The following is a 115,343-nucleotide window of genomic DNA, read 5'->3' as shown; positions in this document are numbered from 1 at the left end:
CAGTAACGCCAGCCGCCCAGCGCAGCAATGCCGATCACTACGCCAATAGCTAACGCTTTGCCATTGTTGGCAAAAAAGTTGCGCAGCGCGTCGGTCTGCTCGTTCTCATTGCTATACACTTCCACGCAATCCCTCTCCTTTCTATGGTTGGTGCTGTGTCACGCTTACTGTAACAGCGAGCGCAAGACAGCAGCAGCCTCTGCCTGATCCAGCGTTTGCTGCTCGCCACGGCGCAGATCTTTAATCACGACCTGACCGGCTTTGACCTCGTCCTCGCCTAACACCAGTGCGACGCGAGCGCCCCACTTGTCAGCACGGGCAAACTGTTTCTTGAAGTTGCCGCCGCCAAAGTTGGTCATCAGCCTCAGTTCTGGCGCTTCATCACGCAATTTCTCAGCCAGCTGCATTGCTGCAGACTGCACGCCCTGACCTGAAGCGATAACATAGACATCCACATTGCTCGTCGGTTCAAATTCAGGATTAACCGCCTGAACCAGCAGCACCAGACGCTCCATGCCCATGGCAAAGCCAACGGCAGGTGTTGCGCGCCCACCGAGCTGCTCAACCAGGCCATCATAGCGACCGCCACCACATACCGTGCCCTGTGAACCCAGGCTATCGGTGACCCACTCAATCACGGTGCGATTGTAATAATCAAGACCGCGTACCAGACGCTGATTGACGGTGTAGCTGATCCCGGCGTCATCCAGCAGGGCACACAGGCCGCTGAAATGTTCACGTGATTCGTCGTCAAGATAGTCGCCAAGCTGTGGCGCATCATTCAGTAACTGCTGGATATCAGGATTTTTAGTGTCGAGAACGCGCATCGGATTGGTGTACATGCGGCGTTTACAATCCTCATCCAGCACCTCTTTGTGCTGTTCAAGGAAGGCGACCAGCGCGTCGCGGTAATGCGCGCGTGCTTCCAGCGAACCGATAGAGTTGAGTTCCAGACGAACGTGCTCAGAGATACCCAGGGCTTTCCACCAGCGGGCGTTCAGCATGATCAGTTCAGCATCGATGTCCGGACCCTGCAGACCAAACACTTCCACGCCAATCTGGTAGAACTGACGATAGCGGCCTTTCTGCGGACGCTCATAGCGGAACATCGGGCCCATATACCACAGGCGCTGCTCCTGGTTGTAGAGTAAACCGTGTTCAATACCGGCTCGCACGCAACCTGCAGTGCCTTCCGGACGCAGCGTCAGGCTTTCACCGTTGCGGTCTTCGAAGGTATACATCTCTTTTTCAACCACGTCGGTGACTTCACCGATGGCGCGTTTAAACAGTGGGGTTTGCTCCACCAGCGGTAAGCGAATTTCGCTGTAACCGTAGCTCGCCAGCGTCTGCTTGAGAACGCCTTCAATCCGTTGCCAGAGGGCGGTATCCGCAGGCAGGTAGTCGTTCATCCCGCGAATCGCCTGAATATTCTTCGCCACGTTAGAATCTCTTAATGCAAAAAAACCTGTCCGGCATCATACCTTATGAGGATGAAACCGCACAGGTTCAGTCAAAAAAGTCACGCACGCAAACCGCGTACGCCATTATTTTTCCAGATGCTGCACATCAATACGGCGACTGGCATCCAGCATCGACGCTTTAGCACGAATGCGCGCTTCCAGCTGATCGATCATGTCATTGTTGTCGAGACGATCACGCTGACGCACACCATCCTCGTAGAAACCACTCTTCTTGCTGCCGCCGGTCACGCCCAGCGTAGAGAGGGTCGCCTCGCCAGGTCCGTTGACCACGCAGCCGATAATGGAGACATCCATCGGGGTGATGAGGTCTTCCAGACGCTGCTCCAGCGCGTTGACCGTGCCGATAACGTCGAACTCCTGACGTGAGCAGGTCGGACAGGCGATGAAGTTGATGCCACGAGAACGGATGCGCAGTGACTTGAGGATATCGAAACCGACTTTGACTTCTTCTACCGGATCGGCGGCCAGCGAGATACGCAGCGTATCGCCGATCCCTTCTGACAGCAGCAGACCCAGTCCAATCGCCGATTTCACTGCGCCAGCCCGCGCGCCGCCCGCTTCGGTGATACCGAGATGCAGTGGCTGTTCAATCTGTTTCGCCAGCAGACGATAAGATTCAACCGCGAGGAAAACGTCAGAGGCTTTAACGCTGACTTTGAATTGATCGAAGTTAAGACGGTCGAGATGATCGACATGGCGCATGGCAGATTCCAGCAGCGCCTGCGGCGTCGGCTCGCCATACTTTTCCTGCAGATCTTTCTCCAGCGAACCGGCGTTCACGCCGATTCGAATCGGAATATTGTTGTCGCGCGCGCAGTCGACCACCATACGGATGCGCTCATTGTTCCCGATATTACCGGGATTGATGCGCAGGCAGTCGACGCCATACTCGGCGACTTTCAGGGCGATGCGGTAGTCAAAATGAATATCTGCAACCAGCGGGACGTTAACCTGCTGTTTGATCAGTCTGAATGCTTCTGCGGCATCCATGGTAGGCACCGAGATACGAACGATGTCGACACCGACTCGCTCAAGGGCTTTGATCTGATTTACCGTCGCCTCCACGTCAGTGGTGCGGGTGTTGGTCATCGACTGGACAGCGATGGGTGCGCCGTCACCGACCGGCACCTTGCCGACGTAAATGCGTTTGGATTTACGACGGATAATGGGTGCTTCGTTATGCATATTTCTTCTCCACAATTGCCCGGTACGCGATACGCTGTTATTGCGCACCCAACGTCAGGCGAGCAACCTGGTTATTACGGATAAAACGACTTAAATCAACGGGCTGATTCTGATATTGCACCTGAACAGCGGAAGGCGCGCCAATTTTCAGACGATACGGAGGCGTTCCTGCGAGGCTGAGTTTACCACCACTGCGCTGAATGCCGCTGAACAGTTTTTTGCCGGTGGCATCGCTCACTTCCAGCCAGCAGTCGGCGTTAAAGGTCATCACCACCGCATTAGGGTCAGCAGCCGGTTCACTGACCGCCGCTGCACCTACTGGCATCTGAGGTGCCGTGCTGGTATTGGTATTCGTGTTTGTGGCCGCAGGTGCAGCCGCTGAGTTGTCCACGGGCGCCTGGCTCGGTGAAACCACGGCATTGCTGGTGGTATCCGGCTGTGCGGTGGTCGCGCTATTGCTGCCAGTGGCGGCCGGAGCCGCACTCGCTGGCGCACTGGCTGCGCTGTTGTCACTGGTGGTATTGCTTTCGTCAGGTGCGGCAGGTGCCGCGCTGTCACCGCTGGATTCACCCAGCGGAATGGACTGGCCGCTATCACCGCTGCTGCTGTTCTGATCGGTCATCGGCACCAGATCATCCTGCGACTCTTTATGATTCTGCCACCACCAGGCACCGGTCAGACCCACCACCACAAACACCACCAGCCAGGTGAAAATCATCAACCAGCCGTCGCGTTTCTTGCGGCGTTTGCCCAGCGAGAAACTTTGCATCGGCTCGATCTTTGAAGCCCGAATCGGTGTCTGTTTCGCCATCATCGGCAGCAGTTCCTCTTCAGGAATGTGCACCAGACGCGCGTAGGAGCGAATGTATCCGCGCAGGAACGTGGAGGCCAGATCGGCAGGCGATTTGTCTTCCTCGATATCACGCACGGTAGAAAGTTTCAGGCACAGGCGTTCAGCGACGTTCTGCTGCGTCAGCCCCATCTGCTCACGGGCCAGACGCAGGCGTTCACCTGTTGAATGTAATGCAGAGTTTTCTTGAGTGGCTTCAGTATTCATTAGCTAAATAACGCTGGTACTGTATCGATTGCGGAAAACGTCGCGCTAACTGGTCGCCATAACGTGAAACGTCAGCGGCATCTCCCTGTAGCGCGGCGAAACGTAAGTGTAACGCCAGACTTCGTGCCGTTGCGGGCAGCTGTTGCTGGTAAATATCAAGCAAAACCTGCACCTTCGCCAGATGGTTATCTGCCATCTGCTTTTCAGCTTCCGACAGCAGCGAATCAGCTTTGCGTCTGTCAGCCTCAATGGCCTGGCGTAGTGTCCTGCGGGCAGCGGCAATATCGCCAGCCTGCAGATAACAAAATCCTGCCAGTTCAAGCGCGTCATTGCGTGCATCAAACTGCGGTGCTGCGCTTGCCCGACTAAACTGTTGATGCGCTTCGCCATACTGCCTTAAAGCGCAGAGAAACGCACCGTAATTGTTAGCAACAAAACCATTATCCGGGGCCTGCTGCTGTGCCAGTATAAACCGTGCCTGCGCCGCTGTCTGATTACCCTGCTTCTGCGCCAGTCGAGCCAGCGCAAGCGAGACCCGGTAATCCTCTGGCGCGGCGGCCTGTGCCCGCAGAAAGTTTCGCTCAGCTGCGGCATAGTCGCCACCCGCCAGATAGTGCATCCCTAACTGCAGACGCACCTCTTCTGCTCCGGGTTCGTGATGCTGGCTGACACACCCGCTTACAACAAACAGCGCCAGTAAAACTGCAGGTAATCCGTTACGCATAATCGTTTCCATCCGGTTGACGTTGACAGGCTGCAGCCTGCCACGCGTCATCACTTCAGGAAACGCTCTGAGTCACTCTTCTAGAGAGCCTTCACAGAGATGGCTTCACCCGCCATTTTTTTACGCATCGTACGCTTGGTACGGTCGATCACCTCACCGGCTAACTGACCACAGGCGGCATCGATATCATCGCCACGGGTTTTACGCACGATGGTCGTAAAACCATAGTCCATCAGGACTTTGGAGAAACGATCGATGCGGCTGTTGGAGCTACGGCCATAAGGCGCGCCCGGGAAGGGGTTCCAGGGGATCAGGTTGATTTTACACGGTGTTTCTTTCAGTAATGCGGCGAGTTCATGCGCATCATCTGTGCTGTCATTGACGTGATCCAGCAATACGTACTCGATGGTCACGCGTCCCTGATTGGCGTTGGATTTGCCAATGTAGCGTTTCACCGCCGCCAGGAAGGTTTCGATATTGTACTTTTTGTTGATCGGGACAATATCATCACGCAACTTATCGTTAGGCGCGTGCAGGGAAATCGCCAGCGCGACGTCGATCATATCGCCCAGTTTATCCAGCGCGGGCACCACACCCGAAGTGGAGAGGGTCACGCGACGCTTCGACAGACCAAAACCGAAGTCATCCAGCATGATCTCCATCGCCGGGACCACGTTATTGAGGTTGAGCAGCGGCTCGCCCATGCCCATCATCACCACGTTGGTGATAGGACGCTGGCCGGTGATTTTCGCTGCGCCGACAATTTTTGCCGCGCGCCACACCTGACCAATAATTTCTGACACCCGCAGGTTACGGTTAAAGCCCTGCTGTGCGGTCGAACAGAATTTACACTCCAGCGCACAACCCACCTGTGAAGAGACACAGAGCGTGGCGCGGTCCCCTTCCGGGATATAGACCGTTTCCACCAGCTGGTCGCCCACGCGAATGGCCCATTTGATGGTGCCGTCGGTAGAGCGCATCTCTTCTGCCACTTCTGGCGCACGGATCTCCGTCAGCTCCATCAGCCGGTTACGCAGCTTTTTGTTGATGTCGGTCATCTGCTCGAAGTCATCGCAGCAGTAGTGATAAATCCACTTCATGACCTGATCGGCGCGGAAAGGCTTTTCGCCCAGCGACAGGAAGAATTCGCGCATCTGCTGACGGTTGAGATCCAGCAGGTTTATTTTCTGGCTTTTGGGGGAGACGACAATAGGGGATGCGGACGCGGACGTCACAATCTGTTCGGACATAATATTCTCTGGCCTCGTTGTTACACGTTATGGCGCTGTTCAGGGATAGGTGAAAAAAATTGCGCCTTCATTAAGCTGAGTCAATGAAGGCGCAATATTGTACAACATCTGCAGCCTGATAACAGGCGGGAGTGACCTCCCCTACGCAGATTTTTGTAAAGCCGACGTAACGTTTATCGCCAGGCGATTAACGGGTACGTGGGCAGATCTCGTTTTCGCCAAAGAAATAAGCGATTTCGCGGGCAGCGGATTCAGCAGAATCTGAACCGTGCGTGGCGTTTTCGGTGAAGCTGTCAGCGTAGTCAGCACGCAGTGTGCCAGCCAGTGCGTTTGCCGGGTTAGTGGCACCCATCAGGTCACGGTGACGCTGAACGGCATTTTCACCTTCCAGCACGGAAACAACAACCGGGCCAGAGGTCATGAATTCAACCAGACCATCGAAGAATGGCTTGCCCTGGTGCTCAGCGTAAAAACCTTCAGCCTGCTCTTTGCTCAGCTGCAGCATTTTTGCGCCAACGATTTTGAAGCCAGCGCTTTCAAAACGGTTGTAGATAGCACCAATCACATTTTTAGCGACGGCGTTTGGCTTGATGATAGAAAAAGTACGTTCGATTGCCATGATGACCTCTGTCTTAACGTTCTGAAGAAACCGGTGGCGTCCGCCCCGGTTAAGAAACGGCGCCGATTATAGGGGCTGAGTCCGGCATTGCCTATCAGAGATCCCTAATTTGATGAAAATTCTTGATCTGAGTCGAAGCAGACGCGCCATAGTTATGATTTAGCGCAAAAAAGCGTCAGCCCCGGCTGAAGGTGACGGAGACAAGTTGCCCCTCTTCATCCATCACCACCAGCTGATACTCGCCCGGATGATCGAGCTGCAGCGACAGGCTGTCTGCGGCGTTCTGCGTCATCAGAGGCTCACCATTCAGGAACCACCAGCGCTGTGTGCCCTGCCCTCCCTGCACCGCGACCGGCATTGTCAGCGCGCTCCTGCCCGGCAGCGGTCTGACAATTTGCCCCTCAATCACGCCGGTAACGATCAGCGGTGCGCTGCTGCCCTGCTGTAACGGCGGACACCGGGCATCGACAGGGGGCAGACGTTGCGCCCGCCGCTCCTGAGGCGGCAGCCAGGCCTCCAGCGGCAGCGGCCAGACCAGCCGTTCATGGCGGGTGGCGTCGGGGCAGTCTGCTGCGACGCGCAGTCCCTGCGCATTCTGCCAGTAGCCCAGGCGTAATCCGCTGAGGCTCTCCTGACCGGGAGCCAGCAATGTAGGCGGCAGCGTGTCGGCGGCAACCCAGCTTTGCCGCCGCTGGCGACAGTTTTCGTCTCCGGCGGGCAACGGCTGACCGCCAGGCCAGCAAATGGTCGCCACCGTCACCGAGGCCGGCCGCGGATCGCCCGGAACGTCACGTCTGCTGAGGCGACTCATCAGCAGGCTGTTGATCTGATTCATGACGGGCACGGCAGAGGCAAAACCAAACTGCCCGGCAACCGGCGTCGCATCCGGTCTTCCGACCCAGACGCCAATCAGATAACGGGGATTGATCCCCACCGACCAGGCATCGCGGTAGCCATAACTGGTGCCGGTTTTCCAGGCCAGTGGCACCACATCGGGTACGCTGCCATTGCCCGCGGGCTGCGCTTCCCCGGCCAGGATACGCCGGACGATCCACGCCGACTCAGGCGAAAGCAGCGGCCGCTGCTGTAAGGGTTGATCGGGCATCCAGCGCAGCTGGCCGGCGTTGCCGTGGCGGGCAAAGGCGCTGTAGGCAGCCACGATCTCATCCATGCGCGCTCCGGTGCCGCCGAGAATCAGGGAAAGATTAGGTTCAGCGCCGGGGGGAAAACGTAAGTTCAGACCGACATTGCGCAGGCGCGCTGCAACGTTTTTCGGTCCCAGCGCCTCCAGAAGCTGCACCGCAGGCAGATTCAGCGACCGCACCAGTGCGTCACTGGCGCTGACCGGCCCGTGAAATCCGGTATCGAAGTTGCCTGGCCGGTAATCACCAAAGCGACGCGGCACATCCTGCAGCAGTGATTCAGCATGAATCAGCCCCTCATCCAGCGCCATGCCGTAAATAAAGGGTTTTAACACCGAGCCTGGCGAACGCACGCTGGCGATCATATCCACATGGCCAAAACGGCTGTCATCGGTAAAGTCAGCCGAGCCGACGTAGCCGCGAACCGCCATGGTGGTGTGATCCACCACCAGCATCGCCAGCGAAGTGCGTGGAGGAAGCTGATTTTTAACATTCAGCGCCAGGCTTTCCAGTTCGCGCTGCAGTGAGGGGTCAAGCGTAGAGACAATCTTATCGCTGTGGCTGATCGACAGCAGTCGCCGGGCCAGCAGCGGCGCCATCTGTGGCATCTGGCGCGGCGGCAGCCATACCGGCTCCTGACGGATTTCCGCCACCTGTTCAGCGGACCAGATGCGGTATTCCGCCAGCCGATCCAGCACTTTGTTGCGTGCGGCTTCTGCCCGCTCTGGCCAGCGATCGGGTCGCAGACGGCTGGGTGCCTGCGGCAAAACGGCCAGCAGCGCCGCCTCGCCCGGCGTCAGTTGTGACGGGGCTTTTCCCAGCCAGCTCCAGCTTGCCGCGCCCACCCCTTCCAGCGTGCCGCCAAAGGGCGCACGGTTAAGGTAGAGCGTCAGGATGTCACGTTTGGAAAGATGCCACTCCAGCTGCAGCGCACGCCACGCCTGAATTATCTTGCCGCGCAGCGTCCGGGGTTGCGGGTCGATAAGGCGTGCCACCTGCATGGTCAGCGTGCTGCCTCCGGAAATCACGCTCTGATGGCGCAGATCCTGCCAGGCGGCACGCAGCAGAGCCAGGGGATTGATGCCGGGATGATACCAGAACCAGCGATCTTCATAGGTCAGCAGCGCCTGCAGATAGGCCGGAGCCACCTCCTCTGGCGTGACCGGATAGCGCCAGATCCCCTTGCTGTCAGCAAAGCGCCACAATGGTGTACCGTCGCTGGCAACAACCACCCGCGCAGGCTGCACCTGTTTAAGCGGCAACGGGAAAAGCCGATCCAGTCCCCATGTCGCCAGCCACAGCGCCAGAAAAAAAAGCGGCAGCGCGAGCCACCACTTTTTGATGCTGCTGACGTTTACCACGCGTCGCGTCACTTACTGAATATGCAGCTGCGACGGCGTGCTGCCGGTGGCGCGCCACTCCGGCACATACATCGACTCGACCTGCGGTGGTGGCATCAGATAGCGACCCGGTGTGACCGCCCGCGCCAGGTAGACCAGCGTCGCGGGACGATAAGTATCCACCGCCAGTGCCGCCACAAAGCGATCGTCACGGAACTCAATGTGTCTGATGTCAGCCTGCTGCATGTCACCCATGCTCTCCTTCAGCGCATCCGCACTGTCGCCGAGGCTGGCGCTGCTGTCTGCCAGGTTCTGGTTTTCCAGCTCCAGACCGGCAGGCAGCAGATCCACCACCAGCGCATCGGTGATGCTGCGCTTCGACGAAACTGTCAGACGCACCACCAGCAACTCGCCGCTGCGCAGATTGCTGAGATCGGCGGCTTTGCCATCCAGCGTAAAGTATTCACGCTTTATCCCGAGCACATTGCTCTCCGGCAGTGGCGCGGCCAGCGGATAACCGGTGACATCCAGACGACCATACAGCGGCGCACTGCCCGGATTACTGACGGCTAAGCCCTGCAACAGTCGTTCAGCCCCCAGCCCTTTATTCAGTGGCGCATCGCCCTGCAGAGGTTGTGCATTGCCCGACAGTTGCGCCTGCCAGCTTCCGCCCTGCGCACGCTGCAGAGTATGCGCCGCTAAATAGAGCGCGTTATTCTCCTGAGTCGAGAACCAGCGCTTGCCGTTGACCTCTTTTGACAACGACAGCAGCAGACTATTCTGCAAATCAGGCTGCAGCTTATTCTCTGCTAACAGGGCTATCATCATCCCCTCATCGCGCACCGTGCTGCCATAGTCGCCATACCACTCTTTATCTGAGCGCGTCAGACTGGCACCCTGCATGATCGCAAGCGATGCGCGCTGCCCGTCACCCATCAGCTTCAGCGCCACGCCAAGCTGCATCAGCGCCAGGCCGGAGCGGGCCTTCTCACGCTTTTCATACAAGGCGCGCAGCGCACCCAGCGGCGCACGCTGCTGACGCGCCAGCACCAGTCCGGCGTAAGCCTGCACGCTGAACTGCAGCGCGGCGTTGTTATCACTGCCGCCGCCGCTGATCTGCGCGGGATCCTGCAGATAGCGCAGCAGCCGTGCGTTAGCGCGGTCAACTACATTATCCGGCAGCGCATAGCCCGCCTCGCTGGCGCGAAGCAGGAAATCGGTCACGTAAGGCGTCAGCCAGAACTCCTCCTCACTCTGTTTGTCCCACAGCCCGAAGCTACCGTTGGCCCGCTGCATGCCTGCCAGACGGGCAACGCCGGTGTCGACGGCGGCCCGGCGCGCCTCATCACTGCTGGTTTTTATCCCCATCGCGGTCAGCTCGGCATGGCTGGTGTAGAGCGACGGCCAGAGGCCGCTGGTGGTCTGTTCCAGACAGCCGTAGGGATAGGCGTAAAGCGCACTGATATAACTGGCGATATTGAGCGGCGGACGATTGCTCAGCGTCAGCTGTCCACTCAGGGTCTGAGCATCAAGGCCGGTAAACGCGGTTGCCGCGACCTGCCAGGGCTGATCGGGATTGATGACGGCATCGAAATTCAGCGTCCGGGCCGGATAAGGTGGTCTGACGCCGATTTTCCACTGCTGTTTGCTGGGCTTCACCTGCTCGCCCGGCAGGTTCAGACCTGAAATCTGCACGGCAACCTCGCCATCACCAAAGCCGGTTTTCGCCATGACCGGAATCTGAAGTGTGGTACGCGCGCCTTTGGCCAGCGTCACACTCTGGCTGGCAGCCCCGGCCAGATCCACTAAGCCACTGCTGCTCAGATCCACCTTCAGAGTTTGCGGCAGATCGGTCAGGTTAGTGAGATCCAGCGCCAGTGAGGCTGTATCGCCGCTGGCAAGGAAGCGCGGGGTGGCCAGTTCGCTGATCAGCGGCGCCGCGACCACCAGTTTGCGCTCTGCCGCGCCGAAGCTGTCGTCGCTCCAGGCCTGAGTCATCAGCCGCAGTTCGCCGTTAAAGGCCGGGATCGGCAGCGTAATCGATCCGTTGCCCTCTTTATCCAGTGTGACTGCCTGTAACTGCTGCGCCACGATATTGACGTGCGTCACCGGCTTTTTGCCGCCGCGCGTCATCGATTCATCTTCGCCATCACCACCAAAACGCAGCGCCGCGAGCCGGCCACCGCCTTCGATCAGCTGGCCAAAGACGTCGTACTGATCGACGTTGTAGCGTTTACGGCCAAAGAAAGCCTGCCACGGATCGGGCGTTTTAAAATCCGTCACGCTCAGAACGCCGCTGTCCACCGCTGACAGCAGTACATTCACTTTTTCAGGCAGCGGGCCGCCATCACGACTGGCGTGGACTTTTACCGTCAGGCGTTGCTCAGGACGGATTTTATCGGGCGCATCCAGCGTCAGATTTAAGCGGCGCGCCTCCGTCGCCATCGGCAGATGCAACAGCCCCACCGCGCGTTTTGGCGTTGCGCCACTGACCTTATCGCCGTCACGCACCACGATGGCGCTGAAGTAGAGATCGTGACGCTGCCAGCTCTCAGCAACAGGGACATCCACCGTTGTGCCGCCCTTAGGTACGGTCAGTGGCTGCCACCAGAGCGTGCCGCTGCTCGACTCCACCATCAGGTAACCTTTACCGGCCGCCGGTGACTCAACCTGCAGATGCACGGTATCGCCCGGCTGGTAAGCCGCTTTATCCAGCTTCAGTCTGACCTGATCCGGGCGCAATGCACCCGTGCCGTTGGTGTTATCCTGCCAGTCATAACCCGCCTGGAACCGGACGCTGCTGACGATCTTCTCGCCCGCCTGCACTTCCAGCCGGTAGTGGCCCCACTCGACCGGGAAGCTGACTTTGGTGCTGCCATCAGCCGGGACAGAGATGGCGCGTTCATCTTCCTGCAGATCCTTGTCGCTATACTGCGACTGCCAGCCTTCGCTGTCAGAGAAGCTCCAGTAGTAATCATGGCGTTCACGGATCAGGCGAACATCCAGCTTCTCTGCCGCCAGTTTTTTGCCCTGACTGTTGGCATAGACAATGTCGAATTCGGCCAGGCTCTGTTCCGGCACGGTCGGCTCATCGTGATAGCTGTCACTGCGGTAGTCATAAACCGCCTTGTTACCAAACAGCGGCCGGATACCCGGCAGCGCTTCAGCGGGCCAGATGGCCTGGGTGGCACGACGGGTGACCGGACGTCCGCCGGTTTCCAGCAGGCTGGCCTGCAGGATCAGATTGAGCGGAGAGTGGAGCTGATCCCACTGATTTTCTACCGTGAGTTGTGCTTTACCGCTGGCGTCGAGCTTGAGATCCACCTCATCCAGCGTGCGCTTTAACCCCTCTTCGGTGATGTCACCAAACTGGTAGCCTGGCAGTGCAGTCACCGCCTCGCGTGCCGGTCGCAGATAGAGTTGACCCTGTAGCGTGTTACCTGCTGCTGGGGCGCCATAGAGATAGCGCCCCTCAATACCGAACTCAACACTGGCATCAGCGGCCTGTGGCTGAGGGTCATTTTTCAGGGTTAACGCCATACGCTCCGGCAGAAAATCTTCGACGTGAAACTTCCACTCTCGCTTGAGGTTATCGCCGGTATTCAGTCGCAACATCCAGTCGCCGGTCATGGCCGATGCGGACAGCGCCAGTCGCTGCTGGTAGAATCCCGCTTCAGGCTGCCAGACAAAAGTCCGCATCACCTGGCCATCGGGCTGCACCAGTTCCGCTTTGATCGGCTGCGCGGGCAAGGGGTGTCCGTCGGCATCGCGAAGCAGCGCATTCACGATGACCGTTTCGCCGGGACGATAGATATCGCGTGGACCAAAAACAAACAGCTGTTTGTCATAGCCCTGCGGCCCGGCGACCGGGAATTCAGCGAGATCCAGCGCCGGACGCGCCAGGTCGATCATTGAGGTCTGTTCTCCCTGAATTGCCAGCAGGAGCTTGCCTTTTTCATCCGCCTTGAGGCTCAGATGACCGGTGCTGTCACTGGTTCCGCTTTGCAGCACCTGCCCCTTCTCATCCAGTAACCTGACGCTGACCCCGGAAAGCGGCTGACCGTCTGCCAGACTCTGGGCGAACAGTTCAAACCGGGTCGGGAAGCGATGCAGTGACAGGCCAATATCGCTGAGGGTGAAAAGCGTGGCGGGCTGGCTGTAGCGATAAGTACCGGCCTGCTTCATCACCGCCAGATAGACGCCCGGCTGCTGAAGTGCGGTAATGTCACGCATCGGCAGCTGCAATTTTTCACGCGTGTTACGCGCCGGGTTGAGCTCAAAGCGTCCGCTATAAACCAGCTGGCTGCTTTTCAGCAGCTCCTGCGACTGCCAGCTTGAGAGGTTGTTGCCGTAATTCCACTGCGAGAGAAATTCCGCCAGGCCGGCATTCTTTATCCGGAAGAAATCGACATCGACCTGGTCAACATTCAGCGCCAGCACCGGCAGTCCCTGCGTGATACGCAGCGGCAGCAGTGAACCGCGACTGGCAAAGCCCACCATCGGCTGGATATCACGGGTGGTGATTTTCTGACTGTAATCGGCGGCAAGCGTCTCTCCGCTGGCCGCGCGCAGTCCCGCATCCACCGTGACGGTGAAGTGACGCGACGGCTCGGGATGGCGGAAGCGCAACGTTTTGCGGTTAGCAGAAAGCTCCCAGCCGCCATCCACCCGGCCCTGTTTATCGTCGGTCAGCCTGACTTTTTGCGCGATGTCCTGTTTATCATCAAGCGGCTGACTGAAGGTTAAGACCAGCGCAGCGGCATTATCGATTTGCAGTTCCGAGAGATCGATAATCGTCAGCGGTTTGCTGACCTGGGAGGTTGCGGGTGCTTCTGCCGCCTGGAGAGGCAAAACAGGTAACAGGGTCGCTGACAGCAGCGAGCCACCGATCAGCATGCTGAGCAGCAGCCGGGTATTGCGTTTCTTCATGGTAGTTCCTTCACCGGGACGCAGGGAGTGTCGTTTGATTACGCAGCGCAATTTCATATCAATGCTCGCATTTAATCAACGCTTCTCTTGAGATGGTGCGCACATTCCCTGACACTGGTATGACAGATTGCTGAGATGAGGTTGTTATGACGACGCCACTGTTTGTGTCCGCCGACTGGTTACAAGAGCACTACAACGATGAGCGGCTTCAGGTGCTGGATGCACGGTTGTTGCCACCCGGTATGGAAGCGGTTCGCGATATCCAGGCCGAATATCTGGCGGGTCATTTACCCGACGCCCCTTACTTCGATATTGAAGCGCTTTCCGATCACACCAGCCCTTACCCCCATATGCTGCCCCGCGCCGAAAGTTTTGCCGTCGCGATGCGTGAACTGGGTGTCAGCAGTGATAAGCACCTGGTGGTGTATGACGAGGGTAATCTCTTTTCTGCGCCACGCGCCTGGTGGATGCTGAAAACCTTTGGTGTGGCTCAGGTGTCGATTCTGGCCGGGGGCTTGCAGGGCTGGAAAGAGTCTGGTTTTGCGCTGGCAACCGGCGAAGTGAATCTGCCGGAAGGTGAGTTTGAGGCCCACGCGGATGAAAGCCGGGTGAAACGCCTGACGGACGTACTGCTGATCAGCCATGAAGGCGGCGCACAGATTATTGATGCGCGTCCTGCCAATCGCTTTAACGCCGAAGTGGATGAACCACGTCCCGGATTGCATCGCGGACATATTCCCAACAGCCTGAACGTGCCGTGGAACAGCCTGGTTGAACAGGGAAAACTCAAGCCGGAGGCGGAACTTCAGACGCTGTTTGCCGATGCGGGCGTCGATATTACCCAACCGGTGGTCGCCAGCTGTGGCTCAGGCGTGACGGCGGTGGTGGTGATTCTGGCGCTGACGGCGCTGGGCGCACGGGATGTCACGCTGTATGACGGATCCTGGGGCGAATGGGGCAGTCGCGACGACTTACCTATCGCGAAATAAAAAACAGGCGGCCCATGAGCCGCCTGTTTACTTTGTTGTCTCAGATAATCCGCTCACTGCCCTTGAAGTCCCGCAGGAAACTGCCCCAGCGACGCTCATAGAATGGCGTGATGTGGGCGGTAAAGAAGTGGCTGATGCCGCGATCGTTCAGCGTCACCTCACAGATATCAACCGGCGCATCGTCCGGCAGCGTATCGGTTGCCACGCTGCCCGCCGCCTGAATGATCGTCTCAATGTTGCTGTCCGCTTCAATGCCAATCAGCAGATTGGGCGCTTCGTCAGCCCGCTCACGGATACTGGCGATAAACGCGCGACGCACCTGCTTATGCTTGCTGAAGAGCTGAGTCAGTGAGTCGATCATCTGGGCAGGGGGTTCAGCCACCTCAGACAGCAATAGTGACTGTCCGCCTTCCAGCACGGTTTGCTGGCTTAGTGCACTGCCCTCTTCAGCCAGCAGATGGGTGATCTCGGCCGCAGTAAACTCTTTACCGGAAGGCAGTTTGGGATTGAGAAACAGCGTCTCGCCACGCGTAATCTCAAACAGCGTTCGTACCGGCAGACGCAGCCAGGACTGCTCACCGCTCACCGCTTCACTCATCGCCTCTTCTGACGTGAAAAAAGGAATGATGCTGCTGCCATCCTCTTTTTCCCAGTGCTGCAGATCAACGGGCGTGCTGGCATCAAGCTGTTGCGTGGTGCTTTCACCTGGCACCCAGGCATCAGATTCCAGCAACAGCTGAAAAAATTCGGGCCGATGGGCAGGCTCAGTGGCCGCCAGCTTCAGCACCTCTTCAAGACGATTCATAGTTTTCCTTTGAACAGCGGCGGCATCAGCCACCGCTGAGATCGGCTTATTTCAGTAACAGATTGGCGAGGGTACGCACGCCAAGACCTGTTGCACCCGCCGCCCACTGGTCAACTGCGCCTTTGCGATAGGTCGCGGAGCAGTCGATGTGCAGCCAGCCCTGCTGATAGTTACTGACGAAGTGTGACAGGAACGCTGCCGCGCTACTGGCACCCGCCGCATGTGACGGGCTGGCGATATTATTGAGATCGGCGAAGTTAGACGGCAGATGGCTGCGATGGAATTCGGCAAGCGGCAGACGCCAGAAAGGTTCGTTCTCACTCACCGCGCTGCCCATCAGCGACTGTGCCATCACATCATCAAAGGTAAACAGCGCATGGTAATCGTTGCCCAGCGCCGTCTTAGCCGCACCGGTCAGCGTCGCAGCATCGATGATCATCGTCGGGTTCTGCTCGCTGGCGTCGATTAAACCGTCGGCCAGGACCAGACGCCCTTCCGCATCGGTGTTCATCACTTCCACCGATTTACCGTTGCGATAGCGAATAATGTCGCCCAGTTTAAAGGCGTTGCTGCTGACCATGTTATCGGCACAGCAGAGGTAGAGTTTGACGCGCTTGTTAAGACCGCGCGAAATCGCCATGGCCAGCGCGCCGGTGACGGTCGCCGCGCCGCCCATGTCAGATTTCATTGAGTCCATGAAGCTGCTCTGCTTCAGGCTGTAGCCACCGGTATCAAAGGTAATGCCTTTACCGACCAGACAGGCGTAGACCGGGGCATCGTCGTCGCCGATCGGGTTGTAATCGAGCGCCAGAAATACCGGCGGACGATTTGAACCGCGTCCAACAGTGTGCAGGCCCATATACCCCTGTACCCGCAGATCGTCGCCTTTGGTGATGCGATAGCTGACGGCGCTGCCGCCCACTTCACTGATCAGATCGACTGCATTGTGCGCCAGCTGTTCCGGCCCCAGATCTTCCGCGGGCAGGTTAATAACGTTGCGAACCCAGTCGATAATTTTCAGACGGCGATCAAACTCCGCCTGCTCATGTTCGCCCAGCGCCGGCCACTCAACCTGACGCTGGCCTTTCGGACCACGGAAGCCCTGCCAGAATGCCCAGCACTGCTCAAGGTGCCAGCCTTCGCCGGTCAGCGCCACATGGCGGATCCCCTGGCTGTCGATTTTGTGAGCCGCACGCTGAATGATATTCAGCGCATCCGCGCCGGTCAGATGCAGTGTCATGCCGCTGTCGTTGCTGCTGAGAATCGCTTTTTCGCCCCAGCGCGCATCGGCGGGCTGGCTGCTAAGCGTAATATTCATGGGTTGTGTGGTCATCGAAAAGCTCCATAATCGTTATCTGTTTCATCCAGCCTGATTGTTATAACGGCTTTAATAAGATGTTAAATATAATTCGCAGAGAGACCTGATAACAGATTCCGTCAGGTGTTGCCAGCGAAGTGCAAATATAGGCGCAATTTCCGGACTATGACCGGATATCAGGATTTCATTAAGGCCCGCAGACGGGTCACTGATTTCTGCACCAGGGCAATGGCGTAGTCGATCTCTTCCTCGGTAGTGAAGCGTCCCAGCGAGAAGCGCAGCGAACTGTGCGCCAGCTCTTCACTCAGGCCCAGCGCCCGCAATACATAGGAAGGCTCCAGGCTGGCGGAGGTGCAGGCCGAGCCGGAAGAGAGCGCCAGATCTTTCAGCGCCATGATCAGTGATTCACCCTCAACGTCAGCAAAACTGAGGTTAAGAATGTTCGGTGCGCTCTGCTGCAGATCGCCATTGAGGGTGACGTCGGGCAGTGTGCTGATGCCCTGCCACAGGCGATCGCGCAGAGTCTGCAGGCGCGCCATCTCGGTTTCGCGCTCTTCTGCTGCGATACGATACGCCTCGCCCATGCCGACAATCTGATGCACCGGCAATGTCCCGGATCGCATACCGCGTTCATGTCCGCCGCCGTGGATCTGCGCAGCAATCTGCACACGCGGTTTACGCCGGACATAGAGTGCGCCGATGCCTTTCGGGCCATAGAGTTTATGGGCAGAAAAGGACATCAAATCAACCGGTAACTGGCTGAGATCGATAGGCAGCTTGCCGACGCTCTGGGTCGCATCCACATGAAACAGAATCTCACGTTCGTGGCAGAGTTCGCCAAAGGCGGCGATATCCTGAATCACTCCGGTTTCATTATTAACGTGCATCAGGGTGACTAAAATCGTGTCGTCGCGCAGCGCCGCACGCAGCTGGTCAGGCGAGATAATGCCGTTAGCCGCCGGGGTGAGATAAGTGACAGCAAAGCCTTCACGCTCAAGCTGCTGGCAGCTATCAAGCACCGCTTTATGTTCTGTCTGGCTGGTGATGATATGTTTGCCGCGCGCCTGATGGGCGTGAGCTGCACCTTTAATCGCGAGGTTATCGGATTCAGTGGCGCCAGAGGTAAAGATGATTTCACGCGGATCGGCATTGACCAGTTCGGCGATCTGATTACGCGCAACATCAACCGCTTCTTCAGACTGCCAGCCAAAACGGTGCGTTCGCGAGGCCGGATTACCGAACGTGCCATCCAGCGTCAGAAACTGCATCATTTTGCTGGCCACACGCGGATCGGCCGGCGTGGTGGCGGCGTAATCCAGGTAAATCGGTAATTTCATTGCGCTACAGCTCCGTATAAAAAATCATACGTCTTTATAGCAGATTCGGCCCTGACCGCGTTAGCAGTAAGGGCCGCAACAGCGGGGATTACGAGGCGCGTTGGTTGACGTTAATTTCCTGCGTGCGCGGGCTCTGGAAGCGACGATTATCAATCGCATTCTGACGATCGGCTACATCCAGGATCTCCTGATTATTCACCAGCTCAGCCAGTGTAATATTGTTCAGGAAGTCACTGATACGCACGCTCAGATCGCGCCACAGCACGTGAGTCAGGCAACGCTCGCCGCCCTGGCAGCCTTCTTTACCCTGACATTTGGTGGCATCAACAGACTCATCAACGGCGGTGATCACTTCACCGACAGAGATGGTATTAGACGCTTTGCCCAACAGATAACCGCCGCCCGGACCACGTACGCTGGACACCAGCTCATTTTTACGTAATCGGGAGAATAACTGCTCCAGATAGGAGAGCGAAATGCCCTGACGCTCTGAAATATCAGCCAGCGGGACCGGACCTTCATGGGAGTGAAGGGCAACGTCCAGCATTGCAGTAACGGCATAACGTCCTTTGGATGTCAGTCTCATAGCGTACGACCTCAATAGCGTCCGGTTATCGGAGGATTAGCAACAGATGCTCTGAAGTCTGCCATTCCCGAGTAAATTGGTCAACTATTTAACCTGGTAAATTAGTCAGGTATTTAACCTGGTAATTCACTCAACTATTATCTGCTTCTTTTTTATCGTTTTTTCGCTTTTCAAACGACGAAAGCATGCCGCGCAGGATGTTCAGTTCATCGCGTTCCGGGCGGGCACGGGTGTAAAGACGACGCAGTTTGCTCATCACCTGGCCAGGATTGGCTTCACGGATAAAGCCGCTGTTCAGCATCATCTGTTCCATATGCTGATAGAAGCGCTCCAGGTCATCCACCAGCGGATAAGGTGACTCTTCATACTGTGGCGGCGGGCTGGCCTGCTCCTGCGCCTGTAACCATGCCATGCGCACTTCATAGGCGATAATCTGTACGGCCATCGCCAGATTCAGCGAGCTGTATTCCGGGTTTGCCTGAATTGCGACGTGATAGTGGCACTTCTGCAACTCGTCATTGGTCAGGCCGACACGTTCACGACCAAAAACCAGCGCAACCGGTGCCTGCTGGCCCTCTTCCACGCTTTTCACGCCACATTCGCGCGCATCCAGCATCGGCCAGGGCAGCGAGCGGGAACGTGCGCTGGTGCCGACCACCAGACTGCATCCGGCAATGGCCTCATCCAGCGAGTCGACAATTTTGGCGTCGCCGATAACGTCGCTGGCACCAGCCGCGAGTGAGATAGCCTGTGAGTCAGGCTTGACCAGCGGGTTAACCAGATAGAGGTTGGTTAAGCCCATGGTTTTCATGGCGCGCGCAACGGAGCCCATGTTACCGGTGTGAGAAGTCTCGACCAGCACGATACGAATATTTTGCAACATGATTAGGGATACTCAGAAACGGGTCAGTAAAATCAGTAGAGAGAATATTAACATAAAGCAGGACATTTACCGAACACGCTGCTATACTCCGCGCCGTTTTCCCCGTTCTTTAACATCCAGCGAGAGATACCGATGCATCCAATGCTCAACATTGCCGTGCGCGCAGCGCGCAAGGCCGGAAATTTAATTGCCAAATATTATGAAACCCCGGACGCTGTCGAAGCCAGCCAGAAAGGCAGCAACGACTTCGTAACGAATGTTGACCGCGAAGCAGAACGCCTGATTATCGAAATTATTCGTAAATCTTACCCGAAACATACCATCATCACTGAAGAAAGCGGTGAACTGGCGGGCGAAGATCAGGATGTTCAATGGGTTATCGATCCGCTGGATGGCACCTCAAACTTCATCAAACGTTTACCCCACTTTGCTGTTTCTATCGCTGTGCGCATTAAAGGCCGCACTGAAGTCGCCGTCGTTTACGATCCAATGCGCAATGAACTCTTCACCTCTTCACGCGGTCAGGGCGCTCAGCTGAATGGCTATCGTCTGCGTGGCAGCACGGCCCGCGATCTGGATGGCACCGTTCTGGCGACCGGCTTCCCGTTCAAAATGAAGCAGCACGCGCCGGCTTACATGAATATCATGACCAAACTCTTTACCCAGTGTGCTGACTTCCGCCGCACCGGTTCTGCTGCGCTGGATCTGGCCTATGTGGCTGCCGGTCGCGTAGATGGCTATTTTGAGATTGGCCTGAAGCCGTGGGATTTTGCGGCGGGTGAACTGCTGGTCCGTGAAGCGGGCGGTCTGGTGACTGATTTCACCGGCAACCACGGCTATCTGCTGTCAGGTAACCTGGTCGCGGGTAACCCACGTGTGGTGAAATCGATGCTGTCGAACATGCGTGATGAGCTGAGCGAAGCGTTAAAACGCTAAGTCTCAGTACAGAAAAAGGCGGCTTATCAGCCGCCTTTTTTATTGCCTGTTACTCAGTGATGCTTAACGACGTTCGTGTGACAGCACCTGACGAGGCTGAGTACGACGACCTACCATACCCATCACGCCTGCCAGCACCGCTTCGATGATCAGCAGAATCAGGGCATACCAGCTCGCTTTCGCAGTCGCGGCAGCGGCTTTTTCACCGGCTTCACGCGCTTTCTGTTCAGCCTGCTGTTTCAGTTCCTGATACTTCTGAACCGCCTGCTGATAGCTCTGTTCAGTTTTGGCCACGATCTGATCCACTTCCTGATCGCTTTTGCCGGTGCGCGCTTTGATAATATTTTTCAGCGCATCACGATCGGCTGCCTGCAGGGTATCGGAATGACGATCCATCACCCCTTTTAACCAGTTAGCCAGATCAGTATCCGCTGTCTGTGGATGGTTTGCGGTGTTGTTAGCCTGGTTTTCAGCATTCTGCGCTTCTTTATTTGCATCCTGCTTTAAGTTCTCTGGCTGTAATTCCGGTTTCCCGGTCTGGCGTAAAGTCGTTTCCAGTTCGTTCTGCAGGTTATCTAAATTAATATTACTCTCCTGCAGTTTGTCTTTTGCCATTTGGGTAACGGATGGCGCAGCGGCGGAAATACCACTACCCAGCGCCTGGAAGCCTGAGCCCACAATATTCATCGCGCCGCCTAATACACTGGTCGCCAGCGCAATAGCCAGGTAAATAGTGAAAATTGTGCTAAGGCCAAACATCAGTAAACCGTGCAGTGCGCCTTCGCGCTGAGCCAGTCGGCCTGCAACATAACTACCTGCAGCCATCGCGACCAGCATTTCAATGGCAGTCCAGACCAGCGCGCCTGTGCCCAGGCCGTCGAGTGGATTCTGTTCTTTCATCGGATCAATGGTTGTTGCACCAATGGCGGTTCCCAGCAGCGTCAGAATAATGTGAACGATCAACGCACAAATGACACCGGCAAACACGGCGCTCCAGGAAATACGTTTTAACGGCAATCCAGCCGGCCCGGTCGCCAGCGTTTCGGTGTAGCCATTATTAATACGGGTATCAGCCATGAAATATACTCCTCGCAATAAACAGAAAGCGGTCTTGATCTTTTATCATCCCGACGGCGGAATGCCGTTTTGGTATTATCAGCGTAGACAGGGAATAGTCATTTCACCACTAAACCAGCCAGAGAAAAAAATAAAGAGATGAATTCAGAGATAATTAACGAAGAGAAGAGCGCAGCGGCAATTTTATTTCCGCTGCGCTTTTATTCAGAAAGGTCGAATTCCGCCACCCAGCGTCATCTGCGCTGACTGCCATAGCGCGATACCCGCTACGATTAAAATCAGGCTGCCGGTTAAGGCCAGCGCGGGGATCAGCAGTCGCGTCATGCCTGCGGCAACGCCAGATTGAGCCAGCCGTTGCGCCACCGTGCGCGCCTGCTGAACCAGCAGGCCAATCGCCGAAATGGTCAGTGCCGTGCCCAGCGCCATCACCGCAGCAGAGATAACCCCCCAGCCATAGACACCAATCACTTTGGCAAACAGCAGCATCATAATCGCGCCGGAACAGGGACGTAATCCCATCGACACCACCACCAGCAGCTGGGTTTTCACACTGAGATTGCCGCTCATCTGCTGCGGTGTCGGAAGATGTGCGTGTCCGCATCCGCACTGATCGTCATGCTGATGGTGAGGTTTGAAGGTGCGAAATACCGGGGCCGGACGCGGACGCAATGTCCGCCACAACGAACGCAGCGCCCGATAACCGATCATCACGCCCAGCCCGATCACCAACAGATAACTGCCCTTCTCCAGCCAGAAACTGCTGAGATGCAGCTGTCGCGATGACGTTTTCAGCAGCACCAGCATCACCGTCACCAGGGCAATCGCCACCGAACCCTGCAGCAGTGAGGCGAGCAGCGTCAGCCTGATACTGGTTTTCACTCTGGTGGGATGGGTCGCCAGAAAGGTCGCGATCACCACTTTGCCATGGCCCGGTCCCAGCGCGTGCAGTACGCCATACAGCAGGCTGAATATCACCAGCGAAATGCCTGCCTGGTGGGGCTGCTCCGCAACCTGCTGTAGCAGCTGAGTCATCTGCCGATGCAGATCTTTCTGCCACATTACGCTCTGCATCAGAATCTGCGACCAGTAGAGCCAGACCAGCAACGCGCTGCTCAGCAGCACGCCCGCCATCAGCCACAGCGGCCAGAGGCGGGAAGCCCGTAACGGTGGGGAGATTACTGACATGTCAGTATCACCGTCTGGGCAAACTGGCGGCCTAAATCCATCTCCTCTGCAGGCGCGTCGGCTTTATCCAGCGACAGCGCATACTGCTTCAGTGAATCATTGGGCTTTGGCGTGTTCAGCGCGAACTTGCAACGCGCCTGCAGCGCCGTCGGCAGCGTTAACGCACCAGGATTGTCATAGAACATATCGACGAAATAGGTGGGATCAAAAGTCAGGATCTCAAAGCGCTGCCCGGTCAGCTTCGGGGGTTCCGCCAGCGGCAGAATAAATTCCAGCACCGCTTTATGGCCGTTACGTGACAGGTTGTATTCGGTTGGCAGATTCAAAAACTTTACCCGCTGTTGGTTGTGCCAGATTTCAGAAAAGTAGTGCTGGCCCAGCACGTTCGCCATCACGCCTGCCGCCAGCTTCTTCCACACCACGCTGCCTGGTTTCGCCTCGCCCGCGTCGTAAAGCAGATCGGCGGAGGTAATCTCATCCATGGTCCAGGTCATCTTTAATCCGGTAAAGGTGTCATCCTGCGCCACCAGTTCGGTTTTCATATCGATGAAGCTGTGAGGATGTGCCATTACAGCCGGACTTAAGACCATCAAGAGGGCAAAGAGTGTGCGTTTCATAATGTTATAAAGTAACGTTCCCGATGAAAAGAATCTATAAGTAACAAAATTTTGTGACCCGCCTTAAACCTCCGGCAAATAAACCGCGTAAACCGCGCAGGCGCTGACGGGGTTGACTATTCTTAGCTCAAAATAGCCTGCTGGAAACCTGATTGATGAGTTCTGCTACCCCTTTGGCACCACTCTTCACCCGCTCACAGCGTCAGTGCCATCTTTTATTGCTGCTGTTTCTGCCGACACCCGTGCTTACGCTTGAAAAAGTCTGCCAGCTGAATGGCGTCGATCCTGCCGTTGCCCGACAGGATATCGCGGATGTGGGCCTTGAGATACAGCGATATCACCAGCTGGAATTGCATCAGATGGTGGATGGCAGCTTTCGTCTTCATGGCACAGAGTTGGATCGGCGCCTCTGTCTGCTGCACAACCTGCGACGCAGTTTGCGTTTATCGCAGGATTTCGTCTGCGATCATTTTGCAGCCCCCCTGCGTCAGCGCCTGAAGGTGATGAAGATTGAGAAGGCGCTGTGGGATGAGACCAATTTACAGGCGCTGATCCAGCACTGTAGCCTGCGTCTGAAGCGCGATTTCAGCGAACGCGACCGGCTTTTTCTGCAGATTTTCATGAAATATGGATTGTGCCAGCGCCAGCCGGTGCTGTTCAGTGAAGCGCAGTGTCACTGGCTGCAGCAGAAGGCTGAGCGGCAGGCTGCCGAGGATGTGATTCACCACTGGCGCAAACGCTGCCACCTTGCGCCGCCCGTCAGTGAAACCGACTTCTGGACACTGCTGTTCAGCCAGATACATACGCCTGTCGTGGATGCGATTGCCCATCCTGCTGAGCAGCAGTTAATGGCTGCGACCCAGCAGTTAATTAATGACTTTGAACGGTGTGCCGACATCACTTTTGCTGATCGCGACGAGCTGCTTAACCAGCTCTATCCTCATCTGGCACAGGCGCTGGATCGCACCCACTTCACTATCGGCATCGACAACAGCGTGGCGCTGGATGTCAGCCGCCTCTATCCCCGCCTGTTGCGCACCACTCAGCAGGCGCTGCAGGCGTTTGAGCAGCAATACGGGATTGCGTTCAGCCCGGAAGAGGTGAGCTTAATTACCGTTATTTTTGGTGCCTGGCTGATGCAGGAGAATGCGTTGCAGGAGAAGCAGGTGCTGATTCTGACGGGTGACGATACCGATCTGGAGCAGGATGTGGAGCAGCAGATCCGGGAGATCACGCTGCTGCCGATCAATATTACCTATCAGGACGTGAAACAGTTTCAGCGGGATGGCGCACCGCGGGATGTGGACATCATCATTTCGCCCTACCCCACCTCGCTGCCACTCTTCTCCCCGCCGCTGGTGCATGCGGAACTGCCGCTGACGTTACACCATCAGCAGCGGATTCGTTATTTACTGGAGTCATAGCCGGGACGCAGAAATAGCGCGGGCAGCGCCACCAGTGCCATCACCCAGAACAGATGCCCCTGCAGATGAGCGAACAGCACGCCGCAGATCATGGTCATTATCGCAATGCCACCCCCCATCGCCAGCGCGGAATAGAGCGACTGCAGACGGATCACTTCCGCTCCCTGACGCGCCGCAATAAAACGCATCGCCGCCAGATGACAGACGGTGAAGCTGCCACAGTGGAGGATTTGCGCCACAATCAGCAGCGGCAGCGCGGTAGTGGCGCCCATCAGACTCCAGCGGATCAACGCACAAATGCCCGAAAGCAGCAGCAGATCGCGCGCGCTCCAGCGGCGGAACAACCGGTTGCTCAGGGCAAACACGACGATTTCGGCCACCACGCCCAGCGACCAGAGATAACCCACCGTGGAGGCGGAATAGCCACTTTCCTGCCACCAGATAGCACTGAAGCCGTAATAGGCGGCGTGCGCACCCTGCAGCAGTGTTACGCAGAGCATAAATCGCCATACCGCATTCTCACGCAGCAATTCACGCCACACCTGCCAGCCGCCGCCCGCCGCGCCCTGCCGTTCATTACCCTGTGGCTGGGTGGCGGGTGACAGCATCATGCCTGCCAGCATAGAGATGACGCCGACGGAAAGCAGCAGCAGAATGGCGTTTGAAGAGTAAGCACTGACCAGCACGCCGGTTAACGCCGAGCTGATTACAAAGGCCAGCGAACCCCACAGCCTGACCGGCCCATACGCCAGCCCTATCTGCTGTGTCCAGGTGGCGGCCAGCGCATCGCTGAGCGGGACCAGCGGCGAGAAAAAGAGGTTAAAGCCGATCATGACCGTCAGCAGCCACATCCACTGCTCACCCACCCAGAAACCGGCAGCGAACAGGCAGGTCATCAGCGCCAGCAGACGCAGCGCCGTAATCAACCGTGAAGGATTTTTGACCTGAGAAGCGATAAGCAGACTGCCGACAAAGCGTGCCACCATGCCACAGCCGAGCAGCAGGCCAATCTTTTCAGCATCAAGACCGGTGCCTTTCAGCCACACGCCCCAGAATGGCAGATAGATGCCGTAACAGAAGAAGTAAGTGAAGTAGCCCAATCCGAGCCATCTGGCGGAGCCGATTGCCATATTCCCTCCAGCAAGAGTGCTGCCTGGCAGCATGAGTGGGCGCTACTCTGGCAGAGCGCCGCAGGACAGGCAATAAAAAAGGATGGCTGATGCCATCCTTTGTATGCTGTCTCACAACAGGTTAACGATTAAGCGTAGACCGGCAGACGGCTGCAGATTTCCAGCACTTTCTTTTTGGTGCGCTCAATGGTCGCTTCGTCATTGACGTTATCCAGCACATCCGCGATCCAGCCAGCCAGCTCACGCACGTCCGCTTCGTTGAAGCCACGACGGGTAACAGCTGGCGTACCGATACGGATACCGGAAGTGACAAACGGGCTTTTCGGATCGTTAGGCACGCTGTTTTTATTAACCGTGATGTTGGCACGGCCCAGCGCCGCATCCGCTTCTTTACCAGTCAGGTTTTTGCTCACCAGATCGATCAGGAACAGATGGTTATACGTGCCGCCAGAAACGATGTCATAGCCACGCTCAATCAGCACCTCAACCATCGCTTTGGCGTTTTTTGCCACCTGCTGCTGGTAGGTTTTGAATTCCGGCTCCATCGCCTCTTTGAACGCAACCGCTTTACCAGCGATAACGTGCATCAGAGGACCGCCCTGACCGCCAGGGAAGACAGCAGAGTTCAGTTTCTTATAGAAATCTTCGTCGCCGTTTTTCGCCAGAATGATACCACCGCGCGGACCCGCCAGCGTTTTGTGAGTGGTAGAGGTCACGATGTGCGCATGCGGGATCGGACTCGGGTAAACGTCTGCAGCAATCAGGCCGGCAACGTGTGCCATGTCCACAAACAGCCATGCACCTACGCTATCCGCGATTTCGCGCATTTTCGCCCAGTCGCAAACGCCGGAGTAAGCTGAGAATCCGCCAACGATCATTTTTGGCTTGTGGGTTTTCGCCAGTTCAGCCAGTTCGTCGTAGTCAATTTTACCGGTCTCATCGATACCGTAAGCCACAACGTTATAGAGTTTGCCCGACAGGTTAACCGGTGAGCCGTGAGTCAGGTGTCCACCGTGCGCCAGGTTCATCCCCAGAATAGTATCGCCCGGCTGCAGCAGCGCGGTGTAAACCGCAAAGTTAGCCTGTGAACCTGAGTGTGGCTGCACGTTAGCGTAATCGGCACCAAACAGTTCTTTTGCGCGATCGATCGCCAGTTGCTCAACGATATCAACGTACTCACAGCCGCCGTAGTAGCGTTTGCCCGGATAGCCTTCAGCGTATTTATTGGTGAGCTGAGAACCTTGTGCCTGCATAACACGCGGGCTGGTGTAGTTTTCAGAAGCAATCAGTTCAATGTGCTCTTCCTGACGCACTGTCTCCTGCTCCATCGCCTGCCACAACTCGGCATCGTAATCGGCAATGTTCATATCACGCTTTAACATCCGGATCTCCTGACTCAGCTAACTTTCTGACGGTATTTACCCCCCTTCAGGGGCGAAGGCCCACAGTGTAAACCGTTTTAACAGGTGAAGGTAGGGTGAACCTCCTCTTTTTACGCAAACGATTGGCTGGCTACTGGCAGGGCTTTTTTACACCTTTTCACCCTGCTCAGACGCCACAATTTTTCTTCAGGATGTGACGGCGGTTTCTCAGGATGCACCAAAAAGTTGCCACTTTGACAACCGGGAAATTTATCGGGTTATTTACACCACAGGCGAGACGGCTATAAGATGCATTTAAAATACATCTTTAAATGAGAGGCCGCTTTTATGCTTGATGCACACACTATCGCCACGGTTAAATCGACCCTGCCTGCCATCGCCGCCTGTGGTCCTGCGCTTACCGCACACTTCTATGACCGCATGCTGTCGCACCATCCTGAACTCAAAAATGTTTTCAATATGAACAACCAGCGCAATGGCGATCAGCGTGAAGCGCTGTTCAACGCCATTTGCGCCTATGGCGCGAATCTGGAGAACCTGGCCGTCCTGCTGCCTGCGGTGGAAAAGATTGCACAGAAACATACCAGCCTGAATATTCAGCCTGCGCAATACGCCATCGTCGGTGAAAATCTGCTGGCAACCATTAAAGAGCTGCTGAATCCGGGTGAAGAGGCGCTGGCAGCCTGGGGCCGGGCCTATGGCGTACTGGCGGATGTGTTCATTAATCGCGAAGAGGAGATTTACCAGGCGACGGAGCAGCAAACCGGTGGCTGGCGCGGCACTCGTGCGTTTCGCATCAGTGCTATTGAGCAGCAGAGCGAGGTGATTAAAAGCTTTACCTTCAGTCCGGCAGATGGCGGCCCGGTAGCGGCCTTTAAACCGGGTCAGTATCTGACGGTGCATCTGCAGCCCGCCAGTTTCGAACATCACCAGATTCGTCAGTACTCGCTTACTCACCTCAGTAATGGCAAAGATTATCGGATTGCGGTGAAACGTGAAGCGCAGGGCACCGTCTCCGGCTGGCTGCATCAGAATGGCAAAGTGGGTGATGAGCTGATGCTGGCCGCACCGCATGGCGACTTCTTCCTTGAGGTCGATGCTTCAACTCCGGTGGCGCTGATTTCCGCGGGCGTGGGTCAGACGCCGATGCTGGCCATGCTGCATGCACTGGCGGCCCGCCAGCATCGCGCGCCGGTCAGCTGGCTGCACGCAGCAGAGAACGGCAAACAGCATGCATTTGGCCCGGAAGTGATGGCTACGGGCGCGCAGCTCACCGATTTCGTCAGTCAGGTCTGGTATCGCGATCCCGCCGCTGAAGATGCCGGTCGCTATGACGCGCAGGGTCTGATGGATATCACCGCGATCTCCGCACGTCTCGCCTCACCCGACACCCACTTCTACCTCTGCGGTCCGCTGCCCTTTATGCAGCATGTGGTGGCGCAACTGCGCGATGCCAGCGTGGCAGATACACGCATTCATTACGAACTTTTTGGACCTCATAAAGGCATGTGATTGAGCGATAAAAAAGCCCGCGCTGCGGGCTTAGATTACTGGCAAACCCGATCTAAATCTGACAGCAATGAATCAGCTAAAAGCGCAGGGAATGCTCTCACCGCTAACCGTACCAGATTGTAATCTGCCCAATGTGAGTCTTGCAGCAACGCATAAGCTCAAAGCGAAGGGAACACGGGCAGAAGAGGAAAGCGTCCCGCGCCAGGACGGCGCGGGCCGAGCGTGCCATGGATGGCGGGTTTTGCGTCTTTCCGATCTGACCGTGTTCTCAGAGCTGGCTCGATCTCAAAGCTATCCGTCCCAGGCTCCCCAGGCATAAAAAAAGCCCGCAGCGCGGGCTTTTTTATGCTGATAAAAAGACAATCAGATCGCCTCTTCATCCTCTTCGCCAGTACGGATGCGCACCACGCGCGCCACGTCGAAGACAAAGATTTTACCATCACCGATTTTGCCGGTCTGCGCAGTACGCATAATGGTCTCGACGCAGGTATCAACGATATCGTCGCCCACCACCATCTCGATTTTCACTTTAGGCAAAAAGTCGACCATATACTCTGCGCCGCGGTAAAGCTCGGTGTGCCCTTTCTGGCGGCCAAAACCTTTTACTTCACTCACGGTCATCCCGGTGATGCCGACTTCCGCTAAGGCTTCACGGACATCATCGAGTTTGAATGGTTTGATAATCGCATCAATCTTTTTCATGTCAGACCCTTTTTCACTCCCTCCATGGTCAGAGGGTTTATCAAGTATAAATGTTGCTGGCGCTGTCGGGCGGTAATATCCGGGATTCTTCAGGTTGCCGCAAGCGCTGCCAGATTATGCTGACCGCACCCATTCTGATTCGGGCCTGAGCAGGCAACCTGCCGGTATCACTCCGCAGCCTCCGCTACTCTTTGAAATCACTGGCATCCAGCTCATGACGAGACAGCAGCTTATAGAACTCCGTGCGGTTGCGTCCAGCCAGACGTGCGGCATTGGTCACATTGCCTTTGGTCATCTGCAACAGCTTACGCAGATAGTTCAGCTCAAACTGATTGCGCGCCTCAGCAAAGGTCGGCAAAGCGCTGTTCTCACCGCTTAACGCCTGCTCCACCAGCGCATCGCTGATGACCGGCGATGAACTCAGCGCCACACACTGCTCAATCACGTTAACCAGCTGACGCACATTGCCCGGCCAGCTGGCCGCCATCAACCGCTTCATCGCATCAACGGAAAAACTGCGGATCTGCGGTTTATGCCGTTCCGCCGCCTGACGCAACAGATGATTAGCCAGCAGCGGAATATCTTCAGTGCGCTGATGCAGCGCCGGAATCTTCAGGTTCACCACATTAAGACGATAGAAGAGATCCTCGCGAAACTCCTTTTTCTCCATCGCCTTCGGCAGATCGCGATGCGTGGCTGAAATAATGCGCACGTCAATCTCAATATCATGATCGCTGCCCAGCGGCCTGACCTTACGCTCCTGCAACACCCGCAGCAACTTAACCTGTAGCGGTTGCGGCATATCGCCAATCTCATCCAGGAACAGCGTGCCGCCACCTGCGGTTTTAAACAGACCGTCACGGGCACTGACTGCGCCGGTAAAGGCCCCTTTGGCATGCCCGAACAGCTCTGACTCCAGTAACTGCTCCGGCAGTGCGCCGCAGTTAATGGCGACAAAGGGCTTGCCGTTTCGCGGGCTGGCGGCGTGAATCGCCTGTGCCAGCATCTCTTTACCAGTACCGCTCTGCCCGTTAATCAGCACGCTGACGTCCGACTGCGCCACCATGTGCGCCTGCTCCAGCAGCCGCAACATCAGCGGGCTGCGGGTGACGATCGCTTCCCGCCAGCGGTCATCGCTGACCGGCGCCTGCTGAGCCAGTGCTTCATCGATCGCTTTGTAAAGCGCATCTTTATCCACCGGTTTAGTCAGGAAGCTGAAGACGCCCTGCTGCGTGGCGGAAACTGCGTCCGGGATTGAGCCGTGTGCCGTCAGGATAATCACTGGCAGACCGGTGTGGCGTTTCTGGATCTCGCCAAACAGCGCCAGACCATCCATCTCATCCATCCGCAGATCGCTGATCACCAGCTCGATTTTTTCTTTCTGCAGCAGACGCAACGCTTCGGGTCCGCTGGCCGCGGTGGTGACCTGATAACCTTCGCTGCGAAGACGCATGCCCAGCAGCTTCAGCAGGCTGGGATCGTCATCCACCAGCAGCAGTTTTGCCGCTTGTCTGACCATTATTGCTCCTCATCCTGCGGCAGCGCAGTGCCATGGCCGCTGTCAGACACATCCGGGGCTTTCCGTGATGAAAGCTGGCGCTCAATATCAGTAAGTCGCTCCAGCTTATGCTGCGTGTCGCTGAGCTGCTGCTGCTGTTTAACCATCTGCTGGCGTATCGCCTCCAGCTGGGTATCGCTGCTCTGTTGCAGATGAACATAACGGGTGCGCGCTTCACTCAGGTCGAGCTGCGCGGCCTGATTACTGCGCCACAACTGGAGCAGCGGACGCACAGACTGCGGGAAATCGCTGCTGTAGCGATCCAGGGTTTCAACATAGCGACGACGCTCCACTGGCGTCACGTTGCCGTTCGACATCAGCACGCCCTGCTTGAAAGCGCGCGACCAGCTCTCAACCGGCCAGCGGTGGGCTTCGGCTCGGGCCTCGGCAGGGGAAAGGCGTTCAGCGCAATCGATGGCCCGCATCCAGTAGAGAGGATTACTCAGTGCCGCACTATTCTCTATCGTCCACAGGTCATTGCAGCGGGTCGCCAGATAATCAGCCACGCTGACCTCGGGTTCCGCTACCTGATGGCCTGACGGCAGGGATGAGGTGGCCGGGGAGGTCGTACATCCGCTGAGCAGCAGCGTGGTCAGTGTGCTCAGCAGCAAAGCGGGTAAATATTTCATCAGTCAGACATTCCCGGCTGTGGTGTTCAGTTCAATTCGAAAACAGACGTCAGCCTGCTCGCAGGAGACCAGCGTCAGGTCGCCATGCATCCGGCGCAGGCAATCTTTGGCAATACTCAATCCCAGCCCGCTGCCTTTTACCGGCCCTTTGCGCTGCTGGCTACCCTGGAAAAAAGGTTCGAAAATCATTGCCTGCTCTTCCGGCGGGATCGGCGTGCCGCTGTTCGCGACATCAATCCAGACCCGATCGCCCTGCTGCTGACTGCGCAGCCAGATGGTACCGGATTCGCTGCCGTAGTTCACGGCGTTCGAATAGAGATTATCGATGACCCGCATCAGTAACATCGGTTCGGCAAGGCAGTGACTGACCTCCAGATCGACAACCGTCTGCATGAGTTTGGCGCGCGCCGAGAGTGCATGTGCATTCACCACCCCCTCCACAATTTCCGCTACGCTGACCGGTTCCAGCTGGATCGGGCCATCTGCCAGTTTACGGTTGTAATCAAGCAGCTGTTCAATCAGCCGCTGCAGATGACGGCTGCTGCCGTCGAGGATAGTGACCACCTCTTTTTGATCGGCGTTCAGCGACCCGGCTACCTCGTCCGCCAGCAGTTCGGTGCCTTCACGCAGGCTGGCCAGCGGCGTTTTCAGTTCGTGAGAAAGATGGCGCAGGAATTCATGGCGCTGCGATTCCAGCCACTGAAGCCGTTCGCTGAGCCAGACGATGCGCTGTCCCAGCGAGCGTAACTCGCGCGGGCCGCGAAATGTCACGCTGTTACCCAGTTCCCGGCCTTCGCCAAGCCGGTTGATCATCCGCTCAATACGCTTGACCGGCCCGATAATCATGCCGGTAAACAGCGTCATCAACGCCAGACTGATGATAAACAGAATCAGCGCCTGCCAGCCAAAAAACTGGCCGCGATCGGCAATTTCGCGCTGCAGCTGAAGGCCGCGCGAAAACACCACTTCGCGCGTGTCCTGCACCATTTGCGCATTGGTGGAAGAAAAACGATCCAGCGCCTCTGCGGCAGGCGTAACCGGATTGCCGTTTTCGCACTTTAACGGTGTCAGCAGCGGCAACGTCGCCTGTAAAGTCTGGAATGCGGGCAGTTCGGGCAGGCTGGCGCTGTGCGAACTCAGCATCTGGCTGTAGCGGGTGTGCTGGGTCTGATAAAGGCGCGCCAGCGAGGCATCATCCAGCACGCAGTACTGGCGATAGCTGCGCTCCAGCTCAACCGCCGTTCGCGCCATCGCCTCACTTCTGCGTACGTCGGTGAAGGTATTGCGGTTGGTATCCGCTGCCTGTTCACTTAATGCAGAGAGACTTTCCCACGCCTGCCAGGCCAGCACCAGCAACGGCAGCAGCACCAGTACAAATGCCATCAGCACCAGCTGACGCAGAGAACGGGGAAATAAACGCCATTTTTTCACGCAGCCGCTTCCTTAAGATTTGCTGTCTGGATGCTAACGGACTCTGTCAGCGGAAGAAAGGTGTCGGCGGAAGAAAGGGGAAGAAAAGAAAACGGCAGGCTCGATGGCCTGCCGCTGGCACGACGCGTGATGCATCGCGTAAAAATGGGTGGAGCCTTACTCAACGTTACGTCCGGTGTTTGATAACGCAAGCGATTATCGGTCAGTTGGACGGCAGGCTCCGTTTGGTGCGTCATTCGGGCTTTATGAGCTCTTCTCCGCTAAGCGGGGCAATCATAAACAGGTGAATGAGCAGCTGCATGAGTATAGCAAGTTCCATGCCAGAAAATAAATCATTATATTTTTCAGCAGCTTGAATAAGCTTACCGGACAACTGCTGCGCAAAATCTGATTACAGCAAGGGAAAACTGTCTCCGCTGAGCGACATAAAATCGCGCCGGATGAGCGTTCATTTAAAATCAACGAGATAGATGTCGCCAAAAAGAGACAGTGCGACATACTCATTGTCGCCATTTGCCAACAGAGCCACAAAAAAGAACAGGAGGCACACTGGCCTCCTGCTCTTTTCAGCGGATTACATTAACTCAGCTGTCTGCGCGCATTGCGGAAAATACGCATCCACGGGCTGTCTTCGCCCCACTCTGCCGGATGCCAGGAGTTGCTGACGGTGCGGAATACCCGCTCCGGATGCGGCATCATGATGGTGACGCGACCACTTTCGTTGGTCACGGCAGTGATGCCGTTTGGTGAGCCATTCGGGTTAGCCGGATAGGTTTCTGTTACCTTGCCGAAGTTATCGACATAACGCAGTGCCACCAGCCCTTTCGACTCCAGCGCCGCCAGATGCGAAGCATCACGCACTTCAACAAAGCCTTCACCGTGCGAAACGGCGATGGGCATATGCGAACCGGCCATGCCGTCCAGCAACAGCGATGGACTGGCGGCCACTTCTACCAGACTGAAACGCGCTTCAAAGCGCTCAGACTGGTTACGCACAAAGCGCGGCAAGAGGTCGCTGCCTGGGATCAGTTCACGCAGATTAGACATCATCTGGCAGCCGTTGCAGACGCCCAGCGCCAGGGTTTGCGGACGATGGAAGAAGGTTTCGAACTCGTCACGCACGCGCGGATTAAACAGAATCGATTTCGCCCAGCCCTCACCGGCACCCAGCACATCGCCATAGGAGAAGCCGCCACAGGCGACCAGTGCCTGGAACTCTTCCAGACCGCGACGTCCAGCCAGCAGATCGCTCATGTGAACGTCAATGGCGGTGAAACCTGCCCGATCAAAGGCGGCGGCCATCTCTACATGGGAGTTCACGCCCTGCTCACGCAGCACCGCCACCCTTGGACGTGCGCCAGTGGCGATCATCGGGGCAGCAACATCTTCCTGCGGATTAAAGGTCAGATTAACGTTCAGGCCAGGATCGCTGTCGTTTTTCTTCGCTTCATGCTCCTGATCGGCACACGCCGGGTTGTCGCGCAGACGCTGCATCTGCCAGGTGGTTTCCGCCCACCAGGTACGCAATGTGTTGCGGCTTTCACTGTAGACCGCGCTGTCACCAGAACGGATCACAAAGCGATCGCCCGGCTGCGCGCTGCCCAGCAGATGCGTCGAGTCGGCAAGGCCGTGATCCGCCAGGATCTGCTCAACCACGGCGCGATCGGCGGCGTTGATCTGAATCACCGCGCCCAGCTCCTCGGTAAACAGGGCGGCCAGCGCATCGTTACCCAGCGAGGCGATGTCAACGTCGATGCCGCAGTGACCAGCAAACGCCATCTCGGCCAGCGTCACCAGCAGACCACCGTCGGAGCGATCGTGATAAGCCAGCAGTTTCTGCTCAGCCACCAGCGCCTGGATGGCATTGAAGAAGCCCGCCAGCTGAGCGGCATCGCGCACGTCGGCAGGTTTGTCGCCAAGCTGACGGTAAACCTGCGACAGCGCGGTTGCGCCCAGCGTATTCGCGCCGTTGCCCAGATCGATCAGCAGCAGCAGGTTATCCTGATCGGCCTGCAGCTGTGGCGTGACGGTGCGACGGACATCTTCGACGCGGGCAAAAGCGGTAATTACCAGCGACAGCGGTGAGGTCATTTCGCGCTGTTCGCTGCCTTCCTGCCAGCGTGTTTTCATCGACATCGAATCTTTACCGACCGGGATGGTGATCCCCAGCGCCGGGCAAAGCTCCTCGCCGACTGCCTTCACCGCCGCATATAAACCGGCATCTTCACCCGGATGACCGGCTGCGGACATCCAGTTTGCGGAAAGCTTCACACGCTTCAGCGAACCAATATGGGTAGCCGCCAGGTTGGTCAGTGCTTCACCGACGGCCAGACGACCCGATGCCGCGAAGTCCAGCAGCGCAACCGGTGAACGTTCGCCCAGGGCAAACGCTTCGCCGTGATAGCTGTCGAGGCTGGCGGTTGTCACCGCACAGTTGGCAACCGGGATCTGCCACGGTCCCACCATCTGGTCGCGCGCAACCATGCCGGTCACGCTGCGGTCACCGATGGTGATCAGGAAGGTTTTTTCCGCCACGGCAGGCAGATGCAGCACGCGATTCACCGCATCGACCAGCGTAATGCCGTCACGCTGCAGGGCAGTACCCTGTGTCTGCTGCGTCACCACATCCCGCGTCATCTTCGGCGTTTTGCCCAGCAGGACATCAAGCGGCATGTCGATCGGCTTGTTACCGAAATGACTATCTTCCAGGCTCAGGTGCAGCTCTTCGGTGGCTTCACCAATGACCGCGAACGGTGCGCGTTCACGCTGGCAAATTGCCTCAAACTGCGCCAGCTGATCGGGTGCCACTGCCATCACATAACGTTCCTGTGATTCGTTACACCAGACCTCCAGCGGACTCATGCCTGGCTCATCACTCAGGATGTCACGCAGGTTAAACCGGCCGCCACGACCGCCATCGCTGACCAGCTCCGGCATCGCATTGGAGAGACCGCCAGCGCCCACGTCGTGGATAAACAGAATAGGGTTCTCATCGCCCAGTTGCCAGCAGCGGTCGATCACTTCCTGACAACGGCGCTCCATCTCCGGGTTATCACGCTGTACCGAGGCAAAGTCGAGATCGGCATCAGACTGACCCGAGGCCATCGATGACGCCGCGCCGCCGCCCAGGCCGATGTTCATTGCCGGACCGCCCAGCACCACCAGCTTCGCGCCTACGGTGATTTCACCTTTCTGCACGTGATCGGCACGGATATTCCCGATGCCGCCCGCCAGCATAATGGGCTTATGGTAGCCACGCAGCTCAGTGCCGTTGTGGCTGGTGACCTGCTCTTCATAGGTACGGAAGTAACCATTCAGAGCCGGACGACCAAATTCATTGTTAAATGCAGCGCCGCCCAGCGGGCCATCGGTCATAATTTCCAGCGCGCTGACGATGCGGGCCGGTTTGCCGAAGTCCTCTTCCCACGGCTGTTCAAAGCCAGGGATACGCAGGTTCGATACAGAGAAACCGACGAGGCCCGCTTTTGGCTTCGAACCCCTTCCGGTTGCGCCTTCATCACGGATTTCACCACCGGAACCGGTCGCAGCACCAGGCCACGGCGAGATGGCCGTTGGGTGGTTATGAGTTTCCACCTTCATCAGGATGTGTGCGGCTTCCTGATGCCAGCGGTATTCGCTCTCTCCGGCGTCAGCAAAGAAGCGGCCAACCTCTGAGCCTTCCATCACGGCGGCGTTATCTTTGTAAGCAGAGAGCACGTAGTCCGGCGTCTGCTCCATGGTGTTTTTGATCATCTTAAACAGCGACTTTGGCTGTTTCTCGCCGTCGATAATCCAGTCGGCGTTGAAGATCTTGTGACGACAGTGCTCAGAGTTCGCCTGCGCAAACATATAGAGTTCAATGTCGTTGGGATTGCGGCCCAGTGCGGTAAACGCCGCCACCAGATAGTCGATTTCATCGTCAGCCAGCGCCAGACCCAGTGAGATATTCGCCTGAACCAGCGCCTGACGGCCCTCACCCAGCAGATCGACACTTTTCACCGGCTGTGGCGTGTGATGCGCGAACAGCTGTTCAGCCTGCGCCAGATCGCCGAAGACCGTTTCCATCATCCGATCGTGCAGCAGTGTGCCCAGCGTTTGCCACTGCGCTTCCGTCAGTTGTGGGGCCTGTACATAAAAGGCCAGGCCGCGCTCCAGGCGACGTACCTGCGGCAGACCGCAGTTGTGGGCAATGTCAGTGGCTTTGGATGACCAGGGCGAAATGGTGCCGGGACGAGGCGTCACCAGCAGCAGACGCCCCTGTGGGGCATGTTCAGCGAGAGAGGGACCATATTTCAGCAGGCGCTGCAGACGGCTCTGTTCGTCAGCGCTTAAGGGCGTGCTGACATCAGCAAAATGGATGTACTCAGCGTAAATATCACTCACCGGCAGATGAGCGTCCTGAAAGCGGGTCAGCAGTTTGTTTACACGAAATGCCGACAGGGCGGGCGAACCACGCAGAATTTCCATTAATAAATCTCTCGTCAGGGCGCCGGGCGACGCTTCATTGGGCGCAACAGGGAAAACGGGGCGTATTATAGAGAAAGCGACCTCGCGACGAAACCGTTTGCGCACAATTTTTGGCGACCCGGATTTGCCTGAATTTTGCGCAAAAGCTGCTATAAAAGTTGCTCAGCGTGATTTTGTTGCGCAAAATGCCCCTCGCTCTGGGAGTTCAAAGAAGACAAATACTGCCTTTAAAAGACAGAGGCCTTAGAGCCAGCGAGAGATAACTATTTGAAACGCCTAAAATTTAATTATCTGTTTATCGGTCTGGTTGCCGTGCTGTTAGCGTTAGCGCTATGGCCATCCATTCCCTGGTATGGGGGTGGGCAGGACCAGATTTCACAGATTAAATCACGGGGAGTACTGCGTGTCAGTACCATCAATTCCCCGTTGACTTACTACACAGTGAACCAATCTCCGGCCGGTATGGATTATGAGCTGGCAAAACGCTTCGCCGATTATCTGGGCGTCAAACTCAAGGTGACAGTACGTCCCAACCTGAGCGATCTGTTTGACGATTTAGATGATGGCAAAGCCGATTTGCTGGCCGCGGGTCTGAACTACAACAGCGAACGCCTGACCCGCTATCAGACCGGGCCAGGCTACTACAACGTTTCGCAGCAGCTGGTCTATCGCGTCGATAAGCCACGCCCTAAAAACCTCGGTGACTTAAAGGGGCGGCTGACTGTTGCGTCTGGATCGGCGTATCTGTCAACGCTGAAGAGCGCGCGGTCAAATCAGTACCCCGATCTGGACTGGGCGATCTCCACCGATCAAAGTCCTAAAGCCCTGCTGGAAGCGGTGGCAGACGGCAAGCTCGACTATACGATTGGCGACTCCGTGACCATCGCTCTGCTGCAGCGCATCTATCCGCAGCTGGCGGTGGCGTTTGACGTCACTGATGAAGAGCCGGTCACCTGGTATGTGCGGCACAGCGATGACGACAGCCTGAATGCCGCGATGCTCGACTTCTTTAACGGTATGGGTGAAGAAGGGGCGATGGCGCGACTGGAGGAGAAATATCTCGGCCACGTCGGCACCTTTGATTATGTCGATACCCGCACTTTCCTGCGCGCCATCGATAACACGCTGCCTGACATCAAACCGCTGTTTGAGAAGTACGCCACCAGCATTGACTGGCGACTGCTGGCGGCAATCTCCTATCAGGAGTCGCACTGGAACCCGCAGGCCACCTCCCCTACCGGCGTGCGCGGCATGATGATGCTGACCCGTAACACCGCTGAGAGCCTGGATGTGGGCGACCGGACCGATCCCGAACAGAGCATTCGCGGCGGCAGTCAGTATTTGCAGGATATGATGGCGAAGGTGCCGCAGACCATCCCGGAAGATGAGCGCATCTGGTTTGCGCTGGCGGCCTATAACATGGGCTATGCCCATATGCTGGATGTCCGTAAACTCACTGCCCGCCAGGGAGGTAATCCGGATAGCTGGGCGGATGTGAAGCTGCGTCTGCCCATGCTGAGTCAGAAGCGTTACTACACCCAGACAGCTTATGGCTATGCCCGTGGGCATGAAGCCTATAACTATGTGGAGAACATCCGCAAATATCAGTTAAGCCTGGTGGGTTATCTGCAGGAGCAGGAAAAACGCCTGGCGCAGCAGGCTGAAGCACAACAAGCACAGGCCGAACTGGCCAAAGGCTATCCGGCGGTCGAACCAAAGATCGCCATGAATTAATCCTGGCGTTGCGCCTGACGCAGCGCTTTTTTCTGCTCGCGACGCATACGGAAGAAGTCGCTCAGCATAGCGGCACACTCTTCAGCCAGCACGCCGCTCTGTAATTCAACCTGATGATTCATGCCGGGGTGCCCCAGCACATCGAGCAGCGATCCTGCCGCTCCACTTTTGATATCGTGCGCCCCGAAGACCAGCCGGCTGATGCGGCTGTGAACCATGGCGCCGGCGCACATCACGCACGGCTCCAGCGTCACGTAGAGCGTGGTGTCCAGCAGACGATAATTTTCCAGTACTTTACCGCCCTGCCGCAACGCCATAATCTCCGCATGCGCCGTCGGATCGTGCTGGCCGATGGGCCGGTTCCAGCCTTCACCGATCACCCGATCATTCTGAACCAGCACCGCACCCACCGGCACTTCGCCCTGCTCCCAGGCCCGGCGCGCCAGGTCAAGCGCATGGCGCATCCAGTATTCATCTTGTTGTTTCATGCTGACCACTCCGGGCGACAGAAAAGCGGCGCATTATAGCGGTCTCACCGATCCTTTAGAAACTTATTCCAGCTGTTGCAGCTCACCTGCGGGTGTTACGCGCCAGCGATGCTGACAGAAAAACAGCAGCGGGTTGTCCTGTTTGCTGTCGCTATAGCCACTGTAGAGCTGTAGCGGCGTGCCGATTTTCTCTTCCAGCTGTGCCACTTTCTCATGACCGAGGCAGCGCATTGCCAGTACCCGCCCGCCCCAGCCGCGCTGCATCTGACTGGCAATCAGCTTCACGCGTGGCAGAAACGCGGAGTCGTAATAGACCTGCTCCACCAGAGACTGTGGCGATCCGGTGATGAGCCAGACGTCAGCATCATCACTGCCGAGGTAATCGGTCAGGCGCTGCTGAACCACCGGAAAGGCTTTAACGCGCAGGCGGAACCACTGCGCAAATTCGGCTTCGAGTTGCAGCAGCGTCCGCTCAGAACGGCCAAAAGTAATAGACCAGAGCAGCAGGCTCATGGGCCAGCGTGCCGCCCGGCCTTTAAACAGCAAGCCGATACCTACTACCGGCAATAACGGCACCACCAGCAGCAGATTAAGCGGTCGGCGACGCAGCAGATAGCGCATAAAAGTGCCGAACATGTCCTGCTGGTGCAAAGTGCCATCCAGGTCAAAAAATACGACGCGACGTTGTGTTCCCCTGGTCAAACAACTCTCCTTCAGGCTGATTCTGGAATGATAAAGAGTAGTGTAGCCATCATCAGGCGCTACGGCGATGACTGTCATTTTTAATTCCGATGACTACAATGCCTGATGAATAGTTTATTCTTCACAGATTATCCCTGAATTACGAGGATTGGGCATGAGTTCATTGCTGCGCATTCGCCAGCTTTATCCACGTCTGGCATTGAACGAGCGTCGGCTGGCTGATTTTTTACTGTCGCAACCCGATCGGGCGCGCCACCTGAGTTCGCAAAAGCTGGCGGAAGAGTCTGGCGTCAGCCAGTCGAGCGTGGTGAAGTTTGCTCAGAAACTGGGATACAAAGGTTTTCCGGCGCTTAAGCTGGCCCTGAGTGAATCACTGGCGGACAAAGATGCCATTACCGTGCATAACCATATCCTCAGCGACGATCCCCTTAAAATGGTGGGTGAGAAGCTGCTGACGGAGAAACTCTCGGCGATCCGCGCCACGCTGGATATCAACAGTGAAGAGAAGCTCAACGATGTGTTGCAGCTGCTGAAAAATGCCCGGCGTATTTTACTGGTGGGCATCGGCGCTTCGGGTCTGGTGGCGAAGGACTTCTCCTGGAAGCTGATGAAGATCGGCATCAATGCGGTGGCAGAGCAGGATATGCACGCCCTGCTGGCCAGCGTGCAGGCGATGGGGCCCGGCGATGTGCTGCTCGCCATCTCTTACACCGGTGAACGGCGGGAGATCAATCTGGCCGCGCAGGAGGCGGTTCAGGTAGGCGCCGATGTGGTGGCGTTTACCGGTTTTACGCCGAATACGCTGCAGCAGAGCGCCAGTTACTGTCTCTATACGGTGGCGGAAGAGCAGAGTACCCGCAGCGCGGCCATCTCCTCGACCACGGCGCAGCTGGCACTGACCGATCTGCTGTTTATGGCACTGGTGCAAAACGATCCGGAACGCGCGTCCAGTCATATTCGCCACAGCGAAGCGCTGGTGAAAAAGCTGGTCTGATCAGCGGCAGCGCGTATAATACCCGCGCTTTTTCTGTTGTTATCAGGTGGGTAAAATGGCGCTGTTGATTACGTCCAGATGCATTAACTGCGATATGTGTGAACCGGAGTGCCCGAACCAGGCCATTTCACTGGGCGATGCGATCTATGAGATTGATGTCAGCCGCTGCACGGAATGCGTCGGGCACTATGAGACGCCAACCTGTCAGCAGGTATGCCCCATCGACAACACCATCATCATTGACCCACAGCACACCGAATCACGTGATGTACTGTGGGAGAAGTTCGTGCTGCTGCACGGCTAGCTTTCAATGATCACCGTGGCGCAGGCGTAGTGACGCTCATCGGCCAGCGTCACGTGAACGTGTTTAACGCCCAGCCTCTCTGCCACTTCAGCGGCATGCTGAAAGAAGCGTAATCCCGGTTTCCCCAGCGCATCGTTATAAACTTCAAACTGATTAAACGCCAGACCACCGCGAATGCCGGTGCCAAAGGCTTTTGCTGCCGCCTCTTTTACCGCAAAGCGTTTAGAGAGAAAGCGCACCGGCTGCTTGTGCGACTGATATTGCTGCCATTCGGCTTCGCTCAGCACCCGCCGCGCCAGCCGGTCGCCGGAGCGCTCTATCACCCCGGCGATACGTTCAATCTCAACGATGTCCGTACCCAGTCCCAGAATAGCCATCAGCGACGGGCTTCACGCAGCAGCTGCTTCATCTCTTTCACCGCATCCGGCAGGCCACTCATCACCGCGCGGCCAATAATCGCATGGCCGATATTCAGCTCATGCATTTCCGGCAGCGCCGCAATCGGCAGCACGTTGTGGTAGGTCAGACCGTGACCGGCATTGACCTTCAGTCCCAGGCTGGCGGCAAAGGTCGCGGCGTGACGGATACGCGCCAGCTCCGCGTCACGCGCCAGTCCCTCTGGTGCTTCGGCGTAAGCGCCGGTATGAATTTCGATGTAAGGCGCGCCGCTGGCCACGGCCGCTTCAATCTGACGGTGATCGGCATCGATAAACAGCGAAACCAGAATGCCTGCGTCACTCAGCAGTCGTACGGCCGCGTTCATCTTCTCCTGCTGCCCCGCCACATCCAGCCCGCCTTCAGTGGTCACTTCCTGACGCTTTTCCGGCACCAGACAGCAGAAATGGGGCTGGATATCACAGGCGATGCCGATCATCTCATCGGTGACCGCCATCTCCAGATTCATCCGCGTCTGGATGGTGTCACGCAGGATACGCACGTCGCGGTCAGTGATGTGACGGCGATCTTCGCGCAGGTGCACGGTAATGCCGTCTGCGCCCGCCTGCTCGGCGATAAACGCCGCCTGCACCGGATCGGGATAGTTTGTCCCACGGGCGTTACGCACCGTGGCAATGTGATCGATATTGACGCCTAACAGCAACTCAGCCATGACCGTCCTCACTTCTTTTTCATCGTGATGTTGAGTGTACCGCGCAAAGTGAAACAGGCGGTACGACCCGCGCTATTCTTCTGCCTGTTCAGGCTTTTTCTTCGGGATAAACTGGCGGAACAGCTCCTGACTCTTCAGCGGCTTGCCACCAAGATAGGGCTTCAGGGCGATGCGGGTAAACCGCTTCGCGGCGCGCAGAGTGTCGGCATCGGGAAACTCTCGCTCGCACAGGGCGCGCAATTCGCGGCCGGTAAAGCTGCGCTGATTGACCACCAGGCTGGCAATAAAGCCGCGCTCTTCGCGGTAGCTGTACGTCATGTTGTCGCTGACCGGCTCGCCGCTACCGGCGCAGTGCAGGAAGTCGACGCCATAACCCAGGTGACCTAGCAACGCCAGTTCAAAACGCCGCAGTGCCGGTTCGGGCTTGCCGTGCGTTGAGGCTAATGCCTGAAGGCAGTTGAGATAGTCGAAGAAGAGTTCTGAGAAGGGGAATTCCTGCTGCAATACGCGAGAGACCAGCTCATTAACGTAGAGACCGCAGTAGAGCGTGATGCCGCTGAGCGGTAAGGCCAGGGACACCGCTTCGGCATTGCGCAGAGTTTTGACTTCCCCGCGCCCGCTCCAGCGAACCAGCAGCGGGGTAAAAGGCTGTAACGCCCCCTTCAGCTGCGAGCGCCGCGAACGTGCGCCCTTGGCCAGAACCCGCACCCGCCCTTCGCTTTCGCTGAACAGGTCGAGCAGCAGACTGGTTTCGCTGAAGGGGCGACTATGCAGCACAAAGGCGCGTTGCCAGCCTTCCATTGAATCAGAGATCGTCTGTATAACCCAGGCTGCGCAGCGCACGTTCGTCATCTGCCCAGCCGGATTTCACTTTCACCCACAGTTCGAGATGCACTTTCGCTTCGAACATCTCTTCCATGTCTCTGCGCGCTTCTGTTCCGATGACTTTGATTTTGGCGCCTTTGTTGCCAATCACCATCTTCTTCTGCCCTTCGCGCTCAACCAGAATCAGACCGTGTATATCGTAACCGCCACGTTCGTTGGTCACGAAGCGCTCGATCTCAACCGTAACGGAGTAAGGCAGTTCAGCCCCCAGGAAGCGCATCAGTTTTTCACGGATCATCTCTGACGCCATGAAACGCTGTGAGCGGTCGGTGATGTAATCTTCCGGGAAGTGATGATCGGCCTGCGGCAGATGCTTGCGGGTAATCGCCGCAATGGTATCGACGTTTTTGCCGCTTTCAGCGGAAATAGGCACGATATCGAGGAAGTTCATCTGCTGGCTCAGGAACTGCAGATGCGGCAGCAGAATGCTTTTATCCTGGATGTTATCGACCTTATTGATCGCCAGCACCACCGGCACTTTATTGTCGCGCAGTTTGCCCAACACCATCTCATCATCGGGCGTCCAGCGGGTGCCTTCAACCACGAAAATCACCAGTTCAACGTCGCCAATGGAACTGCTGGCTGCGCGGTTCATCAGACGGTTAATGGCGCGCTTCTCTTCCATGTGCAGACCTGGGGTATCGACGTAGATCGCCTGATATTCGCCTTCGGTATGAATGCCCATGATGCGGTGGCGCGTGGTTTGCGGCTTACGCGAGGTGATCGACACCTTCTGCCCCAGCAACTGGTTCAGTAAGGTGGATTTACCGACGTTTGGTCGGCCAACAATCGCGACAAAGCCGCAATAAGTAACGTTTTCGCTCATTCGAGTCCTGAATTGTTCAGCGCCTGATGCGGCGCCGAAAGAGTGCTATTTGAGTCATGTGTCATTCAGCGTCTTCTGACGCCGGGATAGAGTGTCAGGTTAATGGTTCAGTGCCGGTTCCGGCACTGTCACCCCGACAGATCTATTCAAGACCTAATTTTATCAGTGCCTGTTCAGCCGCTGCCTGCTCGGCTTTACGACGGCTGGAGCCGACGCCGACAACCGGCTCGGCCATGCCACTCACCTGACAGTGAATGGTGAATTCCTGATCGTGGGCTTCGCCACGTACCTGTACCACCAGATAACTTGGCAGCGGCAGATGACGTCCCTGCAGATACTCCTGCAGGCGCGTTTTCGGATCTTTTTGTTTGTCGCCAGGACTGATTTCGTCGAGGCGGCTCTGATACCAGTCGAGGATCAGCTGCTCTACCCGCTCGATACTGCTGTCGAGGAAGATACCGCCAATCAGCGCTTCCACCGTATCCGCAAGGATCGATTCACGACGGAAACCGCCGCTTTTCAGCTCACCGGGTCCCAGGCGCAGGCACTCGCCAAGATCAAATTCGCGTGCCATTTCAGCCAGGGTATTGCCCCGCACCAGCGTGGCGCGCATGCGGCTCATGTCACCTTCATCAACCCGCGGAAAGCGGTGATAAAGGGCATTAGCAATCACATAGCTAAGAATAGAATCGCCAAGAAATTCCAGGCGTTCGTTGTGCTTACTGCTGGCGCTGCGGTGAGTCAGGGCCTGCTGTAACAGTTCCGAATGAGTAAAAGTGTAGCCCAGTTTGCGCTGAAGCTTGTTAATCAGGATGGGGTTCATGCGATTCCAGTTCTTTGTTGCGTCTGTGACTCTGCATACCAAACGGGGCTGGTAATCCAACACGTTCCGTTTGGTGTGCAGTGGCCTCCCTGAGGAGGCCACCCGATTTGCCTGTTAATCAGACAATAATGTTAGTGGATACCACCGATGCGACTGAATCGCACGCCGGTTGGCCACTGGCCTTCTTGTTTCTCAAAGCTCATCCAGATAGCGACCGCTTTACCGACCAGATTACGCTCCGGGACAAAGCCCCAGTAGCGGCTGTCGGCGCTGTTATCACGGTTGTCGCCCATCATGAAGTATTGCCCTTTCGGCACGACCCAGCTCGCCTGCGGCTGACCCGGCTGCTGATAATACATGCCTGCCTGACTCTGCGCTTCGTTTACCAGCAGAATGTCATGCGTCACGTTACCGATTGTCTCTTTGCGGGTTCCCAGGCGCAAACCACCGCGCAGGGTATCGCCCTGCGGCACCTGATAAAAACCGTTGCCGGTTTCGTTGCCATCAAAGCCGCTAAAGGTCTGAACAAAGTTGCTTGGCTCAACGTCGGTGTAAGTCACCGCTAACGCTGTGTCACAGGCTTTATCATCGGAGCAGGTCGGTTTCACCGTCAGCGTTTTGCTGTAAGGATCATAAATGACTTTGTCGCCCGGCAGGCCGATAACGCGCTTAATGTAATCCAGGCTCGGATCTTTTGGGTATTTAAATACCGCGATATCGCCGCGCTTCGGCTGACCGGTTGGGATCAGCGTCGTCTGGGTGATCGGATCCTTGATGCCGTAAGCAAACTTCTCCACCAGGATAAAATCACCAATCAGCAGCGTCGGCATCATCGAGCCAGAGGGAATCTGGAACGGTTCGTAGATAAACGAACGCACGATGAAAACCACGGCCAGCACCGGGAACACAGATGCGGTGGTTTCAACCCAGCCTGGCTTTGCAGCGACCTTCGCCAGCGTTTTGCTGTCGAGCGCGTTACCGGTCTGGGCCTGAGCCTCAGCCTGTTTCGCGCGACGCGCGGGTGCCCATTTAAAACGATCAATTACCCATACGATGCCAGTAATCAGCGTCGCTATCGCCAGAATCAGGGCGAACATATTAGCCATTGGAAATCCTTATTTGCTGTCCTTACCGACATGCAGAATGGCGAGGAACGCTTCCTGTGGCAGCTCAACGTTACCAACCTGCTTCATTCGCTTCTTACCATCTTTCTGCTTCTGCAACAGTTTCTTCTTACGGCTGACGTCACCGCCATAACACTTGGCGAGAACGTTTTTACGCAGCTGTTTCACCGTTGATCGCGCGATGATGTGGTTGCCGATGGCAGCCTGAATCGCAATATCAAACTGCTGACGCGGGATGAGCTCTTTCATTTTCTCAACCAGATCGCGTCCGCGATAAGGCGCGTTGTCACGGTGGGTAATCAGCGCCAGCGCATCCACACGCTCAGAGTTAATCAGTACGTCGACGCGTACCATGTCTGAAGGCTGGAAACGTTTAAAGTTGTAATCCAGCGAGGCATAACCGCGCGAGGTTGATTTCAGACGGTCAAAGAAGTCGAGTACCACTTCAGCCATCGGAATTTCGTAAGTCAGTGCCACCTGATTGCCGTGGTAAACCATGTTGGTCTGCACGCCACGCTTCTCAATACAGAGCGTGATGACGTTGCCCAGATACTCCTGCGGCAGCAGCATGTGACATTCGGCAATCGGTTCACGCAGCTCTTCGATATTGTTCAGTGCCGGCAGCTTGGATGGGCTGTCGACATGAACGATTTCGCCGCTGGTCGTCACGACTTCATACACCACCGTCGGTGCAGTAGTGATCAGATCGAGATCGTATTCGCGCTCCAGACGCTCCTGGATGATCTCCATGTGCAGCAGACCGAGGAAGCCGCAGCGGAAACCAAAGCCCAGCGCCGTTGAGCTTTCTGGCTCATAGAACAGCGAGGCGTCGTTCAGGCTCAGCTTACCGAGCGCATCACGGAACGCTTCATAGTCGTCAGAGCTGATTGGGAACAGACCGGCGTAAACCTGCGGCTTCACTTTTTTAAAGCCTGGCAGCGCTTTGTCTGCCGGGTTACGTGCGGTAGTCAGCGTATCGCCCACGGGTGCGCCGAGAATATCTTTAATGGCGCAGACCAGCCAGCCTACTTCACCGCAGTTCAGCTCATTACGATCAACCCGTTTCGGGGTGAAGATACCCAGGCGGTCAGCGTTATAAACCTGGCCGGTGCTCAGGACTTTGATCTTGTCGCCTTTGCGCATGGTGCCGTTTTTCACGCGCACCAGGGAAACAACACCCAGGTAGTTATCGAACCAGGAGTCGATAATCAGTGCCTGCAGCGGCGCTTCCGGATCGCCTTCTGGCGGCGGAATGTCGCGCACTAAGCGTTCCAGCACTTCCGGAACGCCGACGCCGGTTTTGGCGGAGCAGCGCACCGCGTCAGTTGCATCAATGCCGACGATATCTTCAATTTCCTGCGCGGCGCGATCGGGATCGGCAGCGGGCAGGTCAATTTTGTTCAGAACCGGCACCACTTCCAGATCCATCTCCATCGCGGTGTAGCAGTTCGCCAGTGTCTGCGCTTCAACACCCTGACCGGCATCCACCACCAGCAGCGCGCCTTCGCAGGCGGCCAGTGAGCGGGAAACTTCATAAGAGAAGTCTACGTGGCCTGGGGTATCGATGAAATTGAGCTGGTAAGTTTGGCCGTCTTTCGCGTGGTAATCGAGTGTGACGCTCTGTGCTTTGATGGTGATGCCACGCTCGCGCTCCAGATCCATAGAGTCAAGAACCTGCGCAGCCATTTCACGAGCGGTGAGGCCGCCGCAAATCTGAATCAGGCGGTCAGAGAGCGTAGATTTGCCATGGTCGATATGAGCGATGATGGAGAAATTTCTTATGTGCTTCATTTATTGGGATATCTTCGCTTAAAATTCAGTTGAAAACCTGAGCACAGACACATTCAGGAAGATCGCTCTTTACCCACAATCCTGTCAGCCTCATTAATGACGACGCATATTACACTGTTAACGCCGCGCATAAAAGAATGGAACGTGGTGGAAGCGAAACAGATATCTGCGCGAGGCAGAACAGACAAAGGCCGCGGGATGCGCGGCCTGGACGTGCGTTACGCTTCGCTTTCAACACGCAGCGCATCGGGAGGCAGGGCGATGTTCAGAATGACCGGCTGAAAGGCTTCCCGATCGCCGAATTTCATTGAAACGCCTTTGGCGACAATAAAACCCCCGATACCGCCCAGCAGCGCACCGCAGGCGGCGGCCAGATCGCTGCTGAACAGCGCCTGAAACAGCCCGGAAACCAGGAACAGGCCAAACAGCGGCGTCATGTAGACCAGCAGCGCTGAACCCAGCAGGCTGCTCTCTTTGATACCGAGTTCGATCCGCTGCCCCGGCTGCAGCGGCTTGCTGCTGGCGATTTGCATCACGTGGGCATTCTTCGGACCGAGCTTATTCAGCATATGGCTGCCACAGCCTTTACGCGCCTGGCAGCTGTTGCAGGAGGTTTTTGCTTCGGTGTGCAGCGTGGCGATGCCATCCTGCCATGCCACCACGGTGGCCCATTCTCTCATCATTTTTGTGACCCCAGGTCGATGCTGTCCGCAATACGTTTTGCGGTCGAGGGCGGTAATTCGCCGATCACCGCTATTTCGTTATTATTGCGCACAACGGTCTGTACCGTACGACGCCCAGTGCGCAATGTCTGCGTTGTGCTGGTTTTATCGGCCGGCGTCACGTTGATCGCGAAACTAAACAGGCCATCACTGTAGAGCTTCGATTCCATATTTTTATTCAGACCGGGTAGCGTGCGGCGATTCTGCGACACCAGCGACATACCGGCAGGTATCCAGCCTGGCTGCCAGGTGAGCGTAACCGCATCCCCTTTCGGCACCGATAGCGACGGAGGCAGATTGGCTTTCTCCAGCCCCTGCATCAGATTACGCACCCCTTCGTCCACCGCAAAGCTGATGACGCGGAACTGCTCCAGCGTTTCGCCATCACGATCGAGCAGGTCGATGCGCAGCGGCAGCTTGGTGTCCACATCCAGCCAGACCACATAGCTGTAACGAGTGCCATCGCGTGAAACGATGCGCAACACATCACACATCTGATCGGCAATGCGCGAGCGGCCCACGGTAATAAAATCATAGGCTGTGGCGAGCTTGGTGAAGTCAGCAAAAATTACCGACGGTAAAGCATCGATAATGTGATTGCCGGGGAGCGAAAAGGGATCGAGGCCGGGTTCGAAGTAACTGATATCATTGCCGCGCTGGATCACTTCCCGACGTGGCCCGTCCATCTGCAACAGCTGAGCGAATATCCGGTTATCGATTACAGCATGACGATAACGCAGCGATTCGATGCCGATGCGGGAAACGTTGATATAGGCGAATTCGTAGTTGAGGTTCTGACTTGCCTGCTCCATCTGCTGCAATAGCGCCCCGGACGCAGAAGGTTGCGCCGGGGCGGCAGATGACCACAACAGGCTGCCTGTCAGCAGGCTAACAGCATACCAAAGCGGCTTCATTACTGCTGTTGCTGTCCTAATGATTGATTTCCGGGAACATCAACCTGCGCCTGTTTTGGCGCAGTGGTTTCAAACTGCAGCTGGTCAGCGTGCAGGCGACGTTGCAGTTCGTAATCCTGCAGCATGGCATTTACGCGACGACGCTGGTCCTGAACCTGCTGGTTAGAACTGTTGGTGTCAAATGCATCAGACGGCACGCCCAGGCTCACCGGAGACGCTTTGCCCATCATCGGCATCGTATTGAACACCGGAGAGTCAGAGGTCTGCGTGGCGCTGCCCTCTGGCTGGTTATAGTGCTGAACGCCTACGATCACGGCCAGTGAAACACAGGCAGCGACACCGACCTGGGTCAGTTGCGCAGCCCACGGGCGCGCTTTTTTCCAGAACGGCATTTTTTCCCAGCGGGAAGGTTCTGGCTGAGCTTCAGGGATCAGCGTTGTAACCGTACGCAACGGTTCTTTTTCGATGGCAGCAGCGACGCGCGCAGAAATATCAAAATGCAGGACATCGCCCACATCACCGCGCATGGTATCGCGAATGAGATGATAGCTTGCCCAGCTTTTCTGTAGTTCTGCGTCCTTAGACAAGGCGGAAAACAGCTCGTTATCTAAGGTCTCACCATCCATTAAAGCGGAAAGTTTTTCTTTCTGCATGCCTATGTACCCTTCCAGTAGCCGTTATCACTGACGTTGGATAAGCGGTTGAACTTTGTTATCAATGGCCTCTCGCGCACGAAAGATACGTGATCGAACAGTGCCTACCGGGCAATCCATAATGACGGCGATCTCTTCATAACTCAGACCGTCCAGTTCCCTGAGGGTGATTGCCATACGCAAATCCTCGGGTAGCGCCTCGATGGTACGAAAGACAATTTGTTTCAATTCTTCTGACAACATTAAGTTCTCAGGGTTCGAAATTTCTTTTAATGCACCCGCACTTTCGAAATTTTCTGCGTCAATAGCATCCACATCGCTGGATGGCGGACGACGCCCCTGAGCAACCAGGTAATTTTTCGCTGTATTTACCGCAATGCGGTACAGCCAGGTATAAAACGCGCTATCGCCCCGGAATGAATCCAGCGCGCGATACGCTTTAATAAACGATTCCTGTACTACATCAGGTACGTCGCCCGAGGGAACATAGCGTGAAACCAGGCTCGCCACTTTATGCTGGTAACGAATCACCAGTAAGTTGAAAGCTTTTTGATCTCCCTTCTGTACGCGCTCGACAAGGACCTGGTCCGTCAACTGCTCGCTCATCCGAGGTAATGTCTCCCCAAATTTTTCATACGCATAAAGTAACTGCCAGCACATCTCATGGTTCTGAGCAAGCATGCGCTTAGAGTTGTGATGTGGTGCGAAGTTCACTTCTCGCCCTGATATTTACCGCTCCGATGGACATTACACAGGTTCTTCGTTTTCGTTCAGTGTAAGGAGCGTAAATCGCAGGCAGAGTAACCTATGACAACAGCTTTTTCATCATTAAATCCTTTAGGTTTAATAAGTTTGCTATAAAAAACCGCGCCAAAAGCAGCCCGGTTTTAACTCACTGATATTAAGTAACTTTGGGAAATCATCAGACAAAAACCTGCGCCAGATGTTTAAAATACTTCACAACAACTCCCATTGCTCTTATGCTCAGCCCTATTCTTGTTTAGTAAATTAAACATTATGATGAATGCGAACCCGGATTATCAGTGTGATGTACTCATTGTGGGCAGCGGTGCTGCTGGCCTGTCGCTGGCGTTGCGGCTGGCAAAACAGTACCAGGTGACAGTTCTCAGTAAAGCGCAGGTCAATGAGGGGTCAACCCTTTACGCCCAGGGCGGTATTGCTGCGGTATTTGATGAGACTGACAGCATCGAGTCGCACATCGAAGATACGCTGATTGCCGGAGCAGGATTATGCGACCGTGAAGCCGTCTCGTTTATCGCCAGTAATGCCCGGCACTGCGTGCAGTGGCTGATCGACAACGGTGTCGCCTTTGATCTCGATCCGCAGGCGGCCGGCGACATGCGTTATCACCTGACGCGGGAAGGCGGCCACAGTCATCGCCGTATCCTGCACAGCGCTGACGCCACCGGCCATGCGGTTGAAACGACGCTGGTAAGCCAGGCGTTGAGCCATCCCAACATCCGGATTCTGGAACGCACCAACGCAGTCGATCTGATTCTTTCAGATAAAATCGGCCTGCCAGGCCCACGCCGCGTGGTGGGAGCATGGATCTGGAACCGTAATCGCGAACAGGTGGAAACCTGTCGGGCACGGGCCGTGGTGGTTGCAACTGGCGGTGCCGCCAAAGTTTATCAATATACGACTAACCCCGACATCGCCTCCGGTGACGGCATCGCGATGGCCTGGCGTGCCGGCTGCCGGGTTGCCAATCTGGAATTTAATCAGTTCCACCCGACCTGCCTGTTTCATCCGCAGGCGCAGAATTTCCTGTTAACCGAAGCGTTACGCGGAGAAGGTGCCTGGCTGTTGCGTCCCGATGGCAGCCGTTTCATGCCCGATTTCGATGAGCGCGCCGAACTCGCCCCGCGCGATATCGTCGCCCGGGCCATCGATCATGAGATGAAGCGGCTGGGCGTCGACTGTATGTATCTGGACATCAGCCACCAGCCTGAGGAGTTTGTTCGCGCGCACTTCCCGATGATTTATGAGAAGTTGCTGACCTTTGGCTTTGACCTCACCAAAGAACCCATCCCGATTGTGCCTGCCGCACACTATACCTGTGGCGGCGTGGTCGTTGATCAGCACGGCCAGACCGACGTCAGTGGCCTGTATGCCATCGGTGAGGTGAGTTATACCGGCCTGCACGGCGCTAACCGCATGGCATCCAATTCGCTGCTGGAGTGTCTGGTTTATGGCTGGTCCGCCGCAGAGGAGCTGATTCGCACCCTGCCCGCCATCGAAGCCGTTACTGCGCTACCCGCATGGGATGAAAGCCAGGTCGATGACGCCGATGAGCGCGTGGTGATCCAGCATAACTGGCACGAGCTACGGTTATTCATGTGGGACTACATGGGAATCGTCCGCACGACCCGGCGGCTGGAGCGGGCGCTGCGTCGCATCAACCTGCTTCAGCAGGAGATCGATGAATATTATCGTCATTTCCGCCTCTCCAATAATCTGCTGGAGCTACGGAATCTGGTGCAGGTCGCTGACCTGATGGTGCGCTGTGCGCTGGAGCGAAAAGAGAGTCGCGGCCTGCACTATATCCGCGACTACCCGGATTTACTGCCCGAGGCGCGGCCAACCATCCTGACGCCGCCGGACTACATAAAAAGGTAGAACTCCCGCGTCAGGCTACACCACTCATCAGAATAGCGGGTGTCCGGCGTGCGGATGGCAAGGCGTTCCAGCAGGGTTTCCCCGGCCTGCGGCGACAGCCCCAGCAGGACGCGGTGCGGCGGACGATGGGCATATTCCGCCACGTCCAGCCGGAAACGCAGATGCCAGCCATCCGCCTGCGCCAGGGCGATGAATTCCTGGCCGGTCGCGGTGGGCAGCACCACGCAGAACATCCCCTCTTCTTCAATCAGTAATGCAGCACTGCGTAGCAGTGTCTGATGATCGAGCGAGGCAGTCGCACGGGCGCTGTCCCGTGCCGCAGTCGAACAGGCCACGCCAGGCGCAAAATAAGGCGGATTGCTGACGATTAGCGAGTAACGTTTATCGCACTGTTCAGCCCAGTCGGCGATATCACGCTGATGAACCCGAATACGTTCAGGCCACGGCGACTGCTGCACATTCTCCTGCGCCTGAAGCGCGGCTTCCGGTTCTAACTCAACCGCATCGATGTTGACCGGCGACGGCGTACGCTGCGCCAGCATCAGCGCGATAAGCCCGCTGCCGCTGCCAATATCCAGAATACGTTTTACCCCGGCAACCGGCGCCCAGGCCCCAAGCAGAATGGCATCGGTGCCCACTTTCATCGCACAGCGATCGTGCGCGACAAAAAATTGTTTAAAGGTAAAACCGTTCTTGTTTAACTGTGGCCGTTCACGCGGCTTATCCTGCATCATTCGTCACTACCATCGTTTTTTTCCTGCCGTACGGCAGCGCATGAGTGTAACGTGACAACAGAGGGAATTCACGCGGCAGACAACCCCAGGCGCAGCCGAAACGGATTAACAGATGAAGATTCAGTCTGATCTGTCTATAATCAGCGCCCCAAACTGAGGTAGACCATGACAGTAACCACATTTTCCGAACTCGAACTCGACGAAAGCCTGCTACAAGCGTTGCAGGAAAAAGGCTTTACGCGCCCAACAGTGATCCAGGCTGCTGCAATTCCGCCCGCGCTGGAGGGCCGTGACGTTCTGGGTTCGGCACCTACAGGGACCGGGAAAACCGCCGCGTATCTGTTACCGGCGTTGCAGCACCTCCTTGATTTTCCGCGTAAGAAATCTGGCCCGCCACGCATCCTGATTGTGACCCCGACCCGCGAACTGGCGATGCAGGTCGCCGATCATGCGCGTGAGCTGGCGAAACATACTCATCTGGACATCGCCACCATCACTGGCGGCGTGGCCTATATGAACCATGCCGAAGTGTTCAGCGAAAACCAGGACATCGTGGTCGCCACCACTGGCCGTCTGCTGCAGTACATCAAAGAAGAGAACTTTGACTGCCGCGCAGTAGAAACCCTGGTGCTGGATGAAGCGGACCGCATGCTCGATATGGGCTTTGCCCAGGATATCGAAACCATCGCGGCTGAAACGCGCTGGCGCAAGCAAACCCTGCTGTTCTCCGCCACGCTGGAAGGCGACAATATTCGTGACTTCGCCGAGCGTCTGCTGAACGATCCGGTTGAGCTGGAAGCGGACCCAAGCCGCCGTGAGCGCAAAAAGATCCAGCAGTGGTACTACCGCGCTGACGATCTGCAGCACAAAACCAAATTACTGATCCATCTGCTGAAACAGCCGGATGTGACGCGCAGCATCGTGTTCGTGCGTAAGCGTGAACGTCTGCATGAGCTGGTGAGCTGGCTGCACGAAGCGGGGATTCGTAGCAGCTATCTTGAAGGCGAAATGGTGCAGGCGAAGCGTAACGAAGCGATTAAACGTCTGAGTGAAGGCCGCGTTAACGTGCTGGTTGCGACGGATATCGCCGCGCGCGGCATTGACGTTGAAGATGTCAGTCACGTCTTCAACTATGACATGACGCGCACCGCTGATACCTATCTGCACCGCATCGGGCGTACCGGCCGTGCGGGCCGTAAAGGCATCGCCATCTCACTGGTTGAAGCGCACGATTTCGTGCTGCTGGGCAAAATCACCCGCTATGTGAACGAGCCGATCAAAGCGCGCGTGATTGATGAGCTGCGTCCTGAGACGCGGGCGCCAAGTGCCAAAACGACCGGCAAACCGTCGAAAAAGGTTCTGGCGAAGCGTGCAGAGCAGAAAGCCAGTGAAACAGAAAAACCGCGTGTGAAAAAACGCCATCGTGATGCCAAAAATGTCGGCAAACGCCGCAAGGCAAGCGGCAGTACGCCAGCTAACGAGAATGCGGAATAAATCATCGCAGCTATAAAAAAATCGCCTCACAGGAGGCGATTTTTTTTATCTGATAATCAGTAACAGCCCTTTCACAATCTTTTATCTGCCAGAGCGCTTTCTTCATGACACTGGCATCAGCGTGCCGGGCAGTTAACTGTTTATCTTATTCATAATCTTAATAAAAATTGCTGTGTGCGCTTTGCGCTAATTTTCAGCAGCCGATAACTCAGGCTGCTCAAAGACTTTCAGTAAAGGTACGGGTAATCACGTCGCGCTGCTGCTCAGGTGTCAGTGAGTTAAAACGCACGGCATAGCCTGAAACACGGATAGTCAGCTGCGGATAGTTTTCAGGATGTTTAACGGCATCTTCCAGCGTTTCGCGGCGCAGAACGTTGACGTTCAGATGCTGTCCACCTTCAACACGTACCTGAGGTTTGATTTCAACCGGCACTTCGCGGAAAGCGAATTCGCCCAGTTCGCTGATGGCGACAACCTGATCTTCTTCGTAGCCCGCTTTTGCACACAGGCAACGCGCTTCGGCTTTCTCTTCGTCCAGCAGCCAGAAGGAGTTCAGTAGTTGTGAATTGTTTGATTGAGTGATCTGGATACCAGTGATCATGATTGCGTCTCCCGGGTAATACGTGGATAAATCAAATTTGAGGCCCCGGTATATCACCTTTGATTTCGGACAGTTTTGACCTGTATCAATATTAATCAGGTATTCCGACCGCTTTTAAGCTAACCCGTTGATCTGAATACCCCTGCTACCTAAACTTAATTTGTATTATTCAAATTATTTTTGCCTTCAGGTCAGCGGCAGGAACCGCTAAGCTTATGGCACTAACGTTAAGGGAGTTAAACATGGCTGAAAAGCTGACCTGGCACGACGTGCTGGCTGAAGAGAAAGAGAAACCCTATTTTATCGAGACCCTGAAGCAGGTTGCCGATCAACGCGCCGCAGGTGTCACGGTCTATCCGCCGCAGAAAGATGTGTTCAACGCCTTTCGCCTGACGGAGCTGGGCGACGTCAACGTCGTGATACTCGGTCAGGATCCCTATCACGGGCCTCATCAGGCGCACGGCCTGGCCTTCTCGGTACTGCCCGGCGTCCAGGTGCCGCCCTCGCTGCAAAATATCTATAAAGAGCTGATGCAGGATATTCCAGGCTTTCAGAAGCCCAGTCACGGCTTTCTTGAGAGCTGGGCAAAACAGGGCGTGATGTTGCTGAACACCGTGTTGACGGTTGAGGCGGGCAAAGCGCATTCCCATGCGCGATTTGGCTGGGAGACTTTTACGGATAATGTGATTGCGGCGATTAACCAGCACTGTGAAGGGGTGATTTTTCTGCTGTGGGGTTCACATGCGCAGAAGAAAGGCAGCATTATCGATCGCCAGCGCCATCACGTGTTGCAGGCACCGCATCCCTCGCCGCTCTCCGCGCACCGTGGCTTTTTCGGCTGCAAACACTTTTCAACAACCAATGAGCTGCTGAGCGCTGCCGGTAAAAAGCCGGTGGACTGGACGCCGGTTTTACCGGACTAACGCCAGAAAGCACACGGCCGCGTCAGTGCGCGGCCGTGTAACGGGATTCAGGCGTTGAATCAGCTTTTCGCTTTGGAAACCGCAACCATCGCCGGGCGCAGCAGGCGACCATTCAGCGTATAGCCACGCTGCATCACCAGCATGACATGGTTTGGCTCAAACTCTTCAGACTCCATCATCGACATCGCCTGATGCACTTCCGGGTTAAATGGCACGCCGGTTTCGCCGACCACTTCAACACCGAATTTACGCACGGCGCCCAGCAGGCCTTTCAGGGTCAGTTCAATCCCTTCAATCATAGAGGCCAGCTGTGGATCCTCTTTGTTCGCCACTTCCAGCGCACGTTCGAGACTGTCGATCACCGGGAGCAGTTCGTTGGCAAACTTCTCAAGCGCAAATTTGTGCGCCTTCTCAACGTCCATCTCGGCACGACGACGAATGTTCTCAATCTCTGCCTGCGCACGCAGCTGGGCATCGCGCACACCGGTCTGCGACTGCGCTAATTCAGCTTCGAGCTGAGCAATACGCTCATCACGCGGATCCACCTCTGCCGCTGTCTCCGCTTCCTGAGGTTGCTGCTGATCCTGCTGAATTTCGTCTGAGACTTGCTCGTTTGGGGTGTTCTGTTCTTTACTACTCATGAATTTCTCCGCGTTTTGCACATTCATTTCGCTGGTTGGCTTATTATGGGGATTGGTATGACGGATTCAAGGGAACCTATCACATTGCCTTACCGTTTTGGCTTATAAGGAACACCGACCAGATGAACAAACACTTTAACTGCATTGGTATTGTGGGTCATCCGCGCCATCCCACCGCGTTAACCACGCATGAGATGCTCTGGCGCTGGCTGACAGCCAAAGGTTATCAAGTGATCGTTGAGAAGCAAATTGCGCAGGAGCTGTCGCTTCACGACGTGCAGACGGGCACGCTGGCGGAGATTGGTCAGCAAGCCGATTTAGCGGTCGTGGTGGGCGGTGATGGCAATATGCTGGGCGCAGCGCGGGTGCTGGCGCGCTACGACATTAAAGTGATTGGGATTAACCGCGGTAATCTCGGCTTTCTCACCGACCTTGATCCAGACAATGCGCAGCAGCAGCTGGATGAGGTGCTGCAGGGCAACTATTTCGTCGAAAGCCGCTTTTTGCTGGAAGCGCAGGTGTGTAAATCTGACTGCTCGCCGCGCATTGGCTCCGCTATCAACGAAGTGGTGCTGCATCCCGGCAAAGTCGCGCACATGATCGAATTTGAAGTCTACATCGATGAAGTGTTCGCCTTCTCCCAGCGATCAGATGGGCTGATTATCTCGACACCCACCGGCTCGACCGCCTATTCACTCTCTGCGGGCGGACCGATTCTGACGCCGTCACTCGAAGCAATCGTGCTGGTGCCCATGTTCCCGCATACGCTGTCAGCGCGGCCACTGGTCATCAACAGCAGCAGTACCATCCGTTTGCGCTTTTCCTCACGCCGCAGCGACCTGGAAATCAGCTGTGACAGCCAGATTGCGCTGCCGATTCAGGAAGGCGAGGATGTACTGATTCGACGCAGCGCCAACCACCTGAACCTGATTCATCCTAAAAACTACAGCTATTTCAATACGCTGAGTTCAAAACTGGGCTGGTCAAAAAAATTGTTCTGAAATGCGGCATCACCTCTTTACTGGATAAAAAACCAGTTTATACTGTATGAAAAACCATATGTGTTTATTCATACAGGTGAACCTATGCTGGCCCAACTGACCATCAGTAATTTCGCTATCGTTCGTGAGCTCGACATTGATTTTCAACGCGGCATGACAGCAATCACTGGTGAGACCGGTGCCGGTAAGTCTATCGCGATTGATGCGCTGGGATTATGTCTGGGCGGTCGTGCTGATGCCGACATGGTGCGTCAGGGTGCCAGCCGGGCCGACCTTTGCGCCCGCTTCCAGCTTAAGTCCTCTCCTTCTGCTCAGCGCTGGCTGATTGATAATCATCTGGACGATGGCAACGAATGTCTGCTGCGCCGGGTTATCAGCGCTGACGGACGTTCCCGCGGCTTTATCAATGGCACGGCGGTGCCGCTCTCTCAGCTGCGCGATCTCGGCCAGTTACTGATTCAGATCCACGGCCAGCATGCCCATCAGCTTCTGCTCAAACCAGACCATCAGAAACATCTGCTGGATGCTTATGCCGGTCACGACGATCTGCTGCAGCAAATGCGCGCCAGCTATCAGACCTGGCATCAGAGCTGCCGCACCCTGGCGCTGCATCAGCAGCAGGCGCAGGAGCGCGAATCCCGCCGCGATCTGTTGCAGTATCAGCTGAAAGAGCTGAACGACTTCGCTCCGCAGCAGGGTGAATATGAGCAGATCGACGAAGAGTATAAGCGTCTGGCCAACAGCGGACAGTTGCTGTCGACCAGCCAGCAGGCACTGCAACTGTTAGCAGACAGCGATGACAATAATCTCAACAGCCTGCTCTACAGCGCCCGTGAGATGATTTCAGAACTGACCTCGCTGGATGAGAAACTGAACGGCGTTCACAACCTGCTGGAAGAGGCGGCGATTCAGCTGAGCGAAGCCAGCGATGAGCTGCGCCACTACTGCGACAGCCTCGATCTGGACCCTAACCGCCTGTACGAACTGGAACAGCGTATTTCGCGCCAGATCGCCTTAGCCCGTAAGCATCACGTCACCCCTGAAGGGCTGCCTGAACTGCATCAGCAACTGCTGGCGGAAGCGGAATTGCTGTCTCAGCAGGAGAGCGATCAGGAGAGCCTGCAATTACTGGTGGGTGAACACTATCAGGCCGCGCTGCAAAGCGCAGAGCAGCTGCATCAGCAGCGCAGCCACTATGCCGATGAGTTGCAGCTGCTGATTACCCAGAGTATGCACCTGCTCTCGATGCCGCATGGCCAGTTTAAAATCGCGCTGACCTTTAATCCGGATCAGCTGACCGCAGACGGTGCGAGCCGCGTCGATTTCCAGGTGACGACTAACCCAGGTCAGCCACTGCAGCCGCTGGGCAAAGTCGCTTCGGGCGGTGAACTGTCACGTATCGCCCTGGCGATTCAGGTCATCACCGCGAAGAAAATGGAAACGCCAGCGATGATTTTCGATGAAGTCGATGTCGGCATCAGCGGCCCGACCGCCGCCGTGGTAGGTAAGCTGTTGCGTCAGCTGGGCGAATCAACCCAGGTAATGTGCGTAACCCACCTGCCGCAGGTTGCCGGTTGTGGTCATCAGCACTTTTATGTCAGCAAAGAGACCGATGGTGCGATGACCGAGACCCATATGCAGCCGCTGGACAAGCGTGCACGTCTGCAGGAACTGGCGCGACTGCTGGGTGGCAGCGAGGTCACACGCAATACCCTGGCCAACGCAAAAGAACTTTTAGCCGCATAGCAGCGCACTTTTTTAACCGGCTGGGGTCATAAGCTTGCTCTGTAGAGGTTTCCAATAGCGAAAAGGTTTATTATCATCGGCACTTATGTCGCCAAAGTAATAAAGCCTGCCGCAGGCAGAGTTCAGATTTTGATGGCAAGAAAACCGCCTGTAAAAGGCGTTTGGCCCCGGAAAAGGAATGTATAGATGCGCTGTAAAACGCTGACTGCCGCGGCAGTAGTAATGTTGATGATGACCGCCGGATGTTCCACCTTAGAGCGCGTGGTCTATCGTCCTGATATCAACCAGGGTAACTATCTGGTAGCTAACGACGTAGCCAAGATCCATACCGGTATGACACAGCAACAGGTGGCTTACACCCTCGGTACGCCAATGATGAAAGACCCGTTTGGCAGCAACGTATGGTATTACGTGTTCCGTCAGGAGCCAGGTCATGAGCGCGTGAAGCAGCAGACGCTGACACTGAACTTTGATGGTAACGGTGTTCTGACTAACATCGACAATAAGCAGAATCTGGACAAAAACAGCGACTGATTGAACGTAAGACCGCTTTAAACGACAGACAGCAAAAAGGCGCACTGAGCGCCTTTTTTTATGCCCGCTATCCACTGAGCCTGAAGGGATAGCGACTTATTTTTTGCTTTCTGCCGCTCGCTCTGCGCGCTGACGGCGCAGCTCTTTGGGATCGGCAATCAGCGGACGATAGATCTCAATACGATCGCCCTCATTAACCTCATCACCCAGCTTCACTGGCCGACTGTAGATGCCGACTTTATTACTGGTGAGGTCAATCTCCCGACGCAGTTCCAGTAGCCCTGACTTTTGGATGGCCTGCTCTACCGTGCTGCCCTGCTCCACTTTCACGTAGAGCTGATACTGTTTTTCAGGTAAGGCGTAGACCACCTCAACGGAGATCTCAGGCACTGTAGACCTCTTTGGCACGCTGAGTGAAAGCCTGCACCATGCTGTTGGCAAGCTCTTTGAAGATACGTCCAAAGGCCATCTCTACCAGCATGTTGGTGAATTCAAACTCCAGGCTTAACTCAACCTTGCAGGCGTCATCGCCCAGCGAGACGAACTTCCAGCCGCCGGTCAGCTTGCGGAACGGTCCATCAACCAGTTGCATATGGATGCTCTGGTTATCTGTCAGGGTATTGCGGGTGGTAAATGTCTTGCTGATGCCCGCTTTCGACACATCCACGGACGCAGTCATCTGATTATCTGACGCATCCAGCACGCGGCTTCCGGTGCAACCCGGCAGGAATTGCGGATAGGCATCCACATCATTTACAAGTTTGTACATCTGCCCGGCACTAAACGGGACCAGCGCCGAACGACTAATCTGAGCCATAATGGTTCCTGTTCATCACGAAACCGCTGAATAATAGCATTTTCAGCGATTAAACAAAAATGTCCCCGAGTGAGGGTGTGCTAGAATATCCCGTTTCCTGCCGCCCCGCTGGACTGGGGATGCGATAACCGACTAAGTGATGTAAAATACGCCGCACTATGACAAAGAAAAAAGCACACAAACCCGGTTCTGCCACTGTTGCCATGAACAAACGCGCCCGTCACGAGTACTTCATTGAAGAGGAGTACGAAGCGGGATTGTCGTTACAAGGATGGGAAGTTAAGTCACTTCGTGCTGGTAAAGCCAACATCAGCGACAGCTATATTCTGCTGCGCGATGGCGAAGCCTTTCTGTTCGGTTCAACCTTTCAACCCTTAGCCGTTGCCTCCAGTCACGTGGTCTGTGACCCGACGCGCAGCCGTAAGCTGCTGCTGAAGCAACGTGAACTCGACTCCCTGTATGGCCGCGTCAACCGCGAAGGCTACACCATCGTGGCGCTGTCGCTGTACTGGAAGAACGCCTGGTGCAAACTGAAGATTGGTGTTGCACGCGGTAAAAAAGAGCACGACAAGCGCGATGATATCAAAGACCGCGAATGGCAATTAGACAAAGCACGTATCATGAAGAATTCAAAGCGTTAAGCACTGGATTTTGAGTTGTTTTGTTGTTAGTATTTGAAGTTCTGGGGCTGATTCTGGACTCGACGGGATTGTGAAGCCTTAGGAGCATGCCGAGGGGCGGTTTGCCTCGTAAAAAGCCGCAAAAAAATAGTCGCAAACGACGAAAACTACGCACTAGCAGCTTAATAACCTGCTTAGAGCCTTCTCTCCCTAGCTTCCGCTCTTAAGACGGGGATCAAGAGAAGTCAAACCCAAAAGAGATCGCGTGGATGCCTTGCCTGGGGTTGAAGCGTTAAATCCAATCAGGCTAGTCTGTTAGTGGCGTGTCTGTTCGCAGCTAACCGGCGAATGTAAAAACTGACTAAGCATGTAGTGCCGACGGTGTAGTAATTTCGGACGCGGGTTCAACTCCCGCCAGCTCCACCAAAATTCTCCATCGATGATTACCAGAGTCATCCGATGAAGTCCTAAGAGCCCGCACGGCGCAAGCCCTGCGGGCTTTTTTGTGTCTGTAACCTTCCGAGACGATCCGCCTGAATCCAGAGATAATTGGTACACGAATTGGTACACGCGATAATGTGGGCCAGAAACGTGTACCAATTATGGATGGAAATCAGTCATGGCGCGGATCACACGCCCCCTTACTAATAACGAAATCCTCAAAGCTAAGCCTCAAGAGAAAGACTTCACACTGCATGATGGTGACGGCCTTTTCCTGCTCATTAAAACGTCGGGTAAGAAGCTATGGCGTTTTCGTTACCAGCGGCCTAATAGCATTAGTCGCACAAATCTCAGCCTGGGCTCTTACCCTGCCTTGACGCTGGCTGTCGCACGCCAAATGCGTGATCAGTATCTCTCACTGCTTGCGCAAGGGATTGACCCACAGAAACAGCAAGAGGAAGTATCAGAGCAACGCCAAATTGAGCTAGATAGTATTTTCTCTGTTGTGGCCGGCAGATGGTTTCTACTTAAGAGCAAAAGCGTTACCGAGGATTACGCGAAGGATATTTGGAGATCACTGGAGAAAGACATCTTCCCTAGTATCGGTGGGATTTCTGTTCAAACGCTTAAGGCTAGAACGATTGTAGAGGCACTGGAGCCGATTAAAGCTCGCGGGGCACTTGAAACAGTCCGCCGTTTAGTTCAGCGAATTAACGAAATCATGATTTATGCTGTCAACACAGGGTTGATAGATGCTAATCCTGCCTCGGGCGTTGGTATGGCTTTTGAAAAGCCCAAAAAACAAAATATGCCAACAGTTCGACCAGAGGAACTTCCTAAATTAATGCGTTCTATAGCTATATCCAACTTATCAATAACAACACGATGCTTAATAGAATGGCAACTGTTAACCATTGTACGCCCATCTGAGGCTTCAGGAACTCAATGGAAAGAGATTAATCTTAATGAAAGATTATGGATAATACCAGCAGAGCGTATGAAGGCTAAAAGAGAACACATTGTCCCTCTCTCGCCTCAATCCATAGAAATATTAGAAATTATGAAATCTATAAGCTCAAATCGAACCTTTGTTTTCCCAAGTAGAAATAATCCGCAGAAAATGATGAATAGCCAAACTGCAAATGCAGCATTAAAACGCATTGGATATGGAGGTAAACTTGTTGCTCATGGGCTTCGTTCTATTGCAAGTACGGCTCTAAATGAAGCAGGGTTTAACTCTGATGTGATTGAGGCGGCATTAGCTCATAGTGACCGAAATGAAGTCCGTAAAGCTTACAATAGATCTACTTACCTCAAAAAAAGAACCGAACTAATGAATTGGTGGGGGGAGTTTGTGAAAAGATAACGCGAAAGGCAGGCATAGAAAGCCTGCCCCTCCTTAAAGAGGATACCTAAACTTGACTTGTTCTGACTCACGTAGATACTCAATTGAAATCTCTCTCGCAGTACTAGCAAACCTTGTAAGTGCTTCTGTTTCTAATTCACTAGCCCTTACCTCCCAAATATTTGATAACTTAATTTCTTGAGCACCAGAAACATCTACTATATGCGCTCCCCTTGAGTTATAAACCTCAATTTTAAAACCATTCCTAATTTCTTTTGAATCTGGAGAGTTTATCTCTTTAGCGACAGCAAGATTAATCCATAGTCCTCCTTCATCCTTGGGCGTATAAACAAGCACTTTTCCTAATTCATACATTGCGACATCATATCTACCAGCTTTACTTGATATTATTTTTACCTGATCAACCCATTTTTTAAATATACCTTCATCCATTCCTCCTTGCTCACTTAATCCTGGAGGGATATTCCAGCCATGTAATAGTGACCAGCAATTAGATGCTATCTCTTTATCTTTTTCGCTAACAAATTTTTCAACACCACTCTCACTTTCTGATCTATAAACTTTTGAGATTATTTCGCAAAAATTTTCAGGTGAATTAGCCATGAGCTTATACAAGTACTTAGGCTCCATATTTGAAAAATCAATTATTAACTTCAAATAAGCCCACTCCACGCCGCATTTTTTCTCAACAGGAACACTATCATCTCTCTGAATGGACTCTATCATTTCCGAGATGGCATGGGATACACTTGCATCAATTTCCTTCTTGTTTTTGGTAACAAAACTCATTAAAGCATTGCTAGCAAGTTCAGCATCAATAGTATTATTTATGTGTTTACTAATCGCAAAACAATTAAAAACATCTTCAAACCTTTCAACTTTAAGCAGTTGCTTTATAGCATAGGATATATCTTCCTTTCCTTGATGAACATTAACTCTAACTAATTTCCAGTAATCAACCTCACGCTTTAATATTCTTTTAGCGAACAACCATACGTCTTTTTGGAAAGGAAGGCTCAAAATAAAAAGTAGTTTTACAGATTCTTTCCACGTTGAATTGAATGTCGTCTCAACCCAATCCCAACCTTTTTTATAAAAACTTGAAAAAATGAAACTCTTTAGTAAATCCTCGTTTACATCTGTATTGACGTTATCAAAACACTCTGATATCACCCAGGCATTTATCGTAATGTTATCAATTTGAGCAATCACGCTACCTAGTTTTGCTTGCGATTCAATTTCCTTTGAGAACTGAATTAATCCCGGAAAACCACCATCTTTAAATATTTGGCTTACAGCAAAAATCCTCTTCTCATTCAATTTTTCTTCTCTAACTCTCCAGTCCTCACTCATATCATCATACAAATCATAATCTCTATGCGAAAATAAGCTAGCATACAAGTTATTAGATGATTTAGGCTGTAAAGCAATTACTACCTCTTCTACTTTACTTAGTTCATCTTCTCCCATAGCCCAGTCGGATTCATGGTAACGCCTATGTTTTTTGAGCAATTTATTCAATTTATCATAAATTGATTCATTTAAACCCTCATCAAAATCTTCTTTACTAATAAGAGTATAGCTTAACATTTCCTCGAAGCTATCTTTAGGGAGGTTTTCTATGGAATCAATTAACGTGGTTAAATACTCATTTTTTTCTTTTACAAAATCTATCAATGTTTTAGCAATATCATTTATTTGCAACCAATATTCTTCATTTATGATTCCTTTTTCGGCTTGAACTACAAAACCGTCTTCCCATTGAGGATAGGAATTACCAAATGAGGTTTGTGTTTTATTCGGCAGCAAAGCAATTGCAAGGGTAATAAAAACATCAGGAAACTGCTCTTTTATACACCTCAATGCGACTTTCTTTTTAAGCCAAGATGCATTCGTATATGAGTGCCAAGGCAGGAAGACATTTATTAAAGAGTTAATTGGCTTATTCGGCCAGTTTTCAAACTTGCTAAACTCAACTAATGCTGACAGTAATAAAACGCATCGAACTAGGCGACTCTCATTCCATGACAAAGTTTCCAGAGCCCATAAAATCCCTGTTGCTGGATTTTTTCTTGAGAAATCGATACTCTCACTTCCAAATAACCCACCCCCTCTACCTTCTATTTTTTCAAGCTTTTCTTGAAGTAGCGTAATAAATAATTCCGGAGATGACTCAGCAATATTAGGTAGTTGCGCGTTTAATTCCGTCCAAACCTTCCAGCCTGGTCCCTCCAGAGTCTTCCTAACCACATTCTCAACTTTGTGTCTGGCGGCAAAGGATACTTCACTTCTCATTTCATCTTGAACATTTGTCAAGAGCGCCATAGTCTCAGTTATATTGTTTTTTAAGACTTTAGAGTAATTATTCTTGCTATCTTTAAAAATAAAAAAATCATCATTTTCACGTTCTTCTTCGAAACTTGGCAATACTTTTATCGCCATATTGCAAAAGGAATTCAAATAACTCTCTAGTATGTTATGACTTACTGCAGCCCACCATTTCTTTTTTTCAATGATAGTCCACACACTTCTCGTAACTTTTAGAGGCGAGCCGGTTGCAAGTTCAATTTCTCGAACATTACTCATCCATTCGTCAAATTCCATTAATAAACTCCTTTATTGCAGAAAAATCATTTTTATTTGATTCATCCCAACCACCAACTAAACCAAATAAAGTTAGGGTAATTTGCTCTTTAGAGCCAGAATTCAATGAAAAGTTATTTACAACAGCAACATGATTTAACTCATCCGGCGCATGGACTATTTTACTCCTATCAAACTCACGAGTTATATCTTTTGAAATAGTATTTCGCCTTAAGGATCTTGCGTCTCTATTAGCAACCCCCATTTCATCAACGATTTTCCCCCAGACGCCCTTTGCATCTGCGCCTTCATATTGTGAAATATGTGAATGAATTAGAGACAAAATCACACCATACTCGTAATTCAAATCATAGCCTATCAAATAAAATCTCTTAAGGAACTCATAAAATAAATGATTATCTAACACTCCTAAATTGCACTTTTTAAGCATATCGAATATCACGCTTAATTTTTCTTTAGATTTTGGCGGGCTAAAGTTTGCTTTATTAACCCTGATATTGAATTCTTCCCATGAAGTTGTTGAACGAGCATGCTCTAAAAGCCATTTAACAGCGGTGTCAGTTCCGGATAAAGGACCTGTTATAAGAGAGATGATATCCGTGTCTTTATTAAATAACTCTCTATTATTATAATCAATCCATGCCGCATTCAATACATCCTCGAGCACTTTATCATTTTTGATAAATTTAATACTATGCTTAATTTGAGCTAGCATTTTCGCCTGCTCATTACCCGAAAAACTTTCGGTGTAAACAATTAAATCATCTGTTTCGAAACCATTGATTTTCCCCTGTACACTTATTTGAGTGATAGGCCAGCATGGCATACAAGGAGCGTAGCCTCCTGAAAGCATCAAAACAACATATGAAGCCTGTACTCTTTTTTCGAAATGCCCTCCGCCTCCGCCAGTAGATATTGAGTTTGATAGTTTTTTTGGTTGCACGTCTATTCCTCCAAATCCCTTATCAAGAAAAAATCACTTAGCTCTTTACTACTATTCTAGATGCATACAATTATCTTTGTTGAGCTATATCCTACTTAACGCATGCTGACTAATACAGTTCTACCTCACGCGCGCAATGCTATCCCCGCCACGCCTGCCCGCTTTATGTACCGCTTTTCATGCAGGTGCATGATGCGGGCAGAGCCACGGCCGTTATGGCCTGAATGGGAGAAAGCGGTACATGATTTTGCATGCAGATCCATGCACGTTATGCATGCACAGCTCTTTACAAAGCGGCTCGCCAGAAAAAAGGCTTCAGGAAGACAAAGGATAGTAATAAAAAAAGCCGCTGGTTGTGTAGCGGCAGTGTGAGGGATTAATGAATCTGGCGGAATGCAGAACCATAACGGCCCAGCGTCTGCCGTTCTCTTGCTGGTTCCGGGGATGGTACCGGTATTTTTTCCGGTTGTGGCGGTGCGGTGATCACCTTTGTGATGCTCTCATTAGTCTTGAAAGTGCAGGAGCAGTCGAGGTTAGTGCACTGGTGATAACGCTCTTTTACCTGCTCTGACATATAGCGGCTTGATTTGGTGTGCGCCGCGCTTTTGCAATAGGGACAGTGCATCATTTCTGGCTGCCCTCCTGAAGCTTTGCGCGCTGCGCCCGGATTGATTCAGCCAGCTTCTGGCGGCGCATAGGATGGTGGTAAAGCTCCATATCAATACCCGTCAGCGGCGGGCGATACAGACCAATATTCTCCAGCAATGGTGCCTCTTTCATCACGCTGTCCGGCAGGGCCGCTGCTCCCTGCGTCAGTGCTTCACCAACTAGATAAGCCACCTCCTTAATTCTATCCCGGTCGTCACCGGCAAACGTCGGGGAAAGTTCTTCACGACGGAGACGCAGCTTAATGGCCCATAGCAGTGACGGACTCACGTTACGCAGGGCTGACTTCCAGTGCGCATCCGCGAACCCGGTAAACGCTGCGCTGTGTGATTCCACGTACTCTTTGCCACTGCCGCAGCATTTCAGCATCGCTTCCTGCTTATCCAGCGCCAGCTCTTTAAGCAGCCCGCCGAACTCATCGGCCAGTTCACGGCTGGCGATGCGCTGAGAATGTTCGGCGCGCAGCTCGTCGGTGAGATTGCCTCGCAGGTTGCGAAAGCTCGTGCGCCAGTTGCTCTCGGCTTCTTTTCCTGCCTCGATGGCTGCCTGTTGCTCTTTTTCACAGCGGGCGATATCGGCGCAGATGCCGTTATAGGCTTTCATCCTTTGGGTATGTTCCGCGCGGGCTTTCTCGAAGCGTTCCAGTGATGCAGGTTTCTGTTCCGTGGTGGTCATGATTGTCTCTCATCGTCTATAAAGGATGAGGCCATTCTGTCGTGTACAACAGGACAGCGCATTTCATTGCTTTCCGCCTGTCGATGAACAAACAAGGGTATAACCGATAAGGGATGATCTCTTAACTGATGGTATTTCTTATATAACTGTTCACTGGTATTCACTGAGATAAAAAAGGTAATGAATACAGTAGTTTTAGAAGTGAACACTTTAAAATGAAGTGTTCACTAAGTATTAACTAGTGTTCACTTCACAGAAATCCAGCCTTTCTCTAGTAAGCCTTTGTTCATTGTTTTTATCTATTAATAATTAACGAATGATTACTTAAATTAATATAAAGAGAACAGGATGCAACTCAATGCATTACACTGCACTGAATCTCATGAATGATTATTTTTTGCACTACGAAGGACTATTGCCACGCTTAAAAATATTAACAAAATAGGGGGTTACCTGAAGACACCACCGGAACCGGACAGCACCGGCCGGACTCATAATGAGGTAACACCATGCATGTAGTTTCATCCTTAACAGCCCCTGCCATTCCCGTAACCCGCGATGCCGTTTACCCGCGTGACCGCTTTATGCGACTGCCGGAGGTCATCAGTACCTGCGGTCTGTCACGCTCGACCATTTACGACTTAATCAGTCGGGAGCAGTTCCCGTCGCAGATTTCCCTCGGCGGTAAAAACGTCGCCTGGCTGGCGTCAGAGATTGACGGCTGGATGCAGGCCCGCATCGCACAGCGTGCCGGAGGTGCGGCGTGATTTCGCTGAATTTTGGCACGAAAACCTTTCCTTTCACCCGCGAAGAAGCCGCCTTTGTCGCGGAAAGTCTAACGGCATCGGTCAGCGGCAAACCAGCCACGGCATCAGCTTTTACCAGCGGGATGCACGCCCATATCTCCATGCTGAGTCAAAAAGCGAAGTCTGCAAAGCAGAAGGTAAAAAAAGAGGACGGGAAATACCGATCAAATCCGCCGCAATCCGATCACGTCCTGACCAGTTGCTGAGGAAAACGCCCCGATGTGTGAAAAAAGGCTTTTCTCTGGCGAGCGGCCGTTATACAGTTTTTGTGCTGCCGCAAAATCGGCAGCCGGGATTTGCAGCCCGTGTAACTCAATGGCGACACAACACGCGCCAAGCGTGTTTTTTTGTGTCATTGCTCTGGCTTACCCATTTTTCAGGCTGTGGTTCTTAGACCGCAGTCGCTGTCAAATAATGGTGGCCCGGGCGGGGCAGCCTTCGGGCTGGCCGGTATCCATTGAGGCCGGTACTGCAAACCCCGTTCGGGCCACCACCCATGAGATTTGCAGCTCCGGTGGTGGCGTTAACCGCTACTCGATGGAGATTGTCCTCATGACAACGGCCCTTACTGCCGCTCACCCCGAATTCACCTTTATTTTTGCCGCCGTGCGTCGCACTGATGCCGCCGCCCGTCCCTGCATGCTGCGCACTGTAGCAGGCGATGAGCGCAGCGCCCGTGCCAGCCTCGCCCGTGATTACGTCCTGTCCTTTGCCGGTCGCCTGCCGGTTAAGGCAGTGGCGGCATGAACACCCTTTCCCGGCAACTGAATAACAATGACACCTACCCTATTCCCCACGCTGACTACCTGCGCCTGCTGCACGCGCACACGGTCGGCGTGACCGCGCTCGATATGTTTGACTCGGTGAACTGCCTGAGCGCGCGCGGCTGCGTGCCGGACGGCGCAGCGCTGGCCTCGGTCGTCGCCCTGCTCACCGACCAGCTCGGTAAAGTCGTTGAAACCTGTGAATCCCGCATGTTAGCCACGGAGGCCCGTCATGATGACCGTTAATCACTCCTGCCTGCCCGTTGAGGTACGCACCGCCGTTTACCGTCGCGCGCTGGCGCAGGGCTACCTGAACGCCTGCAAAGGCCTCGGCATCGCCGTGTCAGCCACGCTCGATGAGCTTCAGATGACCATTGCCCTTGAGCTGGAGGGCTTCTATGTGCGCCGCCACGGCCCGGATGCGGGTATGGAGATGGCCTGCACCATGCTTGGCGATATGGTCGAGCCGGACCTGCTGACCGCACCGCCGCGCCTGACGCAGCTCGGTGTCACCATGATGGATGAGCTGTTCCGCAGCAAGCTTGCGGCCGCCAGCCGCATCACGTTGCACTGAGGGAGAACATGCAGATGAAACATATTGTCTCTGACACCGTAAAGGCGGCCACCGGATTCTGGCCGCAGCTTCTGCCTGCCCTCGGTATCAGCGTGCTCGACGGAGGGCGGCACGGAGCCTGCCCGGCGTGCGGCGGCAAAGACCGCTTCCGTTTTGACAATCAGGACGGACGCGGAACGTGGCTCTGTAACCAGTGCGGGGCCGGTGACGGCCTTAACCTGGTAGAAAAGGCGCTCAGTATCAGTGCTAAAGAGGCCGCCATGAAGGTGGCCGGAATGCTCAGCACGCTGCCGGAGTCAGCCCCGGTTATGCATGATGAAGCCGCAGACAAAAGCCGCGCGCAGGCAGACGCAGCCGCACGGGCGCAGGCACTTATAGCCGCTGCCGTCAGCCGCACGGACAACGCCTACCTTTCAGCGAAAGGGCTGCACGGCACGCAGGCGCTCACACTTGGGGAGGCGCTGCGCTGTGGTGGTGTCAGCTTTGCCGCCGGGGATGTGCTTATCCCGCTGACCGGCGAAGACGGTACCGCCATTAACGTGCAGCTAATCAGCGCCGCAGGCGACAAACGCACCCTGCCCGGCGGACAGGTGAAAGGCACGTACTGGCTGGCAGGCGAGCCGGATGGCAAAACGCTGTGGCTCACCGAGGGATACGCTACCGGCCTGACCGTGCACCGGCTGACCGGGCAGCCGGTTTACGTGGCGCTGAGCGCCAACAACCTGCCCTCACTGGCAAAGCGGCTGCGTGAGTCATACCCCGGCGCGCTGATGCTGATTGCCGCCGACCGTGATGACAACGGCACCGGCCAGTTAAAGGCAGAGGAAGCGGCGAAAGCCTGCAGCGGGATAACCGCCCTGCCGCCGGTTACGGGTGACTGGAACGACGTGTGGCAGGCGCAGGGCGATATCGCCACGCTGGCGCAGCTCACCGACTTCACGCAGCCGCAGCCGCTCAGCCCGTTTGAATCCGTCAGCGAGGCCGACCTGAAGGCCATGAGCGCCAGCCAGAAGGCCGAGTTGCTGGTCGCCCATTACGGTGAGGCGCTGGCCGTGCCGCCGGTCGGGGAGGAAATCTGCCGCTATGAGAACGGCGCATGGCAGGTGATGGAGGCGAAGACGCTGCGCCGGGAAATCGCCGCGCTGTTTCAGAAGGTGCGCGCACCGTTCTCGGCTGCCGGTATCGGCAGCGTACTGGACACGCTCAAGCTGATGGTACCGCAGATGGGCGAACCGTCCCGCCGCCTGATTGGCTTCCGTAACGGCGTGTTTGATACCGCTTCCGGCACGTTCAGCCCGCACCGCCGCGAGCACTGGCTGCGCACCGTCAACAGCGTGGACTACACCGCCCCGCGTACAGGTGAGAACCTCGCAGACCACGCCCCGGCTTTCTGGCGCTGGTTAACGCGGGCAGCCGGACATAATCACGACAAGCAGGAGCGCATCCTCGCGGCGTTATTTATGGTGCTGGCAAATCGCTATGACTGGCAGATGTTTCTCGAAGTCACCGGCCCCGGCGGCAGCGGTAAAAGCGTCATGGCTTCGATAGCCACTCTGCTGGCCGGAAAAGACAACACCACGTCCGCCACCATCGACACGCTGGAATCCTCGCGCGAGCGCGCCAGCGTGGTGGGCTTCTCACTTATTATCCTTCCTGACCAGGAGAAATGGAGCGGCGACGGCGCAGGCATCAAGGCGATAACCGGCGGCGACGCGGTAGCCATCGATCCAAAATATCGCGACGCCTATTCAACGCACATCCCGGCGGTCATTCTGGCGGTGAACAACAACCCGATGCGCTTCAGCGACCGAAGCGGCGGCGTGTCACGTCGCCGGGTTATCCTGACGTTCCCCGAAGTGATACCGGTAAAAGAGCGTGACACGCAGTTACTGGATAAAATCAGCGCCGAGCTGGCCGTGATTGTTCGTCATCTGATGCAGCGCTTCGCGTCACCCGATGAGGCGCGCGAGCTGCTGCAGGCGCAGCAATCATCCGGTGAGGCGCTGGATATCAAACGACAGGCCGATCCGCTGGTTGATTTCTGCGGATACCTGATGCCGCTGAGCACGCCAAACGGGCTGTTTATCGGTAACGCCAATATCCGCCCGCTGAATCCGAAGCGCTATCTCTATCATGCGTATCTGTCATTTATGGAATCGCGGGGGCATCAGCATCCACTAAGCCTGACGGCTTTCTGGCAGGCTGTACCGCAGACGCTGAAGGAGTATGAGCGCGTGTTGCTTAAGCGCAGGACGAATAACGGTATACAGACCAATCTCATGTTACATGAGGACAGCGAGGCGGATTGGTTGCCCACATGTAGCATCTCATAACATCATTCCACGTAAACCGGCTTAGGCCGGTTTTTTTTATATTTGATGGTGATGCAAATATTAATGTCAGCCAAGGTCCGCTAAGAGCGAGAAGCGGAAATTGCTAACTGCATTGTTTGTTAGCAAACAGGGAGCAGATCACGCAATCTTTCGGTCTCGATAAAAAGTATCAAAATTACTTTATAGACGAGCAGAACTTTGGATGGCTGCGAGATTTCGCCGCCTATTGTGGAACTATGAAAGGCTGTAGCAAGACTGCTGGAATTTGTGGTAAGTTCAAGACATGTTTTACATGTGTTTTTTTGGGAGGGGGCCAATCTATGGTTGCCAGATACAAGAAGAGCCTTGAACAATTAACGATAATGCTTCACATTATTAAGACGCAAAAAAATTTGTCGATAGGAGCAATCGTAGACTTCCAATTATTGCTTTTGAAAAAGATTAAAGAGGCAGAAAAAGCAATTATTCGCACAAAAGGAATAATTCAAAAACTACGTCTTGAAAAAGCAAATGATAGACCAAGCAGAGAACGTTCAAAAGAAATAACAACCCTTATAAATAAGTTTGATAAAAAAATGGAGAGCTATAGATATATCATTTACATATGGAAGATGTATGGAGATAGCATTGCATTCCATTTTTGTGACAAATATGCAATAAGACACTTTCTTTACAATGAACATTATCATGTAAAGGAAACAGCCGGGTTCATTTCTGGGAAAGAAGGCATCAAATCGGAAATAATGCTTCTAAAAACAGCAGCTCAAAATAATGTGCCTGCAGTGCTTTGTGATCTTACAAATACGCTAAGACATGGAGATGTATGCCTACTGGGCCATAATGATCCCTATCCTATTGAAGTTAAAACATCAAGTAAACTAAATAACAGAGGGGAAAAACAACTTAAAAACATAGATGAGCTAAATCGCTTTTTCATAAACGATGAGGCCGAAAATTTCCGAGGCGTAGGGCCTGTAATAAGACGCGAACACACAGAAAAAGAACAGTATCACTTGCAAGCCATCAATGATTGCATAAGTAAGTCCTATGAAGAAGGCACTAGCCATGTCTCACCAGAGAGTGGAGTTCACTATCTAGCTATAACAAAATTCAAGCAAGAAGTTTTTGACCAGATACATGGAAAGTACATTCACATGTTCAATTTGAACGAGTACAAAAGAGATATGAATTGGCATCCCTATACACCTTTCCAACTTTCTCTAAACCCTGAACATATATATAATTTCATAAATGGAAATTTAAGCATTTTTGTTCTTCTTGACTTGCAAGTCATAAAAAGAAGATTTAAGAGAAATGGTCTACATATCATTTTTTTACAAGACGAGCATTGGTATGCTCAAATATCAGCAACAGGAAATATTTTGGATGGAGGGTTTAGGGTATCAATGCAATCATTTTTACGGGTTGCATTTGAGTTCCAGAGCTTGACATGGGCAATAAAACAGCACAAAAAACACTTAAATCTTTTTATGGAAGATACAGGTAAAAATGGTAGAAAAATGGAAATTCCGCCTGACTGGATCGCAGCTACAGACCCTATTCCAATGTAAAGAAAATAACCACTTTTTGCGTGCCAGCTTTTTCCTGTTGTTAACGACTGCTCCTGCCACAAAGCGGACCATTGACAACAGCAGCGCCTAATAACTTCACATTACGCATAATGGCTCAGGTCGCTTTTTGTGATCTTGGCTAAGGTGATCACCAAAAGTGCACACTAGTGTACATCCCGCCTCAAATCACTCACTACCTAACAAATTGAAATTAATACATAAAAACCAAAGGTGAACAGTGTGAACACTTTTCTCTAAAATCATTTTATTATGAATCAAGCGCCAGGCATTCGTTATCCTTGCCGGGCTGCTCCGGGGTATGAGATCCAATAATTGGTACACGTTTAGGTACACAAGCCAAAGTTGAATTGAAGAAAAACAATTAATTTCATGGCCTTGATTGGCATATTCAGATTCCGCCAGCTCATGAGAACCTACAAGATGAAAATCTTGCTGGCTTTTGTGTCTGCGATCCTACTTAAAACATACCCCTCGACTGACGCAATGCCCGCTTCATCGTCTGACTAACTCCATAAACTAACGAAACTGGCTAGCGCCCTGCTGTGTGAGTTAACCCCCATAGTTAGTGACCTGAGTATATTATTTTAAAAACAAATAATGAATAATTCAGATAACGAAGATTTAGAGAAACAGTGTTTATTTAAAGTAGACCTAATGCAGGCACGTACCAGCCTGATTTAAAAAGGATGTCGTTCACACAGATGGAGTTGAATCATGGATGATGGGTTAAAAATAGTATTGTCTCCTGTCCAGCTTGCTGCTGCACTTTCTGACAATTCAGTTACCGAATCTGAGACAATGTCTAACCGTCTTATGGGCGGGCTGGGGCTGGTAATGGGAACGCTGGAGCTGGCCGGGGCAACTGCGCTTTGTATGGCGCCCGAGCCTACAGGTTTGACAAAGGCGGCCTGCATCGTTGTTGGCGCGCACAGCATGGACAGTATCAATACCTCAGCAAATCAGGTTCTGAGCGGCAAGAATGTTCGTAGTGCAACATATCGGGCCGCCATTGAGATGGCAAAAAAGTTTGGCGCTGATGAAGATACAGCGTGGAAAGTAGGCCTGACCGTAGATGTGGGCGTGCCGATAGCTTTTTCTCTTGGACTTGGCGCGGCGAGAATTGCTGCCGTTCGTGTTGGCCGAATCAAATTAATTGAGCATGAATCTGTCTCTGGATTAAAACCGGGCGGGCATACGCTTTTAAAGCATATTGGAAAATCACCTCAGGAACTTCATGAAAGAATTATCCAATCTAATGGGGTATTGGATCTATCTGGTTCGTTCTCGTCGCTGGAGATTGCCGAAGCAGCCATATCAAAGGCACTTCATAATAATCGGGAATGGATAAAACTATGGGCTGCAAGTAAACCACGACATAACATGACGATAAGTTACGATGTGGGTAAAACCGTTGGTTATGTTGTTCAGAAAGGGAACAACACTGCGTATAAAGCAACTAAAATAAGAGTTGCGCTGAAGTATCAGACTTACAATAACAAACCTTATTATATAATTACTTCTTTTCCAGATAAGTGAGTTGATCATGAGCCGCGCACCTCTTGCCCCAAACTTAGATTTATGCATTGTGGGAACCCTTAATCAGGACTTCGACGTTATCACTGGCGCTGATACGATGGATGGTGCCATTGATGTAGTCGTTGACGAAGCTTCTCCAGAAGAAAGATGTGATTTACGTAAAGAAATTACTGACTTTCTCAAGCTGTCGGAAGAAGAGATAAAGGAAGAGTTTTCTCAGCGCTGGCAAGATATTTCACCTGATTACGCCAGCAGTTTTTTGCTCTATTTCCTTGAAAGCATCAAAAGATACGATGAAAGATGATTTTGCTTGTGTGCCCGTTCGTGAACTGATTGGTAGGTTTGCTGGTGGTGCACTTGCTGCCTTTGAAATGGGATGTTTATGGTGACAGGAATGGAACAAATAGCCTCTGTTAAGCTCATTGAGAAAAGCAAAGCCTCTGATTTCAGACAGGCAACCTCTGAAGTTATTGTTGGGGATAAACCGACAGGTATCACCATTGACGGACAGGTGCTGGAAGCGGCTGTTAAGGTGGATAGTGACAGATATATTCTGTTCACGACTGATGATGTCATTTTCGAGGAATCCCTTACCGTCACGTTCATCAGTTTGAGTCAGGGAAAACTTGAAAGCCTGCAGATTGGCAATGAATACTCATCCGGTTCTTTCGAACAGCTGTATGTGCATGACGAATATATCCGCTTCAATTTCATCGGCCATTCTGCATGGGTGATAAAAGTGAATGACAGCCCAAAGCTCCGTCTTCCTTTTGTTTCGGATCCGCGTGGAGTCAAGCGTGCCTCGGGTCTAAAAACATACCTCTCTATTGATGCAAAGCCCTGCCCCTCATCTGACTGAACGCCTTAGTGGATGAGATAGGTATACGCCTGTTCATACCCATAATCTCTGTATCAGACGTTTCGCTGGCAACAGATAACGCGCAGGCACTTTCCCAATCTGAAAGACCAGCCCTTCTCACACTCCCTTCCGCCTCCCCAATCCCCCTTTACAGCCCCAACCCAAACACGAAATAATACCCCTCTACGCCGGGCCACAACGCCCTGCCAACGCTTAAACCCAAACTCAACTCTGCGGACAATTTATGAATAACGAAATCTCTCTCAAATACTATGATGTCGCAGATGAGTATGCGACGGAGTCCGCTAAGCCGGTGAGCGAAGCTGAACGTACCCCGCTGGCGCATTACTTCCAGCTGCTGATCACCCGTCTGATGAACAACGAAGAGATCAGTGAAGAGTCGCAGCAGGATATGGCGCGTGAAGCGGGTATCGATGAGCAGCGTATTGATGAAATTGCCGAGTTTCTGAACCGCTGGGGCAACGAGTAACAGACATTCACCGGCTGACGAGCTTTGCGCAGTTCGCCGGTTAATCGGCCTGACTCAGTACCGCATTCGCCCGCCGGTATCCGCGTAACAACGCCCAGTGCTGACAGCCACGTGTCTCACGTGGCTGATGTCCGTTACCTGCTCTACCAATCCATCACTTCGTTTTTATCTGCCGCTACACACACTCCATCACACTCGCCTTCATCCGCCACAAAGGCCCCTTCCGCCGCTCACCCTCTGGCGCACCTGAAAATTATCATCCAGACTTATATAGTCTGCGCAGGCATTGTGTTTTACACTGCGCGCTGTAAAAAACTGAGTAGATTAAGCAGGCAAAAATGGCGATGAACGGAACGATCACAACCTGGTTTGAAGATAAAGGTTTTGGCTTTATCAAAGATGAAAACGGTGATAACCGCTATTTTCATGTGATTAAGGTCGCCAATCCTGATCTGATCAAGAAAGATGCGGCGGTGACGTTTGAACCCACCACCAACAACAAGGGCTTATCCGCCTATGCGGTGAAGGTCGCGCCGACAAGCAAATACATCTATATCGCAGGCGAGCGGCTCAAGATCACCTCGATTAAGTCTTATCTGGTCTACAACGAAGAAGTCCCGGTCGATGCCGGTGTCGATAAAGAGAACGCGGTGTTGTCAGTGGGACTGCTGCTGAATAATATCCGGCCGAAAACTGACCCGAACGCCAATGAGATGCGCTCGCTGAAAAAGCTGGCGGTCACCACCTTCCAGGGTACGACACTGATCTTCTCTGAAGATGAGATCGACATTGAAAGCACGGTCAAAGTGCTTAAAGGCCTGAAGTAATCCCGAATGCGGGCCGAAATTCTGTTGGCAGGATTTCGGCCTTCAGGCACCTGCCAGCCCGCTATTCAGGCACATTTCTCTGACACGAAATCCCCGCCCACAGGGCTGATACATGACAAAGCGCTCCTCTGGCGGATAAAACCGTCCTGCTCTCCCCTCTAATCCATTGTTTATGATAAAACAAAGGTCAAAAGCGCAGCTCATCAAGGTTCATCCCCACAAAGCGACTTTCCAGGGTAGAATTAGAAACTTTGTTCAGTCATTGCCAATGTTTTCCATCATCGCAAAGTGATACGAAAAGCGGGTGAAATAAGGTATAAAGCCGCATGAAAATCCCAAACAGAATCCAGCCCCTGGTCGATGACGGCCTGATTGACGATGTCCTGCAGCGGCTGAAAAGCGGCAAAGAAGCAGACGTCTATACCGTGCTATGCGGCGGCAAGGTGCAGTGCGCCAAAGTCTATAAAGAAGCGACCCAGCGTAGCTTCAAGCAGGCCGTGCAGTATCAGGAAGGTCGTAAAACCCGTAACAGCCGTAACGCCCGCGCCATGCAGAAAGGCACAAAGTTCGGCCGTAAGCAGCAGGAAGAGTCCTGGCAGACCGCCGAAGTAGATGCCCTGTTCCGCCTGGCGAACGCCGGTGTTCGCGTGCCACAGCCTTATCTCTGCATCGACGGTGTGTTATTGATGGAGCTGGTGACCGATGCCAATGGCTCGGTCGCGCCACGTCTCAGCGATGTCTCTCTGTCTGAAGAGCAGGCGGTCACGGATTTCCACACCATGATCCGCAACATCGTTCGTATGCTCTGTGCCGGTATCGTTCACGGTGACTTATCCGAGTTCAACGTACTGCTGGATGACCAGGGCCCGGTGATTATCGACCTGCCACAGGCGGTCGATGCGGCGGCCAATAACCATGCCGAGTCGATGTTTGAACGTGACGTAGACAATATCACCTCTTACTACGGTCAGTTCGCTCCGCAGCTGCTGAAGACGCGCTACGCCAAAGAGATCTGGCTGCTCTATGAAGATGGCAAGCTCACCCCGGAAACGCCGCTTACCGGGAAGTTTGTGGAAGAGGAGCGCGTAGTCGATATGGATTCTCTGATGGATGAGATCATCACCGCAGAAGATGAATATTACGAGCGCCAGCGCGCCAGCCGTGAGCGCGACGAAGAGTAAATGCATCAATAAAAAAAGGCAGCGAGTCCCCTCGCTGCCTCTCACTTACCGCACGATCACAACGCCATCACCGCACGATGACCGTCAGCGCAATCAGAGTTAAGCCGATGATCATCACGCCGACAAATACCGTATCGAGCCTGCTTTTTTTCATCTTCTCCTCCCTAGAACCACTGACCAAAGCGGCGGATGTAGAAACGCTTCATGCCCTGTGCCACCAGGCAGTAGCTGAACAGCGTCAGCACCAGCCACGGGAAATATTGCCATGGCAGTGGCACCAGACCGACCATCGCACCCAGCGGGGAGAACGGGATCAGGATGCCCAGCGCCATCACCGCCAGCGTCGTCAGCATCACCGGTAAGGTGGCGCGGCTCTGAATAAACGGAATCTTCCGGGTACGCAGCATATGCACTACCAGCGTCTGTGACAGCAGCCCCTCAATAAACCAGCCGGACTGGAACAGCGACTGCACGCCTGCATGGTTAGCGCCGAAAACAAACCACATCAGCGCAAAGGTGGTGACGTCAAAAATTGACGAGGTCGGACCCATCCACAGCATGAAACGCTTGATGTTGCCGGCATCCCATTTACGCGGCTTATTCAGAAACTCACGGTCAACCTTGTCCCACGGCAGCGCCAGCTGGGAAACGTCATACATCAGGTTCTGAATCAGCAGATGAATCGACAGCATCGGCAGAAACGGAATAAAGGCACTGGCCACCAGCAGCGAGAAAACGTTGCCGAAGTTGGAGCTGGCGGTCATGTTGAGATACTTGATGATGTTGCCAAAGGTCTCGCGTCCTTTGAGTACACCCTCATTCAGCACCTGTAAATCTTTCTCCAGCAGGATGATGTCCGATGAGGCTTTCGCCACATCTGCCGCGCTGTCCACGGAAATCCCGGTGTCAGCCGCCCGCAGCGCAGGCGCGTCATTAATGCCATCGCCCAGGAACCCGACGGTGTGACCGTTCTGCTGCATCAGCCGCACCAGACGGGATTTCTGCAGCGGCGTCAGCTGAGCAAACAGGGTGCAGCGCTCTGCTTCCTGCGCCAGCTCATCATCGTTCATCGCCTCAATCTGATCGCCGGTCAGCATCGCCGGATCGGTCAGCCCGACATCGGCACAGACCCGCAGCGTCACTAGCGGATTGTCACCGGTCAGCACTTTCACTGTCACACCGCTGTCACGCAGGGCTTTAATCGCCTTACCCGCGCTGGCTTTAGGCGGATCGCGGAAGGTCAGCATTCCCTGAATAATCAGATCGCGCTCATCACTGTCGCTGAGCGGCGCGTGTAGCTCGCCATCACGGGTTGCCACCAGCAGCACGCGATAACCCTGCTGATGATAGTGTTCGGTCTGCGCCAGCAGCGCCGCACGCTGTGCCGCATCCAGTGCGACCACCGTGTCGCCCTGCCGCACGGCAATGCTCACTGCCAGCATCTCTTCCACTGCGCCTTTGCAGATCAGTTGTGAACGATGCTGAGTCAGATCCTCCACCAGCACCGACACCCTACGGCGGGTAAAATCAAACGGCAGCTCATCGATCAGCTGGAACTGGCTGCGCTGAGACTGTGAAATGACCTTGTCGCCCGCGCAGAGTAAGGCGCGATCCATCAGGTTTTTCGCGCCACTCTGGCTGCCGCTGTTGAGCCATGCCAGCAGCAGCACCTGTGCATCTTCGTTGCCCCGCGCGTCCAGATGATGCGCCAGCAGGATGGTGTCCTGGGTCAGCGTGCCGGTTTTATCGGTGCAGAGCACATCCATCGCGCCGAGGTTCTGAATGGCGTTGAGTTTTTTAACGATCACTTTGCGACGTGACATCGCAATCGCGCCCTTAGCCAGGTTGGCGCTGACAATCATCGGCAGCATTTCCGGGGTCAGCCCGACCGCGACGGCCAGTGCAAACAGCGTGGCATCCATCCAGTCGCCTTTGGTGAAGCCGTTAATCAGCAGCACCACCGGGACCATCACCAGCATAAAGCGGATCAGCAGCTTGCTGACGCTGTTCACCCCGCGATCAAACGCGGTCTGCGGACGGCTTCCGGTCAGCGATGAGGCCAGGGAGCCGAACCAGGTTTCGCCGCCCGTCGCTACCACGACTGCGCTGGCTGTGCCGCTGGCCACGCTGGTGCCCATCAGGCAGATATTCGGTGATGCCAGCCGCTCCTGAGCGGTCTGACCTCCGGCATCGATACCCGCATCGCTGCTCTGTTTTTCAACCGGCAGCGACTCGCCGGTCAGTACTGCTTCACTGATAAACAGATTACGTGAACTCAGCAGACGGACATCGGCAGGCACCTGATCGCCGGTGCTGAGCAGAATGATATCGCCCGGCACCAGTTCACTCATATCCACATCCTGACGCTGCGCGGTTTCGCTGCCCGGCTCACGGCGCAGCACGGTGACCTGGCTGCGCACCAGTGACTTCAGTGCCTGCGCGGCACGGTTGGTGCGAAACTCCTGCCAGAAGCGCAGCAGCCCGCTCAGCATCACCATGGTGAAGATGATGATGACGCCGGAGAGATCGGTCTCCTGACCGGCGCGCAGCGGCAGAATATAGTCGGTAAACAGGCTCACCAGCGCCAGGACCAGTAATACGTAGATAAACGGGTTATTAAACGCCATCAGCAGCTGAATCAGCGCGGGTGGCGCTTTCTCATGCGCCACTTCATTACGGCCATACAAAGCCAGTCGTTTCGCCGCCTCAGCCTGGGTCAGGCCCTGACGCTGACTGCGCAGGTTCGCCAGCGTCATATCAATGTGCTGGTCTGCCTGCTGCGCCACGGCAAACATTTTTTTACTTTTTTTATCATTACGGTTGCCGGATGAAGTGATCGCAACCTGTTCCAGTTTCATGTCGCTCATTTCGACATCTCCCTGATTTAAAGCAATAGTTGTCCTGCACGGGAAATAACGTGCATGGATAAAACCTGGCGTAGCCGGGTTATTTAATGGGGTGACTTTCAGAAACAGTCAGGTTATTCCGCCTGCACACAAAATAATGACGCGCACAGGGTTACCTGACGCCGGTTATACGCGGCGTTTTAAAAGTCTGATATCAGCGATTGGGCGCAGCCTGGGCTACGCCAGACGGGGCGGAGGAAAAAGAGCGAATATAAACAGCAGCATAACGCGCACTCCTGGTGATGACAGGATTAAAAATAAGGAGCGCGATCGTTAATTAAAGCGGGGATCGCTGCTCGCCGGTTGGCAAGCAGCAGAGGAAACTCAGCTTGCCAGAATAAAGGTTAATCTCGGGTGACTGTCCAACTGAATTCTCCTGAAGTTATCTGCCGCCATTATAAAGAGAGGCCGGCGTCGGTAAAGCAATAACGTATTGAATAACGGTTTCGTTGAGGATTTGTTTCTGCTCAGGTTGCCGCTTCGGTAACAGCGTGGCGATCTTCTTATAACCTCCAGGTAATGCTTATAACCTTTTGGCATATGATTAGCCCATATTCGACTATTCTTCGCATCGGCCCTTTCGTAAACTCGCGTAACTTTTTAGAGGCAAGGAAATTTCATGAAAACTATAATTCCATCACTGCTGGCGCTGACGCTGGCTGCCGCCTTCACAGCCCAGGCCGCAACACCAAAAGATACGCTGGTGATTGCACAATCAACTGACGACGCAGACAGCTTCGACCCGGCCAAAGGGTTTGAACTGACCAGCGTTCAGGCCTTTACTAACATCTATCAGCGCCTGGTGCAGTCTGACCCGCAGAATCCGGTGGACCTGAAACCTACACTGGCCACCTCGTGGCAGCCCGGCAGCGACAACCGCAGCCTGACCTTTGAACTGCGTAAAGATGCGAAATTCTCTACCGGCAACCCGCTGCGTCCGGAAGATGTGATCTTCTCGCTGGGCCGCGTGGTGAAGCTGAACCTCGATCCCTCTTTCATCCTGACGCAGCTCGGCTGGACCAAAGATAACGTCGATGGCTTCCTGAAAAAAGTCGACGACAATCATGTGCAGATCAGCTGGACCGCCAACGTCAGCCCGACCTACGTCCTGAGCCTGCTCTCTGCCCCGGTTTCATCGATCATTGATGAAAAAACCGCGATGGCGAACCAGAAGAACGGCGATTTCGGTAACGCCTGGCTGGCCACCCACTCGGCGGGCAGCGGTCCGTATCAGATCCGCAAAGTGGTGATGCATCAGGTGGTACTGCTCAGCGCTAACCCGACCTCACCAGCGGGCGCGCCAAAAATGAAGAACATCCTTATCAAGAACGTGCCTGAACCGGCGGCGCGTCGTCTGCTGCTGGAACAGGGTGATGCCGATATCGCCCGTAACCTGGGTGCCGATCAGATTGCTGCACTGAACGGCAAACCGGGCGTGAAGACAGAAGCGATTCCAATGGCGTCGCTCTACTACATCCAGTTCAACATCGGCGCGAACGAGACGATGAAGAACCCGGCCTTCTGGGAAGCAGCACGCTACCTGTGGGATTACAAAGGCATCGCCAGTGAGCTGCTGAAAGGCCAGTTCGATGTGCATCAGAGCTTCCTGCCTAAGGGCTTCCTGGGCGCGATCAACGACACGCCATACAGCTACGATCCGGAAAAAGCCAAAGCGATTCTGAAGAAAGCGGGCCTGAACAACGTCACCTTCAAGCTCTCCACCAGCAACCAGCCGCCTTATCTGGATATCGCACAGGCGCTGCAGGGCAGCTTCGCCAAAGCGGGCGTGAAAGTGGAAGTGGTGCCGGGTCTGAGTTCCGAAGTGTCGACCAACGTGAAAGCGCATAAATATGAAGCGACGCTGAATGCCTGGGGCTCCGACTACTTCGATCCCAACACCAATGCCGCCTCGTTTGCTTACAATCCGGAAGATGGCAGCAAAACCATCGCCTTCCGTTCAGACTGGCACATTCCTGAGCTGAACAAGCAGGTGATTGCGGCGACCGCCGAGAGCGATCCGAAGAAACGCGTGGCGCTGTATGAAGCGATGCAGCGTGAAGTGATGAAGAACTCACCGTATGTGATTGGGATGCAGGCGAAGAACCTGATCGCCCTGCGCGACAACCTGAAAGGCTATGTACAGGGCATTAACCCTGACATGGTGTATTACTCGCAGGTCACTAAGTAATGGCACAGTCTGTTCCTTCAGCCGGGTTCGCCCGGCTTTTTTGGCAGCGTGGCGGGCGCCTGATCGGTAGCGTACTGTCGCTGCTGGTCACGCTGCTTGGCCTGCTCGCCTTTACCTTTATGCTGTCGCATCTCTCGCCGATCGATCCGGTGCAGCAGATCGCCGGCGATCACGCCAGTGAAGCGACCTATGAGCAGGTGCGTCATGACCTGGGTCTCGACCAGCCGGTGCTGATGCAGTTCTGGCGCTACGTCGAACATCTGGCGCAGGGCGATCTGGGTGTCTCCCGCCTCACCAATCAGTCGGTGAGCGGCGACCTGATGACCACCTTCCCCGCCACCATCGAGCTGGCGACCTGCGCGATGATCTTCGCGGTGGTGTTCGGTGTGACGCTGGCGCTGCTGGCCGCCTGGAAACCGGGGAGCTGGATCGATAATCTCGCCCGCTTTGTCTCGCTGCTGGGCTACTCGGTGCCGGTGTTCTGGCTCGGCCTGCTGGGCCTGCTGCTCTTTTATGCGGTGCTGCACTGGTCCGCCGGACCGGGACGGCTGGATGATATCTGGGTCTACACCCTGGAGCCGAAGACCGGCTTTGTGCTGATCGACAGCTGGCTGTCGGGTGAACCGGAGATGTTCCGCAATGCAATTGCGCACCTCTGGCTGCCGGTGGTGATCCTCGGCCTGCTGGCGATGGCGGGCATTACCCGCCTGCTGCGTGCTGCGCTGCTGGAAGAGAGCAGCAAAGAGTATGTGGTGCTGGCGCGTGCTAAAGGCGCGGGTCGGGTGCGCATCCTGCTGCGCCATATCTTCCCCAACGTGCTGGGCACGCTGGTCACGGTGATCGCCCTCTCCTACGCTACGCTGCTGGAAGGCTCGGTGCTGACTGAAACCGTCTTCGCCTGGCCAGGTGTGGGTCGCTATATGACCAATGCGCTGTTCTCCGGCGATGTGCCGGCGATTCTGGGCTCAACCCTGTTAATCGGCAGCTGCTTTATCCTGATTAACACCCTGGCGGATGTTTTAACCTGGTTAACCGATCCGAGAACCCGATGACGCAACAACTCTCTGAACTCGAAACGCTGCGACCACGCCGTCGCCGTCAACGCGTTACCTCGTTAACCGTTGGGCTGACGCTGGTGGCGATTCTTATCCTGATGGCACTGCTGGCGCCGCTGATTGCGCCGTTCGATCCGAACGTGCAGACCATGTCGAGCCGTCTGCTGGCGCCGTCGGCACAGCACTGGTTCGGCACCGACGGCTTTGGCCGCGATCTGCTGTCGCGTGTGATTTACGGCGCGCGTCCGACTCTGCTGCTGGTGTCGCTGATTCTGGTGCTGACCATTCCGGCCGGGCTGCTGATCGGCATCACCGCCGGTTACGTGGGCGGCTGGACCGAACGCCTGCTGATGCGCATTACCGATATCTTCCTGTCACTGCCCAACCTGGTAATCGCGCTGGCGCTGGTGGCGATTCTCGGCCCTGGCCTGATGAACGGCGCGCTGGCACTGGCACTGACCAGCTGGCCGCCGTTTGCCCGTCAGGCACGCGCTGAAACCCTGGCACTGCGCCGCAGCGACTACCTTGCCGCCGCGCGGATGCAGGGGATTACGGGCTTTCGCCTGATGTTCGGTCATATCCTGCCGCTCTGCATGCCGACGGCGGTAGTCCGCGCCGCACTGAGCCTGGGCGGGATTATCCTGGCCGCGGCCGGACTCGGTTTCCTCGGTATGGGCGTTCAGCCGCCGACGGCGGAATGGGGTTCGATGGTGGCCGAAGGCAGTAAAGTCATTTTTGATCAGTGGTGGGTTGCTGCTGCACCGGGCGCGGCGATTCTGTTTGCCAGCCTGGCCTTTAACCTGACAGGCGATGGCCTGCGCGACCGACTGGATACCCGTCATGCAAAATAATCTGCTCCATGCCGAGGGGCTGACCATTCGCAGCGACGATGCGCTGCTGGTCGATAACATCAGTTTTTCCGTGGGTCGCGAGCGCGTGGCGCTGGTCGGTGAGTCCGGTTCCGGCAAGTCACTGACCGCTCGCAGCCTGATGGGCTTACTCTCGCCCGCGCTGCATCTGCAGGCCAGCCAGCTCCAGGTGGCCGGTGAAAATGCGCTGACGCTAAGCGAGCGTCACTGGAACCAGCTGCGCGGTAACCGCGTGGCGATGGTGATGCAGGACCCGAAGTATGCCCTTAACCCGACGCGCACCATTGGCTGGCAGGTGGAAGAGCCGCTGATCCTGCATCGCCGCCTGAACCGTGCCGAGCGCAAAGAGAAAGTGTGTGAAATGCTGGATGCGGTCGGCCTGCCCGATCCGCGTCGTCTGATGCAGCAGTATCCACATCAGCTCTCTGGCGGCATGGGCCAGCGCGTGATGCTGGCGATCGCCCTGATTACCGATCCGGATTTCCTGATCGCCGATGAACCGACCTCCGCGCTGGATCATGCCATGCGCGATCAGGTGCTGGCGCTGATCCGCGGTCTGGTGGAGGCGCGCAACATGGGCCTGCTGCTGATCAGCCATGATTTGCAGCAGGTTTCAGAACATTGCGAGCGGGTGATGGTGATGTATAAAGGCCGGTTGCTGGATACGCTGCCCGCCGCCGATCTGCCGCACGCTACCCATCCCTACACCCGTACGCTGTGGGCCTGCCGTCCGGGCAAAGCGACCCGCGGACAGACTTTACCGGTGCTGGACCGCGCTGCGCTGGAGGCGAATGATGATTAAGCTGCAGAATCTAAGCGTCGCCCACAAACAGGGTTACGAGCTGCGCACCGTGGTGCATGAGGTTAACCTGGAGGTTAACGCTGGCGAGTGTTTTGGTCTGGTGGGTCCGTCAGGCTGCGGCAAGTCGTCGCTGCTGTGGGTGCTGGCAGGTCTGAACCCACACTGGCAGGGTCAGATGCAGCTTGCCGGTCACGAGGTTCAGCCGGGTAAAGCCTTCACCGGCGCACTGCGTCAGGAAGTGCAGATGGTGTTTCAGGATCCCTATGCCTCGCTGCATCCGCGTCACCGGCTGCGTCGCACGCTGGCGGAGCCGCTGAAGCTGCTGAAACGCGACAATATCAACGATCGTATCGATCAGGGCTTTCGTCACGTCGGGCTCGATCCCGCCCTGGCGGATCGCTATCCGCATCAGCTCTCCGGCGGCCAGCGTCAGCGCGTCGCCATCGTGCGCGCCCTGCTGCTGCAGCCGAAGATCCTGCTGCTGGATGAGCCGACGTCGGCGCTGGATATGTCAGTGCAGGCGGAGATCCTCAATCTGCTCAACGATCTGAAACAGCAGGATGGCCTGACCATGGTGCTGGTGAGCCACGATCCCGACGTGATCGATCACATGTGCGATCGCGCCGTGCACATGTCGCAGGGTCGCATCATCGAACAGATCTCTGCCTGAAATCAGGCCGGACGGCGTTCACCTGCCGTCCGGCGCTGCTGCATCCGCCACGCCTTTCTGTAACATCCCCTTCTTTCGCCATTAGCCTCATCCTCTCTATTGCCAGAATGGCGCGCTGTCCTCTTCCTCTGAGTCATTAGATTGCCACGCGACGCTGTAAACCTTTACAGACTGAAGCAGGCAGCGAATGCGACAGCGCAAAACGCAGCGGCTGGCTGATGCGGTATACTCGCGACCATTATTTCATGAGAGGAAAAGGCAATGACGGTAAAACTGCGTCCGCTGGAACGGGAAGATCTGCACTTTGTCCATCAGCTGGATAACAACGCCAGCGTGATGCGTTACTGGTTTGAGGAGCCGTATGAGGCATTTGTGGAGCTGTACGATCTCTACAACAAGCATATTCACGATCAGACCGAACGTCGCTTTGTGGTCGAGCACAGCGGGCAGAAAGCGGGATTAGTGGAACTGGTGGAAATCAACCATGTGCACCGCCGCGCCGAGTTTCAGATCATTATCGATCCGGCCCATCAGGGCAAAGGACTGGCAACCCAGGCGGCAAAACTGGCGATGGATTACGGCTTTTCGGTGCTGAATCTCTACAAGCTCTACCTGATTGTCGATCAGGAGAACGAAAAAGCGATCCACATCTACACCAAGCTCGGCTTCGAGATCGAAGGCGTGCTTAAACATGAGTTTTTCATCAACGGGGAGTACCGCAACACCATCCGCATGTGCATTTTCCAGCATCAGTATCTGGAACGCCATAAAACGCCAGGCGGAATGGTGAAGCCGACCGCGCAGTAATCAGCCGCGTGCGCCAACCGGGTTCATAAAGGGACGCGGGTGTTCAGGCTTGAGGTCGTACATGCCGCCATAAAAGGGATCGACCAGCAGCCAGCCGGGGAAGCCACCCAGCGGGATATTGCCCAGCAGATACCACAGGTTAGCGCGTGCCTCGATAGGCACCGTGACCGGCACGTAGCCCGGGCTTTCCAGCATCAGCAGATAGTGCTTTTTGCCGAAATAGCGGCCGGTAGATTTTTCCAGTTCAACGGTCTGCGGCGTGAAACCCTGCGCAACCGCATAGCCACGCTCATCCTGCACGGTAAAGCGCGCGCCCTGCGGCAAGGAGTCGATGCGCACCAGTTGGGTTTCATTGCCGACAATGGTGGCACAGCCGCTAAGCAGCAGCGCGGCGGCCAGGGCCAGAATTCGCTGTTTCATGAAGGGGTCCACAGAGTGATCAGTGATCAGAGTGTAGACCGCCCTCTCCGCCTCAATCGGGCTATCATCGCCCGATTCAGCCAGCTTATTGCGGTTGACAAGCGCGGGCGATAGCCGCGATGTCGTTGGGTGAGGTGCGACAGCAGCCGCCAATCAGCTTCGCGCCCGCCTGCTGCCACTCTGCCAGTTTGTCATGCAACGTGCAGCCTGATGGCGCTGAGTGCCAGGTTTTGCTGCTGGCATCATACTGCTCGCCAGAGTTGGGATAGACCACCAGCGGCTTGTCGGTCAGCTTCTGCAACTGCTGCAGCGCAGGCGTCACGCTCTCAAGTGCCACACAGTTGATTCCCACCGCTACCACCTGTGGCTGCTGATTCAGCCAGCTCACGACGTCTGACAGCGGCGTGCCGTCGCTGATGTGTCCGGCGTCACGCAGGGTAAACGAGAACCAGGCGCGGCCTTCAGGAAATTCAGCCAGTAGCTTCACCAGCGCCTGCGCTTCGGCAAACGAAGGCAGGGTTTCGCAGGCCAGCAGATCGGCACCCGCCGCCAGCAGCGCCTGTACGCGTGGGCGATGAAACGCCATCATCTCCGCTTCCGGCAACGCATAGTCGCCGCGATATTCCGAACCATCCGCCAGGAAGGCGCCATAGGGACCGACCGATCCCGCTACCAGCAGCGTTTTTGCGTCGGGCCGGACCGCCAGATAATCGTGACGGGCGCGTCGCGCCAGCTCGACGCTCTGAGCGATCAACGCCAGTGACTCCGCCTCATCAAGGCCACGTGTGGCAAAGCCCTGCGGCGTGGCCTGGTAGCTGGCGGTAATGGCACAGCGCGCGCCAGCGACAAAATAGTCGTAGTGCACCTGATAGATCAGCTCAGGATTTTCCATCAGCACCTTAGCTGACCATAACGCATCGGCCAGATGACAGCCGCGGGCTTCCAGCTCGGTGGCCAGGGCACCATCCAGAATCAGCAGTGGCGACTCCGTTAAAGCCTGCGCGACAGGGTTATACGACATCATTGGCCTCCTCAGGCTTCGGGGATGATTTGTGGGTCAGATGGTAAGCGGCATAGCAGAACAGCACAAACGGGATGCCACACCACAGCGCGATACGCTGAGTCGGATCAAACGCCAGACCGACACAGGCCAGCAGGCAGAGCAGGAAACCCAGCACCGGCGTCAGCGGATAGAGCGGCGCACGGTAGGCCAGATCGGCCAGCGATTTGCCCTGCTGAAGATGACGACGACGGAAAACAAAATGCGAAGCGCAGATGCTGAGCCAGACGGCTACCACCGCAAAGCCGGAGATGGCCGACAGCGCCACAAACACCGTGTCTGGCGCGACCACGCTGGAGACCAGCGCCAGCAAACCACCCACCATGCTGACGGTGATCGCCAGCATCGGCACGCCGCGCTTGTTCACCCGGGCAAAGGCGCGCGGCAGCGTATTTTCATTGGCCAGCGACCAGAGCATCCGCCCGGAGGCATAGAGTCCGGAGTTGGCCGCAGACAGGATAGCGGTCAGGATCACAAAGTTAATAATGTCAGCCGCCCACGGGATGCCGATCTTTTCGAAGACCAGCACGAACGGGCTTTTCACGATACCCGCCTGATCCATAGGAATCAGCGCCGCCAGCACAAATACCGTGCCGATGAAGAAGATAATCAGCCGGGCCACGGTAGTACGGATCGCCAGCGGCAGCACTTTCTCCGGCTGCTGGGTTTCACCGGCCGCAATACCGATCAGCTCGGTGCCGGAAAAGGCGAAGTTGACTGCCACCATAGTCATCAGAATCGGCAGTACACCGTTAGGCAGCCAGCCGTGCGCCGTCAGGTTGCTCAGACCCGGTGCGGGCGTGCCATCCTTCATCGGGATAAACCCAAACATCGCCGCGCCCCCGAGCACGATAAAGGCGACGATCGTCACGACCTTAATCAGGGAGAACCAGAACTCCCCTTCGGCGAAGAAGCGGGTTGAGATGACGTTCAGCAGATAGATGGCGCAGCAGAAGACCAGGCACCAGATCCACACCGGGATCTGCGGGAACCAGTACTGCATACAGAAGCCCGCCGCCGTCAGGCTGGAGCCGAGGGCGACTGTCCAGGTGAGCCAGTAGAGCCAGGCCACGGTGTAGCCGGTTGCCGGGCTGAGATAGCGTGCGGCATAGACGTGGAACGCGCCGGTTTCCGGCATCGCCACGGAGAGTTCGCCCAGACAGACCATCACCAGCCAGACCACCAGCGCGCCAATCAGATAGGCGAGCAGCGTCCCCGCCGCCCCGGTGGTGGAAATGATGTAGCCGGTATTAAAAAACAGGCCGGTGCCGATTACGCCGCCCAGCGATAACATCACCAGATGGCGCACTTTCATGGTGCGTTTAAATTGTTCCTGCGAGGGAGTTGGCTGTTCGCTCATCACTTTTATCCGTATGGACGTCTAAACATCTATAAGGAACAGTTTTATACGCGTCACAGCCGGTAATTGCAACGGCAGGGAAACAGGGAGGAGGTAAAGGCGGTTCAGTGCCCCGTCGCGGCGGGGCCTGATGCGTTAGCCGAAAACGCTCTGAATATAACGTTCCAGCGCCATGCGGGAACTAAATCCGTGCGGGATGCCGTAGTGTTCCTGTGAATCACCCGCCAGGTAGAGAGGGAATTGGGTGTAGTGATCGCAGGTCTTCATTTCTGAAGCAGGTTCAGCGAACGGCTGGCTCTTCTCTTTCAGTGTCGGGTGAATGACTAATGCCATGCGCCCCATGCGCGCTTCGCGATTCACATAAACATAGTTCTCTCCACGGCGATAACCATAGGCCCGTGGGGTAATTTCATCGACTTCGAAACCCGCTTTTTCCAGTACGCGCGCTACCTCATCTGGTCGTAAATACATGCTCGATCCTCTCCTCTTTCAAAAGCTTCGCAACCTTACAACAGCATGACAGAGTGGGCATTCGGAATTTTCCCTAAAGAACACTCCCGCGTCTCGTTTATCTCAAGGTCGTCTACACTAGTATTACGTTTTTAAATCAAAGGGAGCTAAAAAATGTTTAATCGCACTGTAAAAAACGATGACATTGATATTAATCAGGATGTTAACGAACTGGCCGATTCACTGGAAGCGCTGCTGAAATCTTACGGCAGCGACGCCAAAGACGAAGTGGATTCTGCACGCAGTCAGGCAGAAAAGCTGCTGAAACAGACCCGCTCCAGACTGAACGGCGGCAGCAACCGTGTCTCACAGGTTGCCCGTGATGCCAGTGCACAGGTTGACACCTATGTCCATGACAAGCCATGGCACGGTGTTGGTATCGGTGCCGCTTTCGGTATCGTAGTGGGTGTGCTGCTGGCTTCACGCCGCTAAGCTCAACTCCAAAAAATCTCCTGAGCCCTGCCCTGTGCGGGGCTTTTTTATGCCCTTTTTCTGGCCGATGACATTTACAAAAGATTTTTCCAGGCTGCAGGGCGCATCCCTGCTGGCTTTGCCGCTGTTGCGCAAATGCAAATCATAAAACCCTATATCTGGTGGGCTTGACCCACAAAACCACTACATCTAGTATTTATCTCATCAGCAGACACCAGATGTTCGTCACAATGAAGCCCGCAACCTGCCGCGTCTGCTTTGTTTTCGGGCATCAGAACCGCATATAGAGGGAAATACGAATCATGCGCATTATTATTTACACTAAAGATAACTGTGTCCAGTGCACGGCAACCAAAAATGCGATGGACCGTCAGGGTCTCGCCTATCAGCTTATCAATCTCGACAGCCAGCCCGAGGCGATCGACAACCTGAAATCACTGGGTTACCGCCAGGTACCCGTCGTGATGGCAGATAACGATCACTGGAGCGGTTTCCGCCCGGATAAAATCGCCACTCTGCGCACGCTTTCTGCTGTCGGAGGATAAACACATGTTCCCGCTGGTCTATTTTTCCAGCCAGTCGGAAAACACCCACCGGTTTGTGACGCGCCTCGGCCTGCCTGCCCGGCGCATCCCGCTTGATGCCCGGCAACAACTGCATATCGACCAGCCCTATATTCTGGTCGTGCCCAGCTATGGCGGTGGCAGCAGTCGCGGTGCGGTGCCCGGTCAGGTGATTCAGTTTCTTAATGATGAGGCGAACCGACGCGGTATTCGTGGCGTGATCGCAGCGGGCAACCGTAACTTCGGTGCCGGTTACTGCCTGGCGGGCAGCATCATTGCAAATAAATGTCAGGTTCCCTGCCTCTACCGCTTCGAGCTGATGGGAACGCCTGACGATATCGCGAAAGTTAAAGCGGGAGTAACCCAATTTTGGCAACAACAGACACCCTCAACGGCGTGACGCTCGATTATCATGCCCTTAATGCCATGCTCAATCTCTACGACGCCGAGGGCCGCATCCAGTTCGACAAGGATCGCGAAGCGACACGTCAGTTTTATCTGCAGCATGTGCAACCCAATACCGTCCCCTTCAATAGCTGCGCTGAGCGTTTACGCTATCTGGTGGCAGAGAGCTATTACGAAGCGGAAGTGCTGAACCAGTACGATTTTGCGTTCCTGCTTGCGCTGCATGAGGTGGCGGAAAATTGGGGATTTGAGTTCAAAACCTTTCTCGGTGCCTGGAAGTACTACACCAGCTACACCCTGAAGACCTTCGACGGCAAACGCTATCTGGAAACCTTCGAACAGCGCGCCTGCATGGTGGCGCTGACGCTGGCTCAGGGCGATGAAAAGCTTGCGCGGGCCCTGCTGGAGGAGATCCTTAGCGGCCGTTTTCAGCCCGCTACACCAACCTTCCTGAACTGCGGCAAACAGCAACGCGGTGAGCTGGTCTCCTGCTTCCTGCTGCGCATCGAAGACAATATGGAGTCAATTGGTCGCGCCGTGAATTCGGCACTGCAGCTCTCAAAGCGCGGCGGCGGCGTCGCCTTTTTGCTGTCGAACCTGCGTGAGTCCGGTGCGCCAATCAAACGTATTGAAAATCAGTCGTCGGGCGTTATCCCGGTGATGAAAATGCTGGAGGACGCCTTCTCTTATGCGAATCAGCTCGGCGCGCGTCAGGGCGCTGGCGCGGTGTGGCTCAATGCGCACCATCCCGATATTTTCCGCTTCCTTGATACCAAGCGCGAAAACGCCGATGAGAAGATCCGCATCAAAACCCTGTCGCTGGGCGTGGTGATACCCGATATCACCTTCCAGCTGGCAAAAGAGAACAAACCGATGGCGCTGTTCTCGCCTTACGACGTTGAACGGATCTATGGCCAGGCCTTTGGCGATATCAGCATCAGCGAGAAATATGACGAGATGCTGGCCGACGACCGCATCCGTAAAACCTATATTCAGCCACGCGACTTCTTCCAGACGCTGGCCGAGATTCAGTTTGAGTCGGGCTATCCCTACATCATGTATGAGGACAGCGTGAACCGCAGCAACCCGATTGCCGGTCGCATCAATATGAGCAACCTCTGCTCTGAGATCCTGCAGGTGAACAGCGCCAGCGAGTACAATGACGATCTCAGCTATCGCCGGATCGGCAAAGATATCTCCTGTAATCTCGGCTCACTGAACATTGCGCACGCCATGGATTCACGCGATCTGGCGCGTACCGTGGATGTGGCGATCCGCGCCCTGACCTCGGTGTCGATGATGAGCGAAATTGGCTCGGTGCCCTCGGTCGCCGAAGGCAATCGCCGTTCGCACGCCATTGGCCTGGGTCAGATGAACCTGCACGGCTATCTGGCGCGGGAAGGCATCGCCTATGGTTCACCGGAAGCGCTGGATTTCACCAATCTCTACTTCTACTGCATCACCTATTATGCGCTGCGCACCTCTAATCAGCTGGCACAGGAGCGTCAGCAGACCTTCGATGGCTTTGCGGAATCGCAGTACGCCAGCGGCGCCTACTTCGATAAGTATCTGCAGCGCGAATGGCTGCCGCGCACGGAACGGGTAGCGACGCTGTTTGCCGATGCCGGACTGGCCCTGCCGACACAGGCGGACTGGCAGGCGCTGCGCGACGCGGTGATGCAGCACGGACTATTTAATCAGAACCTGCAGGCGATCCCGCCAACCGGTTCAATCTCCTACATTAACCATGCCACCTCCAGCATCCATCCGATTGTCTCCCCTATCGAGATCCGCAAAGAGGGCAAAACCGGCCGCGTCTACTATCCCGCGCCGTTTATGACCAATGAGAATCTCCATCTCTATCAGGATGCGTATCAGATTGGGCCGGAAGCGATTATTGATACCTACGCAGAAGCGACGCAGCATGTCGATCAGGGCCTGTCGCTGACGCTGTTCTTCCGCGATGACGTCTCGACCCGTGACATCAACAAAGCGCAGATTTACGCGTGGAAAAAAGGCATCAAAACGCTCTATTACATTCGACTGCGCCAGATGGCGCTTCAGGGCACGGAGGTTCAGGGTTGCGTCTCATGCTCCCTGTGATGAAAACGATGAAATTAAAACAGATTCAGGCAATTAACTGGAACCGCATTCAGGATGACAAAGATCTTGAAGTGTGGAATCGTCTCACCAGCAACTTCTGGCTGCCGGAGAAAGTGCCGCTCTCCAACGATCTGCCCGGCTGGCAGACGCTGGATAAACAACAGCAGCAGCTGACCATCCGGGTATTCACCGGCCTGACGCTACTTGACACCATCCAGAACGTGATCGGCGCGCCGGGGCTGATGGAAGATGCCATTACCCCGCACGAAGAGGCGGTGCTGTCGAATATCAGCTTTATGGAAGCGGTGCATGCCCGCTCCTACAGTTCGATCTTTTCAACCCTGTGTAACACCCAGGATGTGGATGCCGCTTATCAGTGGAGCGAAGAGAATGCGCCGCTGCAGAACAAGGCGCGCATCATCCTGGAACACTACCAGGCCGATGATCCGCTGAAGAAGAAGATCGCCAGCGTTTTCCTGGAGTCGTTTTTGTTCTATTCCGGCTTCTGGCTGCCGATGTACTGGTCGAGCCGTGGCAAGCTGACCAACACCGCTGACCTGATTCGCCTGATTATTCGCGATGAGGCGGTGCACGGTTACTACATCGGTTACAAATATCAGCAGGCGCTGGCTGCCGCTGACGATCTGCGCCGCGAAGAGCTGCAGCAGTTCGCCTATGATCTGCTGCTGGCGCTGTATGAGAACGAAGTGGCTTATACCGAGGCGCTCTATGCCGATGTTGGCTGGGTAGAGGAGGTGAAAACCTTCCTGCACTACAACGCCAACAAAGCGTTGATGAATCTGGGCTATGAGGCGCTGTTCCCGGCGGAGCTGACAGCGGTGAATCCGGCCATTCTGTCGGCTCTGTCGCCCAACGCCGACGAAAACCACGACTTCTTCTCCGGTTCAGGCTCCTCCTATGTGATGGGAAAAGCGGTCGAAACCGAAGACGAGGACTGGAATTTCTGAGGGTTACCGGGTGCTGTTTTGTCAGCATCCGGTTTTCTCTGGCAGTGCCGTGTCAGCCGCGCCATTCCGTCTAATCATAAGAAAAAAATATTACTGCAAAACAGCCTGACTATTTCACCGTTTGTTGATTCTGCCCCTCCCCGCATTTCCTTTTTTTTCGACCAATTATTCCACTGAATCCGATCGTTTCAGGCGTGATTATTTCTCTGCATCGGAATCCATTATTTCCGTAATATTTCACCCTGGTGACGCTTGTTTTTCTCCCTTTCACGCGGCAAATCGGCTGAAATGCCAAAAACCCGCCAATGATTTCACAAAAAATTAATCCACGCCTATCCCTTGTGAGCACTGAAGATAATCGGCATCTGAATGTCCCGCGGCCGGTCAATATTCCACTTCAGGGTTGTCAGATAACGTCAGTGTGCTACGGTATGGCCTGCTTAAATTTCAGCGGGAACGACAGGATAATATTAGATATTTCAACCAGGATTTAATGACTGCATGGCTATTAAGCTCGAAGTAAAAAATCTCTATAAAATATTTGGCGACAATCCGGATCGCGCGTTTAAATATATTGAAAAGGGTGCGACCAAAGATGTCATTCTTGAGAAGACCGGGCTCTCTCTTGGTGTAAAGAACGCCAGTCTGGCCATTGAAGAAGGCGAGATATTCGTCATCATGGGGTTATCCGGTTCAGGAAAATCGACCATGGTTCGCCTTCTCAATCGTCTGATAGAGCCGACGCGCGGCCAGGTGATTATTGACGGTGTCGATATTGCCAAAATATCAGCCAGCGAACTGCGTGACGTGCGCAGAAATAAAATCAGCATGGTATTCCAGTCATTTGCTTTGATGCCGCACATGAATGTATTAAATAATACGGCATTTGGTATGGAATTAGCGGGAGTCGCACTGGCTGAACGCCAGGAAAAAGCACTGGAAGCGTTACGTCAGGTCGGGCTGGAGAATTATGCGCACGCTTACCCGGATGAACTTTCCGGAGGGATGCGGCAGCGCGTCGGATTAGCCCGCGCACTGGCCATCAATCCCGACATCTTATTAATGGATGAGGCCTTCTCCGCTCTGGATCCGTTGATTCGTACTGAAATGCAGGATGAGCTGGTTAATTTACAAGCCAGGCATCAGCGCACCATCGTCTTTATTTCCCACGATCTTGATGAAGCGATGCGTATTGGCGACCGTATTGCCATTATGCAGGGCGGCGAAGTGATACAGGTTGGTACGCCGGATGAGATCCTGAATAACCCGGCCAATGACTATGTCCGCACCTTTTTCCGTGGCGTCGATATCAGTCACGTATTCAGCGCCAAGGATATCGCCCGTCGTAGCGCGGGAGCGTTGATCCGCAAAGCGCCAGGTTTCGGCCCGCGCTCCGCCATTAAGCTGCTGCAGGATGAAGACCGCGACTACGGTTACGTGCTGGAGAAACAGAAGTTTCTTGGCGTGGTCTCCACCGACTCGCTGAAAGCCGCGCTGGCAGCAGGTCTGGGACTCGATAGCGCCCTCCTCGACTCGCCAGCCGCGGTGCCCGCCGATACCTCACTGAGCGATCTGCTCTCGCACGTCGCTCAGGCGCCCTGTGCGGTGCCAGTGGTCGGCGAGGAGAATCAGTATGTCGGTATCATTTCCAAAAGCACGCTATTGCGCGCGTTAGATCGTGAAGGAGCCCAGCCATGAGTCAGGAAACCACCAATCCGTGGGATAGCGGCACCGCCGCCAGCAGTCAGGCTGCGCCCACCAGCAGCGGCGGTGCCGATGCCTGGGGCACGCCCGATGGCAGCGCGACACCCGATGCAGCCAGCAGCAGTGACTGGCTCAACAGCGCCCCCGCGCCCGCGCCGGAACATTTCAATATCATGGATCCGTTCCACAAAACCTGGATCCCGCTTGATCACTGGGTGACCACCGGTATCGACTGGGTGGTCAACCATTTCCGCCCGTTGTTTCAGGGTATCCGGGTACCGGTTGACTATATTCTCAGCGCCTTTCAGCAGCTGTTGCTGGGGATGCCCGCGCCGGTAGCGATTCTGGTGTTTGCGCTGATCGCCTGGCAGATCGCGACACCCGCCATGGGCATCGCCACGCTGGTATCGCTGATCGTGATTGGCGCAATTGGCGCCTGGTCGCAGGCGATGGTCACGCTGGCGCTGGTGCTTACCGCGCTGATGTTCTGCATTCTCATCGGCCTGCCGCTGGGGATCTGGCTGGCCCGCAGTGAACGGGCAGCGCGTATCGTACGTCCCTTGCTGGATGCGATGCAGACGACACCCGCCTTTGTCTATCTGGTGCCGATTGTGATGCTGTTTGGTATCGGCAACGTGCCAGGCGTGGTGGTCACGATTATCTTCGCCCTGCCACCGATTGTGCGTCTGACTATTCTCGGCATTAAGCAGGTGCCCGCCGATCTGATCGAAGCGAGCGAATCCTTTGGTGCCAGTCCGCGTCAGCTGCTATTCAAAGTGCAGTTGCCGCTGGCGATGCCCACCATTATGGCGGGCGTCAATCAGACCCTGATGCTGGCGCTGTCGATGGTGGTGATCGCCTCGATGATCGCCGTGGGCGGACTCGGTCAGATGGTGCTGCGCGGTATTGGCCGTCTCGACATGGGGCTGGCTACGGTGGGTGGTGTGGGGATTGTGATCCTTGCCATTATCCTGGACCGCCTGACCCAATCTTTTGGTCGCGATAGCCGCAGCCGCGGTAATCGTCACTGGTATCACACCGGCCCGCTGGGCCTGATCTTCTCTCCTTCGCGTAAAAAATAATCTGTCGGGCGGTGCCTGCGCGCCGCCCATCCTGACGCGACATCTGAAATAAGGAATGACTATGCGCAACAGAGCCTCTCTGCTCGCCGCCGTGGTAACCACGCTGGCCGTTTCACACGTCTCCGCTGCCGATCTGCCGGGCAAAGGTATTACGGTACAACCCATACAGAGCACTATCGCTGAAGAGACTTTTCAGACCCTGATTGTCAGCCGCGCGCTGGAAAAACTCGGCTATCAGGTCAGCAAGCCGAGTGAAGTGGATTACAACGTTGGCTACACCTCTATCGCCGCTGGCGACGCCACCTTTACCGCGGTGAACTGGCAGCCGCTGCATGACGACATGTACAAAGCCGCCGGTGGCGATCAGAAGCTCTATCGTCAGGGAACCTATGTTACCGGTGCCGCCCAGGGTTATCTGATTGATAAGAAGACCGCCGAGAAATATCACATTACCAATATCGAACAGCTGAAAGATCCTAAGATCGCCAGCCTGTTTGACGCCAACGGCGATGGCAAAGCGGATATGACCGGCTGTACGCCAGGCTGGGGCTGTGAAGCGGTGATTAATCATCAGAACAGCGCCTTCGGTCTTAGTGATACCGTGACCGCCAATATGGGTAACTATTCGGCGATGGTGGCGGATACGCTGGCACGCTACAAACAGGGTAAACCGATCCTTTATTACACCTGGACGCCCTACTGGCTGAGCGATGTGCTGAAGCCGGGCCGCGATGTGATCTGGCTGCAGGTGCCGTTCTCTTCGCTGCCTGGCGAACAGAAGGATGTGGATACTAAGCTGCCAAACGGCGCGAACTACGGTTTCCCGGTTAACACCATGCACATCGTCGCCAACAAAGCCTGGGCGGCGAAAAACCCGGCGGCTGCCCGTCTGTTTGCGGTCATGAAGCTGCCCATTACCGATATCAATGCTGAAAACTCAGCAATGCATGCCGGACAAAACTCAGAAGAGGCGATTAACCGTCATGTGGATGGCTGGATTAAGGCGCATCAGGCTGAGTTCGATAAATGGATCAGCGAGGCGCAGGCCGCCGCGCAATAACCTGAAAACATTTCCGCCCCAGGGTGGTTGATAAAAGTGCTGGCTCAGTGAGCATACGCTTTTAGTCGGGCAGTTATCTGAGGGCAGCAATTTTTCTGCCCTTTTTTTATGTCTGCTTTCCCGACTGGTATGGCCTGTTAATAAACATGCGTGTGAAATAGTTTTTTGAGTTACTATTAACCTCAAATGATTATTAGCGACCGATGCTGTTTATGAATGCGACTCGCCAGGGTCTGACGCCTGCTTTAGTAATGCTGATGTCAGTAGCAACCGGCCTCTGCGTAGCCAGTAATTACTACGTTCAGCCACTACTGAATACCATCGCCCAACAGTTTGATCTCTCTGTCAGCCTCGCCGGATTTATTGTCACCACGGCGCAGCTGGGCTACGCCTGCGGTCTGCTGCTGCTGGTGCCGCTTGGCGATCGGTTTGAACGTCGCAGCCTGATTGTTACGATGATCCTGCTGGCTGCTGCCGGCATGGTGATTATCGCCCTTTCGCACTCCTTTCTCTTTTTACTGCTGGGCACGGTGATGACCGGCCTGTTCTCGGTCGCCGCACAAATCCTGGTGCCGCTGGCCGCCACGCTGGCAGAGCCGGAGCGGCGCGGCAAAATAGTGGGAACGGTAATGAGCGGTTTGCTGCTGGGTATTCTGCTGGCGCGCACCGTGGCAGGCGGCCTGGCGCAGCTTGGCGGCTGGCGTACCGTCTACTGGACTGCCAGCCTGCTGATGGTGGTGATGGCCCTGGCGCTGTGGCGATCGCTGCCGCGCGTAAAACAGTCCGTGCCCATGAGCTATCCGCAACTGCTGGCCTCCATCTTTCGCCTGTATGCCGGTAATCGGGTGCTCCGCACCCGCGCCTGGACCGGCTGCCTCTCCTTTGCCAATTTCAGCCTGCTGTGGACCTCAATGGCCTTTCTGCTCGCCGGGGCGCCCTATCACTTCTCAGAGGGCGAGATTGGCTTGCTGGGGCTGGTCGGTGCCGCGGGTGCGCTGGCCGCACGTCAGGCGGGCGCGCTGGCTGACAAGGGTAAAGCGAAGCTGACCACCCAACTGGGCCTGCTGCTTATGCTGCTGTCGTGGGCTGCCATTGCGTGGGGCGCGGAGCAGCTTGCGCCGCTGATCGTCGGCATCCTGCTGCTGGATCTGGCGGTACAGGCCGTCCATATCACCAATCAAAGCGTGATCTACGCGCAGATGCCGGAGGCGCGGAACCGTCTTAATGCCGGTTACATGACCAGCTACTTTATGGGTGGCGCGGCCGGCTCACTGCTCTCCGCGACCGCTTACCATCTTTGGGGCTGGTATGGCGTCTGTGGCGCTGGCGCGCTGCTGACTGTGGTTAATCTGCTGATTTGGGCAACCGGATCGCGCTTTGAGCCGGAAAAAATCAACTGAAGCCTGGCCGGACAGCGCATTGCGTCTGGTCACAAATGGTTAGGTTTGTTATGGTTAGTAGCAAACCTATTCACTTCAGTTATTTTTCCCCGCGATATTATTAAATTTGCCCCCTTTTTGATCACGTTCCGGCACAGCGGCTGCCGCCGGACGTACGGGTTTTTGACCCAGGGCCAGGGAATGGCCTGGAATACCTTTGATGGTGAATAGTGATTCTGTCAGCGATCACCTGCCAAAAAGTGACTACGCTTATCCTGTCACCATAGTTATTATACAAGTTGCAATTAGTGAGGTTTTTTTTAATGGAAAGTTCGTTTACTCCCATTGAGCAGATGCTAAACATCCGTGCCAATCGCCATAAGGATTTTCCGTTACAGGAAATTATTCTGACGCGTCTCTGTATGCATATGCAGGGTAAACTGCTGGACAACCGCAATAAGATGCTGAAAGCACAGGGTATTAATGAAACCCTGTTCATGGCGTTGATTACGCTGGATGCACAGGAAAACCATAGTATTCAGCCCTCTGAGCTCAGCTCTGCCCTTGGCTCTTCACGCACCAATGCCACGCGCATTGCTGATGAGCTGGAAAAGCGCGGCTGGATTGAGCGTCGTGAAAGCGATCACGACCGTCGCTGCCTGCACCTGCATCTGACCGATAAAGGGATGGAGTTCCTGCGTCAGCTGCTGCCACCTCAGCATCAGAGCCTGCAGTATCTCTGGTCATCGCTCTCCGTCGATGAGAAGTCGCAGCTGGAAGGCATCACCCGTAAGCTACTTAATCGTCTTGATAAAATGGATGAAGATCAGCTGATCGCCTCGCTTTCCCGCTAATAGCAATAAGTGCGACACAATCACCTGTCGGAATCGTTATTTTAATTTCCTTTTTTATCTGGCCAGCGCTCAGTCGCTGGCTTTTTCGACTCGGGCGCTGGCGAAAAGGGATTTCTGCCGCCCGACTAAATGGAAAACGTGGAGAAAGACATGAGTGCAACGGCAGAAGCACAAAGCCCGCAACCGTCAGCCAACAAAAAGAAGAAGCGCAAAAGTGTGCTCATCGTGCTGGCGTTGATCTTTGTGCTGATTGGTATTGCCTGGGGAGTTTACTGGTTCCTGGTCCTGCGCCATTTTCAGGAAACAGATGACGCCTACGTTGCGGGTAACCAGGTGCAGGTGATGGCGCAGGTCTCCGGTAGCGTGAATAAAGTCTGGTTTGAAGATACCGATTTCGTCAAAAAAGGCGATGTGCTGGTTTCACTGGATAAGACGGATGCGGAGCAGGCGTTTGAAAAAGCGCAGACGGCACTCGCCACCAGCGTGCGTCAGACGCATCAGCTGATGATTAATGGCAAACAGTATCAGGCCAGCATTACATTGCAACAGACCGCTCTGGCGCAGGCACAGGCCGACCTGAAACGCCGTGAGCCGTTAGGCGCGGCTAATCTGATTGGCCGTGAAGAGTTGCAGCACGCCCGCGATGCCGTCGCGACGGCCAAAGCACAACTGGACGTGGCGATTCAGCAATACAATGCGAATCAGGCGATGATCCTCAACACCTCACTGGAAAATCAGCCTGCCGTGCAACAGAGCGCGGCTGAGCTGCGTGACGCCTGGCTGGCGCTGCAGCGAACCGAAATCCGTAGCCCGATGGATGGTTTTGTCTCCCGTCGCAGCGTGCAGGTCGGTTCGCAAATCTCCACCAGCACCCCGCTGCTCGCCGTCGTGCCTGCAACGAATCTGTGGGTCGATGCCAACTTTAAAGAGACTCAGCTGGCTGGCGTTCGTATTGGTCAGCCTGTCACCGTAGTTGCCGACATCTACGGTGACGAAGTGGTTTATCAGGGCAAAGTTGCAGGACTGGATATGGGCACCGGCAGCGCCTTCTCACTGTTGCCGGCACAGAATGCCACCGGTAACTGGATCAAAGTGGTTCAGCGCCTGCCGGTTCGTATCGAACTGAATCAGGAAGATATCGCCAGACATCCGCTGCGTATTGGTCTCTCAACGCTGGTTAAAATCGATACCACCAGCAAAGAGGGCAGCGCGCTGGCCACCAGCGCCCGTCAGCAAGCCGCTTACAGCAGCAACGCACTGGCGATTGACCTTGCGCCGGTCAATCAGCTGATCACCGATATCGTCCGTGCCAACGCCGGATGATGACGCGGAGGCTGTAATGGCACAAAAACCGCTTGAAGGAATGCCGCTGGTCCTGATGACCATTGCGCTATCGCTGGCGACGTTCATGCAGGTTCTGGACTCGACCATCGCCAACGTGGCTATCCCCACGATTGCCGGTAATCTGGGGGCGTCGAACTCCCAGGGAACCTGGGTGATCACCTCGTTTGGTGTGGCCAATGCGATCTCGATCCCGCTGACCGGCTGGCTGGCAAAACGCATCGGTGAAGTGAAGCTCTTTACCTGGTCGACCATTCTGTTTGCTATCGCCTCCTGGGCATGCGGCATGTCAGACAGCCTGGAGATGCTGATCTTCTTCCGCGTCATTCAGGGGATCGTTGCGGGTCCATTGATCCCGCTGTCGCAAAGTCTGCTGCTCAACAACTATCCGCCCGCCAAGCGCAGTGTTGCGCTGTCGCTGTGGGCGATGACGGTGATCGTCGCCCCGATCTGTGGCCCGATACTGGGCGGCTGGATCAGCGATAACTATCACTGGGGCTGGATCTTCTTTATCAACGTGCCCATTGGTGTGGCGGTGGTAATACTGACGCTGCAAACCCTGCGCGGCCGGGAAACCAAAACCGAAATCCGGCGGATCGATATGGTCGGGCTGGTGCTGCTGGTGGTGGGGATCGGCTGTTTGCAGGTGATGCTGGATCGCGGAAAGGAGCTCGACTGGTTTAACTCGTCCGAGATCATCGTGCTCGGGGTAGTGGCCGTGATTGCGCTGTCAGTCCTGCTGGTGTGGGAGCTGACTGACGATCACCCGATCATAGATCTGTCGCTGTTTAAGTCGCGCAACTTCACCATTGGCTGCCTGTCGATCAGTCTGGCTTATATGCTCTACTTCGGCTCGATTGTTCTGTTGCCGCAGCTGCTGCAGGAGGTCTACGGCTACACTGCAACCTGGGCCGGTCTGGCGTCTGCGCCAGTGGGCATTTTGCCGGTAATTCTGTCGCCGATCATCGGACGCTTTGCCCATAAGCTCGACATGCGACGGCTGGTCACGTTCAGCTTCATTATGTATGCCGTCTGCTTCTACTGGCGCGCGTATACGTTTGAACCGGGAATGGACTTTGGTGCCTCAGCCTGGCCGCAGTTTATTCAGGGCTTTGCCGTGGCCTGCTTCTTTATGCCGCTGACCACCATTACGCTGTCGGGATTGCCGCCGGAGCGCATGGCCGCAGCCTCCAGCCTGTCGAACTTTATGCGTACCTTTGCAGGCTCGGTGGGAACGTCGATTACCACCACCATGTGGAGTAACCGCGAGTCGATGCATCATAGCTACCTGACGGAGTCGATTACCCCTTACAACGTCAATTCGCAGCAGATGTATAGCCAGCTGGAGAGCATGGGGATGACGCAGCAGCAGGCGTCGGCCTGGATCGCGCAGCAGATTACCAATCAGGGACTGATTATTTCAGCGAATGAAATTTTCTGGGCGTCGGCGGGGGTCTTTTTGATTCTGCTGGTGCTGATCTGGTTTGCCCGTCCGCCGTTTAGCGCAGGCGGCGGTGGCGGTGGTGCGCACTGATGTGACAAAGCAAAACGGGCCTTTCGGCCCGTTTTTTTATGCGTTCTGACGCCACCATTCGGCGAGCAGTACGCCGGTTGCGACCGAGACGTTAAGGCTTTCTACGTTGCCGGTGCCGCCAATCGACAGGCTCATGTCACCCTGTTTGAACGCGGTATCAGAGAGACCTTCACGCTCCTGCCCTAACACCAGCACCATTTTCTCCGGCAGCTGAGCCTGCGCCAGCGGCGTGCCCTGATGGCTGGAGGTGGTGACGATGGTGTAACCCGCTTTACGGAACGCTTCCAGACCTTCACTGAAAGTTGCGCCGCTGATGGCCTGCACATGCTCAGCACCGCCTTCTGCGGTACGTACCGCTGCGCCGGACTCCAGCAGCGAGGCGTCGTTCACCAGCAAACCTTTTACGCCAAAGTGCGCGCAGCTGCGCATAATCGCGCCGAGGTTATGCGGGTTGCTGACATCTTCCAGTGCCAGTACGCAATCTTTGGTATTCGCCTGGCTCAGCCATTCAGAAACCGCCATACCCATGCGCTTTTTGATCAGGAAGCAGACGCCACCATGATGCTCAGTGCCTGACGCTTTGGTAATCTCTGCATCTTCCACGACGTGATAGGCTTTGCGGTTAGCCGCCAGCCAGCGCAGCGCTTCGCGGAAACGCGGTGTCACTTCCTGCACGAACCAGGCGCGAACAATCGCTTCAGGACGGCTCTGGAACAGCGCCTGACAGGCGTTCTCACCATAGACGCGCGTCTCTTCGTTACGCTGACGACGGATCTGTTCGGGATCGACGAAGCTCTTGCCGCTGATGCCGCCGTGATCCGGCTTATCGCTTTCGGTTGCCGGACGATCTGCTGATGGCGCGCGAGACACGGTGCGCCATGGGGAATCGCTGCTGCCATAGGCGCCGCGATTATCATCGCCACGATCGTTGCGGCGGCCTGCGCCATCGTCTGAACGGCGTGGAGCGCCACGTCCGCCTTCATCACGACGCGGTGAACTGCTGCGACCGGTGTCGTCGCTGCGACGGCCAGCGGAGCGACCACCTTCCTGACTGCGTTCAGTACGGGGGCCAGACGAACGACGATTATCATCCGAACGGGCAGCAGCGTGACCACCTTTGCCTGTACGAGGATTAGGCGCGCGCGCGCTTTTATCGTCCTCGCCACGCACGTACATCACCTTAACCTTACCGCTCTTGCCTTTAAATTCGTCGTTCATGTCTTCCTCCTGCATTGAGAGCGCGCAGATTACCTGATGTGCTGGCGCTTAGCTATCAACTATTGAACCTATAGAGCAATCCAGATTGAGAGGGAATCCGTCCCCTTTCATAATGAACAATATTTACCAGACTGACACTTTTCAACATCAGAGGTTCCTATGAATACGGTATGCGCTTCCTGTCAGGCAACCAATCGCGTTCCTGAAGAACGCCTTGCCGACGTGGCGAAATGTGGTCGCTGTGGAAATGCGTTATTTGATGGCGAAGTGGTGAATGCCACCAGCGCTAACTTTGACAAATATCTGCAGGACGATCTGCCGGTGGTGATCGATTTCTGGGCGCCCTGGTGTGGTCCCTGTGTCAATTTTGCGCCGGTGTTTAAAGATGTCGCCAGTGAACGCAGCGGTAAAGTCCGCTTTATTAAAGTGAACACCGAAGCGGAACCGGCCCTGAGCGCCCGTTTCAACATTCGCAGCATCCCGACCATCATGCTGTTTAAGAACGGCGAGCGGGTCGACATGCTGAATGGCGCGATGCCCAAAGCGCCTTTCAATGAATGGCTGGATGAGTCACTTTAATCTTCAGAGGCCAGCCTGGCTGGCCTTTTCCTTTTCGCGTGTGCTTCGATTACACTGACGTTTTTCCTGCCCTGAATACTCATGTCTGATAATGCTGTTTTGCGCTTGCGCACCCAACGCCTGGCCCGATCCACCCGTCCTTTCCTCGCGCGCGGGAATCGGGTCATCCGCTGTCAGGGCTGCCTGCTGCCAGAGGTCAACTGTCTCTGCAGTCAGATCGTGCCGCAGTCCGCCCGTAGCCGCTTCTGCCTGGTGATGTTCGATACCGAGCCGATGAAGCCGAGCAACACCGGCCGGCTGATTGCCGATATTCTGCCGGATACCCAGGCTTTTGGCTGGTCACGCACCGAGCCGGATCCGCTGCTGCTGGCGGCGGTGCGCAATCCCGATTATCAGCCGCTGGTGGTTTTCCCGGCCGCCTATGCCGACCCCGGTCGCGAAGTGCTGACAACGCCGCCCGTCAGTGGCAAGCCGCCGCTGTTTATTATGCTGGACGGCACCTGGACCGAAGCCCGCAAAATGTTCCGTAAAAGCCCCTGGCTCGACGCCCTGCCGGTGATGTCGCTGGATGTCAGCACCCCGTCGCGCTATACGCTGCGTGAAGCCCACGGCGCAGGTCAGCACTGCACTGCTGAAGTGGCCGCGGCGCTGCTGGCGCAGGCGGGCGATGGGCTGGCGGCTGAGGCGTTATCTCACCATTTTGATCAGTTCCGCGCGGCCTATCTGGCAGGGAAACCGCACCACGCCGGACAGGTTTAATCGCCCTGTCACCTCCTGGCGGGAGAGACCCTGCGGTGACAGAGAATAAAATCGGGATGCGCAGCCTGCGATCTGCCCGGAAGCACTGCCAGCAAAAAGCGTTTACAATCACGCAAATCCCGAACTCTGGAGAGCGAGATGAGCCAACGCGGACTGGAAGCGCTGTTACGACCTAAATCAATTGCGGTGATTGGTGCCTCGGTCACGCCAGGGCGCGCCGGATATTTTATGATGCGTAACCTGCTGGCAGGCGGTTTTAGCGGACCGGTGTTGCCGGTGACGCCAAAATATAAAGCGGTCAGCGGCGTACTGGCCTGGCCCACCATCGACAGCTTACCTTTCGCGCCAGACCTGGCAGTAATCTGCACCCATTCAAAACGTAACCTCGAACTGCTGCAACAGCTCGGGGAGAAAGGCTGCAAGGCCTGCATTATTCTCTCTGCACCCGCCAGCCAGTCGGCCGAACTCAAAGCCTGTGCCAGCCAGTGGCAGATACGTCTGCTGGGCCCGAACAGTCTTGGCCTGCTGGCCCCCTGGCAGGGATTGAATGCCAGCTTCTCGCCAGTGCCGATAGAGAAAGGCCGTATCGCATTTATCTCCCAGTCCGCCGCCGTATCCAATACCATTCTCGACTGGGCGCAGCAGCGTAATCTCGGTTTCTCCTGGTTTATCGCGCTGGGTGACAGTCTGGATACCGATGTCGATGATCTGCTCGACTTCCTGGCTCGCGACGGTAAAACCAGCGCTATCCTGCTCTATCTTGAGCACCTCAGCGATGCGCGTCGTTTTGTTTCTGCCTCACGCAGCGCCTCCCGTAATAAACCGATTCTGGTGATCAAGAGTGGTCGCAGCCGGGAAGCACAGGCGCTGCTGGGCACCCACAGCGGTCTGGACGCCGCCTGGGATGCAGCCATTCAGCGTGCCGGGTTACTGCGGGTGCAGGATACTCATGAGCTCTTCTCCGCCGTTGAGTCGCTGAGTCATATGCGGCCGCTGCGTGGCGACAGGCTGATGATCATCAGTAATGGTGCCGCCCCCGCCGCGCTGGCGCTGGATGAGCTCTATGCCCGCAATGGGAAACTGGCACAGCTCAGCGAGCAGACGATTCAGCAGCTCGAGGCGCTGTTGCCCGCTGGCGCAGGCCGCGGCAACCCGCTGGATTTAAAAGATGACGCCACAGCAGAACGTTATGCCGCCTGCACAGAGATCCTGCTCGACAGCCATGAACTTGATGCATTGATGATTATTCATGCGCCAAGCGCGGTCGCGCCCGCGACTGAAACGGCCGGACATCTGATCGACACCATCGCCCGTCACCCGCGCGGTAAGCTGGTGACGCTGCTGACCAACTGGAGCGGCGAGTTCTCTTCACAAGCCGCGCGCCGAGCCTTTACGCAGGCGGGGATACCGACCTGGCGCACGCCAGAGGGAACGGTGACCGCTTTTATGCATCAGGTTGAGTACCGCCGTAACCAGAAGCAGCTGCGCGAAACCCCTGCCCTGCCCGCCACCCTGAACCTGGACAGTGCCCATGCACACCAGCTGCTGTCACAGGCGCTGGAGCGCGGTGTTACCGCGCTGGATACCCACGAAGTGCAGCCGGTGTTGCAGGCTTACGGCCTGGCCACGCTGCCGACCTGGATCGCCAGCGACAGTAAGGCGGCAGTGGCGATTGCCGATCAGATTGGCTATCCGGTGGCGCTAAAATTGCGTTCACCCGATATCGCGCATAAATCGGAGGTGCAGGGCGTGATGCTCTACCTGCGTAATGCCAGCGAAGTGGAGCATGCCGCTGAGGCCATTTTTGATCGGGTAAAACAGACGTTGCCGCAGGCACGTATCGAAGGGCTGCTGGTTCAGAGCATGGCGAGTCGTGCAGGCGCACAGGAGCTGCGGGTCGTGGTCGAACAGGATGCCCTGTTTGGCCCGATCATTATGCTGGGGGAAGGCGGCGTTGAATGGCAGGCCGATAAACAGGCTGCCGTTGCCCTCCCCCCGCTGAATATGACGCTGGCACGCTATCTGGTGATTCAGGCGATCAAGAGCGGAAAAATCCGCAGCCGCAGCGCGCTGAATCCGCTGGATATCCCCGGTTTAAGCCAGCTGCTGGTGCAGGTCTCTAACCTGGTGGTGGATTGCCCGGAGATCCAGCGACTGGATATTCATCCGCTGCTGGCGGCGGGCAATGATTTTACCCTGCTGGATGTCACCCTGATGCTGGCTCCGTTCCATGGCGATAACGAAGCACGGCTGGCAATACGTCCTTATCCTCAGCATCTGGAAGAGCAGGTAGAGTTAAAGGATGGGCAATTCTGCCTGTTCCGGCCCATTCTGCCAGAGGATGAGCCCCTGCTGCGCGATTTCATCAGTCAGGTCACCAAAGAGGATCTCTACTACCGCTACTTCAGTGAAATCAGTGAGTTTACTCATGATGATCTCGCCAACATGACCCAGATCGATTATGACCGCGAGATGGCGATTGTGGCGGTACGTCAGCATCATGGACGATCCGAGATCATCGGCGTCACCCGCGCTATCTCTGATGCAGATAACATTGATGCGGAGTTTTCGGTGCTGGTCCGTTCCGACCTGAAAGGCTTAGGCATGGGCCGTCGTCTGCTGGAAAAGATGATCCGCTATACCCGGCATCACGGCTTGCAACAATTGAACGGTATCACCATGCCCCATAACCGCGGCATGATTACGCTGGCACGAAAGCTCAACTTTCATGTTGATATTCAACTGGATGACGGTATTGTCAGCCTGAAATTGTCTTTACAGAATGAGATCAACTAACCTTGTAGAGAAAGGTAAAAAACGTTCGAATCGGCGAAGTTGATGTTATTATTTGTGGTTATAACCCTGATTTGATGGCAAAAGGCCATGCAATGAACAGAGAAGAAGTGCACTGCGATGTTGTCTAAATTTAAACGTAACAAACACCAACAACACCTCGCACAGCTGCCGAAACTGTCACAATCCGTTGCGGATGTGTCGACACTTTACTCGCCTGCCGAATTTCGCCAGACGTTGCTGGAGAAAATTGCGGCAGCGCAGACTCGCATCTGTATTGTTGCGCTCTATCTGGAAAATGATGACGCCGGACGTGCCGTCATGGATGCGCTTTATAGTGCGAAGCAGGCGCGGCCGGAGCTGGATATTTCGATTCTGGTTGACTGGCACCGTGCGCAGCGTGGGCGAATTGGCGCAGCGCGAGGCGTAACCAATGCCGACTGGTATTGCGAAATGGCGACACGTTATCCGGATATCGCCATCCCGGTTTATGGTATCCCGGTCAATACCCGTGAAGCGCTGGGCGTGCTCCACCTTAAAGGGTTCATTATTGATGACATGCTGCTCTACAGCGGCGCCAGCATCAATGATGTCTACCTGCATCAGCATGATAAGTATCGCTATGACCGTTATCAGGTTATCCGTAATTCCCAGCTGACAGATACGATGTATGACTGGATCACGCTCAATCTGAAGTCAGCGGAAGCGGTAAACCGACTCGATTTTGCTGAGCGCCCCTCAAGTCCTGAAATTAAAAATGAGACACGCCAGTTCCGTCAGGACCTGCGCGGCTTCAATTATCAGTTTGAAGGGAATGCCGGCAACGATGAACTGACGGTCACGCCGCTGGTCGGTCTGGGTAAGCATAGCCTGCTCAATAAAACCATTTTCCACCTGATGCCCTGTGCGGAACAGAAGCTGATCATCTGTACCCCCTACTTCAACATGCCCGCCTTGCTGGTACGTAATATCATTCATCTTCTGCGTCAGGGAAAACAGGTTGAGATCATCGTCGGCGATAAAACAGCCAATGACTTCTATATTGCGCCCGATCAGCCGTTCAAAATCATAGGCGCGCTGCCTTACCTGTATGAAATCAATCTGCGTCGCTTTATGAGCCGTTTGCACTACTACGTTACGACCGATCAGCTGGTCGTGAGACTGTGGAAGGATGGCGAGAACAGTTATCACCTTAAAGGAATGTGGGTTGATGACGAATGGCAGCTGATTACCGGTAATAACCTCAATCCACGTGCCTGGCGGCTCGATCTGGAAAATGCGGTGCTAATCCACGATCCTCATCAGGAGTTAGCGGCTCAGCGTGAGAAGGAGCTGACGTTAATCCGGCAGAACACGACGGTAGTGACGCATTTCCGTGAGCTTGAGAGTATTGCTGATTACCCGGCCAAGGTGCGCAAGCTGATTCGCCGTCTGCGCCGGATACGTATCGATCGCCTGATCAGCCGGATTCTTTAATCACTGCGGTCAATAAGGCATCTGCTATGCGAAGTATGCTGCTTGCTGGGCTGTTGTGTAGTGGATGCGCCCATATGGCGGAAGATCAGTGGAGCGGACGGGATAAAGCGGAGCATTTTGTCGCCTCTGCAGTCCTGGCCGCTGCCGGTAGTGAATATGGGCAAGCACCATTCTGACCGGCAAAGCCAGACTGTTTTCATTAACGCCTGGGGCGGGAAAAGAGTGGTATGACAGCCGCCCGAATGGCAGCGGCTGGAGCTGGAAAGATTTCGCCTGGGATGCCGCCGGTGCTGCCAGCGGCATTGCCCTGTGGAATCTGAGTCAGTAGCCTTCTCTGTTAAAGCTTAATCCCCTTACCGCGCTTGTGCAGCAACAGCGACACCAGAAATGCCACCGCGCCCATCGCTGAAACATACCAGAAGAAAGTCGTCTCAATCCCCTGCTGCTTCATCAGCAACGCAACATACTCTGCCGACCCACCAAAGATCGCATTCGCTACTGCGTAAGATAGCCCTACACCCAGTGCGCGTACCTGTGGCGGAAACATTTCTGCTTTAAGAATGCCACTGATGGCGGTGTAGAAGCTGGTAATCAGCAGCGCCAGCATGATCAACAGGAAAGCCACACCGGGACTTTGCACGTTTTGCAACAGCGTCAGAATGGGGACCGTACAGATGGCCGCGCCCGCGCCAAAAATCATCATTGAGGTGCGACGACCGATTTTATCTGACAGGGCACCGATAATCGGCTGAATCAGCATAAAGACCAGCAGCGCACCGGTCATCAGGCCGCTGGCGGTTTTAGGATCCATACCTGACGTATTAACCAGATACTTCTGCATGTAGGTAGTGAAGGTGTAAAAACTCAGGGAGCCGCCTGCGGTGAAACCCAGCACCATCAGGAAGGGACGAGTATGATTACGCAGTAACCCGATTACGCTACCCGCATCGCGATGTTCGCGGCTCGTCTTATCTGAGGTCTCTTCCAGTGAGCGTCGTAACCATAATGCGACAACGGCGAGGAGTGCGCCGAGGAAGAACGGAATACGCCAGCCCCAGCTTCGCAGTTCTGCATCCGTCAGCAAAAATTGCAGGACCACGACGGTGAGTACCGCCGCTAACTGACCACCTATCAGCGTGACATACTGGAATGAGGCGTAGAATCCTTTGCGTCCTTCCAGAGCCACTTCACTCATGTAGGTTGCGCTGGTCCCATATTCTCCGCCCACCGATAATCCCTGAAACATACGCGCCAGCAGCAGAATGACGGGCGCAGCCACGCCGATCGTTTCATAACCGGGTAAGCAGGCGATCACCAGCGAACCAAAACACATCATGCAGACCGAAACCAGCATCGAATTTTTTCGGCCATGTTTATCGCCGATATAGCCGAACAGCCAGCCGCCAATCGGACGCATTAAAAATCCTGCCGCAAAAACGCCCGCCGTCTGTAACAACTGAGTGGTGGTATCGCCCTGCGGAAAGAAAATGTGGGCAAAATAGAGTGAGAAGAAGGAGTAAACGTAGAAGTCGAACCACTCAACCAGGTTACCCGATGACGCGCCGACGATAGCCCAGATACGTTTCTTTGTATCATCCGTCTGAGTTTTATTATTTGTGGGTGCCATGCCTTACCTCTGTTCCTTGCTGATCAACAGCGTTTAAAGGAGTGAGTAAAGCATTTAAGTCTACTGAAGGTAAAGGCGGCGTAATCCGAGATTATTATTGTGAGCCATGTCGCTAATTATCGAAAAATCAGCGGGTTGCTGGTCATTCAGAAGTGGAGAATGGGGAGTTAAGGGTGACATACCGCATGCCTGCAGGTCACGTTTTCAGCTTAACGTGGCAAAGTGCAGACGTAAAAAAGCCCCGCACTTTCGTGCGGGGCTTCTTCACTTATTTAATGCCTGGCAGTTCCCTACTCTCGCATGGGGAGACCCCACACTACCATCGGCGCTACGGCGTTTCACTTCTGAGTTCGGCATGGGGTCAGGTGGGACCACCGCGCTAAAGCCGCCAGGCAAATCTTGGTGCACGAAACGAATCTTTTACGCCATGACCGCGTTGCCATCGCCCGGCCGCACCGGTCACATACTTCAGTATGCTCCCGCTGACGTCCTCGCTCTGCGCCTTGTCACGCCGCAAAATCTTTCGTTTCCGCTAATTTTTATCCGGTACAGGCTGAAAATTGTGTCTCTCAAAAACGCCTCTGGCGTTGTAAGGTTAAGCCTCACGGGTCATTAGTACCGGTTAGCTCAACGCATCGCTGCGCTTAC

General features: G+C 55.0%; 104 protein-coding genes, 1 rRNA gene, 1 other RNA gene and 1 pseudogene (1 of these 107 running past the window's edge). 52 read left to right on the top strand and 55 right to left on the bottom strand.

Translation table 11 applies throughout. The features are described 5' to 3' along the window. The 9 genes from HFD94_RS16240 to HFD94_RS16200 form a co-directional block, all read right to left on the bottom strand. A protein-coding gene (locus HFD94_RS16240; RefSeq protein ID WP_010257542.1) for a YfgM family protein crosses the window boundary here: on the bottom strand, positions 1-125 show its 5' end (the start). 493 nt of this gene lie to the left of the window's left edge; only the first 125 of its 618 coding nucleotides appear in the window; the start codon lies at positions 123-125; its stop codon lies beyond the left edge, outside the window. Positions 126-164: 39 nt separating this feature from the next. Then, positions 165-1,439 (bottom strand): histidine--tRNA ligase, encoded by a 1,275-nt coding sequence (gene hisS / locus HFD94_RS16235; RefSeq protein ID WP_010257545.1) that lies wholly within the window; start codon positions 1,437-1,439, stop codon positions 165-167. A gap of 105 nt (positions 1,440-1,544) precedes the next feature. Next, positions 1,545-2,666 (bottom strand): flavodoxin-dependent (E)-4-hydroxy-3-methylbut-2-enyl-diphosphate synthase, encoded by a 1,122-nt coding sequence (ispG, locus tag HFD94_RS16230; protein ID WP_003848692.1) that lies wholly within the window; start codon positions 2,664-2,666, stop codon positions 1,545-1,547. A gap of 37 nt (positions 2,667-2,703) precedes the next feature. Continuing rightward, the gene (rodZ, locus tag HFD94_RS16225; RefSeq protein WP_010257552.1) at positions 2,704-3,723 is read right to left on the bottom strand and encodes a cytoskeleton protein RodZ; all 1,020 of its coding nucleotides are present in this window, start codon (positions 3,721-3,723) and stop codon (positions 2,704-2,706) included. Beyond that, positions 3,713-4,447, bottom strand: a complete 735-nt coding sequence (gene pilW / locus HFD94_RS16220) for a type IV pilus biogenesis/stability protein PilW (RefSeq protein ID WP_033772872.1) — start codon at positions 4,445-4,447, stop codon at positions 3,713-3,715. Before pilW ends, rodZ begins: the two co-directional genes overlap by 11 nt. A gap of 80 nt (positions 4,448-4,527) precedes the next feature. After that, entirely contained in the window at positions 4,528-5,697 is a 1,170-nt protein-coding gene (locus tag HFD94_RS16215) for a bifunctional tRNA (adenosine(37)-C2)-methyltransferase TrmG/ribosomal RNA large subunit methyltransferase RlmN (RefSeq protein ID WP_010257560.1), read from the bottom strand. A gap of 187 nt (positions 5,698-5,884) precedes the next feature. Continuing rightward, positions 5,885-6,316: a nucleoside-diphosphate kinase gene (gene ndk, locus HFD94_RS16210; RefSeq protein WP_003848684.1), complete on the bottom strand. Its 432-nt coding sequence runs from the start codon at positions 6,314-6,316 to the stop codon at positions 5,885-5,887. A 175-nt stretch (positions 6,317-6,491) separates the two neighbouring features. Next, complete coding sequence (gene pbpC / locus HFD94_RS16205) at positions 6,492-8,831, bottom strand: peptidoglycan glycosyltransferase PbpC (protein ID WP_122889744.1); 2,340 nt, start codon at positions 8,829-8,831, stop codon at positions 6,492-6,494. Beyond that, complete coding sequence (locus HFD94_RS16200) at positions 8,832-13,727, bottom strand: alpha-2-macroglobulin (protein WP_122889745.1); 4,896 nt, start codon at positions 13,725-13,727, stop codon at positions 8,832-8,834. Between the two features lie 146 nt (positions 13,728-13,873). Here HFD94_RS16200 and sseA point away from each other — a divergent pair, with 146 nt between their 5' ends. Then, entirely contained in the window at positions 13,874-14,716 is an 843-nt protein-coding gene (sseA, locus tag HFD94_RS16195; RefSeq protein WP_010671316.1) for a 3-mercaptopyruvate sulfurtransferase, read from the top strand. Between the two features lie 40 nt (positions 14,717-14,756). Here sseA and sseB read toward each other — a convergent pair whose 3' ends face one another. The 5 genes from sseB to trmJ all read right to left on the bottom strand — a co-directional run bounded on the left by sseB (position 14,757) and on the right by trmJ (position 19,645). Beyond that, a complete protein-coding gene (sseB, locus tag HFD94_RS16190) occupies positions 14,757-15,521 on the bottom strand; it encodes an enhanced serine sensitivity protein SseB (RefSeq protein ID WP_010257582.1) in 765 nt (254 codons plus the stop codon). A 46-nt stretch (positions 15,522-15,567) separates the two neighbouring features. Next, the gene (pepB, locus tag HFD94_RS16185) at positions 15,568-16,854 is read right to left on the bottom strand and encodes an aminopeptidase PepB (RefSeq protein WP_122889746.1); all 1,287 of its coding nucleotides are present in this window, start codon (positions 16,852-16,854) and stop codon (positions 15,568-15,570) included. A gap of 161 nt (positions 16,855-17,015) precedes the next feature. Continuing rightward, positions 17,016-18,176, bottom strand: a complete 1,161-nt coding sequence (locus tag HFD94_RS16180) for an IscS subfamily cysteine desulfurase (RefSeq protein ID WP_122889747.1) — start codon at positions 18,174-18,176, stop codon at positions 17,016-17,018. An 88-nt stretch (positions 18,177-18,264) separates the two neighbouring features. Continuing rightward, entirely contained in the window at positions 18,265-18,762 is a 498-nt protein-coding gene (gene iscR / locus HFD94_RS16175; protein ID WP_010257591.1) for a Fe-S cluster assembly transcriptional regulator IscR, read from the bottom strand. 130 nt (positions 18,763-18,892) lie between these two features. Further along, positions 18,893-19,645, bottom strand: coding sequence for a tRNA (cytosine(32)/uridine(32)-2'-O)-methyltransferase TrmJ (gene trmJ / locus HFD94_RS16170; protein ID WP_010257594.1), 753 nt, complete (start codon positions 19,643-19,645; stop codon positions 18,893-18,895). 132 nt (positions 19,646-19,777) lie between these two features. Between trmJ and suhB the strand changes: the two genes are divergently transcribed. Beyond that, on the top strand, positions 19,778-20,581 hold the full coding sequence (gene suhB, locus HFD94_RS16165; protein WP_008926709.1) for an inositol-1-monophosphatase: 804 nt from the start codon (positions 19,778-19,780) through the stop codon (positions 20,579-20,581). 63 nt (positions 20,582-20,644) lie between these two features. Here the strand turns inward: suhB and HFD94_RS16160 are convergent, their stop codons facing one another. The 3 genes from HFD94_RS16160 to HFD94_RS16150 all read right to left on the bottom strand — a co-directional run bounded on the left by HFD94_RS16160 (position 20,645) and on the right by HFD94_RS16150 (position 23,460). After that, a complete protein-coding gene (locus HFD94_RS16160; RefSeq protein ID WP_010257601.1) occupies positions 20,645-21,658 on the bottom strand; it encodes a TIGR04086 family membrane protein in 1,014 nt (337 codons plus the stop codon). A gap of 204 nt (positions 21,659-21,862) precedes the next feature. Further along, positions 21,863-22,843 (bottom strand): nickel/cobalt transporter, encoded by a 981-nt coding sequence (locus HFD94_RS16155; RefSeq protein ID WP_122889748.1) that lies wholly within the window; start codon positions 22,841-22,843, stop codon positions 21,863-21,865. After that, positions 22,834-23,460, bottom strand: coding sequence for a DUF1007 family protein (locus HFD94_RS16150; protein ID WP_010257608.1), 627 nt, complete (start codon positions 23,458-23,460; stop codon positions 22,834-22,836). The genes HFD94_RS16155 and HFD94_RS16150 overlap by 10 nt, the downstream gene beginning before the upstream one ends. Positions 23,461-23,615: 155 nt before the next feature. On the opposite strand from HFD94_RS16150, the gene csiE reads away from it, so the two are divergent. After that, complete coding sequence (gene csiE / locus HFD94_RS16145) at positions 23,616-24,884, top strand: stationary phase inducible protein CsiE (RefSeq protein WP_010671313.1); 1,269 nt, start codon at positions 23,616-23,618, stop codon at positions 24,882-24,884. Here the strand turns inward: csiE and HFD94_RS16140 are convergent. Together HFD94_RS16140 and glyA are read right to left on the bottom strand one after the other, a co-directional pair. Then, entirely contained in the window at positions 24,866-26,014 is a 1,149-nt protein-coding gene (locus HFD94_RS16140) for a 3-phenylpropionate MFS transporter (RefSeq protein WP_033772425.1), read from the bottom strand. The genes csiE and HFD94_RS16140 overlap by 19 nt on opposite strands. Before the next feature lie 128 nt (positions 26,015-26,142). Then, positions 26,143-27,396, bottom strand: a complete 1,254-nt coding sequence (gene glyA / locus HFD94_RS16135; protein WP_010257616.1) for a serine hydroxymethyltransferase — start codon at positions 27,394-27,396, stop codon at positions 26,143-26,145. Positions 27,397-27,723: 327 nt separating this feature from the next. Here glyA and hmpA point away from each other — a divergent pair, with 327 nt between their 5' ends. Continuing rightward, entirely contained in the window at positions 27,724-28,908 is a 1,185-nt protein-coding gene (gene hmpA, locus HFD94_RS16130) for an NO-inducible flavohemoprotein (protein ID WP_122889749.1), read from the top strand. Positions 28,909-29,271: 363 nt separating this feature from the next. Here hmpA and glnB read toward each other — a convergent pair whose 3' ends face one another. The 5 genes from glnB to purL form a co-directional block, all read right to left on the bottom strand. Beyond that, positions 29,272-29,610, bottom strand: coding sequence for a nitrogen regulatory protein P-II (glnB, locus tag HFD94_RS16125; RefSeq protein ID WP_003848647.1), 339 nt, complete (start codon positions 29,608-29,610; stop codon positions 29,272-29,274). A 184-nt stretch (positions 29,611-29,794) separates the two neighbouring features. Continuing rightward, on the bottom strand, positions 29,795-31,129 hold the full coding sequence (gene glrR / locus HFD94_RS16120; RefSeq protein WP_010257627.1) for a two-component system response regulator GlrR: 1,335 nt from the start codon (positions 31,127-31,129) through the stop codon (positions 29,795-29,797). Next, complete coding sequence (gene qseG / locus HFD94_RS16115; protein WP_033772428.1) at positions 31,129-31,797, bottom strand: two-component system QseEF-associated lipoprotein QseG; 669 nt, start codon at positions 31,795-31,797, stop codon at positions 31,129-31,131. Before qseG ends, glrR begins: the two co-directional genes overlap by 1 nt. 3 nt (positions 31,798-31,800) lie before the next feature. Then, a complete protein-coding gene (locus HFD94_RS16110) occupies positions 31,801-33,228 on the bottom strand; it encodes a HAMP domain-containing sensor histidine kinase (RefSeq protein ID WP_122889750.1) in 1,428 nt (475 codons plus the stop codon). Positions 33,229-33,807: 579 nt separating this feature from the next. Then, entirely contained in the window at positions 33,808-37,695 is a 3,888-nt protein-coding gene (purL, locus tag HFD94_RS16105; RefSeq protein WP_122889751.1) for a phosphoribosylformylglycinamidine synthase, read from the bottom strand. A 267-nt stretch (positions 37,696-37,962) separates the two neighbouring features. Between purL and mltF the strand changes: the two genes are divergently transcribed. Beyond that, a complete protein-coding gene (gene mltF, locus HFD94_RS16100; protein ID WP_033758659.1) occupies positions 37,963-39,429 on the top strand; it encodes a membrane-bound lytic murein transglycosylase MltF in 1,467 nt (488 codons plus the stop codon). On the opposite strand, the gene tadA is transcribed toward mltF, so the two are convergent. Together tadA and yfhb are read right to left on the bottom strand one after the other, a co-directional pair. Next, complete coding sequence (tadA, locus tag HFD94_RS16095; protein WP_122889752.1) at positions 39,426-39,917, bottom strand: tRNA adenosine(34) deaminase TadA; 492 nt, start codon at positions 39,915-39,917, stop codon at positions 39,426-39,428. The genes mltF and tadA overlap by 4 nt on opposite strands. Positions 39,918-39,980: 63 nt before the next feature. After that, positions 39,981-40,619, bottom strand: a complete 639-nt coding sequence (yfhb, locus tag HFD94_RS16090) for a phosphatidylglycerophosphatase C (RefSeq protein ID WP_010257641.1) — start codon at positions 40,617-40,619, stop codon at positions 39,981-39,983. Between the two features lie 154 nt (positions 40,620-40,773). On the opposite strand from yfhb, the gene HFD94_RS16085 reads away from it, so the two are divergent. Together HFD94_RS16085 and HFD94_RS16080 are read left to right on the top strand one after the other, a co-directional pair. Continuing rightward, positions 40,774-41,613 (top strand): MurR/RpiR family transcriptional regulator, encoded by an 840-nt coding sequence (locus tag HFD94_RS16085; RefSeq protein WP_010257643.1) that lies wholly within the window; start codon positions 40,774-40,776, stop codon positions 41,611-41,613. A gap of 55 nt (positions 41,614-41,668) precedes the next feature. After that, positions 41,669-41,917, top strand: a complete 249-nt coding sequence (locus HFD94_RS16080; protein ID WP_031592510.1) for a YfhL family 4Fe-4S dicluster ferredoxin — start codon at positions 41,669-41,671, stop codon at positions 41,915-41,917. Here the strand turns inward: HFD94_RS16080 and acpS are convergent. The 11 genes from acpS to rpoE all read right to left on the bottom strand — a co-directional run bounded on the left by acpS (position 41,914) and on the right by rpoE (position 51,369). Further along, positions 41,914-42,294 carry a holo-ACP synthase gene (acpS, locus tag HFD94_RS16075; protein WP_033758661.1) on the bottom strand — a complete coding sequence of 127 codons (381 nt, stop codon included), beginning with the start codon at positions 42,292-42,294 and terminating at the stop codon, positions 41,914-41,916. The two genes, HFD94_RS16080 and acpS, sit on opposite strands and share 4 nt — an antisense overlap. Further along, complete coding sequence (gene pdxJ, locus HFD94_RS16070; protein ID WP_010257647.1) at positions 42,294-43,025, bottom strand: pyridoxine 5'-phosphate synthase; 732 nt, start codon at positions 43,023-43,025, stop codon at positions 42,294-42,296. The genes acpS and pdxJ overlap by 1 nt, the downstream gene beginning before the upstream one ends. A gap of 72 nt (positions 43,026-43,097) precedes the next feature. Further along, complete coding sequence (gene recO, locus HFD94_RS16065) at positions 43,098-43,826, bottom strand: DNA repair protein RecO (RefSeq protein ID WP_010257651.1); 729 nt, start codon at positions 43,824-43,826, stop codon at positions 43,098-43,100. 4 nt (positions 43,827-43,830) lie between these two features. Further along, a complete protein-coding gene (gene era / locus HFD94_RS16060) occupies positions 43,831-44,736 on the bottom strand; it encodes a GTPase Era (protein ID WP_010257653.1) in 906 nt (301 codons plus the stop codon). A gap of 142 nt (positions 44,737-44,878) precedes the next feature. After that, the gene (gene rnc, locus HFD94_RS16055) at positions 44,879-45,559 is read right to left on the bottom strand and encodes a ribonuclease III (protein ID WP_167430204.1); all 681 of its coding nucleotides are present in this window, start codon (positions 45,557-45,559) and stop codon (positions 44,879-44,881) included. Positions 45,560-45,690: 131 nt separating this feature from the next. Next, positions 45,691-46,665 carry a signal peptidase I gene (gene lepB, locus HFD94_RS16050; RefSeq protein WP_010257658.1) on the bottom strand — a complete coding sequence of 325 codons (975 nt, stop codon included), beginning with the start codon at positions 46,663-46,665 and terminating at the stop codon, positions 45,691-45,693. Positions 46,666-46,674: 9 nt separating this feature from the next. After that, the gene (gene lepA, locus HFD94_RS16045; RefSeq protein WP_010257661.1) at positions 46,675-48,474 is read right to left on the bottom strand and encodes a translation elongation factor 4; all 1,800 of its coding nucleotides are present in this window, start codon (positions 48,472-48,474) and stop codon (positions 46,675-46,677) included. A 218-nt stretch (positions 48,475-48,692) separates the two neighbouring features. Next, positions 48,693-49,157 (bottom strand): SoxR-reducing system protein RseC, encoded by a 465-nt coding sequence (rseC, locus tag HFD94_RS16040; protein ID WP_010257664.1) that lies wholly within the window; start codon positions 49,155-49,157, stop codon positions 48,693-48,695. Beyond that, the gene (rseB, locus tag HFD94_RS16035) at positions 49,154-50,110 is read right to left on the bottom strand and encodes a sigma-E factor regulatory protein RseB (protein ID WP_010257666.1); all 957 of its coding nucleotides are present in this window, start codon (positions 50,108-50,110) and stop codon (positions 49,154-49,156) included. The genes rseC and rseB overlap by 4 nt, the downstream gene beginning before the upstream one ends. Beyond that, positions 50,110-50,763 carry an anti-sigma-E factor RseA gene (gene rseA, locus HFD94_RS16030; protein WP_010257667.1) on the bottom strand — a complete coding sequence of 218 codons (654 nt, stop codon included), beginning with the start codon at positions 50,761-50,763 and terminating at the stop codon, positions 50,110-50,112. The genes rseB and rseA overlap by 1 nt, the downstream gene beginning before the upstream one ends. Before the next feature lie 27 nt (positions 50,764-50,790). After that, positions 50,791-51,369, bottom strand: a complete 579-nt coding sequence (rpoE, locus tag HFD94_RS16025; RefSeq protein ID WP_010257669.1) for an RNA polymerase sigma factor RpoE — start codon at positions 51,367-51,369, stop codon at positions 50,791-50,793. Between the two features lie 414 nt (positions 51,370-51,783). Here rpoE and nadB point away from each other — a divergent pair, with 414 nt between their 5' ends. Beyond that, the gene (nadB, locus tag HFD94_RS16020; protein ID WP_010671303.1) at positions 51,784-53,403 is read left to right on the top strand and encodes an L-aspartate oxidase; all 1,620 of its coding nucleotides are present in this window, start codon (positions 51,784-51,786) and stop codon (positions 53,401-53,403) included. Here the strand turns inward: nadB and HFD94_RS16015 are convergent. After that, positions 53,388-54,137, bottom strand: a complete 750-nt coding sequence (locus HFD94_RS16015; RefSeq protein ID WP_122889754.1) for a tRNA1(Val) (adenine(37)-N6)-methyltransferase — start codon at positions 54,135-54,137, stop codon at positions 53,388-53,390. The genes nadB and HFD94_RS16015 overlap by 16 nt on opposite strands. A 165-nt stretch (positions 54,138-54,302) precedes the next feature. Between HFD94_RS16015 and srmB the strand changes: the two genes are divergently transcribed. Continuing rightward, positions 54,303-55,631 carry an ATP-dependent RNA helicase SrmB gene (srmB, locus tag HFD94_RS16010; protein WP_010257676.1) on the top strand — a complete coding sequence of 443 codons (1,329 nt, stop codon included), beginning with the start codon at positions 54,303-54,305 and terminating at the stop codon, positions 55,629-55,631. Positions 55,632-55,848: 217 nt separating this feature from the next. Here the strand turns inward: srmB and grcA are convergent, their stop codons facing one another. Then, a complete protein-coding gene (gene grcA / locus HFD94_RS16005) occupies positions 55,849-56,232 on the bottom strand; it encodes an autonomous glycyl radical cofactor GrcA (protein WP_010257678.1) in 384 nt (127 codons plus the stop codon). 242 nt (positions 56,233-56,474) lie between these two features. Here grcA and ung point away from each other — a divergent pair, with 242 nt between their 5' ends. Beyond that, on the top strand, positions 56,475-57,155 hold the full coding sequence (ung, locus tag HFD94_RS16000) for a uracil-DNA glycosylase (protein WP_022624103.1): 681 nt from the start codon (positions 56,475-56,477) through the stop codon (positions 57,153-57,155). A gap of 59 nt (positions 57,156-57,214) precedes the next feature. On the opposite strand, the gene grpE is transcribed toward ung, so the two are convergent. Beyond that, positions 57,215-57,796, bottom strand: a complete 582-nt coding sequence (gene grpE / locus HFD94_RS15995) for a nucleotide exchange factor GrpE (RefSeq protein WP_010257683.1) — start codon at positions 57,794-57,796, stop codon at positions 57,215-57,217. A 122-nt stretch (positions 57,797-57,918) separates the two neighbouring features. Between grpE and nadK the strand changes: the two genes are divergently transcribed. The 3 genes from nadK (at position 57,919) to bamE (ending at position 61,077) form a co-directional block, all read left to right on the top strand. Further along, positions 57,919-58,797: an NAD(+) kinase gene (gene nadK, locus HFD94_RS15990; RefSeq protein WP_010257685.1), complete on the top strand. Its 879-nt coding sequence runs from the start codon at positions 57,919-57,921 to the stop codon at positions 58,795-58,797. A gap of 84 nt (positions 58,798-58,881) precedes the next feature. Next, positions 58,882-60,543, top strand: a complete 1,662-nt coding sequence (gene recN, locus HFD94_RS15985; protein ID WP_167433296.1) for a DNA repair protein RecN — start codon at positions 58,882-58,884, stop codon at positions 60,541-60,543. A gap of 186 nt (positions 60,544-60,729) precedes the next feature. Then, positions 60,730-61,077, top strand: a complete 348-nt coding sequence (gene bamE / locus HFD94_RS15980; protein ID WP_122889755.1) for an outer membrane protein assembly factor BamE — start codon at positions 60,730-60,732, stop codon at positions 61,075-61,077. Positions 61,078-61,173: 96 nt separating this feature from the next. On the opposite strand, the gene HFD94_RS15975 is transcribed toward bamE, so the two are convergent. Next, positions 61,174-61,467 carry an RnfH family protein gene (locus HFD94_RS15975; RefSeq protein WP_010257690.1) on the bottom strand — a complete coding sequence of 98 codons (294 nt, stop codon included), beginning with the start codon at positions 61,465-61,467 and terminating at the stop codon, positions 61,174-61,176. Further along, positions 61,460-61,894, bottom strand: coding sequence for a type II toxin-antitoxin system RatA family toxin (locus tag HFD94_RS15970; protein WP_010257692.1), 435 nt, complete (start codon positions 61,892-61,894; stop codon positions 61,460-61,462). Before HFD94_RS15970 ends, HFD94_RS15975 begins: the two co-directional genes overlap by 8 nt. A 158-nt stretch (positions 61,895-62,052) precedes the next feature. On the opposite strand from HFD94_RS15970, the gene smpB reads away from it, so the two are divergent. From smpB to HFD94_RS15955, 3 genes are all read left to right on the top strand, one after another. Then, positions 62,053-62,535 (top strand): SsrA-binding protein SmpB, encoded by a 483-nt coding sequence (smpB, locus tag HFD94_RS15965; RefSeq protein WP_010257694.1) that lies wholly within the window; start codon positions 62,053-62,055, stop codon positions 62,533-62,535. Positions 62,536-62,578: 43 nt separating this feature from the next. Continuing rightward, positions 62,579-62,940: a transfer-messenger RNA gene (gene ssrA, locus HFD94_RS15960) on the top strand. Positions 62,941-63,133: 193 nt separating this feature from the next. Further along, positions 63,134-64,321 carry an integrase domain-containing protein gene (locus HFD94_RS15955; protein ID WP_167433295.1) on the top strand — a complete coding sequence of 396 codons (1,188 nt, stop codon included), beginning with the start codon at positions 63,134-63,136 and terminating at the stop codon, positions 64,319-64,321. 33 nt (positions 64,322-64,354) lie between these two features. Here the strand turns inward: HFD94_RS15955 and HFD94_RS15950 are convergent, their stop codons facing one another. The 4 genes from HFD94_RS15950 to HFD94_RS15935 all read right to left on the bottom strand — a co-directional run bounded on the left by HFD94_RS15950 (position 64,355) and on the right by HFD94_RS15935 (position 69,209). Further along, positions 64,355-66,925: a hypothetical protein gene (locus HFD94_RS15950; protein ID WP_167433294.1), complete on the bottom strand. Its 2,571-nt coding sequence runs from the start codon at positions 66,923-66,925 to the stop codon at positions 64,355-64,357. Further along, positions 66,915-67,868, bottom strand: a complete 954-nt coding sequence (locus tag HFD94_RS15945) for a hypothetical protein (protein ID WP_167433293.1) — start codon at positions 67,866-67,868, stop codon at positions 66,915-66,917. The genes HFD94_RS15950 and HFD94_RS15945 overlap by 11 nt, the downstream gene beginning before the upstream one ends. Positions 67,869-68,244: 376 nt before the next feature. After that, positions 68,245-68,496, bottom strand: a complete 252-nt coding sequence (locus HFD94_RS15940; protein ID WP_039659499.1) for an ogr/Delta-like zinc finger family protein — start codon at positions 68,494-68,496, stop codon at positions 68,245-68,247. Beyond that, the gene (locus tag HFD94_RS15935; RefSeq protein ID WP_167433292.1) at positions 68,493-69,209 is read right to left on the bottom strand and encodes a hypothetical protein; all 717 of its coding nucleotides are present in this window, start codon (positions 69,207-69,209) and stop codon (positions 68,493-68,495) included. The genes HFD94_RS15940 and HFD94_RS15935 overlap by 4 nt, the downstream gene beginning before the upstream one ends. Positions 69,210-69,718: 509 nt before the next feature. Between HFD94_RS15935 and HFD94_RS15930 the strand changes: the two genes are divergently transcribed. The 13 genes from HFD94_RS15930 to HFD94_RS15870 all read left to right on the top strand — a co-directional run bounded on the left by HFD94_RS15930 (position 69,719) and on the right by HFD94_RS15870 (position 80,171). After that, positions 69,719-69,976: an AlpA family transcriptional regulator gene (locus HFD94_RS15930; protein WP_167433291.1), complete on the top strand. Its 258-nt coding sequence runs from the start codon at positions 69,719-69,721 to the stop codon at positions 69,974-69,976. Beyond that, positions 69,973-70,221, top strand: a complete 249-nt coding sequence (locus HFD94_RS15925) for a hypothetical protein (RefSeq protein ID WP_167433290.1) — start codon at positions 69,973-69,975, stop codon at positions 70,219-70,221. The genes HFD94_RS15930 and HFD94_RS15925 overlap by 4 nt, the downstream gene beginning before the upstream one ends. A gap of 13 nt (positions 70,222-70,234) precedes the next feature. Beyond that, complete coding sequence (locus tag HFD94_RS15920; protein ID WP_167433289.1) at positions 70,235-70,762, top strand: host cell division inhibitor Icd-like protein; 528 nt, start codon at positions 70,235-70,237, stop codon at positions 70,760-70,762. After that, entirely contained in the window at positions 70,759-71,025 is a 267-nt protein-coding gene (locus HFD94_RS15915) for a hypothetical protein (RefSeq protein ID WP_167433288.1), read from the top strand. The genes HFD94_RS15920 and HFD94_RS15915 overlap by 4 nt, the downstream gene beginning before the upstream one ends. Then, on the top strand, positions 71,012-71,353 hold the full coding sequence (locus HFD94_RS15910) for a DUF5375 family protein (RefSeq protein WP_167433287.1): 342 nt from the start codon (positions 71,012-71,014) through the stop codon (positions 71,351-71,353). Before HFD94_RS15915 ends, HFD94_RS15910 begins: the two co-directional genes overlap by 14 nt. Positions 71,354-71,367: 14 nt before the next feature. Beyond that, positions 71,368-73,686, top strand: coding sequence for a primase-helicase zinc-binding domain-containing protein (locus HFD94_RS15905; protein WP_167433286.1), 2,319 nt, complete (start codon positions 71,368-71,370; stop codon positions 73,684-73,686). Between the two features lie 320 nt (positions 73,687-74,006). Continuing rightward, the gene (locus HFD94_RS15900) at positions 74,007-75,257 is read left to right on the top strand and encodes a hypothetical protein (RefSeq protein ID WP_167433285.1); all 1,251 of its coding nucleotides are present in this window, start codon (positions 74,007-74,009) and stop codon (positions 75,255-75,257) included. A 735-nt stretch (positions 75,258-75,992) separates the two neighbouring features. Further along, positions 75,993-76,814, top strand: a complete 822-nt coding sequence (locus tag HFD94_RS15895) for an RNase A-like domain-containing protein (RefSeq protein ID WP_022624080.1) — start codon at positions 75,993-75,995, stop codon at positions 76,812-76,814. A 7-nt stretch (positions 76,815-76,821) separates the two neighbouring features. Then, on the top strand, positions 76,822-77,118 hold the full coding sequence (locus HFD94_RS15890) for a contact-dependent growth inhibition system immunity protein (RefSeq protein WP_031292167.1): 297 nt from the start codon (positions 76,822-76,824) through the stop codon (positions 77,116-77,118). 90 nt (positions 77,119-77,208) lie between these two features. Then, positions 77,209-77,673 carry a hypothetical protein gene (locus HFD94_RS15885; RefSeq protein ID WP_031292164.1) on the top strand — a complete coding sequence of 155 codons (465 nt, stop codon included), beginning with the start codon at positions 77,209-77,211 and terminating at the stop codon, positions 77,671-77,673. A gap of 244 nt (positions 77,674-77,917) precedes the next feature. Beyond that, the gene (locus HFD94_RS15880) at positions 77,918-78,163 is read left to right on the top strand and encodes a YmjA family protein (protein WP_010672163.1); all 246 of its coding nucleotides are present in this window, start codon (positions 77,918-77,920) and stop codon (positions 78,161-78,163) included. Positions 78,164-78,501: 338 nt separating this feature from the next. Continuing rightward, the gene (locus tag HFD94_RS15875) at positions 78,502-78,990 is read left to right on the top strand and encodes a cold-shock protein (RefSeq protein WP_010257735.1); all 489 of its coding nucleotides are present in this window, start codon (positions 78,502-78,504) and stop codon (positions 78,988-78,990) included. Between the two features lie 326 nt (positions 78,991-79,316). After that, positions 79,317-80,171, top strand: a complete 855-nt coding sequence (locus HFD94_RS15870; RefSeq protein ID WP_010257738.1) for a PA4780 family RIO1-like protein kinase — start codon at positions 79,317-79,319, stop codon at positions 80,169-80,171. 67 nt (positions 80,172-80,238) lie between these two features. On the opposite strand, the gene mgtU is transcribed toward HFD94_RS15870, so the two are convergent. Further along, complete coding sequence (gene mgtU / locus HFD94_RS23185; protein ID WP_354439566.1) at positions 80,239-80,325, bottom strand: magnesium transporter protection protein MgtU; 87 nt, start codon at positions 80,323-80,325, stop codon at positions 80,239-80,241. 10 nt (positions 80,326-80,335) lie between these two features. After that, entirely contained in the window at positions 80,336-83,038 is a 2,703-nt protein-coding gene (gene mgtA, locus HFD94_RS15865) for a magnesium-translocating P-type ATPase (RefSeq protein ID WP_122889763.1), read from the bottom strand. 658 nt (positions 83,039-83,696) lie between these two features. On the opposite strand from mgtA, the gene HFD94_RS15860 reads away from it, so the two are divergent. The 6 genes from HFD94_RS15860 (at position 83,697) to speG (ending at position 89,468) form a co-directional block, all read left to right on the top strand. Continuing rightward, positions 83,697-85,265, top strand: a complete 1,569-nt coding sequence (locus tag HFD94_RS15860) for an ABC transporter substrate-binding protein (RefSeq protein ID WP_022624076.1) — start codon at positions 83,697-83,699, stop codon at positions 85,263-85,265. Then, entirely contained in the window at positions 85,265-86,317 is a 1,053-nt protein-coding gene (locus HFD94_RS15855; protein WP_010257745.1) for an ABC transporter permease, read from the top strand. Before HFD94_RS15860 ends, HFD94_RS15855 begins: the two co-directional genes overlap by 1 nt. Continuing rightward, positions 86,314-87,171, top strand: a complete 858-nt coding sequence (locus HFD94_RS15850; RefSeq protein WP_010257750.1) for an ABC transporter permease — start codon at positions 86,314-86,316, stop codon at positions 87,169-87,171. The genes HFD94_RS15855 and HFD94_RS15850 overlap by 4 nt, the downstream gene beginning before the upstream one ends. Further along, positions 87,161-87,991, top strand: coding sequence for an ABC transporter ATP-binding protein (locus tag HFD94_RS15845; RefSeq protein ID WP_122889764.1), 831 nt, complete (start codon positions 87,161-87,163; stop codon positions 87,989-87,991). The genes HFD94_RS15850 and HFD94_RS15845 overlap by 11 nt, the downstream gene beginning before the upstream one ends. Beyond that, positions 87,984-88,661: an ABC transporter ATP-binding protein gene (locus HFD94_RS15840; protein WP_033758674.1), complete on the top strand. Its 678-nt coding sequence runs from the start codon at positions 87,984-87,986 to the stop codon at positions 88,659-88,661. Before HFD94_RS15845 ends, HFD94_RS15840 begins: the two co-directional genes overlap by 8 nt. 261 nt (positions 88,662-88,922) lie before the next feature. Further along, positions 88,923-89,468, top strand: coding sequence for a spermidine N1-acetyltransferase (speG, locus tag HFD94_RS15835; protein WP_061901180.1), 546 nt, complete (start codon positions 88,923-88,925; stop codon positions 89,466-89,468). Here the strand turns inward: speG and HFD94_RS15830 are convergent, their stop codons facing one another. The 4 genes from HFD94_RS15830 to HFD94_RS15815 form a co-directional block, all read right to left on the bottom strand. After that, positions 89,469-89,888: a hypothetical protein gene (locus tag HFD94_RS15830; protein ID WP_010257757.1), complete on the bottom strand. Its 420-nt coding sequence runs from the start codon at positions 89,886-89,888 to the stop codon at positions 89,469-89,471. A gap of 85 nt (positions 89,889-89,973) precedes the next feature. Beyond that, positions 89,974-90,909: a homocysteine S-methyltransferase gene (gene mmuM, locus HFD94_RS15825; protein ID WP_010257759.1), complete on the bottom strand. Its 936-nt coding sequence runs from the start codon at positions 90,907-90,909 to the stop codon at positions 89,974-89,976. Then, the gene (gene mmuP, locus HFD94_RS15820; protein ID WP_033758676.1) at positions 90,899-92,308 is read right to left on the bottom strand and encodes an S-methylmethionine permease; all 1,410 of its coding nucleotides are present in this window, start codon (positions 92,306-92,308) and stop codon (positions 90,899-90,901) included. The genes mmuM and mmuP overlap by 11 nt, the downstream gene beginning before the upstream one ends. Before the next feature lie 135 nt (positions 92,309-92,443). Then, positions 92,444-92,779 carry a DUF2002 family protein gene (locus HFD94_RS15815; RefSeq protein WP_003850360.1) on the bottom strand — a complete coding sequence of 112 codons (336 nt, stop codon included), beginning with the start codon at positions 92,777-92,779 and terminating at the stop codon, positions 92,444-92,446. Between the two features lie 153 nt (positions 92,780-92,932). On the opposite strand from HFD94_RS15815, the gene HFD94_RS15810 reads away from it, so the two are divergent. The 12 genes from HFD94_RS15810 to emrB all read left to right on the top strand — a co-directional run bounded on the left by HFD94_RS15810 (position 92,933) and on the right by emrB (position 106,243). Further along, positions 92,933-93,250: a DUF883 family protein gene (locus HFD94_RS15810; protein WP_010257764.1), complete on the top strand. Its 318-nt coding sequence runs from the start codon at positions 92,933-92,935 to the stop codon at positions 93,248-93,250. A gap of 302 nt (positions 93,251-93,552) precedes the next feature. Further along, positions 93,553-93,795 carry a glutaredoxin-like protein NrdH gene (nrdH, locus tag HFD94_RS15805; protein WP_010257769.1) on the top strand — a complete coding sequence of 81 codons (243 nt, stop codon included), beginning with the start codon at positions 93,553-93,555 and terminating at the stop codon, positions 93,793-93,795. Positions 93,796-93,799: 4 nt separating this feature from the next. Beyond that, positions 93,800-94,213 carry a class Ib ribonucleoside-diphosphate reductase assembly flavoprotein NrdI gene (gene nrdI / locus HFD94_RS15800; RefSeq protein ID WP_010257771.1) on the top strand — a complete coding sequence of 138 codons (414 nt, stop codon included), beginning with the start codon at positions 93,800-93,802 and terminating at the stop codon, positions 94,211-94,213. Next, complete coding sequence (nrdE, locus tag HFD94_RS15795) at positions 94,183-96,321, top strand: class 1b ribonucleoside-diphosphate reductase subunit alpha (protein WP_122889765.1); 2,139 nt, start codon at positions 94,183-94,185, stop codon at positions 96,319-96,321. The genes nrdI and nrdE overlap by 31 nt, the downstream gene beginning before the upstream one ends. 8 nt (positions 96,322-96,329) lie before the next feature. Further along, a complete protein-coding gene (gene nrdF, locus HFD94_RS15790; protein ID WP_010257777.1) occupies positions 96,330-97,289 on the top strand; it encodes a class 1b ribonucleoside-diphosphate reductase subunit beta in 960 nt (319 codons plus the stop codon). 501 nt (positions 97,290-97,790) lie between these two features. Beyond that, entirely contained in the window at positions 97,791-98,987 is a 1,197-nt protein-coding gene (gene proV / locus HFD94_RS15785; protein WP_010672155.1) for a glycine betaine/L-proline ABC transporter ATP-binding protein ProV, read from the top strand. Continuing rightward, entirely contained in the window at positions 98,984-100,075 is a 1,092-nt protein-coding gene (proW, locus tag HFD94_RS15780) for a glycine betaine/L-proline ABC transporter permease ProW (RefSeq protein WP_022624068.1), read from the top strand. The genes proV and proW overlap by 4 nt, the downstream gene beginning before the upstream one ends. A gap of 61 nt (positions 100,076-100,136) precedes the next feature. Continuing rightward, the gene (gene proX, locus HFD94_RS15775; RefSeq protein WP_167433284.1) at positions 100,137-101,135 is read left to right on the top strand and encodes a glycine betaine/L-proline ABC transporter substrate-binding protein ProX; all 999 of its coding nucleotides are present in this window, start codon (positions 100,137-100,139) and stop codon (positions 101,133-101,135) included. A gap of 212 nt (positions 101,136-101,347) precedes the next feature. After that, positions 101,348-102,535 carry an MFS transporter gene (locus HFD94_RS15770; RefSeq protein WP_050679761.1) on the top strand — a complete coding sequence of 396 codons (1,188 nt, stop codon included), beginning with the start codon at positions 101,348-101,350 and terminating at the stop codon, positions 102,533-102,535. A gap of 302 nt (positions 102,536-102,837) precedes the next feature. Next, entirely contained in the window at positions 102,838-103,368 is a 531-nt protein-coding gene (gene mprA, locus HFD94_RS15765) for a transcriptional repressor MprA (protein ID WP_003850381.1), read from the top strand. Positions 103,369-103,518: 150 nt separating this feature from the next. Further along, complete coding sequence (emrA, locus tag HFD94_RS15760; RefSeq protein WP_010257791.1) at positions 103,519-104,691, top strand: multidrug efflux MFS transporter periplasmic adaptor subunit EmrA; 1,173 nt, start codon at positions 103,519-103,521, stop codon at positions 104,689-104,691. A 16-nt stretch (positions 104,692-104,707) separates the two neighbouring features. Beyond that, complete coding sequence (gene emrB, locus HFD94_RS15755) at positions 104,708-106,243, top strand: multidrug efflux MFS transporter permease subunit EmrB (protein WP_010257793.1); 1,536 nt, start codon at positions 104,708-104,710, stop codon at positions 106,241-106,243. 36 nt (positions 106,244-106,279) lie between these two features. Here the strand turns inward: emrB and HFD94_RS15750 are convergent, their stop codons facing one another. Further along, positions 106,280-107,461 (bottom strand): tRNA/rRNA methyltransferase, encoded by a 1,182-nt coding sequence (locus tag HFD94_RS15750; protein WP_010672152.1) that lies wholly within the window; start codon positions 107,459-107,461, stop codon positions 106,280-106,282. Positions 107,462-107,620: 159 nt separating this feature from the next. On the opposite strand from HFD94_RS15750, the gene trxC reads away from it, so the two are divergent. The 5 genes and pseudogenes from trxC (at position 107,621) to HFD94_RS23035 (ending at position 113,396) form a co-directional block, all read left to right on the top strand. Continuing rightward, complete coding sequence (gene trxC / locus HFD94_RS15745; RefSeq protein WP_010257800.1) at positions 107,621-108,040, top strand: thioredoxin TrxC; 420 nt, start codon at positions 107,621-107,623, stop codon at positions 108,038-108,040. Between the two features lie 81 nt (positions 108,041-108,121). Next, on the top strand, positions 108,122-108,799 hold the full coding sequence (locus HFD94_RS15740) for a tRNA-uridine aminocarboxypropyltransferase (RefSeq protein WP_167433283.1): 678 nt from the start codon (positions 108,122-108,124) through the stop codon (positions 108,797-108,799). Between the two features lie 138 nt (positions 108,800-108,937). Beyond that, the gene (locus HFD94_RS15735; RefSeq protein WP_050679753.1) at positions 108,938-111,595 is read left to right on the top strand and encodes a bifunctional acetate--CoA ligase family protein/GNAT family N-acetyltransferase; all 2,658 of its coding nucleotides are present in this window, start codon (positions 108,938-108,940) and stop codon (positions 111,593-111,595) included. A 117-nt stretch (positions 111,596-111,712) separates the two neighbouring features. Next, positions 111,713-113,068, top strand: coding sequence for a CDP-diacylglycerol--serine O-phosphatidyltransferase (gene pssA / locus HFD94_RS15730; RefSeq protein WP_029519515.1), 1,356 nt, complete (start codon positions 111,713-111,715; stop codon positions 113,066-113,068). A gap of 26 nt (positions 113,069-113,094) precedes the next feature. After that, positions 113,095-113,396 (top strand): annotated as a pseudogene (locus HFD94_RS23035) (YfiM family lipoprotein). A gap of 9 nt (positions 113,397-113,405) precedes the next feature. On the opposite strand, the gene HFD94_RS15725 reads toward HFD94_RS23035, so the two are convergent. Together HFD94_RS15725 and rrf are read right to left on the bottom strand one after the other, a co-directional pair. Beyond that, positions 113,406-114,695, bottom strand: a complete 1,290-nt coding sequence (locus tag HFD94_RS15725; RefSeq protein WP_031594658.1) for an MFS family transporter — start codon at positions 114,693-114,695, stop codon at positions 113,406-113,408. 277 nt (positions 114,696-114,972) lie between these two features. After that, positions 114,973-115,088, bottom strand: a 5S ribosomal RNA gene (rrf, locus tag HFD94_RS15720). Between the last annotated feature and the right edge of the window lie 255 nt (positions 115,089-115,343).

This window comes from Pantoea sp. EKM20T (genome assembly GCF_011800485.1).
GTDB classification, from domain to species: domain Bacteria; phylum Pseudomonadota; class Gammaproteobacteria; order Enterobacterales; family Enterobacteriaceae; genus Pantoea; species Pantoea agglomerans.
Note: the sequence above shows the minus strand (reverse complement) of the source record. Positions and strands in the feature narration are given on the sequence as shown.

Coding starts and splice junctions, on each gene's coding strand:
- HFD94_RS15875 (WP_010257735.1), top strand. CDS start 78,502: ATGGCGATGAACGGAACGATCACAACCTGGTTTGAAGATAAAGGTTTT.
- grpE (WP_010257683.1), bottom strand. CDS start 57,796: ATGAGTAGTAAAGAACAGAACACCCCAAACGAGCAAGTCTCAGACGAA.
- HFD94_RS15815 (WP_003850360.1), bottom strand. CDS start 92,779: ATGTATTTACGACCAGATGAGGTAGCGCGCGTACTGGAAAAAGCGGGT.
- rodZ (WP_010257552.1), bottom strand. CDS start 3,723: ATGAATACTGAAGCCACTCAAGAAAACTCTGCATTACATTCAACAGGT.
- HFD94_RS15915 (WP_167433288.1), top strand. CDS start 70,759: ATGAACACCCTTTCCCGGCAACTGAATAACAATGACACCTACCCTATT.
- era (WP_010257653.1), bottom strand. CDS start 44,736: ATGAGCGAAAACGTTACTTATTGCGGCTTTGTCGCGATTGTTGGCCGA.
- trmJ (WP_010257594.1), bottom strand. CDS start 19,645: ATGTTGCAAAATATTCGTATCGTGCTGGTCGAGACTTCTCACACCGGT.
- nrdF (WP_010257777.1), top strand. CDS start 96,330: ATGAAATTAAAACAGATTCAGGCAATTAACTGGAACCGCATTCAGGAT.
- mmuP (WP_033758676.1), bottom strand. CDS start 92,308: ATGAGCGAACAGCCAACTCCCTCGCAGGAACAATTTAAACGCACCATG.
- nadK (WP_010257685.1), top strand. CDS start 57,919: ATGAACAAACACTTTAACTGCATTGGTATTGTGGGTCATCCGCGCCAT.
- smpB (WP_010257694.1), top strand. CDS start 62,053: ATGACAAAGAAAAAAGCACACAAACCCGGTTCTGCCACTGTTGCCATG.
- suhB (WP_008926709.1), top strand. CDS start 19,778: ATGCATCCAATGCTCAACATTGCCGTGCGCGCAGCGCGCAAGGCCGGA.
- HFD94_RS15870 (WP_010257738.1), top strand. CDS start 79,317: ATGAAAATCCCAAACAGAATCCAGCCCCTGGTCGATGACGGCCTGATT.
- HFD94_RS16180 (WP_122889747.1), bottom strand. CDS start 18,176: ATGAAATTACCGATTTACCTGGATTACGCCGCCACCACGCCGGCCGAT.
- ispG (WP_003848692.1), bottom strand. CDS start 2,666: ATGCATAACGAAGCACCCATTATCCGTCGTAAATCCAAACGCATTTAC.
- HFD94_RS15880 (WP_010672163.1), top strand. CDS start 77,918: ATGAATAACGAAATCTCTCTCAAATACTATGATGTCGCAGATGAGTAT.
- nrdI (WP_010257771.1), top strand. CDS start 93,800: ATGTTCCCGCTGGTCTATTTTTCCAGCCAGTCGGAAAACACCCACCGG.
- HFD94_RS15855 (WP_010257745.1), top strand. CDS start 85,265: ATGGCACAGTCTGTTCCTTCAGCCGGGTTCGCCCGGCTTTTTTGGCAG.
- HFD94_RS15750 (WP_010672152.1), bottom strand. CDS start 107,461: ATGAACGACGAATTTAAAGGCAAGAGCGGTAAGGTTAAGGTGATGTAC.
- lepB (WP_010257658.1), bottom strand. CDS start 46,665: ATGGCTAATATGTTCGCCCTGATTCTGGCGATAGCGACGCTGATTACT.
- grcA (WP_010257678.1), bottom strand. CDS start 56,232: ATGATCACTGGTATCCAGATCACTCAATCAAACAATTCACAACTACTG.
- HFD94_RS16085 (WP_010257643.1), top strand. CDS start 40,774: ATGAGTTCATTGCTGCGCATTCGCCAGCTTTATCCACGTCTGGCATTG.
- mprA (WP_003850381.1), top strand. CDS start 102,838: ATGGAAAGTTCGTTTACTCCCATTGAGCAGATGCTAAACATCCGTGCC.
- ung (WP_022624103.1), top strand. CDS start 56,475: ATGGCTGAAAAGCTGACCTGGCACGACGTGCTGGCTGAAGAGAAAGAG.
- HFD94_RS15970 (WP_010257692.1), bottom strand. CDS start 61,894: ATGGCTCAGATTAGTCGTTCGGCGCTGGTCCCGTTTAGTGCCGGGCAG.
- proW (WP_022624068.1), top strand. CDS start 98,984: ATGAGTCAGGAAACCACCAATCCGTGGGATAGCGGCACCGCCGCCAGC.
- HFD94_RS15905 (WP_167433286.1), top strand. CDS start 71,368: ATGAAACATATTGTCTCTGACACCGTAAAGGCGGCCACCGGATTCTGG.
- acpS (WP_033758661.1), bottom strand. CDS start 42,294: ATGGCTATTCTGGGACTGGGTACGGACATCGTTGAGATTGAACGTATC.
- mmuM (WP_010257759.1), bottom strand. CDS start 90,909: ATGTCGTATAACCCTGTCGCGCAGGCTTTAACGGAGTCGCCACTGCTG.
- recN (WP_167433296.1), top strand. CDS start 58,882: ATGCTGGCCCAACTGACCATCAGTAATTTCGCTATCGTTCGTGAGCTC.
- sseB (WP_010257582.1), bottom strand. CDS start 15,521: ATGAATCGTCTTGAAGAGGTGCTGAAGCTGGCGGCCACTGAGCCTGCC.
- HFD94_RS15895 (WP_022624080.1), top strand. CDS start 75,993: ATGGATGATGGGTTAAAAATAGTATTGTCTCCTGTCCAGCTTGCTGCT.
- HFD94_RS15890 (WP_031292167.1), top strand. CDS start 76,822: ATGAGCCGCGCACCTCTTGCCCCAAACTTAGATTTATGCATTGTGGGA.
- HFD94_RS15920 (WP_167433289.1), top strand. CDS start 70,235: ATGTGTGAAAAAAGGCTTTTCTCTGGCGAGCGGCCGTTATACAGTTTT.
- rseA (WP_010257667.1), bottom strand. CDS start 50,763: ATGCAGAAAGAAAAACTTTCCGCTTTAATGGATGGTGAGACCTTAGAT.
- HFD94_RS16140 (WP_033772425.1), bottom strand. CDS start 26,014: ATGGCAATCGGCTCCGCCAGATGGCTCGGATTGGGCTACTTCACTTAC.
- HFD94_RS15725 (WP_031594658.1), bottom strand. CDS start 114,695: ATGGCACCCACAAATAATAAAACTCAGACGGATGATACAAAGAAACGT.
- recO (WP_010257651.1), bottom strand. CDS start 43,826: ATGGAAGGCTGGCAACGCGCCTTTGTGCTGCATAGTCGCCCCTTCAGC.
- glrR (WP_010257627.1), bottom strand. CDS start 31,129: ATGGTCAGACAAGCGGCAAAACTGCTGCTGGTGGATGACGATCCCAGC.
- emrA (WP_010257791.1), top strand. CDS start 103,519: ATGAGTGCAACGGCAGAAGCACAAAGCCCGCAACCGTCAGCCAACAAA.
- lepA (WP_010257661.1), bottom strand. CDS start 48,474: ATGAAGCACATAAGAAATTTCTCCATCATCGCTCATATCGACCATGGC.
- mgtU (WP_354439566.1), bottom strand. CDS start 80,325: ATGAAAAAAAGCAGGCTCGATACGGTATTTGTCGGCGTGATGATCATC.
- HFD94_RS15900 (WP_167433285.1), top strand. CDS start 74,007: ATGGTTGCCAGATACAAGAAGAGCCTTGAACAATTAACGATAATGCTT.
- rpoE (WP_010257669.1), bottom strand. CDS start 51,369: ATGAGCGAGCAGTTGACGGACCAGGTCCTTGTCGAGCGCGTACAGAAG.
- HFD94_RS15940 (WP_039659499.1), bottom strand. CDS start 68,496: ATGATGCACTGTCCCTATTGCAAAAGCGCGGCGCACACCAAATCAAGC.
- HFD94_RS15935 (WP_167433292.1), bottom strand. CDS start 69,209: ATGACCACCACGGAACAGAAACCTGCATCACTGGAACGCTTCGAGAAA.
- pilW (WP_033772872.1), bottom strand. CDS start 4,447: ATGCGTAACGGATTACCTGCAGTTTTACTGGCGCTGTTTGTTGTAAGC.
- csiE (WP_010671313.1), top strand. CDS start 23,616: ATGAGTTCTGCTACCCCTTTGGCACCACTCTTCACCCGCTCACAGCGT.
- HFD94_RS15850 (WP_010257750.1), top strand. CDS start 86,314: ATGACGCAACAACTCTCTGAACTCGAAACGCTGCGACCACGCCGTCGC.
- HFD94_RS16160 (WP_010257601.1), bottom strand. CDS start 21,658: ATGGCTGATACCCGTATTAATAATGGCTACACCGAAACGCTGGCGACC.
- HFD94_RS15810 (WP_010257764.1), top strand. CDS start 92,933: ATGTTTAATCGCACTGTAAAAAACGATGACATTGATATTAATCAGGAT.
- HFD94_RS15840 (WP_033758674.1), top strand. CDS start 87,984: ATGATTAAGCTGCAGAATCTAAGCGTCGCCCACAAACAGGGTTACGAG.
- pdxJ (WP_010257647.1), bottom strand. CDS start 43,025: ATGGCTGAGTTGCTGTTAGGCGTCAATATCGATCACATTGCCACGGTG.
- proV (WP_010672155.1), top strand. CDS start 97,791: ATGGCTATTAAGCTCGAAGTAAAAAATCTCTATAAAATATTTGGCGAC.
- srmB (WP_010257676.1), top strand. CDS start 54,303: ATGACAGTAACCACATTTTCCGAACTCGAACTCGACGAAAGCCTGCTA.
- HFD94_RS15860 (WP_022624076.1), top strand. CDS start 83,697: ATGAAAACTATAATTCCATCACTGCTGGCGCTGACGCTGGCTGCCGCC.
- HFD94_RS16015 (WP_122889754.1), bottom strand. CDS start 54,137: ATGATGCAGGATAAGCCGCGTGAACGGCCACAGTTAAACAAGAACGGT.
- HFD94_RS16150 (WP_010257608.1), bottom strand. CDS start 23,460: ATGAAACGCACACTCTTTGCCCTCTTGATGGTCTTAAGTCCGGCTGTA.
- rnc (WP_167430204.1), bottom strand. CDS start 45,559: ATGAACCCCATCCTGATTAACAAGCTTCAGCGCAAACTGGGCTACACT.
- qseG (WP_033772428.1), bottom strand. CDS start 31,797: ATGAAATATTTACCCGCTTTGCTGCTGAGCACACTGACCACGCTGCTG.
- HFD94_RS16215 (WP_010257560.1), bottom strand. CDS start 5,697: ATGTCCGAACAGATTGTGACGTCCGCGTCCGCATCCCCTATTGTCGTC.
- HFD94_RS15885 (WP_031292164.1), top strand. CDS start 77,209: ATGGAACAAATAGCCTCTGTTAAGCTCATTGAGAAAAGCAAAGCCTCT.
- HFD94_RS16155 (WP_122889748.1), bottom strand. CDS start 22,843: ATGTCAGTAATCTCCCCACCGTTACGGGCTTCCCGCCTCTGGCCGCTG.
- sseA (WP_010671316.1), top strand. CDS start 13,874: ATGACGACGCCACTGTTTGTGTCCGCCGACTGGTTACAAGAGCACTAC.
- speG (WP_061901180.1), top strand. CDS start 88,923: ATGACGGTAAAACTGCGTCCGCTGGAACGGGAAGATCTGCACTTTGTC.
- HFD94_RS15950 (WP_167433294.1), bottom strand. CDS start 66,925: ATGGAATTTGACGAATGGATGAGTAATGTTCGAGAAATTGAACTTGCA.
- proX (WP_167433284.1), top strand. CDS start 100,137: ATGCGCAACAGAGCCTCTCTGCTCGCCGCCGTGGTAACCACGCTGGCC.
- purL (WP_122889751.1), bottom strand. CDS start 37,695: ATGGAAATTCTGCGTGGTTCGCCCGCCCTGTCGGCATTTCGTGTAAAC.
- nadB (WP_010671303.1), top strand. CDS start 51,784: ATGAATGCGAACCCGGATTATCAGTGTGATGTACTCATTGTGGGCAGC.
- HFD94_RS15930 (WP_167433291.1), top strand. CDS start 69,719: ATGCATGTAGTTTCATCCTTAACAGCCCCTGCCATTCCCGTAACCCGC.
- ndk (WP_003848684.1), bottom strand. CDS start 6,316: ATGGCAATCGAACGTACTTTTTCTATCATCAAGCCAAACGCCGTCGCT.
- HFD94_RS16080 (WP_031592510.1), top strand. CDS start 41,669: ATGGCGCTGTTGATTACGTCCAGATGCATTAACTGCGATATGTGTGAA.
- pssA (WP_029519515.1), top strand. CDS start 111,713: ATGTTGTCTAAATTTAAACGTAACAAACACCAACAACACCTCGCACAG.
- glnB (WP_003848647.1), bottom strand. CDS start 29,610: ATGAAAAAGATTGATGCGATTATCAAACCATTCAAACTCGATGATGTC.
- HFD94_RS15830 (WP_010257757.1), bottom strand. CDS start 89,888: ATGAAACAGCGAATTCTGGCCCTGGCCGCCGCGCTGCTGCTTAGCGGC.
- HFD94_RS15845 (WP_122889764.1), top strand. CDS start 87,161: ATGCAAAATAATCTGCTCCATGCCGAGGGGCTGACCATTCGCAGCGAC.
- mgtA (WP_122889763.1), bottom strand. CDS start 83,038: ATGAGCGACATGAAACTGGAACAGGTTGCGATCACTTCATCCGGCAAC.
- rseC (WP_010257664.1), bottom strand. CDS start 49,157: ATGATGAGAGAATGGGCCACCGTGGTGGCATGGCAGGATGGCATCGCC.
- HFD94_RS15955 (WP_167433295.1), top strand. CDS start 63,134: ATGGCGCGGATCACACGCCCCCTTACTAATAACGAAATCCTCAAAGCT.
- nrdH (WP_010257769.1), top strand. CDS start 93,553: ATGCGCATTATTATTTACACTAAAGATAACTGTGTCCAGTGCACGGCA.
- HFD94_RS16200 (WP_122889745.1), bottom strand. CDS start 13,727: ATGAAGAAACGCAATACCCGGCTGCTGCTCAGCATGCTGATCGGTGGC.
- HFD94_RS15740 (WP_167433283.1), top strand. CDS start 108,122: ATGTCTGATAATGCTGTTTTGCGCTTGCGCACCCAACGCCTGGCCCGA.
- HFD94_RS15770 (WP_050679761.1), top strand. CDS start 101,348: ATGAATGCGACTCGCCAGGGTCTGACGCCTGCTTTAGTAATGCTGATG.
- glyA (WP_010257616.1), bottom strand. CDS start 27,396: ATGTTAAAGCGTGATATGAACATTGCCGATTACGATGCCGAGTTGTGG.
- bamE (WP_122889755.1), top strand. CDS start 60,730: ATGCGCTGTAAAACGCTGACTGCCGCGGCAGTAGTAATGTTGATGATG.
- HFD94_RS15910 (WP_167433287.1), top strand. CDS start 71,012: ATGATGACCGTTAATCACTCCTGCCTGCCCGTTGAGGTACGCACCGCC.
- tadA (WP_122889752.1), bottom strand. CDS start 39,917: ATGAAACAACAAGATGAATACTGGATGCGCCATGCGCTTGACCTGGCG.
- HFD94_RS15735 (WP_050679753.1), top strand. CDS start 108,938: ATGAGCCAACGCGGACTGGAAGCGCTGTTACGACCTAAATCAATTGCG.
- rseB (WP_010257666.1), bottom strand. CDS start 50,110: ATGAAGCCGCTTTGGTATGCTGTTAGCCTGCTGACAGGCAGCCTGTTG.
- trxC (WP_010257800.1), top strand. CDS start 107,621: ATGAATACGGTATGCGCTTCCTGTCAGGCAACCAATCGCGTTCCTGAA.
- emrB (WP_010257793.1), top strand. CDS start 104,708: ATGGCACAAAAACCGCTTGAAGGAATGCCGCTGGTCCTGATGACCATT.
- pepB (WP_122889746.1), bottom strand. CDS start 16,854: ATGACCACACAACCCATGAATATTACGCTTAGCAGCCAGCCCGCCGAT.
- iscR (WP_010257591.1), bottom strand. CDS start 18,762: ATGAGACTGACATCCAAAGGACGTTATGCCGTTACTGCAATGCTGGAC.
- hmpA (WP_122889749.1), top strand. CDS start 27,724: ATGCTTGATGCACACACTATCGCCACGGTTAAATCGACCCTGCCTGCC.